Origin of the sequence: Massilia sp. LjRoot122 (assembly GCF_964252725.1) — a bacterium.
Taxonomy (GTDB): Bacteria; Pseudomonadota; Gammaproteobacteria; order Burkholderiales; family Burkholderiaceae_D; genus Telluria.
The window spans coordinates 679,407-793,428 of the sequence record NZ_CAXUPB020000001.1 but is presented as its reverse complement, the minus strand read 5'-3'; the positions used below and the strand labels follow the sequence as shown (position 1 = coordinate 793,428).

The 114,022-nt window shown below is 66.2% G+C and carries 101 protein-coding genes (2 of these 101 only partly in view); 38 read left to right on the top strand and 63 right to left on the bottom strand.

Going from position 1 to position 114,022, the window contains the following annotated elements; genetic code table 11:
• The 8 genes from ybeY to ACSQ25_RS03470 form a co-directional block, all read left to right on the top strand.
• On the top strand, positions 1-135 hold the 3' portion of the coding sequence (ybeY, locus tag ACSQ25_RS03505) for an rRNA maturation RNase YbeY (protein ID WP_436104328.1). 333 nt of this gene lie to the left of the window's left edge; the window shows 135 of its 468 coding nt (coding positions 334-468); the start codon falls outside the window, past its left edge; it ends in the stop codon at positions 133-135.
• Positions 136-345: 210 nt separating this feature from the next.
• Positions 346-1,224 carry an HlyC/CorC family transporter gene (locus ACSQ25_RS03500; RefSeq protein ID WP_436104327.1) on the top strand — a complete coding sequence of 293 codons (879 nt, stop codon included), beginning with the start codon at positions 346-348 and terminating at the stop codon, positions 1,222-1,224.
• Entirely contained in the window at positions 1,224-2,798 is a 1,575-nt protein-coding gene (gene lnt / locus ACSQ25_RS03495; protein ID WP_436104326.1) for an apolipoprotein N-acyltransferase, read from the top strand. The genes ACSQ25_RS03500 and lnt overlap by 1 nt, the downstream gene beginning before the upstream one ends.
• A gap of 97 nt (positions 2,799-2,895) precedes the next feature.
• Positions 2,896-3,810 (top strand): glycine--tRNA ligase subunit alpha, encoded by a 915-nt coding sequence (gene glyQ / locus ACSQ25_RS03490; RefSeq protein WP_436104325.1) that lies wholly within the window; start codon positions 2,896-2,898, stop codon positions 3,808-3,810.
• A gap of 18 nt (positions 3,811-3,828) precedes the next feature.
• Positions 3,829-5,925, top strand: coding sequence for a glycine--tRNA ligase subunit beta (glyS, locus tag ACSQ25_RS03485; RefSeq protein WP_436104324.1), 2,097 nt, complete (start codon positions 3,829-3,831; stop codon positions 5,923-5,925).
• 9 nt (positions 5,926-5,934) lie between these two features.
• Positions 5,935-6,489, top strand: coding sequence for a D-glycero-beta-D-manno-heptose 1,7-bisphosphate 7-phosphatase (gmhB, locus tag ACSQ25_RS03480; RefSeq protein WP_436104323.1), 555 nt, complete (start codon positions 5,935-5,937; stop codon positions 6,487-6,489).
• A 40-nt stretch (positions 6,490-6,529) separates the two neighbouring features.
• The gene (locus tag ACSQ25_RS03475; protein ID WP_436104322.1) at positions 6,530-7,270 is read left to right on the top strand and encodes a lysophospholipid acyltransferase family protein; all 741 of its coding nucleotides are present in this window, start codon (positions 6,530-6,532) and stop codon (positions 7,268-7,270) included.
• A 44-nt stretch (positions 7,271-7,314) separates the two neighbouring features.
• Positions 7,315-8,217, top strand: coding sequence for a M48 family metallopeptidase (locus ACSQ25_RS03470; RefSeq protein ID WP_436104321.1), 903 nt, complete (start codon positions 7,315-7,317; stop codon positions 8,215-8,217).
• On the opposite strand, the gene ACSQ25_RS03465 is transcribed toward ACSQ25_RS03470, so the two are convergent.
• The 6 genes from ACSQ25_RS03465 to ACSQ25_RS03440 form a co-directional block, all read right to left on the bottom strand.
• Positions 8,218-8,766, bottom strand: coding sequence for a YcxB family protein (locus ACSQ25_RS03465; protein WP_436104320.1), 549 nt, complete (start codon positions 8,764-8,766; stop codon positions 8,218-8,220).
• A 50-nt stretch (positions 8,767-8,816) separates the two neighbouring features.
• A complete protein-coding gene (waaA, locus tag ACSQ25_RS03460) occupies positions 8,817-10,097 on the bottom strand; it encodes a lipid IV(A) 3-deoxy-D-manno-octulosonic acid transferase (protein ID WP_436104319.1) in 1,281 nt (426 codons plus the stop codon).
• Entirely contained in the window at positions 10,094-11,074 is a 981-nt protein-coding gene (gene waaC, locus ACSQ25_RS03455; protein ID WP_436104318.1) for a lipopolysaccharide heptosyltransferase I, read from the bottom strand. The genes waaA and waaC overlap by 4 nt, the downstream gene beginning before the upstream one ends.
• Before the next feature lie 19 nt (positions 11,075-11,093).
• Positions 11,094-12,476, bottom strand: a complete 1,383-nt coding sequence (locus ACSQ25_RS03450; RefSeq protein ID WP_436104317.1) for a phosphomannomutase/phosphoglucomutase — start codon at positions 12,474-12,476, stop codon at positions 11,094-11,096.
• A 198-nt stretch (positions 12,477-12,674) separates the two neighbouring features.
• Entirely contained in the window at positions 12,675-13,004 is a 330-nt protein-coding gene (locus ACSQ25_RS03445; RefSeq protein ID WP_436104316.1) for an H-NS histone family protein, read from the bottom strand.
• 162 nt (positions 13,005-13,166) lie between these two features.
• Positions 13,167-14,267 carry an MraY family glycosyltransferase gene (locus ACSQ25_RS03440; RefSeq protein WP_436104315.1) on the bottom strand — a complete coding sequence of 367 codons (1,101 nt, stop codon included), beginning with the start codon at positions 14,265-14,267 and terminating at the stop codon, positions 13,167-13,169.
• 259 nt (positions 14,268-14,526) lie between these two features.
• On the opposite strand from ACSQ25_RS03440, the gene ACSQ25_RS03435 reads away from it, so the two are divergent.
• Positions 14,527-15,384 (top strand): symmetrical bis(5'-nucleosyl)-tetraphosphatase, encoded by an 858-nt coding sequence (locus ACSQ25_RS03435; RefSeq protein ID WP_436104314.1) that lies wholly within the window; start codon positions 14,527-14,529, stop codon positions 15,382-15,384.
• A 29-nt stretch (positions 15,385-15,413) separates the two neighbouring features.
• Here ACSQ25_RS03435 and ilvD read toward each other — a convergent pair whose 3' ends face one another.
• The 7 genes from ilvD to ACSQ25_RS03400 form a co-directional block, all read right to left on the bottom strand.
• Complete coding sequence (gene ilvD, locus ACSQ25_RS03430; protein ID WP_436104313.1) at positions 15,414-17,276, bottom strand: dihydroxy-acid dehydratase; 1,863 nt, start codon at positions 17,274-17,276, stop codon at positions 15,414-15,416.
• Between the two features lie 93 nt (positions 17,277-17,369).
• Positions 17,370-18,107, bottom strand: coding sequence for a lysophospholipid acyltransferase family protein (locus ACSQ25_RS03425; RefSeq protein WP_436104312.1), 738 nt, complete (start codon positions 18,105-18,107; stop codon positions 17,370-17,372).
• Between the two features lie 21 nt (positions 18,108-18,128).
• The gene (locus tag ACSQ25_RS03420) at positions 18,129-19,409 is read right to left on the bottom strand and encodes a dihydroorotase (RefSeq protein ID WP_436104311.1); all 1,281 of its coding nucleotides are present in this window, start codon (positions 19,407-19,409) and stop codon (positions 18,129-18,131) included.
• 11 nt (positions 19,410-19,420) lie between these two features.
• Positions 19,421-20,398, bottom strand: a complete 978-nt coding sequence (locus tag ACSQ25_RS03415; RefSeq protein ID WP_436104310.1) for an aspartate carbamoyltransferase catalytic subunit — start codon at positions 20,396-20,398, stop codon at positions 19,421-19,423.
• Positions 20,382-20,918, bottom strand: a complete 537-nt coding sequence (gene pyrR / locus ACSQ25_RS03410; RefSeq protein WP_436104309.1) for a bifunctional pyr operon transcriptional regulator/uracil phosphoribosyltransferase PyrR — start codon at positions 20,916-20,918, stop codon at positions 20,382-20,384. Before pyrR ends, ACSQ25_RS03415 begins: the two co-directional genes overlap by 17 nt.
• Positions 20,919-20,923: 5 nt before the next feature.
• A complete protein-coding gene (gene ruvX, locus ACSQ25_RS03405) occupies positions 20,924-21,307 on the bottom strand; it encodes a Holliday junction resolvase RuvX (protein WP_436104308.1) in 384 nt (127 codons plus the stop codon).
• An 18-nt stretch (positions 21,308-21,325) separates the two neighbouring features.
• A complete protein-coding gene (locus tag ACSQ25_RS03400; protein WP_436104307.1) occupies positions 21,326-21,940 on the bottom strand; it encodes a YqgE/AlgH family protein in 615 nt (204 codons plus the stop codon).
• Positions 21,941-22,190: 250 nt separating this feature from the next.
• Between ACSQ25_RS03400 and ACSQ25_RS03395 the strand changes: the two genes are divergently transcribed.
• Positions 22,191-23,645 (top strand): cryptochrome/photolyase family protein, encoded by a 1,455-nt coding sequence (locus tag ACSQ25_RS03395; RefSeq protein WP_436108015.1) that lies wholly within the window; start codon positions 22,191-22,193, stop codon positions 23,643-23,645.
• A 127-nt stretch (positions 23,646-23,772) separates the two neighbouring features.
• Here the strand turns inward: ACSQ25_RS03395 and ACSQ25_RS03390 are convergent, their stop codons facing one another.
• The 6 genes from ACSQ25_RS03390 to ACSQ25_RS03365 all read right to left on the bottom strand — a co-directional run bounded on the left by ACSQ25_RS03390 (position 23,773) and on the right by ACSQ25_RS03365 (position 32,850).
• The gene (locus tag ACSQ25_RS03390; RefSeq protein WP_436104306.1) at positions 23,773-28,887 is read right to left on the bottom strand and encodes an Hpt domain-containing protein; all 5,115 of its coding nucleotides are present in this window, start codon (positions 28,885-28,887) and stop codon (positions 23,773-23,775) included.
• A 19-nt stretch (positions 28,888-28,906) separates the two neighbouring features.
• Positions 28,907-31,150 (bottom strand): methyl-accepting chemotaxis protein, encoded by a 2,244-nt coding sequence (locus ACSQ25_RS03385; protein WP_436104305.1) that lies wholly within the window; start codon positions 31,148-31,150, stop codon positions 28,907-28,909.
• Between the two features lie 49 nt (positions 31,151-31,199).
• Complete coding sequence (locus tag ACSQ25_RS03380; protein WP_436104304.1) at positions 31,200-31,742, bottom strand: chemotaxis protein CheW; 543 nt, start codon at positions 31,740-31,742, stop codon at positions 31,200-31,202.
• Positions 31,739-32,128, bottom strand: coding sequence for a response regulator transcription factor (locus ACSQ25_RS03375; protein WP_436104303.1), 390 nt, complete (start codon positions 32,126-32,128; stop codon positions 31,739-31,741). Before ACSQ25_RS03375 ends, ACSQ25_RS03380 begins: the two co-directional genes overlap by 4 nt.
• Positions 32,129-32,167: 39 nt before the next feature.
• Positions 32,168-32,563, bottom strand: coding sequence for a response regulator (locus tag ACSQ25_RS03370; RefSeq protein ID WP_436104302.1), 396 nt, complete (start codon positions 32,561-32,563; stop codon positions 32,168-32,170).
• Positions 32,564-32,697: 134 nt separating this feature from the next.
• On the bottom strand, positions 32,698-32,850 hold the full coding sequence (locus ACSQ25_RS03365; RefSeq protein WP_029755924.1) for a rubredoxin: 153 nt from the start codon (positions 32,848-32,850) through the stop codon (positions 32,698-32,700).
• Between the two features lie 92 nt (positions 32,851-32,942).
• Here ACSQ25_RS03365 and thiD point away from each other — a divergent pair, with 92 nt between their 5' ends.
• Positions 32,943-33,764, top strand: a complete 822-nt coding sequence (gene thiD / locus ACSQ25_RS03360; protein ID WP_436104301.1) for a bifunctional hydroxymethylpyrimidine kinase/phosphomethylpyrimidine kinase — start codon at positions 32,943-32,945, stop codon at positions 33,762-33,764.
• A gap of 17 nt (positions 33,765-33,781) precedes the next feature.
• On the top strand, positions 33,782-35,077 hold the full coding sequence (hemL, locus tag ACSQ25_RS03355) for a glutamate-1-semialdehyde 2,1-aminomutase (RefSeq protein WP_436104300.1): 1,296 nt from the start codon (positions 33,782-33,784) through the stop codon (positions 35,075-35,077).
• 72 nt (positions 35,078-35,149) lie between these two features.
• Here hemL and corA read toward each other — a convergent pair whose 3' ends face one another.
• The 8 genes from corA to mpl form a co-directional block, all read right to left on the bottom strand.
• Positions 35,150-36,115, bottom strand: coding sequence for a magnesium/cobalt transporter CorA (gene corA / locus ACSQ25_RS03350; RefSeq protein WP_436104299.1), 966 nt, complete (start codon positions 36,113-36,115; stop codon positions 35,150-35,152).
• A gap of 108 nt (positions 36,116-36,223) precedes the next feature.
• A complete protein-coding gene (gene mtgA, locus ACSQ25_RS03345; RefSeq protein WP_436108014.1) occupies positions 36,224-36,943 on the bottom strand; it encodes a monofunctional biosynthetic peptidoglycan transglycosylase in 720 nt (239 codons plus the stop codon).
• Between the two features lie 17 nt (positions 36,944-36,960).
• Entirely contained in the window at positions 36,961-37,770 is an 810-nt protein-coding gene (aroE, locus tag ACSQ25_RS03340; protein WP_436104298.1) for a shikimate dehydrogenase, read from the bottom strand.
• Positions 37,767-38,621, bottom strand: a complete 855-nt coding sequence (locus ACSQ25_RS03335) for an energy transducer TonB (protein WP_436108013.1) — start codon at positions 38,619-38,621, stop codon at positions 37,767-37,769. Before ACSQ25_RS03335 ends, aroE begins: the two co-directional genes overlap by 4 nt.
• A 76-nt stretch (positions 38,622-38,697) precedes the next feature.
• Positions 38,698-40,770, bottom strand: coding sequence for a ribonuclease catalytic domain-containing protein (locus ACSQ25_RS03330; protein WP_436104297.1), 2,073 nt, complete (start codon positions 40,768-40,770; stop codon positions 38,698-38,700).
• A 1-nt stretch (position 40,771) separates the two neighbouring features.
• On the bottom strand, positions 40,772-41,353 hold the full coding sequence (locus tag ACSQ25_RS03325; RefSeq protein WP_436104296.1) for a chorismate--pyruvate lyase family protein: 582 nt from the start codon (positions 41,351-41,353) through the stop codon (positions 40,772-40,774).
• A complete protein-coding gene (locus ACSQ25_RS03320) occupies positions 41,350-41,931 on the bottom strand; it encodes a YqiA/YcfP family alpha/beta fold hydrolase (RefSeq protein ID WP_436104295.1) in 582 nt (193 codons plus the stop codon). The genes ACSQ25_RS03325 and ACSQ25_RS03320 overlap by 4 nt, the downstream gene beginning before the upstream one ends.
• A complete protein-coding gene (mpl, locus tag ACSQ25_RS03315) occupies positions 41,928-43,295 on the bottom strand; it encodes a UDP-N-acetylmuramate:L-alanyl-gamma-D-glutamyl-meso-diaminopimelate ligase (protein WP_436104294.1) in 1,368 nt (455 codons plus the stop codon). Before mpl ends, ACSQ25_RS03320 begins: the two co-directional genes overlap by 4 nt.
• Before the next feature lie 93 nt (positions 43,296-43,388).
• Between mpl and ACSQ25_RS03310 the strand changes: the two genes are divergently transcribed.
• From ACSQ25_RS03310 to ACSQ25_RS03275, 8 genes are all read left to right on the top strand, one after another.
• Entirely contained in the window at positions 43,389-44,018 is a 630-nt protein-coding gene (locus ACSQ25_RS03310; protein WP_436104293.1) for a hypothetical protein, read from the top strand.
• Positions 44,015-44,575 carry a TlpA family protein disulfide reductase gene (locus ACSQ25_RS03305; protein ID WP_436104292.1) on the top strand — a complete coding sequence of 187 codons (561 nt, stop codon included), beginning with the start codon at positions 44,015-44,017 and terminating at the stop codon, positions 44,573-44,575. Before ACSQ25_RS03310 ends, ACSQ25_RS03305 begins: the two co-directional genes overlap by 4 nt.
• A 122-nt stretch (positions 44,576-44,697) precedes the next feature.
• Positions 44,698-45,135 (top strand): type II 3-dehydroquinate dehydratase, encoded by a 438-nt coding sequence (aroQ, locus tag ACSQ25_RS03300; RefSeq protein ID WP_436104291.1) that lies wholly within the window; start codon positions 44,698-44,700, stop codon positions 45,133-45,135.
• A 91-nt stretch (positions 45,136-45,226) separates the two neighbouring features.
• Positions 45,227-45,694 (top strand): acetyl-CoA carboxylase biotin carboxyl carrier protein, encoded by a 468-nt coding sequence (gene accB, locus ACSQ25_RS03295; protein ID WP_436104290.1) that lies wholly within the window; start codon positions 45,227-45,229, stop codon positions 45,692-45,694.
• A gap of 204 nt (positions 45,695-45,898) precedes the next feature.
• Positions 45,899-47,299, top strand: coding sequence for an acetyl-CoA carboxylase biotin carboxylase subunit (gene accC, locus ACSQ25_RS03290; RefSeq protein ID WP_436104289.1), 1,401 nt, complete (start codon positions 45,899-45,901; stop codon positions 47,297-47,299).
• Positions 47,296-48,252: a 50S ribosomal protein L11 methyltransferase gene (gene prmA / locus ACSQ25_RS03285; protein WP_436104288.1), complete on the top strand. Its 957-nt coding sequence runs from the start codon at positions 47,296-47,298 to the stop codon at positions 48,250-48,252. The genes accC and prmA overlap by 4 nt, the downstream gene beginning before the upstream one ends.
• Positions 48,253-48,266: 14 nt before the next feature.
• Entirely contained in the window at positions 48,267-49,478 is a 1,212-nt protein-coding gene (locus ACSQ25_RS03280) for a DUF3426 domain-containing protein (RefSeq protein WP_436104287.1), read from the top strand.
• Between the two features lie 18 nt (positions 49,479-49,496).
• On the top strand, positions 49,497-50,438 hold the full coding sequence (locus tag ACSQ25_RS03275; RefSeq protein ID WP_436104286.1) for a carbohydrate kinase family protein: 942 nt from the start codon (positions 49,497-49,499) through the stop codon (positions 50,436-50,438).
• 62 nt (positions 50,439-50,500) lie between these two features.
• On the opposite strand, the gene ACSQ25_RS03270 is transcribed toward ACSQ25_RS03275, so the two are convergent.
• The 3 genes from ACSQ25_RS03270 to ACSQ25_RS03260 form a co-directional block, all read right to left on the bottom strand.
• Positions 50,501-51,028, bottom strand: coding sequence for a YggT family protein (locus ACSQ25_RS03270; RefSeq protein ID WP_436104285.1), 528 nt, complete (start codon positions 51,026-51,028; stop codon positions 50,501-50,503).
• Positions 51,029-51,115: 87 nt separating this feature from the next.
• On the bottom strand, positions 51,116-52,378 hold the full coding sequence (locus ACSQ25_RS03265) for a transcriptional regulator (protein WP_436104284.1): 1,263 nt from the start codon (positions 52,376-52,378) through the stop codon (positions 51,116-51,118).
• Positions 52,379-52,873: 495 nt separating this feature from the next.
• Positions 52,874-53,773 carry a LysR family transcriptional regulator gene (locus ACSQ25_RS03260; RefSeq protein ID WP_436104283.1) on the bottom strand — a complete coding sequence of 300 codons (900 nt, stop codon included), beginning with the start codon at positions 53,771-53,773 and terminating at the stop codon, positions 52,874-52,876.
• Positions 53,774-53,908: 135 nt separating this feature from the next.
• Between ACSQ25_RS03260 and ACSQ25_RS03255 the strand changes: the two genes are divergently transcribed.
• Entirely contained in the window at positions 53,909-54,340 is a 432-nt protein-coding gene (locus tag ACSQ25_RS03255; RefSeq protein ID WP_436104282.1) for a DoxX family protein, read from the top strand.
• Positions 54,341-54,349: 9 nt separating this feature from the next.
• On the opposite strand, the gene ACSQ25_RS03250 is transcribed toward ACSQ25_RS03255, so the two are convergent.
• Positions 54,350-55,996 (bottom strand): glycosyltransferase family 4 protein, encoded by a 1,647-nt coding sequence (locus ACSQ25_RS03250; RefSeq protein ID WP_436104281.1) that lies wholly within the window; start codon positions 55,994-55,996, stop codon positions 54,350-54,352.
• 269 nt (positions 55,997-56,265) lie between these two features.
• On the opposite strand from ACSQ25_RS03250, the gene ACSQ25_RS03245 reads away from it, so the two are divergent.
• The 3 genes from ACSQ25_RS03245 (at position 56,266) to ACSQ25_RS03235 (ending at position 64,919) form a co-directional block, all read left to right on the top strand.
• A complete protein-coding gene (locus ACSQ25_RS03245; RefSeq protein WP_436104280.1) occupies positions 56,266-63,783 on the top strand; it encodes a Calx-beta domain-containing protein in 7,518 nt (2,505 codons plus the stop codon).
• Positions 63,784-63,793: 10 nt separating this feature from the next.
• Positions 63,794-64,441, top strand: a complete 648-nt coding sequence (locus tag ACSQ25_RS03240; RefSeq protein WP_436104279.1) for an outer membrane protein — start codon at positions 63,794-63,796, stop codon at positions 64,439-64,441.
• 76 nt (positions 64,442-64,517) lie between these two features.
• Positions 64,518-64,919, top strand: coding sequence for a response regulator (locus tag ACSQ25_RS03235; protein ID WP_436104278.1), 402 nt, complete (start codon positions 64,518-64,520; stop codon positions 64,917-64,919).
• Here the strand turns inward: ACSQ25_RS03235 and ACSQ25_RS03230 are convergent.
• The 14 genes from ACSQ25_RS03230 to ACSQ25_RS03165 form a co-directional block, all read right to left on the bottom strand.
• Positions 64,912-65,568 carry a hypothetical protein gene (locus ACSQ25_RS03230; RefSeq protein WP_436104277.1) on the bottom strand — a complete coding sequence of 219 codons (657 nt, stop codon included), beginning with the start codon at positions 65,566-65,568 and terminating at the stop codon, positions 64,912-64,914. The genes ACSQ25_RS03235 and ACSQ25_RS03230 overlap by 8 nt on opposite strands.
• Positions 65,569-65,680: 112 nt before the next feature.
• Positions 65,681-67,384, bottom strand: a complete 1,704-nt coding sequence (locus ACSQ25_RS03225) for a PQQ-dependent sugar dehydrogenase (RefSeq protein WP_436104276.1) — start codon at positions 67,382-67,384, stop codon at positions 65,681-65,683.
• A gap of 75 nt (positions 67,385-67,459) precedes the next feature.
• Positions 67,460-68,005 carry a DUF4256 domain-containing protein gene (locus tag ACSQ25_RS03220; protein ID WP_436104275.1) on the bottom strand — a complete coding sequence of 182 codons (546 nt, stop codon included), beginning with the start codon at positions 68,003-68,005 and terminating at the stop codon, positions 67,460-67,462.
• The gene (locus ACSQ25_RS03215) at positions 68,002-68,433 is read right to left on the bottom strand and encodes a VOC family protein (RefSeq protein WP_436104274.1); all 432 of its coding nucleotides are present in this window, start codon (positions 68,431-68,433) and stop codon (positions 68,002-68,004) included. Before ACSQ25_RS03215 ends, ACSQ25_RS03220 begins: the two co-directional genes overlap by 4 nt.
• Entirely contained in the window at positions 68,430-68,906 is a 477-nt protein-coding gene (locus ACSQ25_RS03210) for a helix-turn-helix domain-containing protein (protein WP_436104273.1), read from the bottom strand. The genes ACSQ25_RS03215 and ACSQ25_RS03210 overlap by 4 nt, the downstream gene beginning before the upstream one ends.
• 95 nt (positions 68,907-69,001) lie before the next feature.
• A complete protein-coding gene (locus ACSQ25_RS03205) occupies positions 69,002-70,111 on the bottom strand; it encodes a ribonucleotide-diphosphate reductase subunit beta (protein WP_436104272.1) in 1,110 nt (369 codons plus the stop codon).
• 128 nt (positions 70,112-70,239) lie between these two features.
• Positions 70,240-73,158, bottom strand: a complete 2,919-nt coding sequence (locus ACSQ25_RS03200) for a ribonucleoside-diphosphate reductase subunit alpha (RefSeq protein WP_436104271.1) — start codon at positions 73,156-73,158, stop codon at positions 70,240-70,242.
• Positions 73,159-73,629: 471 nt separating this feature from the next.
• Entirely contained in the window at positions 73,630-75,075 is a 1,446-nt protein-coding gene (locus ACSQ25_RS03195; RefSeq protein ID WP_436104270.1) for a sigma-54-dependent transcriptional regulator, read from the bottom strand.
• Between the two features lie 34 nt (positions 75,076-75,109).
• Positions 75,110-76,762, bottom strand: a complete 1,653-nt coding sequence (locus tag ACSQ25_RS03190) for a sensor histidine kinase (RefSeq protein WP_436104269.1) — start codon at positions 76,760-76,762, stop codon at positions 75,110-75,112.
• A gap of 8 nt (positions 76,763-76,770) precedes the next feature.
• A complete protein-coding gene (locus ACSQ25_RS03185; protein WP_436104268.1) occupies positions 76,771-77,022 on the bottom strand; it encodes a PP0621 family protein in 252 nt (83 codons plus the stop codon).
• The gene (locus ACSQ25_RS03180) at positions 77,019-77,822 is read right to left on the bottom strand and encodes a cytochrome C assembly family protein (protein WP_436104267.1); all 804 of its coding nucleotides are present in this window, start codon (positions 77,820-77,822) and stop codon (positions 77,019-77,021) included. Before ACSQ25_RS03180 ends, ACSQ25_RS03185 begins: the two co-directional genes overlap by 4 nt.
• Positions 77,823-77,871: 49 nt before the next feature.
• The gene (locus ACSQ25_RS03175; RefSeq protein ID WP_436104266.1) at positions 77,872-78,696 is read right to left on the bottom strand and encodes an ABC transporter ATP-binding protein; all 825 of its coding nucleotides are present in this window, start codon (positions 78,694-78,696) and stop codon (positions 77,872-77,874) included.
• 1 nt (position 78,697) lies between these two features.
• A complete protein-coding gene (locus ACSQ25_RS03170; protein WP_436104265.1) occupies positions 78,698-79,546 on the bottom strand; it encodes an ABC transporter permease in 849 nt (282 codons plus the stop codon).
• Positions 79,547-79,556: 10 nt separating this feature from the next.
• Positions 79,557-80,528, bottom strand: a complete 972-nt coding sequence (locus ACSQ25_RS03165) for an ABC transporter substrate-binding protein (protein ID WP_436104264.1) — start codon at positions 80,526-80,528, stop codon at positions 79,557-79,559.
• 264 nt (positions 80,529-80,792) lie between these two features.
• Between ACSQ25_RS03165 and ffh the strand changes: the two genes are divergently transcribed.
• Positions 80,793-82,160 carry a signal recognition particle protein gene (ffh, locus tag ACSQ25_RS03160; RefSeq protein WP_436104263.1) on the top strand — a complete coding sequence of 456 codons (1,368 nt, stop codon included), beginning with the start codon at positions 80,793-80,795 and terminating at the stop codon, positions 82,158-82,160.
• Between the two features lie 232 nt (positions 82,161-82,392).
• Positions 82,393-82,773 carry an SWIB/MDM2 domain-containing protein gene (locus tag ACSQ25_RS03155; protein WP_436104262.1) on the top strand — a complete coding sequence of 127 codons (381 nt, stop codon included), beginning with the start codon at positions 82,393-82,395 and terminating at the stop codon, positions 82,771-82,773.
• Positions 82,774-83,034: 261 nt separating this feature from the next.
• Here ACSQ25_RS03155 and ACSQ25_RS03150 read toward each other — a convergent pair whose 3' ends face one another.
• From ACSQ25_RS03150 to ACSQ25_RS03135, 4 genes are all read right to left on the bottom strand, one after another.
• A complete protein-coding gene (locus ACSQ25_RS03150; RefSeq protein ID WP_436104261.1) occupies positions 83,035-84,405 on the bottom strand; it encodes an alkaline phosphatase in 1,371 nt (456 codons plus the stop codon).
• A gap of 10 nt (positions 84,406-84,415) precedes the next feature.
• Complete coding sequence (locus ACSQ25_RS03145) at positions 84,416-85,876, bottom strand: alkaline phosphatase (RefSeq protein WP_436104260.1); 1,461 nt, start codon at positions 85,874-85,876, stop codon at positions 84,416-84,418.
• An 83-nt stretch (positions 85,877-85,959) separates the two neighbouring features.
• Positions 85,960-86,583 (bottom strand): lytic transglycosylase domain-containing protein, encoded by a 624-nt coding sequence (locus tag ACSQ25_RS03140; RefSeq protein ID WP_436104259.1) that lies wholly within the window; start codon positions 86,581-86,583, stop codon positions 85,960-85,962.
• A complete protein-coding gene (locus tag ACSQ25_RS03135) occupies positions 86,580-88,298 on the bottom strand; it encodes a proline--tRNA ligase (protein ID WP_436104258.1) in 1,719 nt (572 codons plus the stop codon). The genes ACSQ25_RS03140 and ACSQ25_RS03135 overlap by 4 nt, the downstream gene beginning before the upstream one ends.
• Before the next feature lie 204 nt (positions 88,299-88,502).
• Here ACSQ25_RS03135 and ACSQ25_RS03130 point away from each other — a divergent pair, with 204 nt between their 5' ends.
• The 3 genes from ACSQ25_RS03130 to ACSQ25_RS03120 all read left to right on the top strand — a co-directional run bounded on the left by ACSQ25_RS03130 (position 88,503) and on the right by ACSQ25_RS03120 (position 91,408).
• A complete protein-coding gene (locus ACSQ25_RS03130) occupies positions 88,503-89,141 on the top strand; it encodes an RNA pyrophosphohydrolase (RefSeq protein ID WP_436104257.1) in 639 nt (212 codons plus the stop codon).
• A 199-nt stretch (positions 89,142-89,340) separates the two neighbouring features.
• A complete protein-coding gene (locus ACSQ25_RS03125; protein ID WP_436104256.1) occupies positions 89,341-89,769 on the top strand; it encodes a DUF1841 family protein in 429 nt (142 codons plus the stop codon).
• Between the two features lie 106 nt (positions 89,770-89,875).
• On the top strand, positions 89,876-91,408 hold the full coding sequence (locus tag ACSQ25_RS03120) for an aspartyl protease family protein (protein WP_436104255.1): 1,533 nt from the start codon (positions 89,876-89,878) through the stop codon (positions 91,406-91,408).
• Here ACSQ25_RS03120 and ACSQ25_RS03115 read toward each other — a convergent pair whose 3' ends face one another.
• The 3 genes from ACSQ25_RS03115 to ACSQ25_RS03105 form a co-directional block, all read right to left on the bottom strand.
• A complete protein-coding gene (locus ACSQ25_RS03115; RefSeq protein WP_436104254.1) occupies positions 91,409-92,929 on the bottom strand; it encodes a SulP family inorganic anion transporter in 1,521 nt (506 codons plus the stop codon).
• Between the two features lie 98 nt (positions 92,930-93,027).
• A complete protein-coding gene (locus tag ACSQ25_RS03110; RefSeq protein WP_436104253.1) occupies positions 93,028-93,366 on the bottom strand; it encodes a c-type cytochrome in 339 nt (112 codons plus the stop codon).
• Between the two features lie 10 nt (positions 93,367-93,376).
• Entirely contained in the window at positions 93,377-93,724 is a 348-nt protein-coding gene (locus ACSQ25_RS03105; RefSeq protein ID WP_436104252.1) for a c-type cytochrome, read from the bottom strand.
• Positions 93,725-93,901: 177 nt separating this feature from the next.
• Between ACSQ25_RS03105 and ACSQ25_RS03100 the strand changes: the two genes are divergently transcribed.
• The 5 genes from ACSQ25_RS03100 (at position 93,902) to ACSQ25_RS03080 (ending at position 98,925) form a co-directional block, all read left to right on the top strand.
• Entirely contained in the window at positions 93,902-94,756 is an 855-nt protein-coding gene (locus ACSQ25_RS03100) for an AAA family ATPase (protein WP_436104251.1), read from the top strand.
• The gene (locus tag ACSQ25_RS03095) at positions 94,753-95,343 is read left to right on the top strand and encodes a GNAT family N-acetyltransferase (RefSeq protein ID WP_436104250.1); all 591 of its coding nucleotides are present in this window, start codon (positions 94,753-94,755) and stop codon (positions 95,341-95,343) included. Before ACSQ25_RS03100 ends, ACSQ25_RS03095 begins: the two co-directional genes overlap by 4 nt.
• A 4-nt stretch (positions 95,344-95,347) precedes the next feature.
• Complete coding sequence (locus ACSQ25_RS03090; protein WP_436104249.1) at positions 95,348-96,517, top strand: vWA domain-containing protein; 1,170 nt, start codon at positions 95,348-95,350, stop codon at positions 96,515-96,517.
• Positions 96,518-96,596: 79 nt separating this feature from the next.
• Complete coding sequence (locus ACSQ25_RS03085; RefSeq protein ID WP_436104248.1) at positions 96,597-97,799, top strand: cation:proton antiporter; 1,203 nt, start codon at positions 96,597-96,599, stop codon at positions 97,797-97,799.
• Positions 97,789-98,925 (top strand): YbdK family carboxylate-amine ligase, encoded by a 1,137-nt coding sequence (locus tag ACSQ25_RS03080; protein WP_436104247.1) that lies wholly within the window; start codon positions 97,789-97,791, stop codon positions 98,923-98,925. Before ACSQ25_RS03085 ends, ACSQ25_RS03080 begins: the two co-directional genes overlap by 11 nt.
• Positions 98,926-98,934: 9 nt before the next feature.
• On the opposite strand, the gene ACSQ25_RS03075 is transcribed toward ACSQ25_RS03080, so the two are convergent.
• Entirely contained in the window at positions 98,935-99,279 is a 345-nt protein-coding gene (locus ACSQ25_RS03075; RefSeq protein WP_436104246.1) for an antibiotic biosynthesis monooxygenase family protein, read from the bottom strand.
• On the bottom strand, positions 99,276-99,608 hold the full coding sequence (locus tag ACSQ25_RS03070) for an NIPSNAP family protein (protein WP_436104245.1): 333 nt from the start codon (positions 99,606-99,608) through the stop codon (positions 99,276-99,278). Before ACSQ25_RS03070 ends, ACSQ25_RS03075 begins: the two co-directional genes overlap by 4 nt.
• A gap of 73 nt (positions 99,609-99,681) precedes the next feature.
• Between ACSQ25_RS03070 and ACSQ25_RS03065 the strand changes: the two genes are divergently transcribed.
• Positions 99,682-100,353, top strand: coding sequence for an ArsR/SmtB family transcription factor (locus ACSQ25_RS03065; RefSeq protein ID WP_436104244.1), 672 nt, complete (start codon positions 99,682-99,684; stop codon positions 100,351-100,353).
• A 1-nt stretch (position 100,354) separates the two neighbouring features.
• Here the strand turns inward: ACSQ25_RS03065 and ACSQ25_RS03060 are convergent, their stop codons facing one another.
• From ACSQ25_RS03060 to ACSQ25_RS03050, 3 genes are all read right to left on the bottom strand, one after another.
• The gene (locus ACSQ25_RS03060; RefSeq protein ID WP_436104243.1) at positions 100,355-100,696 is read right to left on the bottom strand and encodes a hypothetical protein; all 342 of its coding nucleotides are present in this window, start codon (positions 100,694-100,696) and stop codon (positions 100,355-100,357) included.
• A gap of 93 nt (positions 100,697-100,789) precedes the next feature.
• Positions 100,790-101,791 (bottom strand): gamma-glutamyl-gamma-aminobutyrate hydrolase family protein, encoded by a 1,002-nt coding sequence (locus tag ACSQ25_RS03055; protein WP_436108012.1) that lies wholly within the window; start codon positions 101,789-101,791, stop codon positions 100,790-100,792.
• Between the two features lie 143 nt (positions 101,792-101,934).
• Positions 101,935-102,819, bottom strand: coding sequence for a response regulator (locus ACSQ25_RS03050; RefSeq protein ID WP_436104242.1), 885 nt, complete (start codon positions 102,817-102,819; stop codon positions 101,935-101,937).
• Between the two features lie 152 nt (positions 102,820-102,971).
• On the opposite strand from ACSQ25_RS03050, the gene ACSQ25_RS03045 reads away from it, so the two are divergent.
• Both ACSQ25_RS03045 and parC read left to right on the top strand, forming a co-directional pair.
• Positions 102,972-104,969 carry a DNA topoisomerase IV subunit B gene (locus ACSQ25_RS03045; RefSeq protein WP_436104241.1) on the top strand — a complete coding sequence of 666 codons (1,998 nt, stop codon included), beginning with the start codon at positions 102,972-102,974 and terminating at the stop codon, positions 104,967-104,969.
• Positions 104,970-105,126: 157 nt separating this feature from the next.
• On the top strand, positions 105,127-107,454 hold the full coding sequence (parC, locus tag ACSQ25_RS03040) for a DNA topoisomerase IV subunit A (RefSeq protein ID WP_436104240.1): 2,328 nt from the start codon (positions 105,127-105,129) through the stop codon (positions 107,452-107,454).
• A 246-nt stretch (positions 107,455-107,700) separates the two neighbouring features.
• Here parC and ACSQ25_RS03035 read toward each other — a convergent pair whose 3' ends face one another.
• From ACSQ25_RS03035 to ACSQ25_RS03015, 5 genes are all read right to left on the bottom strand, one after another.
• Positions 107,701-108,189 (bottom strand): hypothetical protein, encoded by a 489-nt coding sequence (locus ACSQ25_RS03035; protein ID WP_436104239.1) that lies wholly within the window; start codon positions 108,187-108,189, stop codon positions 107,701-107,703.
• A 143-nt stretch (positions 108,190-108,332) separates the two neighbouring features.
• Complete coding sequence (locus tag ACSQ25_RS03030) at positions 108,333-109,748, bottom strand: M64 family metallopeptidase (RefSeq protein WP_436104238.1); 1,416 nt, start codon at positions 109,746-109,748, stop codon at positions 108,333-108,335.
• A gap of 49 nt (positions 109,749-109,797) precedes the next feature.
• Complete coding sequence (locus ACSQ25_RS03025) at positions 109,798-111,069, bottom strand: cyanophycinase (protein ID WP_436104237.1); 1,272 nt, start codon at positions 111,067-111,069, stop codon at positions 109,798-109,800.
• A 66-nt stretch (positions 111,070-111,135) separates the two neighbouring features.
• Positions 111,136-111,573, bottom strand: a complete 438-nt coding sequence (locus ACSQ25_RS03020; protein ID WP_436104236.1) for a GNAT family N-acetyltransferase — start codon at positions 111,571-111,573, stop codon at positions 111,136-111,138.
• A gap of 98 nt (positions 111,574-111,671) precedes the next feature.
• Entirely contained in the window at positions 111,672-112,277 is a 606-nt protein-coding gene (locus ACSQ25_RS03015; protein ID WP_436104235.1) for a hypothetical protein, read from the bottom strand.
• 131 nt (positions 112,278-112,408) lie between these two features.
• On the opposite strand from ACSQ25_RS03015, the gene argH reads away from it, so the two are divergent.
• The gene (gene argH, locus ACSQ25_RS03010) at positions 112,409-113,803 is read left to right on the top strand and encodes an argininosuccinate lyase (protein WP_436104234.1); all 1,395 of its coding nucleotides are present in this window, start codon (positions 112,409-112,411) and stop codon (positions 113,801-113,803) included.
• Between the two features lie 34 nt (positions 113,804-113,837).
• Here argH and rsgA read toward each other — a convergent pair whose 3' ends face one another.
• A protein-coding gene (gene rsgA / locus ACSQ25_RS03005; protein ID WP_436104233.1) for a ribosome small subunit-dependent GTPase A crosses the window boundary here: on the bottom strand, positions 113,838-114,022 show its 3' portion. The gene runs 850 nt beyond the window's last position; only the last 185 of its 1,035 coding nucleotides appear in the window; its start codon lies beyond the right edge, outside the window; the stop codon is at positions 113,838-113,840.

Genomic DNA, 114,022 nt, shown 5'->3' with positions numbered 1-114,022 from the left:
GCCCACCTGGTGGTGCACGGCGTGCTGCACGCCCAGGGCTACGACCACGAGCACGACGAGGAAGCCGACGAGATGGAGCAGTTCGAGCGCGACATCATGGAAGTGCTCGGCTACCCGGACCCCTACGCAGATTGATCCCGTAGGGTGGACGGCTCTGCCGTCCGCGCGTTCAAATCACACCAATGCAGCCCGTTCGGCTATTCTCATGCCGGTTGAACGCGCGGACGGCGAAGCCGTCCACCCTACGCTTTCTTTGCGTCAATATGCCGTCAACGGCACGCATTGTGGGCCATCCGGCCTTTTGGTGTATCCTATACCCATCGCAACAACGGCTTCACGCCAACTATGCCCGAGTATCCCAGTGACGTCCGATCGGACGCCAAACCCCACCGGTCGCTGTTCGAACGGCTGACCGCACTCATCTCCCCCGAGCCTGAAAACCGCGCAGAACTCCTCGAAGTCCTGCACGAAGCCCACGAGCGCAAGCTGATCGATGCCGACGCACTCTCGATGATCGAGGGCGTGTTCCAGGTGTCCGACCTGTCCGTGCGCGACATCATGGTTCCGCGTTCGCAAATGGACGTGATCGACATTACCGACCCGATCGAGCAGTGGCTGCCGATCGTGTTAGAGACGCAACATTCCCGTTTCCCCGCCATCGAGGGCGAGCGCGACAAGGTGGTCGGCATCCTGCTGGCCAAGGACCTGCTGCGCTACTACGCCGAGGAGTCCTTCGACGTGCGCAAGATGCTGCGCCCGGCGATCTTCATCCCGGAATCGAAGCGCCTGAACGTGCTGCTGCGCGACTTCCGCGCCAACCACAACCACATGGCCATCGTCGTCGACGAGTACAGCGGCGTCGCCGGCCTGATCACCATCGAGGACGTGCTCGAGCAGATCGTCGGCGACATCGAGGACGAGTACGACTTCGACGAAGACGAAGACAACGTCCTGTCGATCAAGGAGGGCCAGCTCGGCCCGCGCTGGCGCGTCAAGGCCCTGACCGAGATCGAGCAGTTCAATGAAGAGGTCGGCGCCGACCTGCCCGAGGACGAGGTCGACACCATCGGCGGTCTGGTCGCCAGCCACCTCGGCCGCATGCCGCACAAGGGCGAGGTGTTCGACCTCCAGAACCTGCGCTTCGAAGTGCTGCGCGCCGACGCGCGCCAGATCCACGTGCTGCTGGTCGAGAAACTGCCCTACGCCGAAGACGACCACGACTGATGCTGCGCCGCCGTACCCAGCCTACCACCGCTTCTGACCCCTGCACCCGTGCCGCCAGGCCTTCCCCGAAGGCGCAGGTAGCGATGGCGCTGGCGGGCAGCACTTCCCTGCTGTCCTTCCAGCCCTTCGGCTGGTGGCCGCTCCAGTTCCTGGCCCTCGCCTACTTCTTCTACCAGGTCGGCATGGGCACGTCCGCGCGCCGCGGCGTGTGGCTGGGCTGGGCCTTCGGTTTCGGCTGGTCGGTGGCCGGCATGCACTGGCTGTACATCGCCATCACCCGCTTCGGCGGCCTGCCCGCCATCCTGGGTGCGATCGCGATCGCCCTGCTCGGCCTGTATATGGGCCTGTTCGGCGCCTTTGCCGGCGGCGTCGCCAGCTGGCTGCGCCGCAAGTGGTCGCTGCCGGTGAGCGCCTTCGTGCTGCTGGTGCTGCCGAGCGTGTGGGGCGTGTCGGAATGGATGCGCGGCTGGGTCTTCACCGGCTTTCCCTGGGCGGCCTCGGGCTATGCCCACAATGTCTCTCCTCTGGCCGGCTATGCGCCGCTCCTCGGCGTCTACGGCCTCGGGGTACTGGCGGCTGTCTGCGCCGGCTGCCTGGTCATGCTGACCCAGCGCGCGCGCTGGCCGGCACTGGGTCTGTTCGCAGCCGTGATGGCGGCCGGCTTCGGCCTGCAGCACATCAGCTGGACCCAGGAAGTGGGCCAGCCGATTACCGTGCGCCTGCTGCAGGGCGACGTCAGGCAGGACCAGAAGTTCGACATGGCCTACCTGGTCGACATCGTCGGGCGCTACCAGGGCATGATCACGGCGGCCCCGGCCGACCTGATTGCCACGCCGGAAACCGCGATTCCCGTCACGCCGCAGCAGCTGGCGCCCGAGTACCTGGCCGGTCTGCAAAGTTTCGCCGCGCAGACGCGCAGCCACCTGATGATCGGCATTCCGACCGCGGACAGCCCGACGCAGTATTCGAACAGCGTGATCGCCTTTGGGCCGGGCTCCTCGCCCTACCGCTACGACAAGCACCACCTGGTGCCCTTCGGCGAATTCATCCCGCCGGGCTTCCGCTGGTTCACCGACCTGATGCACATCCCGCTGGGCGACCAGACCCGCGGCCCGGCCCTGCAGGCGCCCTTCCCGGTGAAGGACCAGCTGGTGCTGCCGAATATCTGCTACGAGGACGCCTTCGGCGAAGAGATCGCCGCCCAGCTGCGCAATGCACCGCGCCCGGCGACGCTGCTGCTGAACGTGTCGAACCTGGCCTGGTACGGCGATTCGGTGGCGATCCCGCAGCACCTGCAGATCTCGCAGATGCGCGCGATCGAGACCGGCCGCCCGATGCTGCGCTCGACGAACAACGGCGCCACCGCCGTCATCGACGGCCGCGGCAATGTGGTGCAGCGCCTGCCCTTCTACGAACGCGGCGTCCTGGCGGCCACCGTGCGCGGTACCGAAGGCTTCACCCCGTACATCCGCTTCGGCAACCTCGCTTTCCTGCTGCTCGGCGGCCTGATGCTGCTCGGCGCCTGGCTGGCCGGCCGCCATTACAAAAATAAGAGCACCAATTCAAACGGCTGAGTTGAATCGCCCCCAGAGGGCCGTGAAAATTCAGTAGAATTGGCCATTTGGCAAATTTACCGTGACCGTGGCGCCCGGCGCCGCAGTACCCCTACACATGCTCACATTCCAACAAATCATCCTGACCCTGCAGACCTATTGGGACAAGCAGGGTTGCGCACTGCTGCAGCCCTACGACATGGAAGTCGGCGCCGGCACCTTCCACACCGGTACCTTCCTGCGTGCGATCGGCCCGGAACCCTGGCGCGCGGCCTACGTGCAGCCTTCGCGCCGCCCGAAGGACGGACGCTACGGCGAGAACCCGAACCGCCTGCAGCATTATTACCAGTACCAGGTGGTGCTCAAGCCTGCGCCGGAAAACATCCTCGACCTCTACCTCGGTTCACTCGAGGCGCTGGGCCTGGACCTCAAGAAGAACGACGTGCGCTTCGTCGAGGACGACTGGGAAAGCCCGACCCTGGGTGCCTGGGGCCTGGGCTGGGAAGTCTGGCTGAACGGCATGGAAGTCACCCAGTTCACCTACTTCCAGCAGGTCGGCGGCCTCGATTGCAAGCCGGTGCTGGGCGAGATCACCTACGGCATCGAGCGCCTGGCCATGTACCTGCAGGGCGTCGAGAACGTGTACGACCTGGTCTGGACCGAGTGGGAAGAAAACGGCGTCAGGAAGACGCTGAGCTACGGCGACGTCTTCCACCAGAACGAGGTCGAGCAGTCGACCTACAACTTCGAGCACGCGAATACCGAACTGCTGTTCCAGGCCTTCGCCAACCACGAAGCCGAAGCCAAGCGCCTGGTCGAACTGCAGCTGACGCTGCCGGCCTACGAGCAGATCATGAAGGCCTCGCACAGCTTCAACATGCTGGACGCGCGCGGCGCCATCTCCGTGACCGAGCGCGCCGCCTACATCGGCCGCGTACGCACGCTGTCGCGCCTCGTTGCGCAGGCCTATTACGACTCGCGCGAGAAGCTCGGCTTCCCGATGCTGCCCGCCGCCGACAAGGCCGCCGCCTGAACAGAACAAGAACAGACCATGAACCAGACTCTCCTCGTCGAAATCCAGACCGAAGAACTGCCGCCGAAGGCCCTCGTCAAGCTCGGCGCCGCATTCGCCAACGGCATCGCCAACGGCCTGAAGGCGCGCGACTTCCTTGAAGCCGACAGCGCCATTACTACGCACGCCACGCCGCGCCGCCTGGCGGTGACCGTCACCAATGTGCGCGGTACCTCGCCGGACAAATCGATCCGCGAAAAGGTGCTGCCGGTCTCCGTCGCCCTGGACAAGGACGGCAATCCAAGCGCCCCGCTGGCCAAGAAGCTGGCCGCGCTGGGCTTCCCCGACCTGCAGATCGCTGACCTCGAACGCGCCCAGGACGGCAAGGCCGAATCCTTCTTCTACACCTACACCGCCAGCGGCAGCGCGCTCGCCGGCGCCCTGCAGGACGTGCTGGCCGACACCGTGGCCAAGCTGCCGATCCCCAAGGTCATGAGCTACCAGCGCCCGGACGGCGCCACCGTGCAGTTCGTGCGCCCGGTGCACCTTCTGCTCGCCCTGCACGGCGAAGCGGTGCTGCCGCTGACCCTGCTCGGCCTGGAGGCCGGCCGCCAGACCATGGGCCACCGCTTCCTGTCGCACGGCGAGAAGATCGCCATCCCGCACGCCGACCAGTACGCAAGCGTGCTGGAAAGCGAAGGCAAGGTGCTCTCGTCCGCCGAAGCGCGCAAGGAAAGCATCCGCCGCCAGCTGCTGGAGAAAGCCGCCGGCGACCAGGTCCTGATGCCGGAATCCCTGCTCGACGAAGTGGCCGCGCTGGTTGAATGGCCGGTGGTGTACGAATGCCGCTTCGAGGAAGAATTCCTGGCCGTGCCGCAGGAATGCCTGATCCTGACGATGCAGACCAACCAGAAATACTTCGCGCTGACGGATAGCACGGGCAAGCTGCGCTCGCGCTTCCTGATCGTGTCGAACATCGCGACCGACGATCCGTCCGCCATCGTCGGCGGCAACGAGCGCGTGGTGCGTCCGCGCCTGTCGGACGCCAAGTTCTTCTTCGAGCAGGACAAGAAGAAGACCCTCGAGTCGCGCCTGCCGCAGCTGTCCAACGTGGTCTACCACAACAAGCTGGGTACCCAGGCCGACCGCAGCGATCGCGTCATGACCCTGGCCGCCGCCATCGCGCGCCGCCTGGGCTTCGACGTGGCGCTGGCCGAGCGCGGCGCGCGCCTGGCCAAGGCCGACCTGCTGACCGACATGGTGGGCGAGTTCCCTGAACTGCAAGGCATCATGGGCACCTATTACGCGCGCCATGACGGCGAGCACGAGGAAATCGCCCTGGCCGCCTCCGAACACTACCAGCCGCGCTTCGCCGGCGACGCCCTGCCCTCGACCAATACCGGCCTGGCGGTCGCGCTGGCCGACAAGCTGGAAACCCTGGTCGGCATCTGGGGCATCGGCCTGCAGCCGACCGGCGAGAAGGATCCGTTCGCGCTGCGCCGCCACGCCCTGGGCGTGATGCGCATGCTGGTCGAGAAGCGCCTGCCGCTGTCGCTGTGGGACCTGGTGAACGATGCCTGCGGCGTGTTCGAAGGCCAGGCTGCCTTCAAGGATTCGCGCGCCGAAGTCATCCCCTTCATGCTCGACCGCCTGCGCGGCATGCTGCGCGAGCGCGGCTTCTCGCCGAACGAGGTCGAGGCAGTGCTGGCCCAGAACCCGGACCGCGTCGACGACGTGGTCCAGCGCCTGGAAGCGGTGCAGGCCTTCGCGGCCCTGCCGGAATCGAGCTCGCTGGCCGCCGCCAACAAGCGTATCACCAACATCCTGAAGAAGAACGAGGACGCCCTGCCGCAGGACGCCGCGCTCAAGCAGGAGCTGCTGGTCGAACCGGCGGAAAGCGCGCTGGCCGCCAAGATGGGTACGCTCGAGGGTGAAGTCAGCAGTGCCTTCGAGAAGAGCGATTTCACCGGTGCCCTCAAGACCCTGGCGCTGATGAAGGAGGAAGTCGATGCCTTCTTCAACGACGTGATGGTGATGGCCGACGATATCGCCCTGCGCAACAACCGCCTGGCGCTGCTGTCGCAGCTGCACGGCATGATGAACCGCGTTGCCGACATCTCGAAGCTGGCCGCCTAAGGTAATCCCATGAAACTCATCATCCTCGACCGGGATGGGGTCATCAACCACGATTCGCCGGACTTCATCAAGTCGCCGGCGGAGTGGATTCCCATTCCCGGCTCGCTGGAAGCGATCGCCCGCCTGAACCAGGCGGGCTACCGGGTCGTGATCGCATCGAACCAGTCGGGCATCGCGCGCGAACTGTTCGACATCACGACCCTGAACGCGATCCACCAGAAACTGCACGCCAGCGCCCAGCTGGTCGGCGCCGACATCGACGCCATCTTCTTCTGCCCGCACGCCGCGATCGACAACTGCGACTGCCGCAAGCCCAAGGCCGGCATGTTCGAAGAAATCAGCAAGCGCTACAAGCTGAGCCTGAAAGGCGTGCCGACCGTGGGCGATTCGCTGCGCGACCTGCAGGCCGGCTTCATCATGGGCTGCCTGCCCTACCTGGTCCTGACCGGCAAGGGCGAGAAGACGCAGCAGACCGGCGGCCTGCCGCCGGGAACCCAGGTGTTCCCCGACCTCGCCTCGATGGTGAACGCCTTCCTCAAGACCGCGGCACAGCGGCCTGAGTAAATAAAACAGATCCAGAACCAGTCCATTGTCCGGAGCCCCTTTGCATACCATCAGCCTGTTCCTGCGTTCCCTCCTCTTCAAGATCGTCATGATCGTCGCCACCGTGGTGTGGGCCTGCGTATGCTTCCTGGCGGCGCCGCTGCCGTACAACAAGCGCTTCTGGGTGACCTCGCGCTGGAACGTCTTCATCATCTGGGCTGCGCGCGTCATCTGCGGCATCCGCTACCAGTTCAAGGGCTACGAGAACCTGCCGGATGCTCCGGCGATCGTCCTGTCCAAGCACCAGTCGGCGTGGGAGACCATCTTCCTGCTGCCGAACCTCACACGGCCGCTGGTCTACGTCTTCAAGAAGGAGATCCTCTACATCCCCTTCTTCGGCTGGGGCATGGCGCTGCTGCGCATGATCCCGATCGACCGCTCGCAGGGCAAGAACGCCTTTGCCCACGTGGTCAGGCACGGCAAGCGCCGCCTGGCCGACGGCCAATGGATCATCATGTTCCCGGAAGGGACGCGCATCCCGGTGGGCCAGAAAGGCAAGTACAAGAGCGGCGGTACGCGCCTGGCTGTCGAAACCCAAACGGTGGTCGTCCCGATCGCGCATAATTCAGGTGAGTGCTGGCCGAAGAATTCGTTCATCAAGCGCCCGGGCCTGATCACGGTCTCGATCGGCAAACCGATTTCGCCAGAAAACCACACCCCCGACAGCATGATGCAAGAGGTCGAAAATTGGATAGAATCCGAAATGCGCGTTATTTCGCCCCACGTCTACAAAGGTGGCTGAGCGACGTCAGCGCCCAGATCAGGAATTCGAAACCGCAGCACGACATGAGCTCCACCAAGATCGACGGGCAGCAGCTGGAACTGTTTGCACAGGACTTCTTCGCGGCGCTCAAGCCCTCGGATAAACCGGCGCCGCCCTCGCAGCCTCTCTTCAAGGCGCCGCCTCCGGCGCCGCGCAATCTCATCCCCAGTCCGCCCGTCGGCGAGGGCGAGCCGCCGCTCAAGCGCATCGTCCTCGGTGCCCACACCGTCGATTACGCCCTGCGCCGTTCGACGCGCCGGTCGATCGGCTTCATGATCGACGACGACGGCCTGCGCGTGACCGCGCCGCGCCGCTGCACCCAGATCGACATCGACAACGCGATTCGCGCCAAGCAGCGCTGGATCCTGACCAAGCTGCTCGAACGCGGCGAGCGCCGCGCCCAGCGCCAGGAGCGTGCGCCGATCGAATGGAAGGACGGCGCCTGCCTGCCCTACCTGGGTGGCGAGATCACCCTGCGCCTCGAAGAAGCCTCACGCAGCCACTGCCAGTTCGATGCCGAAGCGCGCGAGCTGTGGATCGGCGTGGTGCCGGGACTGTCGGAATGGCAGCTGAAGGAACGCGTCAAGCTGTGGTTCCAGGCCGAGGCCAAGCGCCTGTTCAAGGAGCGCCTGGATTTCTTCGCGCCGCAGCTGGGCGTGAGCTACCAGGCCTTCGCGCTGTCGTCGGCCGGTTCGCGCTGGGGCTCCTGCACGATCGAGGGGAACATCCGCCTGAACTGGCGGCTGATGCACTATCCGCCTTCGCTGGTGGACTACGTGGTCGTGCACGAGCTGGCGCACCTGCGCGAGATGAACCACAGCCCGCGCTTCTGGGCGACGGTGGCCGAAGTGTATCCGGATTACGACGGGGCGCGGCTGGCGCTGAAGAAGCGCTCGCTCGAGATGCCGGTGTTGTTCGGCGATTGATTACAACAGCGAATCGCGGCGCGCCGCGGCCAACTCCTTCATCGCCCCCGTCTGCGCGTCCGACAGGGCCCGGTAAGGAATCGGCAGCGTCCCGCGCTTGAGCACCATCATGAAGCCGCGCGAATAAGTGCGCACACCCACCACGTCTTCCCAGCCGATCAGGGTCACGCCCCCGCTGGTGCGCACGATGCCGTGCTGGTCGATGGTGAATTCGTAGGTGCGCCGTCCGCGCCCGGCCATGACGAAATGGAAGGCCGCACCGAAGGTGCTTTTCAGGCGCAGGTAGAGACTGGCCGGGAAGCGGATGCGCCGGCGGCGGATGAGAAACCCGCCGTGCTGCCACATGAAGCTGATGTATTCGCCCAGCGTGTAGCGCACGAAGAAATGCAGTTCGGATAAGGGCACCGGCGGCGCGGCGGATGGCAGCGGCAGGTCCGCAGGACCTTCACTGACGGGCAGGTGCAGCACCTTGTCGTCGGCCTGCTGTTGCACCAGCATGGCGACGGGTTTATTGCTGTTGACCGGTCTCGGGTGATTAAACGACAACATTGCGCATCCCCTGGTTATTATCCGAGCTCGAATCGGAATGGTAGCAAAAGCTACCGGATAAGTCGCCGCAGCAGTTCAACCGTGCGCAGGGTGGCGCCGCGGTGGCGCCCTGCGAACGCGAGCGCGTGCGCCCCCATGCCGGCGCGCGCGGCATCGTCTTCCAGCAGGCGCAGCGCGGCCGCCACCAGGGCGTCGGCGTCAGCCAGGCGCAGCGCCGCGCCATCCTGCACCGCTTCCTCGGTCGCCTGGGCAAAATTAAAGGTGTGCTCGCCCACCAGCACCGGCTTGCCGAGCGCGCAGGCCTCGATCAGGTTCTGGCCGCCGAGCGGCATCAGGCTGCCGCCGATGAAGGCGCAATCGCAGGCGGCATAGTAGGCGAACATCTCGCCCATCGAATCGCCCAGCAGGACCCCGGCCTGGCCCATGCCGCTGTCCATGCCCTCCTTCAGGCGCGAGCGGCGCTGCACGCGCAGGCCGCGCGCGGCAATCAGCTTCTCGACTTCGTCGAAGCGCTGCGGGTGGCGCGGCACGATCGCCAGCAGCGCGCCGGCCGGCTTGTCGCCCGCGCGCAGCCAGGCGTCCAGGATCAGCGCTTCCTCGCCCTCGCGCGTGCTGGCGCACAGGAACACGGGACGCGCGCCGAACTGCGCGCGCAGCCAGGCGCCCTTCTCCAGCGCGGCCTGCGGCGGCACCACGTCGAACTTGATGCTGCCGGTAAGCTCGACCTGGGGCGCACCGAGCGAGCGGATGCGCGCCTCGTCGGCCCCGGTCTGCGCCGCCACCAGGGTGATGGCCTGTGCGGCGTCGGTCATCAGGGCGCCCATCTTCTGCCCGCGGCGCAGGGAGCGTTCCGACAGGCGCGCGTTGACCAGCGCCACCGGCACCCCGGCCCTGGCGCAGCCGGCGATCAGGTTCGGCCACACCTCGGTCTCCATCAGGATGCACACGCGCGGCGTGAAGCGGCGCAGGAAGCGTCCGACCATGAAGCCGGTGTCGTAAGGCAGGTAGGACTGGACCACGCGCTCGCCATGGTGGCCGAACAGCGATTGTCCGGTAGCGCGCCCGGTCGGCGTCATGTGGGTCAGCAGGATGCGGGAATCGGGATAGGCCGCCAGCAGCGCCTCGACCAGCGGCTCGGCGGCGCGGGTCTCGCCGACCGAGACGGCGTGTACCCACAGGGTCGGGCGCGCCGATGGCGCGGCGTGCGGAAAGCCCAAGCGCTCGGCCCAGTGGGCGCGGTAGCCGGGTTCCTTGCGGCCGCGCCACCACAGGCGGCCCAGTACGAGCGGCAGCGCCAGCCACCAGGCCAGCGAGTACAGCCACCTGCTCACACGGCCTCCAGCAGGCGGCGTGCGGCGGCGATGACATCCGGTGCGGATGGCGGCGCACCCAGGTCGCCCAGGTTGACGATTTTGTCCGACCAGTTGCCTTCGGTCTTCCACTTCGGCGAATCGCAGTAGATCTCGACCGTCGGGCGCACGAAGGCGGCGGCGATGTGGGTCAGGCCGGTGTCGACCCCGACCGCCAGGCGGGCATGCTGGGCCACGGCGACCGCGTCCATCATCGACAGTTTCGGCAGCACGCGCGCGTTCGGCAGGCCGGCCGCCAGGGCATCGGCCTCGTCACGCTCCTGCGGCGAACCCCAGGGCAGCAGCACCGGCATCGGCGCCAGTGCGCGTCCCAGTTCGATCCAGTGCTCGCGCGGCCACTTCTTGGCGGCGCGCGCGGTCCCGTGGAAGAAGACCACGTAGTCTTCCGGCGGCAGGAAGGCCGGACGGGCGGACGCCTGTGGCTGCGGCAGGCCGAAATCGGGCGCGACATCGACGTTGTAGCCGAGCGCAGCCCCGGCCACCTTGCGGCCGCGCGCCACCGCATGGGTGCGCGGATTCAGGGGAATGCTGTGGGTATGGAAGATGCGCGAGATGCCCTCGTAGCCCGAACCTTCGCTGCCGTTGGCCAGGCCGACCTTCCTGCCGCCGCGCACGGTGCGCGCGGCGCCCATGATGATGCCGGTCTTGAGCAGGCCCTGGGTGTCGAACACGATGTCGTATTCTTCCTCACGCAGGGTGCGGAAGAAGGCCTTGATCTCGGCGCGCGTCCCGGCCTTGCCGAGGCTCTTGCGCCAGCGGCGCAGCGCCCATGGAATGATCTTGCGTACGTGCGGGTTCAGGCGCACCAGGCTGGTATAGCCCTCTTCCACCACCCAGTCGATGGTGGCGCCGGGATGGTGGCGCAGGATGTCGGCCACCATCGGCAGGTTGTGCAGCACGTCGCCCAGCGAGGAGACGCGCACCAGCAGGATCTTCAAGGCGCTCTTCTCTTAACTGTTAGAAAGGCAGTTCGGCGTCCGGCTTGGCGGCCAGGATCACCTGCTTGAACTCGGCCTGGATGCGTGCCAGGGCTTCCGGGTTCTCACCCTCGAAGCGCAGGACCACCACCGGGGTGGTGTTCGAGGAACGGGCCAGGCCGAAGCCGTCCGGGTATTCCACGCGCAGGCCGTCGATGCCGTTGATGCTGCTGGAGGTCGGGAACACCGCGTTGGCGCGCAGGCTGTCGATCAGGGCGAAATTCTCGCCCTCCTTCAGGTGCAGGTGCAGTTCCGGGGTGCTGCTGGCGATCGGCAGGCTGTTGAGCAGTGCCGACGGATCCTGCTCTTTCGTCAGGATCTCGAGCATGCGCGCACCGGCGTACAGGCCGTCGTCGAAACCGTACCAGCGGTCCTTGAAGAAGATGTGGCCGCTCATCTCGCCGCCCAGCGGGGCGCCGGTTTCCTTCAGCTTGGCCTTGACCAGCGAGTGGCCGGTCTTCCACATCAGGGGGCGCCCGCCGGCTTTCTCGATCCAGGGGGCGAGGTGACGCGTGCACTTGACGTCGTACAGGATCTCGGCGCCCGGGTTGCGCGACAGGACGTCGCTTGCGAACAGCATCATCTGGCGATCCGGGAAGATGATCTGGCCATCCTTGGTGACGATGCCGAGGCGGTCGCCGTCGCCGTCGAAGGCCAGGCCGATCTCGGCGTCGGTATCCTGCAGCGCCTTGATCAGGTCTTGCAGGTTTTCCGGGTGCGCCGGGTCCGGGTGGTGGTTCGGGAAGTGGCCGTCCACTTCGCAGAACAGTTCGACGACCTCGCAGCCCATGCCGCGGAACAGGTCAGGTGCGAAGGCGCCGGCCACGCCGTTGCCGCAGTCGACCGCGATCTTGATCGGGCGGGCGATCTTGACGTCGCCAATGATGCGCTCGAGGTAGGCGGCACGGATGTCGTGGGTGCTGTAGCCGCCGCGCTGTTCGGCGATGGCGCCGTCGTAGGCGGCGATGCTGTCGTGCAGCGCCAGGATGGCGTCGCCGTAGATCGCCTCGCCCGCCATCACCATCTTGAAGCCGTTGTAGTCCGGCGGGTTGTGGCTGCCGGTAACCATGATGCCCGAACGGGTGTCGAGCAGGTTGGTGGCGAAATACACCATCGGGGTGGCGACCATGCCCAGGTCGATCACGTCCACGCCGGCGTCGCGCAGGCCTTCGCCCAGCGCCGCGGTCAGGCCGGGGCCCGACAGGCGGCCGTCGCGGCCGATCACGACCTTGCGCTCTCCCTTCGCCAGCGCGGCGGCACCGAATGCGCGACCGATATGGCGGGCAATGCTTTCGTCGAGGGTCTTGTCGATGACGCCGCGAATGTCATAGGCCTTGAAGATGGTTTTGGAGAGAGCAAGCATGGTTTCCTTGGAAAGCTGGGGCGCGGGCATGCGAAAGCAGCGGCTGGTGAGAACCAGGCGTCGGCGCCGAATTATCGGGATGGCAACTTAGAGGAATGACAAATGAAGCTATTGTAGCGGCAAGCGGCGTCCCGTGTGAACGGGACGAACCGCTTGCGCGGGGAGACGTGCATGCCGGCATGGCCGGCCGGGGAAGGATTAAACGCGCAGCTTGTCGAGCGACTTGCCGCCTTCGACCCATTCCTTGACCCATTTCGGCTGGCGGCCACGGCCGGTCCACTGCTGCGATTCATTGTCCGGATGACGGAAACGCACGGCCACCGTATTGCCCTTGGTCGAACTGCCTTTGCCGGCGCCACGGCCACCGGTGGCCAGCAGGTCCTTGAGGGGCACGCCGACGCTTTGCGCGATCGCCAGAATCTGTTCGCGCGCCTTTTGTACTTCCTGGACTTCGCGCTTCTTCATCTCCTGCTTGATTTGTTCTTGCAGGTTGCGCAAATCGCCTACGGACATATTGGACAGATCCATCTTTATTCCCTCGTTAGTGAAAGGTTGAAACCAAGAGCGCCTAACAAGACCCTCATTGCTGCGTTGTATCATCTTGCCCCGAGGGCTTTGTTAAACGTTCTAATGCTTGAAACAGCACGGCGAGATACTCACCAAATGTCGCAATATACTAACATTAATATCTTAATTCCGCTTTTTCTTATGAAGAAAAAGCCAGCGTGGCGACTTAAATCGAACAATACGCGCATATAACCAGAGGTAACTGATTATAAACAACAAACTGAAGAAGATGAGCACCGCTGTGTTTTTCCAGAACACCGTCGCCGGAATGACGGCCATCAGGGAAAACAGCCATAAATAGGGTGAGGTGCGCGCGTTCCGTTTCATCAGGGCGCGCGCTTCGCGCGGCCCCACCGTCCATTGCACGATGCGCCGGAATATCAAACTATGCAGGTGAATTCCATCCGGCAGGGCCGGCGATTTACCGCGCACGAACATGCGGCGGTAAGCGGAGAATATCGTTTCGAACGCGGGATAAATCAGCAGCAGCGCGGCATACCAGGTAGACACGCCGGGATTGCGCATCACCAGCAGCAGCGCGAGTTCGCCGAGCATGAAACCGAGGAAGTAGGCGCCGCCGTCACCGAGGAAAATCAGGCCGACCGGATAATTCCAGATCAGGAAGCCGGCGGTGGCGCCGGCCACGATCAGCGCGGTCACCAGCACGAACATGTCCCCCACCTGCAAGGCCACGTACGCAAGCGACAGCAGCATGCAAATGCTGACCATGCTGGCCAGGCCATTGAATCCGTCGATGATGTTCACGGCATTCGCGATGCCCGCCACTGCGAGCACCGTCAGCGGCAGCACGACGAGATTCAATTGCAGCGGCAGTACGCCCCAGGGCAGGTCGAGGCGCACGAGTTTCGCACCCAGCAGGTAATACGCGAATAGCGCCGCGAGCATCGTGAGCAGCAGGCGGCGCGCCGGCGAAACGCGGCCCGTATAGTCTTCGACGATACCGCCCGCCATGGCGATGCATGCGCATCCGAGCAAAGCCGCGAACCATGGGCCGAACGCGGGTTCGCGCAATGTCGACACCGCGGCACTGAATAAGACCGCGAGAAAGATCGGCACGCCGCCGATGCGCGCCACCAGATGCGTATGAAACTTCTGCACCGCGTCATAATCGGAGTCGAGCGCAGCACCATTGCGCTTCGCGTGTTTAATCACCAGCAGGGTCAGCAGCGCACACGATACGAAACTGACGAAAAAGGAGAACATTTATTATTCTTTCGGTGCACATGCAAGTCGTTTTCGCGTCGACTCCGCGGAAAAAGCCACGGCACTCTTATCGTTGGAATGATGGCCCATTGTACCGGAATAGATGTGGCGTTTCGGGCCAGAATCCGATCGTGCGCGGCGTCCTTCGACTGGATCAAATGCGCGCATGTTCGAATACCTGCGCCGCGTTTATCCGATACGCTGCGGCCCCGCGCGAAATCATTTAGTATCCGAGAATACCTCCATCGATAAGAACAACATGCGAACCTATGCCATCGGCGACCTGCAGGGCTGTGCCCATGAAGCCCAACTCCTGATCGCACGCATCGCCGAGGATGCGCAGCGCCACGGCGATGCGCAGCCGCGCATCCTTTTCGTCGGCGACCTGATCAACCGTGGCCCGGATTCGCTGACCGCATTGCGCCGCATGAAGGCGCTGTCCGAAGCGAACCCCGGCCGCGTCGAAGCCCTGCTCGGCAACCACGACCTGCACCTGATCGCGGTGGCCGTCGGCGCGCAGCGCGCCAGCCGCTCCGATACGCTCGACGAGATCCTGGCCGCGCCCGACCGCGATGAACTGATCCAGTGGCTGCGTCACCGCCCGCTGGCGATGTTCGTCGATGCACACCTGCTGGTGCATGCCGGCGTCGCGCCGGCGTGGGATGCGGCGCAGACGATGGCGCTCGCGCACGAAGTCGAAGCCGTGCTGCGCGGCGAGGGCTGGATCGGCTTCCTGGCCGAGATGTACGGGAACCAGCCGGACCAGTGGCACGACAGCCTGACCGGCATGGCGCGCTTGCGCTGCATCGTCAATGCGCTGACGCGGATGCGCCTGTGCGCACCCGACGGCAGCATGGATTTCCTGCACAAGGAAAGCGAGAGCGGGCCGGAGGGCTCGGGCCTGCTGCCGTGGTTCGACTTGCCGCAGCGGCGCACGGCCGACGTCACCGTGGTGTTCGGGCACTGGTCGGCACTGGGACTGGTGCTGCGGCCGAACCTCGTGGGGCTCGACAGCGGCTGCGTGTGGGGCGGGAAGCTGACGGCGGTGTGCCTGGATGACCGCTCGCTGCTGCAGGTGGATTGTCCCGAGTACCGGGAGCACAGCGGGAAGAAGTAGATGGCCGGCGAACCGGCCATCCGTACGGATCAGCGGTGCAGCTGGCTGAGATCGCGCACCGCGCCGCGGTCCGCCGAGGTGGTCAGCGCCGCATACGCCTGCAGCGCCTGCGACACGTAGCGCTCGCGCGCCACCGGCTTCCAGGCAGCCGCGCCGCGGTCTTCCATCTTGCCGCGGCGGTGCGCCAGTTCCTCGAAGCTGACGCGCAGGTTGATGGTGCGCGCCGGGATGTCGATGTCGATCATGTCGCCCTCTTCCACCAGCCCGATCGCGCCGCCTTCGGCCGCTTCCGGCGAGGCATGGCCGATCACCAGGCCCGAGGAGCCGCCCGAGAAGCGCCCGTCCGTGAACAGGGCGCAGGCCTTGCCCAGCCCCTTGGACTTGATGTAGGAGGTCGGGTACAGCATCTCCTGCATGCCCGGACCGCCCTTCGGGCCTTCGTAGCGGATGATGACCACGTCGCCCACATGCACGGTATCGCCCAGGATGGCCTCGACGGCCGCGTCCTGGCTTTCGAACACGCGCGCCTTGCCGGAAAACTTGAGGATGCTCTCGTCCACACCGGCCGTCTTTACGATGCAGCCCTTCTCGGCGATGTTCCCGTACAGGACCGCCAGACCGCCATCCTGCGAATAGGCGTGCTCGCGGTCGCGGATGCAGCCAAGGCTGCGATCGAGGTCGTTGGTATCGAAGCGTTCGGACTGCGAGAACGCGACCTGGGTCGGCACCCCGCCCGGCGCGGCGCGGAACAGCTGGTGCACGCTCTGGTCGTCGCTGCGCTTGATGTCGTACTTCTCGATCGCCTCACCCATGGTCGGGCTGTGCACGGTAGGCAGCGAGGTATCCAGCAGGCCGGCGCGCGCCAGCTCGCCCAGGATGGAGATGATGCCGCCGGCGCGGTGCACGTCCTCGATGTGGTACTTGTCGGTCATCGGCGCCACCTTGCACAGGCAGGGCACCTGGCGCGAGATGCGGTCGATGTCGGCCATGGTGAATTCCACCTGGGCCTCGTGCGCCGCCGCCAGCAGGTGCAGCACGGTGTTGGTGGAACCGCCCATCGAGACGTCGAGCGCCATCGCGTTCTCGAATGCGGCCTTGGTGGCGATCGAACGCGGCAGCACCGAGTAGTCGTCGCCTTCGTAGTGGCGCTTGGCCAGGTCGACGATCAGGCGGCCGGCGCGCAGGAACAGTTCCTTGCGGTCGGCGTGGGTGGCGACGATGGTGCCGTTCCCCGGCAGCGACAGGCCCAGCGCCTCGGTCAGGCAGTTCATCGAGTTGGCGGTGAACATGCCCGAGCAGGAGCCGCAGGTCGGACAGGCCGAACGCTCGATCTCGGCCACGTCGGCATCGGACACCGTGCTGTCGCCGGCCTTGATCATGGCGTCGACCAGGTCCAGCTTGATGATCTTGCGGTCGTTATTGACGACCTTGACCACCTTGCCCGCTTCCATCGGACCGCCGGACACGAACACCACCGGGATGTTCAGGCGCATCGCGGCCATCAGCATGCCGGGCGTGATCTTGTCGCAGTTCGAGATGCACACCATGGCGTCGGCGCAGTGGGCATTGACCATGTACTCGACCGAGTCGGCGATCAGGTCGCGCGAGGGCAGCGAATACAGCATGCCGCCATGGCCCATGGCGATGCCGTCGTCGACCGCGATGGTGTTGAATTCCTTGGCCACGCCGCCGGAAGCCTCGATCTCGCGCGCGACCAGCTGGCCCAGGTCCTTCAGGTGGACGTGGCCGGGCACGAACTGGGTGAAGGAATTCACCACCGCGATGATCGGCTTGTCGAAGTCGCCGTCCTTCATGCCGGTGGCGCGCCACAGGGCACGGGCGCCGGCCATGTTGCGGCCCTGGGTGGTGGTGTGGGAACGGTAAGTCGGCATGCTGGTCTCCTCGGGAAGCGATGGTGCAAAGCACCAGCGTGACGCACACCCTGTGAGTTGTCCAGTATATTATTTATTGCTCTGTGATACGTTTTACATATCACGGCGCAGCGTCGCCGCCACGGCATCTTCGGCGGCCTGCGCCAGCTCGCGGCGATGTGCGCCGGTGGCGTCGATCGGCGCCAGGCATTGCAGGCGTGCGATGACCGGCCGGCCCTCCAGGATCGTGAACAGGCTGTCGACGAAGCTGGTGTCGCCGACATAGTCGACGGAGGGGTGAAACGCCCCGGCCGCGTCGACATAGGACAGCGCATACGGCTGCACCGGCACTTTCGCATCGATGGCGGCCTCGAACAGGTTGGCGTGGAAGGGCAGCACCTCGCCCTGCCTGGACGTGGTCCCCTCCGGGAAGAAGGCGACGCGCTGGCCCTGCTGCAGCACCGTGACCAGGCCCTTGAAGATGTGGCGCAGCTCGCGCCGGTTGCCGCGCGCGATGAACACGGTGCCGGCGGCGGCGGCGAGCCAGCCCAGCACCGGCCAGGAACGGATCTCGGCCTTGGCCACGAAGCGGCAGGGATGCAGCGCGTTGATGACGAAGATGTCGAGCCAGGAGACGTGGTTGGCGACGATCAGCGCATGCTCGAGCACGGGCGCGCCATCAAGCTGCTCGACCCTCACCCGGCACAGGCCGAGCAGCTTGCGCGACCAGCGCCGCGTGAGGCGCTCGCGCGTGCGCAGCGAGGCCAGCGGAAACACCAGGGCGCAGGTCGCCAGGCCCGCCACCAGGTGGACCATGACGCGCGCCAGGCGCAGGGCTAGCCTCAGCTTCACGGAGACGGCCGCCCGCCCCGTTTATCGCTGGAAGGCCACGCGGCCGCGCACGAGCGTCGCACGCACCTGGCCGGCCAGCTCGTAGCCGAGGAAAGGCGTGTGCTTGCCCTGGCTGGCCAGCGCCTTGCGCTCGACCTTCCAGCGTGCATCCGGGTCGAACACGACCACGTCGGCCGCCGCGCCCACCGACAGCGTGCCGGCCGGCAGGCCGGCGACACGCGCCGGCTCGACGGTGACCTTGGCCAGCGCCTGCGCCAAGGCCTTGCTGCTCTTCTGCTCTTCCGCCCACTTGAGGCTCAGGGCCAGCAGCAGCTCCAGGCCGGTCGAGCCGGGCGTGGCTTCGGCGAAGGGCAGCAGCTTCTCGTCGTCGTCCACCGGGGTGTGGTCGGAGCAGACCGCGTCCACGGTGCCGTCCAGCAGGGCGTTGCGGATCGCATCGCGGTCGCGCTGGCTGCGCAGCGGCGGATTGAAGCGCGCGTTGGGGTCGAAGAAGCCGATGTCGGCATCGGTCATGTGCAGGTGGTGCACGCCGACGTCGCAGCTGACCGGCAGGCCTTCCTTCTTGGCCGCGGCCACCAGGGCCAGGCCGGCCGCGGAGGACATGCGGCACAGGTGCACGCGCGCGCCGGTGGCGCGCACCAGTTCGAAGATGGTGTGCAGGGCGATGGTCTCGGACATGACCGGCACGCCCGACAGGCCCAGGCGCGAGGCCAGCGGCCCGCTGTGGGCCACGCCGCCGCGGCCGATGTGGGCGTCCTGCGGGCGCAGCCACACGGTGTAGCCGAAGGTCTTGGCGTATTGCATGGCGCGCAGCAGCACGGTGGTGTCGAGCACCGGCACCTCGGCCTGCGAGAAGCCGATGCAGCCGGCCTCGGTCAGCTCGGCCATCTCGGTCAGCGCCTGGCCCTTCAGGCCCATGGTCAGCGCGCCCAGCGGGTGCACGTTGGCCTGGTCCAGGATGCGTGCGCGGTGCTTGAGCATCTCGACCAGGCCCGGTTCGTCCAGTACCGGGTCGGTGTCCGGCGGGCAGACCAGGGTGGTCACGCCGCCCTGCATCGCCGCTCGCATCTCGGATTCCAGCGTCGCCTTGTATTCGTAGCCCGGCTCGCGCAGGCGCGCCGACAGGTCGACCAGGCCGGGAGCGACCACCAGGCCGGCGGCGTCGATGGTCTGGTCGGCCGTGAAGCCGTCCGGAGTGTTGCCGAGGGCGGCGATGACGCCGTCGGCGATGAAGAGATCCTGTACTGCGTCGATGCCGTTCGCCGGGTCGATGACTCGCCCGTTCTTGATATGAAGTTTCATGCGTGCGAATTTCAAGTCCTGCCTCCCGCCAAAATGCTCATCACTGCCATGCGTACCGCGATGCCGAAGGTTACCTGCGGCAGGATCACCGCCTGGCTGCCGTCGGCCACCGCCGAGTCGATCTCGACGCCGCGGTTCATCGGGCCCGGGTGCATCACGATCGCGTCCGGCTTGGCCAGCGCGAGGCGCTCCGGGGTCAGGCCGTAGCTCTTGAAGTATTCCTGCGCCGAAGGCAGCAGCGCGCCGCTCATGCGTTCGTTCTGCAGGCGCAGCATGATGATGACGTCGACGTCCTTCAGGCCCTCGTCCATGTTCGTAAAGGTGCGCACGCCCATCTCGGCCAGGCCGCCCGGCAGCAGCGTGTGCGGGCCGATGGCGCGCACTTCCGGCACGCCCAGCGTGGTCAGCGCGTGGATGTCCGAACGCGCCACGCGGCTGTGCAGGATGTCGCCGACGATCGCCACCCGCAGGTTGGTGAAATCCTTCTTGTAGTGGCGGATCGTGTACATGTCGAGCAGGCCCTGGGTCGGATGCGCGTGGCGGCCGTCGCCGGCGTTCACGACGTGCACGTGTGACTGCTGGGTCTCGATCAGGTGCTTGGCGATCAGGTAGGGCGCGCCCGACTGCGCATGGCGCACCACGAACATGTCGGCGTGCATGGCCGACAGGTTGTCGATGGTGTCGAGCAGCGATTCGCCCTTGCTGGCCGAGGACGCCTGGATGTTCAGGTTGATGACGTCGGCCGACAGGCGCTTGGCCGCGATCTCGAAGGTGGTGCGGGTACGCGTGCTGTTCTCGAAGAAGAGGTTGAACACGCTCTTGCCGCGCATCAGCGGCACCTTCTTGACCTCGCGGTCGGAAATGCCCACGAAGCTCGATGCGGTATCGAGGATGTGGTTGATGACCGACTTGGGCAGGCCTTCGATGGTGAGCAGGTGCTGCAGCTCGCCGTTCTTGTTCAGTTGCGGGTTGTTAAACAGTTTCGGCATTGTCGGACGGGTCTTCTTCAATGGTCAGCGAGAGTTGGCCGGCATCGTCGCGCTGCAGGCACAGCGACTGGTGCGGCGCCAGTTCGGCGCGGGTGCCGACATAGTCGGCGGCCACCGGCAGTTCGCGCCCGCCGCGGTCGGCCAGGGCCGCCAGGCGGATGCAGGCCGGACGGCCGTAGTCGAACAGCACGTTGATCGCGGCGCGCGTGGTGCGGCCGGTCTGCAGCACGTCGTCCACCAGCACCACCGTGGCGCCGTCCACCGCGAAGCGGATGTGGGTCGGCTTGACGTCCGGGTGCAGGCCCTTCTTGGCGTAGTCGTCGCGGTAGAACGAGACGTCGATGGTGCCGAAGCGGTGCGTCAGGTCGAGGTCGCGCGCGAGGCGTTCGGCCAGCCAGGCGCCGCCGGAGTGGATGCCCACGATGGCGGGCTCCAGCACGCCGGCCAGGCCAGCGCGGACCTGGCCCAGCAGCTCGCGGTACAGCGCTTCCGCGTCGTAGACGTGATTAGATGTTGGCATGAGGGTCAATGAGCGTCAAAGTATTGTTGCAAAATGATGGCGGCCGCCTTGGCGTCGATGATCTCCCCGCGCTTTTGCGGGATGACGGCGGAGGAGTAGCGCTCGTCGACGAGTTCGACGGGCAGGCTGAAGCGGCCGTGCAGCTGGTTGGCGAAGCGCCGGCTGCGCAGGGTCATGTCGTGCTCGGCGCCGTCGGGATGGCGCGGCTCGCCCACGATGAGGCGGGCCGGCTTCCATTGCTCGATCAGGTCGCCGATGACCTGGAAACGGGTGGCGTTGTCGATGGCCTTGATGACCGTCAACGGTTGGGCTTGTCCGGTCAGGGTGTTGCCCATGGCAATGCCGATGCGCTTCACCCCAAAGTCAAATCCGAAAACAATGTCGACCATCAGGGTTCGAACCCCTTCTTATGCATGGCCGGCTTCAGTCGCAAGCATGAGCGGGTCGATTCCCAGCAGTTTGATGGCGGCGGTATAGCGTTCCTCGATCGGCAGGTCGAACAGCACGCGGGCGTCGGCGCCCACGGTGAGCCAGCCGTTGCGCGAGAGTTCTTCCTCGATCTGTCCCGGGCTCCAGCCGGCGTAGCCGATCGACACCAGCATGCGGGCCGGACCGGCACCGCTGGCGACGGCTTCGAGCACGTCGATCGAGGTGGTGAAGGCGACGTCGTCGGTGACGGTCAGCGAGGACGAATAGCGTCCGCCCGGCGAATGCAGCACGAAGCCGCGGTCGTCCTGGACCGGGCCGCCGAACATGATCGGCTGATCCACCACCGAGGAGCGCAGCCCGGGGGCCAGCTTCAGGTCGACGCGGTCGAACAGCACTTCCATCGTCATGTCGGTCGGCTTGTTGATGACCACGCCGAGCACGCCTTTTTCATTGTGCTCGCAGACGTAGACCACGGTGCCGCCGAAGATCGGGTCCTGGATCGAGGGCATCGCGATCAGGAAATGGTTGGCAAGGTCCAGTCCAGAAGCTGAGGGGCCGATCTTTCCGAGCGCTTTGTCCTGTTCCGGTGGCATGCCGGGCATCGGTAGAGTGCTGCCAACTTTGCTTTTCTTCATACGCTTACTCTCACATGGGCCCACTCTGGTTAATGAAGTGTCCACAAAACAACATTACGCTTTTCGATAGTTTACACCGAATCGGGCCGGGGCCCATGGAAGCACCCCGATCACCGACCCGGCTCTGTCCCGCGCAAGGCGAACCCGGAACCGTTAGGAGGAATCCTACCCAGTAAAATCCTCCGCCATCTTGACCCTGCACACGATGATGAATATAAGCAATTCTTTGGTCTGGTTCCGGCGCGACTTGCGGGCATTCGACCATGCAGCCCTCCACCGGGCATTGACGTCGTCCAATTGTGTGTATTGCGTTTTCGTGTATGACAGCGACATTCTCGACCCGCTGCCGCGCGACGACCGCCGTGTGCGGTTCATCCACGCCAGCCTGGCCAGCCTCGACGCCGAGCTGCGCCGGCTCGGCGGCCATCTGATCGTGCGGCAAGGCCGCCCTCTTGAAGTGATCCCTGCGCTCGCCACCGAACTGGGTGTCGACGCGGTATTGGTTTGTGCCGATTATGAACCCGAGGCGGTGGAACGCGACGCACGGATGAACGAGCGTCTTGCCTGCGACGGTAGGAAATTTCTGAGTTTCAAGGACCAGGTCATTTTCGAGCAGGATGAAGTGCTGACCTTGGCCAAGGGTCCGTTCTCGGTGTTCACGCCCTACAAGAACGCCTGGCTCAAGCGCTTGGCCAGCATGCCGGAAACCCTGGCCGCCTATCCGGTCGATCCTTACGCGCATGCGTTCGCGCCGCCGTCCCCGGACACGCCGGCCCTGCCCTCACTCGGCGAGATCGGTTTCGAACCAGGCGATCCGCCGTTGCCCGCAGGAATGGAAGGTGCCGAGCAGCTGTTCGAAGGTTTCATCGCGCAGATGGCGGACTACGGCCGGGCGCGCGATTTTCCTGCGGAAGACGGCACGTCGCGCCTGTCGACCCACCTGCGCTTCGGCACCACCTCGATCCGCCACCTGGTGCGCACGGCGCGGCAGATGATGGAAAACGGCGCCGGCGGCAGCGGCGCCTCGGTATGGCTGTCGGAACTCATCTGGCGCGATTTCTATTCGATGATCCTGGCGCGCAATCCGCAGCTCGTGACGCAGTCCTTCAAGCCGGCCTTCGACGCCCTGGCGTGGGAGAGCGGCGAGGAGGCGGATGAACTGTTCGCGGCCTGGTGCGAGGGACGCACCGGCTATCCGCTGGTGGATGCGGCGATGGCGCAGCTGAACCGGACCGGTTTCATGCACAACCGGCTGCGCATGGTGACGGCGAGTTTTCTGACCAAGGACCTCGGGATCGACTGGCGGCGCGGCGAACGCTATTTCGCCCTGAAGCTGAACGATTACGAGCTGGCCTCGAACAACGGCGGCTGGCAGTGGGCGGCGTCGACCGGCTGCGATGCCCAGCCGTGGTTCAGGATCTTCAATCCGATCACGCAGTCGCAGCGCTTCGATGCGCACGGAGAGTTCATCCGGGAGTGGGTGCCGGCGCTGGAGCGCTTGAGTGCGAAGGAGATCCATGCGCCGTGGCTGGTGGCGGATGAGGTCTTGGCGGACAAGGGGGTGGTGCTGGGCCGCGACTATCCGCTGCCCGTTGTCGAGCATGATGTGGCGAGGAAGCGGACCTTGGAGCGGTTTGCTGTGGTAAAGAAGGCTACGGGCTGACCATGCAAAATTAGGTTCCGGCCTTCGCCGGAACGACGGTCTTGAGAGTAGTGGTAGAAAAGGTGTAAGCGTTAGCTCAAGCACGTCGTCCCGGCGAAGGCCGGGACCCAAGTTCGTTCCGCAGCAGTTAGCTCGAAACCTTCTCCAGCAAACTCTCGATCGCCGCCAACAACACCGGCTCCTGATACGGCTTCCCGAAATAGGCATTCACCCCCAGCCCCAGCGCGACGTTGCGGTGCTTGTCCGCCGTGCGCGAGGTGATCATGATGATGGGGATGCCCTTGGTGAGCTCCCTGCTCCGCACTTCGCGGGTCAGGTCGAAGCCGTCCATGCGCGGCATCTCGATATCGACCAGCATCAGGTCCGGCCGCGCCAGCTCGATCTGCTCGAGCGCATCGACGCCATCCTTGGCCAGCATCACCCGGTAGCCTTCGCGCTCCAGCAGGCGCTGGGTCACGCGGCGCACGGTGATCGAATCGTCCACCACCATGATGGTCGGACGCTCCGGCTGCGGCGCCTCCTCGGCGGCGTGGACAGGCTGGGCCGCGGGACGCTGGGCCAGCACCACCGGGTCGAGGATCAGCACGATCTCGCCCGTCCCCAGCACCGTGGCGCCGGCGATGCCCGGCACCCGCGACAGCTGCGGGCCGATGTTCTTGACCACCACTTCGCGGTTGCCCAGCACCTCGTCCACGCGCAGCGCGATGCGCCCGCTCGCCCCATGCACGACCAGCACCGGATTCAGGCGCTGCATCGCTGCGCCGCTGCCTTCGCCCAGCAGCAGGTCGAGCGCATGCAGCGCATGCGGCTGTCCCGACACGGCAATCGACCCGGCTGCCTGGGCCGCGGCCAGGTCGGTATCACGCACCTGCAGCACCTGCTCGACCAGGGTCGAGGGCAGTGCATAGGTGCGGCCGGCACTCGCCACCAGCACCACCTGGGCCACCGCGAGCGTCAGGGGCAGGTGGATCGAGAAGCGCGTGCCCTGGCCCGGCTCGGTCGACACCACCACGCGGCCGCCCAAGGCCTGGGCTTCGGAACGCACCACGTCCATGCCCACCCCGCGGCCGGCCAGTTCGGTCAGCGTGTCGGCGGTCGAGAAGCCCGGTTCGAAAATCAGTTCGGCCGCATCCACGTCCGACACGGCCGCATCCGGCCCGACCAGGCCAAGGCCGCGCGCCTTGGCGCGGATGCGGTCGAGGTCAAGCCCGGCGCCGTCGTCGCCGAACACGATCGCCACCTCGTTGCCGTGCTGGCTCACCTGCACCAGCACTTCGCCGGTCTCGGCCTTGCCGGCTTCGAGGCGGGCGGCGCGCGGCTCGATGCCGTGCACGATCGCGTTGCGCAGCAGGTGCTCGAAGGGCGCGGCCATCTGTTCCAGCACGCTGCGGTCGATTTCCACCGTGCCGCCGCGGATGTCGAGGTTGACCCGCTTGTCGGTTTCCTTGGCGGTCTGGCGTGCTACCCGGTACAAGCGTTCCGCCAGGCTCGCGAAGGGCACCATGCGCACCCGCATCAGGTCGCGCTGCAGGTCGCGGGTCATGCGCGACTGCGCCGCCAGGTCTTCTTGCGCGCTGTCCACGGTGCGCGACAGGCCTTCGTGGAAGGCTTCCACGTCGTTTACGCTCTCGGCCATCATGCGCGTCAGTTCCTGCAGGCGCGTGAAGCGGTCGAACTCGAGCGGGTCGAATTCGCGTTCGCCGGCGATCGACAGGCGTGAGGCAATCTGCGACTCGGCCTGCATCTCGATCTCGCGCATCTGGCGGCGCAGGCGGTCGAGGTTTTCCGAGAAGTCCGACAGCGCGCCCTTGAGCGAACCCACCTGGTTTTCCAGGCGCGAGCGCGAGATCGATACTTCGCCCGCCTGGTTGACGACGCGGTCGAGGATGTCGGCGCGCACCCGCACCAGCGGCGCGCGGCTGCCGGACGGCTCGGGGGCTGCCGGCGCTGCGGCCTGGGCCGGACTCGCCGGCTGCTGCAGCTGCTCGAACAGCAGCAAGGCCTGATCGTAGTTCGCCAGCAGTTCGTCGAAGGCGGTGGGCGTGGTGGTCCCCGCATGCACCATGTTCTCGATCTGGGTTTCCAGCTCGTGGGTGTGCTGGCCGAGGCGCATCGCGCCAGCCATGCGGGCGCTGCCCTTCACCGTGTGCAGCGCGCGCTGCAGTCCCTGGGCGACGGCGTGGTCCTGCGGATTCTGCTGCCATTGGCGCAGGCCGTTGCCGATCTGCGGGAACAGGTCGGCGCCCTCTTCCAGGAACACCGGCAGCAAGTCGGGGTCGAGTTCGTCGGTAAACACCGGGCCGGCGGCCAGCACGCTGTCGGCCGGCGCAGGCGCCACGGCTTCCGGCGCCTCTTCCAGCACCGCCTCATCCGGCGTCACCGGCACGAAGGCCGGCTGCTCGTCGGCCGGCGCGGCCTGGTCGAGCCCCGGGGCCGCGAACAGGTCGTCCAGCGAAGCGTCGAACAGGTCGTCGATCTCGCTCACTGCGCTTGCCAGCGCCTGCTCTTCCGGCTGGGCGGGCGCCGGCTCGGTGGCCGGCGGTACTGCGAGCAGCTCGCCGTAGGCGCTGGCGAACAGGGCGTCGAGCTGCTGGGCCAGGGCCGGGTCGACTTCGCCGTAGACGGCGGCGGCCTGCTGGCTGGCGAGGCGTTCGAGCAGGCTGCCGAGCTGGGCGACCAGGTCCGGCTGGGCCGGGGCCAGTTCGCCGAGGGTGAACACCTGCAGCATGGTGCGCACGCGCGACAGGGTCGCGTCCAGCAGCTCGTGGCCGTTGTCGTCGAGCGTCGGACCGGGCGCCGCCAGCTTTTCCAGCACCAGTTCGAGCGCATGGGCGACGTCGCGCAGCGCGGCATAGCCGACCGTGGCCGAGGTGCCGCCCAGCGTGTGCGCCGCCTTCAGCGCCTCCGGCGATGCGCGCCGCTGCGGCTCCGTGCGCCAGGCGTCGAAGTCCTGCGCCAGCAGCGCCACCAGGGTCGCGGTTTCTTCCAGATAGATCGTGTACAGGCCGAGCGATATCTCCAGCCCGCCGACGCGTTTGGTGTCGGGCTGCGGCGCCGGCACGATGATGTCCTCGAGCGTCGGCACCTGGAGGTCCTCGTCCGCACCGCCCTCCTGCACGCGCGCGGCCGCGGCCACGAGGGCCGCGCTGTCGCGGTCCGAGCTGCCGCCGGCAACCAGGTCGGCCACCCAGCTGGAGAGTTCCGCATGCGCCTGGCGCAGCAGCGCCAGCAGTTCCGGCGTGGCGCTGCGCGCCTCGGCCAGCCACAGGTTCATGGTGCGTTCGACCGCGGCCGCGGCCTCGGCGAAGCGCTCCAGGCTCACCATGCGGCTGCTGCCCTTGAGCGTGTGGAAGGCGCGGCGCAGCAAGGTCAGGGTTTCCTGGCTGTCGGGATTGCTCTCTGCCTGCGGCAGCGTCTCGAGCACCAGGCCCAGCACTTCCTGCGCTTCGAGGACGAAGATCTCGAGCAGCTCGGATTCGATGCTCGCTTCCGGCGCGGGCGCCTCCTGAACGGCTTCGGGCGCGGCCTCGACGAACTCGAAAGGCAGCTCCCGTAGCAGGCGCTTCTCCGCGTCGAAGCTGAAACGGCTGCGCGCCGCCTCGCTGTTCTGGGCCAGCAGATCGGTGAAGAAGCCGAGCGCGCCGATGTTCTGGGCGATGTTGTGCAGCACGCCGGACTGCGCCGCCAGGTCGCCGTCGCTGCCGGCCAGCAGCCGCACTTCGCCGGCCACGTGGCGGACCGCCTGCACCGCCCCCTCCTGGTCCAGGATGGACAGGGCGCCCTGCAGCTGGTGCAGCACCGGCTCGGCCTGGAGCAGCACCTCGCGCTTGCCCGGCTTGTCGTAGTAATCGTCGAGCAGCTTCTCGACCTGGCGCAGGCCGGCCTTGATCTCGCCGGCCAGCACCGCCACGGTCTGGCCCTGCTGGATCTGGCGCGCCAGCTCGCCCTGCCACTGCGGCGCATCCGGCGGGGTTTCGCCGGCGGCCAGCGCCAGCAGGCGCGCGCCGACCGCTTCCGCGTTTTCGGCGAAGTCGTCCGGCAGCTGGCGCAGCTGGTCCAGGCCGTTCTCGACGAACAGCATGGCGGCCGCCATCTCCAGCCCGAAGCCGTCGCTGCGGCCGGCCTGCATGGCGTCGGTGGCGGCGCGCCCGAGCTCGCGCATCAGCTGGGCCAGCGCCGGCGCGCCCAGCTTTTCGCTGGCGCCCGCCAGGCGCGACAGCTGCTCGTTGAAATCTTCCTTGAGCGCGAGGTCGCCGTCGCTGGCGATGCGGTCCCAGTCCGACTTGCTGCGGGCCAGCGCCTCGCGCGCCTCCTGCAGCGTGGCCTGGTCGATGCGGCCGTAGCGGCGCGCGGCGTAATCGTGGGGCACCAGGCCGTCCAGGCCGCAGGCCTGGCGCAGGCGCTGGGCATCGGCATTGGGCTGGCTGGCGGCGGCGACGAAGAACAGCGCATCGCGCAGCATCGCGTCGGGCGTGCCGCCCTGGCCCTGCGACAGACGGCGCAGCTGCAGGTTGACCTGGCCGAGCAGCTGCTTGACGTACAGATCGCTCTCGACCTGGCCGTCGGCGACCACGCCGGCAAAGGCATGCAGCGCCGCCCAGAACAGGCGCGCCCGCGGCGCCTCTTGCGCGGCCGCCACCGGCGCGAGCGCATCGCGCATCCCGGCCGCAAACTGCGGATCACCGCTCTTCAGGTAAGGCAGCAGCGCCTTTTCGAAGCGCGCGCGGCAGGCCGCGATATCCGGCGCCTCGGCCGCGCCGGCCGCATGCAGCTGCACATCCTTGCCCAGCTCCGCCGGCAGCAGATCGGACGGGTGGATGCGCTCGACGCCGAGCAGTTCCTGCAGGTCGCGGTAATAGGGGAACAGGCGCGCCGGCTGCTGCGGCGCCCCGCCCAGCAGCTCGTCGAGGTATTCGACCAGGGCCTGGTAGGCGTCCTGCACCGGCTTCACCGTCTCCAGGGTGCAGGCCAGATGGCCATCCTTGAAGCGGTCGATCAGCCGTTCCGCCGCGCCGCCCAGCACGCCCACGCCCTCGACGTCCACCAGCTGCAGCGCGCCATGGGCCTGGTGCAGATGGGTCTTGGCGTGCAGCAGCAGGGTCGGCTGGGCCTCGGGGCTGCGCCCGGCCGCATCGCGCAGGGCCGTGCCCGAGCGTCCCAGCGCATCGCGGATCTCGCCGATCACCCAGGACAGGGGGCCGGTATCGAAGGCTGGCATGCGCGGGGAGGCTTGGGTCGTCATTGGTTCGTCATGTTTGTGTTCAGGCCGCCACGCGGAAGCGCGACACGGAATCCTTCAGCTCCTGCGCCAGCAGCGCCAGTTCGCGGATCGACTGCGCCGTCTGGCGCGTGCCGCCCTGGGTGTGCTCGGTGACCGACAGGATGTGCTGCATATTATGGGCCACACCGTTGGCGGACGTCGCCTGCCGTTCAGCCGCGCCGGAAATGCCCTGGATCAGCTCCGCCAGGCGGTTCGACACGCGCGAAATATCGCTGAGCGCCGCGCCGGCCGCATCGGACAGGCGCGCGCCCTCGACCACGCCCTGGGTCGATTTTTCCATCGCCGCCACGGCGTCATGGGTGTCGGCCTGGATGGTGCGCACCAGCGCGCCGATGCCCTTGGCCGCTTCGGCCGAGCGTTCCGCCAGGCGCTGCACCTCTTCCGCCACCACCGAGAAGCCGCGGCCCGCCTCGCCGGCCGATGCGGCCTGGATCGCGGCGTTCAGCGCCAGCACGTTGGTCTGCTCGGTGATGTCCGAGATCAGGTCGGTGATCTCGCCGATCTCCTGCGAGGATTCGCCCAAGCGCTTGATGCGCTTCGAGGTTTCCTGGATCTGTTCGCGGATCTCGTTCATGCCGATGATCGCGTTCTGCACGGCTTGCGCACCCTGCTCGGCCGCCGCCACCGACTGGCGCGCCACGTCGGCCGATTCGGTCGCCGAACGCGACACGTCGGCAATCTGCGCCGCCATCTGCAGCACGGTGCTGGATGCTTCCTGGATCTCGCGCGACTGCTGCTCGGCCGCGCCCAGCAGCTCGGTCGACACGGTCTGGGCGCCGTTCGAGGCGCGCGTCACCTGTTCGGTGGTCTTGATGACCCGCAGGACCAGCTCGCGCAGTTCCTCGACCGTGTAGTTGACCGAGTCGGCGATCGCGCCGGTGATGTCTTCCGAGACCGTGGCGTGCACGGTCAGGTCGCCGTCAGCGACTTCCTGCAGTTCGTTCATCAGGCGCAGGATCGCCGCCTGGTTCTGGTCGTTGGTGGCCTTGGCTTCTTCTTCCTTGGCCTGGGCCAGCTGGCGCATCGCCTCGGCTTCGCGGCGGCGCGCCTCGGCGCCGCGGGTGCGGTTGCGCGAGTCCTGCAGCATCACGCGGCTCAGGGCGCCGCCCATCGCCAGCGTGAAGATCGCGGCGCCCACCAGCATCCAGAACCAGCCGCTCCTGACCTCCAACGCGCTGCGGTAGCCCGACTGCACCCGTGCCAATGTCGAGCGCAGGCCCTCGTTGTCGCGCGCGATGACCGCTTCGGCAGTGCGTGCGGCGCTGAAGTTGTGCTGGTTGGTCGACAGCGGCGCCAGCCCTTCCTGCCAGGTCTTGAAGGCGGTGCGCGCATCCAGCACGCGCTCGCGCAGCGTGCCGTCCGCGATGGCGGCCGGGGCGCCGGCCAGGCTGTCCAGCAGTGCGCCCAGTTCGGCGCTGTCGCGCAGGATGGTCCTGGAGGCGTCGCGGTAGGCCGCGCCCGGGCTCGCGAAGGCGTGGGTGGACACCGACAGGCGCTCGGCCAGCGCCGCCAGGCGGGCAAACGACGGGTTGCCGGGCTGCTTGTCGGCGATTGAGCCGAGCTCGGTGGCGAGCGGTTCGAACTTGTCGACGCTGGCGCCGAAGCCGACCAGGTGGCGCCTGTTGCCGACGATGGTGGTGGCGGCCGCGTTCGAGGCCGACCAGGCGGAACGCGCCTTGGCCAGCATGGTCGCCACCTCGCCCGAGGACGCCGGAATCGTCTTGTTGCCCGACTGGCCGCCGCGCGCCAGCAGCTGCAGCAGGCGGCCGACTTCGGCGCGGCTCTCGTCCAGTTCGTTGAAAGCGCCCATGTCCCCGCGCAGGGCGTTCGGCGCAGCCTTGGCCACGCGCTGCGAATGCATCAGGGCGTCGGCCGCGGTCTGGCCCTGGGTCGACACCACGTCGGTGCGCGCGGCGTTCTGCCACATCGACAGCACCGTCAGCAGGATGCCGGCCACGAAGGCCGCCAGCACCACGCGCAGCTGGCGCGACAGCGACAGGTGGCCGATCAGGGGCAGGCGCAGGTCCTCACCCTCGTCGGCCGCATGCAGGGGCTTGCGCGGACGCGTGTTGCCGAGGCGGCGCGCGGCGGCTTCGGCCGAGCCGTGCACCGGCGCGCCTCCCTCGTGCGCAGGCTGCTGCGGCAGCAGGCCGGCGCCGAACTGGGTGTCGGGCGAGACCAGCGCGGTGTCGTCGTCCGCGCTGTCCTTCGAGAATACGTTCATGCTGAGTTTCGAGGCGAATCCCATACCGGCTCCTGGTCCTGCAATTTGATTAGCTGCGTGTGTCTGCTTGTTGTGCGACCTGCAGGAAGCGTTCTTCCCGCACCAGGGCCGCGAGCGAGAGCGGCGTCCACAGATTGTCGTCGGCGTCGCGCAGGACCTCGCCCTCGCGCCTCATGCTGCCGGCCTGGCGCAGGCCGAACACGCGCTCGGCCAGCAGCGCGCAGTTGAAGCCGAGCGTGGGGGCGAAGGTCACCAGGCGTGCCGAGGGGCTCGGCGGCGCACCTTCCTGGCCGAGGTAGCGCGCCAGGTCGATCACGCCGACCAGGGTGCCGCGCACATTGGCCAGGCCCAGGTACCAGGGCAGGGTCAGCGGCACCCGCGCCAGCGGCACGGACGGGACGATCTCGCCGGCCTCCAGCAGGTCGAGCAGGTAGCGGGTGCCGCCCACCTGCATGCCGAGCTGCTGGATCGGCGCGCCGCCGCCGCCCTTGGCGGCCTGCATGCGCTCGAGGAGCTGCTCCTGGTATTCGCGCAGGCGGGTGCGGCGCGCGGCAGGGTCGAGCCTTGCCCCCTCGCCAGCTGCGTCGCTCATGCCGCCGCTGCCGCCGGACCGGCGTCGAGCGAGGCGATGCTGGCCAGCAGCAGCGCCGGATCGACCGGCTTCACCAGGTAATCCCTGGCGCCCTGGCGCATGCCCCAGATGCGGTCGGTTTCCTGGTTCTTGCTGCTGCAGATGATCACGGGGATCGCCGCCAGCTCGGGGTCGCGCGCGATCGAGCGCGTCACCTGGAAGCCGTTCGCGCCGGGCATGACCACGTCCATCAGGATCAGTTGCGGGCGCTCGGCGCGGATCTTGTCGATCGCTTCCTCGCCGTTGACGGCAGTGCTCACGGCATAGCCGGCGCGCGCCAGGATATCGGTCAGGTAGAAGCGCTCGGTCGGGGAATCGTCGACGATCAGGATGTTTTGTATGGCCACCTTGGGCTCCGGGTATTCGGTCGGTTAAGCAGGTTCAGGTCAAGCCTTCGCCGCCGTGTGCTCGCGCACCGCGGCCAGCAGGCTGTCCTTGGAAAACGGTTTGGTGAGATAGGCGGCCGCGCCGACCATGGCGCCCCGCGCGCGGTCGAACAGGCCGTCCTTGGACGACAGCATCAGCACCGGCGTCGCATGGAAGCGTGCGCTCTTCTTGATCAGGGCGCAGGTCTGGTAGCCATCCAGGCGCGGCATCAGGATGTCGCAGAACACCAGCGCGGGGTGGTGGTCGTTGATCTTGGCGAGCGCGTCGAAGCCGTCGTCAGCCAGCACCACCTGGTAGCCGGCCTGGGTCAGGAAGATTTCGGCGGAGCGGCGGATCGTGCTGCTGTCGTCGATCACCATGATGGTCAGGCCGGTTGCTTGCGGCGATGTCGTCATTTTCGTTTCACTTCAGCATGAAACGCCACGATAGCACAGGCCTTTACCCTTTTGGCGTGAAGTGTTGCAACACGTCAACTGTCACATCCAACTTGGCGTGACGTTTTGCAAACAGACGTGACAGCCCGACAAGATCAGATGGCGGTCATCTCGAAATCGTCCTTGCGGGCGCCGCATTCCGGACAAGTCCAGTTCATCGGCACATCGGCCCAGCGCGTGCCCGGTGCAATGCCGTCGTCCGGGGCGCCGGCGGCTTCGTCATAAACCCAGCCGCAGATCAGGCACATCCAGGTCTGGAATGGGGCCGTCGAATCATTACTCACAATATGCGTCCTTCTATCTAGTAAAATGGAGAGTCAGGTATCTTAATCTAGGCGTCGTGCAAAACCAACCGTTACCCCTCATCCTGACATTTGGCGTGTCCGACCCGGTCGGCGCCCTCGGCGTGCAGGCCGACCTGGCCGCCTTCGCCGCGCACGGATGCCACGGGCTGTCGGTGGTGGCCGGCCTGCTGGTTGCCGACAGCGCCAAGGTCGAGAACCTCCACGAAGTCGACAGCGACTGGATGGCCGACCAGGCACGCGTCCTGCTCGAAGACATGCCGGTGGCCGCCTTCAAGGTCGGCGCCGTCGCCACCGTGCTGCAGCTGGCGGCGATCGCCGAGATCGTGTCCGACTACCCGGATGCGCCCCTGATCCTCGATCCCTTCCTCACCGCCCTGCCCGATTCCGGCCTGGCCGACGAAGAGATGCTGTCGGCGATCCGCTCGATCCTGGCGCCGCAGACCACGGTCCTGATCCTGTCGCAGTCGGAACTGGGCCGCATGGCCGAGACCTGGCGCGAGGTGGGCGAAAACGGCGACGACAACGGCGCCGATGCCCTGCTCGCGGACGTGGCCGAACTGACCAATGCCGGCTGCCAGTACGTGCTGGTGACTGGCACCCGCGACGACAAGGGCGGCTGTTCGAATACCCTGTTCGATGCCGACGGCGTGGTGGCCCGGGTCGAGTGGCAGCACCTGCCGGGCCCCTTCGTCGGCGCCGGGAATACCTATTCGGCTTCCTTCACCGCCCTGATGGCATGCGGCATGGAAGCGCCGCAGGCGCTGTTCGCCGCCCAGGAATACACCACCGGCGCGCTCGAACACGCCCAGCGCTTCGGCATGGGCAAGTTCATCCCCAACAAATTCTACCGGGGCTGATCCGGCCCCTCGCTACCATGACCATTGAGAACACCTCGAAGAACGACCAACTGTTTGCCCGCGCCCAGCAATCGACTCCGGGCGGCGTGAATTCGCCGGTGCGCGCCTTCCGCTCGGTGGGCGGCACCCCGCGCTTCATCACCCGTGCCGAAGGCCCGTACTTCTGGGACGCGGACGGCAAGCGCTACATCGACTACATCGGTTCCTGGGGCCCGGCCATCGTCGGCCACGCCCATCCGCAAGTGATCAAGGCGGTGCAGGAAGCGGCCGCGCGCGGCCTTTCTTTTGGTGCGCCGACCGAAGGCGAGATCGAGATCGCCGAAGAGATCTGCCGCCTGGTGCCCTCGATCGAGCAGGTGCGCCTGGTTTCGTCGGGCACCGAGGCGACCATGAGCGCGCTGCGCCTGGCGCGCGGCGCCACCGGCCGCGACAAGATCGTCAAGTTCGAAGGCTGCTACCACGGCCACGCCGACTCGCTGCTGGTGAAGGCCGGCAGCGGCCTGCTCACCTTCGGCAACCCGACCTCGGCCGGCGTGCCGGAAGACTTCGTCAAGCACACCCTGGTCCTCGACTACAACAACGTCCCGCAGCTGGAAGACGCCTTCGCCTCGATGGGCGACACCATCGCCTGCGTGATCGTGGAGCCGGTGGCCGGCAACATGAACCTGATCCGCGCCACCCCGGAATTCCTGACCCGCATGCGCGAGCTGTGCACCGAACACGGCGCCGTACTGATCTTCGACGAAGTCATGTGCGGCTTCCGCGTCGGCCTGGGCGGCGCCCAGGAGATGTACGGCATCAGCCCGGACCTGACCGCGCTCGGCAAGGTGATCGGCGGCGGCCTGCCGGTGGCGGCTTTCGGCGGCCGTGCGGAGCTGATGCAGAAAATGGCGCCGCTCGGCCCGGTCTACCAGGCCGGCACCCTGTCGGGCAACCCGGTGGCGGTGGCGGCCGGCATGACCACGCTGAAGCTGGTGCAGGAGCCGGGCTTCTATGACAAGCTGGGCGCGGCAAGCGCGCGCCTGGTGCAGGGCCTGACCGAGGCGGCGCAGGAAAACGACATCCCCTTCTGCGGCGATGCGGTGGGCGGCATGTTCGGTTTCTACTTCTCGAACAGCGTGCCGAGCACCTACGGCCAGATGATGGCGGGCGACAAGGAGCGCTTCAACCGCTTCTTCCACGGCATGCTGGACGAAGGCGTGTACTTCGCACCGGCCATGTTCGAGGCCGGTTTCGTATCGGCCCAGCACACGGATGCGGTGATCGACGACACCATCGAGGCGGCGCGCCGGGTGTTCAAGCGCATCGGCTGATCGCCTCCTGATGAAAAAACGCCCGGTGAAATAGTATTTCACCGGGCGTTTTCTTTTGAAATATTCGTTCGATCAGCGCAGCCAGCCGCGGCGGCGGAAGTACCACAGCGGCGCGATGCCGCAGGTGATCATCAGCCCGACCGCGAACGGATAACCGAAGGTCCAGTTCAGTTCCGGGAACACGGTGAAGTTCATGCCGTAGATACTCGCGATCAGGGTCGGCGGCAGGAAGGCGACCGAGGCCACCGAGAAGATCTTGATGATCTTGTTCTGGTTAATGTTAATGAAACCAACGGTGGCATCCATCAGGAAGTTCACCTTGTCGAACAGGAAAGACGTGTGGCCGTCCAGCGATTCGATGTCGCGCAGGATCTGGCGCGCTTCCTCGAACTGGTCCGAGTTCAGCAGCCGGCCGCGCATCAGGAAGCTGACCGCGCGCCGCGTGTCCATCATGTTGCGGCGGATCCGGCCGTTCAAGTCTTCCTCGTGCGCGATCGCGTTCAGCGCGGCGGCCGCGTCCTGGTCGGTGAATTCCTTCTGCAGCACGCGGGTCGAGACTTCTTCCAGCGCCTCGTAGATGCCCTCGAGCGCGTCCGCCGAATACTCGGCGTCGGTCGCGTACAGGTCGAGCAGCACGTCCATGTAGTCTTCGATCGAACCGGGACGCGAGCGCGCGCGCAGGCGCACCAGGCGGAACACCGGCAGGTCGTCGTTGTGCACCGAGAACAGGATTTTCCCGGACAGGATGAAGGCGACCGTGACCACGCGCGAGGGGCCGTCCTCTTCCTCGAGCAGGAAGTCGGTGCGCAGGTGCAGGTCGCCGTTCTCGGCTTCGTAGTAACGGGCCGAGGCCTCGATGTCCGACACCTCGTCCTCGCCCGGCAGCGTCACCCCATAGGTCGTCTTGACCAGGATGCGTTCCTCGTCGGTGGGCTCGTTCAGGTCGACCCAGACCGGCGTCACGTTTTCCAGGTCCTCGCGCGAGTCGACGCTGACCTGGTTCAGGCGGCCATTTTGTAGGACAAATACGTTGATCATGCGCTTCTCTCGGGCCGGGATTCAAAAACTGCGGCAAGTGTAACCGAGAGGCACCGAACGCGGCCACCCCGTAACGACAATTTCGTGGCCGGCGGCCGGCCTGGCCGCTCAGGGAAGGTCGGCGAAGCGCATGCGGCGCTGGATCAGGGCGGTCCGGCGCACCAGGTAGCCGGTCGAGCGGTGCTTGTCGTAGTAGCGCGGATTCGGCAGCATCACGGCCAGGCGCGCGGCCTGCTGGGCGCTCAGGTTGGCCGCCGAGGTGCGGTAATAGTGGCGCGCCGCCGCCTCGGCGCCGAACACGCCGCGGCCGTATTCCACCACGTTCAGGTAGACCTCGAGGATGCGGCGCTTGCTCATCACCGTCTCGAGCATGAAGGCGATGATCATCTCCTGCCCCTTGCGCAGGTAGCTGCGCGAGCCGGACAGGAACAGGTTCTTGGCCAGCTGCTGGGTGATGGTCGAGCCGCCGCCGACCACCTTGCTGCGCTTGTTGTTGCGCTCATAGGCTTTTTCCAGGGCTTCCCAGTCCACCCCGCCGTGCTCGGCGAAACGCGAATCTTCCGAGGCCACCACCGCCCGTTTCAGGTTGGTCGAGATGCGCTCGTAGGGCACCCACTCGTGCTTGAGCTTCGCGTTCGGGTTCTTCTCGCGCAGTTCCGACAGCTGCTCGCGCATGAAGCTGGTCGAGCCGGGATTGAACACCGAATACCAGCAGACCATGATGAAGAAGTAGAGCTGGACCAGCAGCACCAGCAGGATCGGGCCCAGGATGAGCCATTTCAGCCAGCTGCGCGAGCCCTTCCTGGCCGCCTTGCGGGGTTTGCCCATGGCGAGAGTTGCTGTGCTCATGGCCGCATTTTCCTGAACACTTCCGCCGTGTCGGGCCGCACGCCGCGCCAGATCGCGAAGGCTTCGGCGGCCTGCTCCACCAGCATGCCGAGGCCGTCGCGGGTGGCGGCGCCGGCTTGGGAAGCGAAGTCCATGAACACAGTCGGCCGGCTGCCGTACATCATGTCCAGCGCCAGGCTGCCCGGGCCGAACACGGCGGCCGGCACCGGCGGCAGCTCGCCTGCCAGGCTGCCGGAAGTCGCGTTGACCACGATGTCGAAACTGCCCGCGATCTCGGCGAAGCCGGTGGCGCTGACCGGAATGCCGTAGCGCGCGAAGTCGCGCGCCAGCGCCTCGGCCGTGGCCACGGTGCGGTTGGCGATGACGATCTCGCGCGGCTGTTGCTGGATGATGGGCAGCAGCGCGCCGCGTGCGGCGCCGCCGGCGCCCAGCAGCAGCACGCGCTTGTCGCGAATCGCCACGCCCGCATTGCGGGTGATGTCGGCCACCAGGCCGGGGCCGTCGGTGTTGTCGCCGATGATCTCGCCCTGCTCGAAGCTCAGCGTATTGACGGCGCCGGCGGCCCGGGCGCGTTCTTCCAGGCGGGTACAGACTTGCGCCGCCTCGATCTTGAACGGCAGGGTGACGTTGGCGCCCCGGTAGCCCTCCGCCACTAGGCGCCGTACGGTCGCCGCGAAGCCGTCGAGCGGCGCGAGGCAGCGTTCGTAGACCAGGTCCTGGCCGGTCTGGGCCGCGTAGACGGGATGGATCTCGGGCGATTTGCTGTGGGCGATCGGGTTGCCGATCACGCAGTACTTGTCACTCAAGCTTTGTCTCCTCGCAGTTCGGTCTGCATTTTTTCTTCGCGCGTGAAGCGGAAGCGCGTGATCACTTCCCACAGGTCGTCCTTGCCCCGCGTGCGCATGTTGGCCGGGAAGTTCCCGAAGGGCGCGGCCTGGCGCACGATGCGCAGGGCCGCCGCATCGAGGGCCGGGTTGCCCGAGCTTTGTTCGACACGCGGTCCGCCGTCCCGCATATAGATGCTCCCGTCCTGGAACACCGGGATGTAGACCACCAGTTCGCCGTACAGCTTCTTGCCGTTCTGCTGGGGGAAATTGAGGGTGCCGACTTCCTCGATCCGCTTCTGCATCTCTTTATAGTAGAGCGCATAGCCGACCTGGCGCGTGCTGGGCGTGATCTGGGTGCGCTTGGGGCGCTTGTTCTGGTCCTCGATCCGTTCGATGACCTCGGCCGCGGCGCGCGAGATGGCGCGGCTGGTATCGAAGGCGTCGCTGCCCGTGCGGGTGGGGTCGGGCTTGTCCTGTTCGGTCTTCGGCGGCGCCGTGAACGTGGAGTTGCGGACTTTCGTCAAGACGTTCTGCTGTTGCTGTTCCAGGTCGGCGATGCGGCGCTGCAGGGCCTTGATGCTTTCGCCATCCTCGGTCTTGCGCAGGTCGGGCAGCGGGGAGCGCACGCGGCCCGCATCGGCGGTGCCGCCGCCTTCCAGGTTGGCCTGGGCCAGGGCTTCGGCCTTGGTGGGCGCGTTGGCATGCTTGGCGTTGACCAGGATGACTTCGAGCCCCGGGTCGGCCGGCGTCTGGCGGAAGGCATCCGGCGCGGCGAAACGCACCGCCAGCAGCGCCCCGTGCGCAAGCACGGAGACACCGAGGGCGATCATCAGGGGACGGTTGTTCTGCAAATACTTCACGTGCTGCTTGCACCCGGGCGGGCGCTTGGGTCAGGGATGGGGCATTCTAACCTGCAACTTGGGCCTGCGGTGTTGTTCCGGCGTTGGCGGGAACCTCGACACCTGCTTCGCTTGTCACTGCAGCAACAACACCCTCGGCTTCCACCACTTCGGCCAGCGCCGCCTCGCCCGTATCGCCCTCTTCCTCTTCCTCGAGTTCGACCGACGCATCCGGCGCCACCGCCGCCACCTCGAGCAGGCGGGCTTCGAGCGTCAGGTCGACTTCGTCCCAGCGCACGACGTCGAGCTTGACCTGGGCGCCGCGGGCCAGCTGCGGCATGCCGGCCAGGCGCGCCACCAGCGGGATCTCCACCAGGCGCACGATCTCGTCCTTCAGCACCACGGCGTCGACCTGCTTCGCGCCTTCCTGGCCCAGCCAGCGCAGGCACCAGTAGCGTTCCATGTTCTGCTGGAAGTCGTTGTAGGCCGCATAGGCCGCATCGAAGCTCGACACGATCGCGAACAGGGTCGCGTCGCGGTGCTTGAACGGCGCCACCAGCGGTGCGGTCACGCCGTTCGCGGCGCAGGCCAGGATCTGCCACTGGTTCACCAGGTCGGTGTAGCGGCGCAGCGGCGAGGTGCTCCATGCGTACTGGTCCACGCCCAGGCCCTGGTGCGGGGCCGCGTGGGTCACCATGCGCACCTGGATCTTGGCGTTCCAGCCACCCGCGCCCGGCCCCTGCGAGCGGTAGATGCCCGGCACGCCCGAGTCGTGCAGCAGCTTGCCCCAGGTGCTGTTCGCGAAGATCATCAGCTCGGCCACGATCTTGTCGAGCGGCGCGCCGCGCTTGCGGCGCACGATGGTGACCACGTCGTCGTCGACGTAGAAATTGAAGTCCACGCGGTTGGCCTGCTCCGGCTTGAGGCCGAAGGCTTCGCGCTTCTTCATGCGGCCGGCTTCCAGCTGCAGCGCCCACTGCCACAGCAGGCCCAGCTCTTCCTTGTGCGGATACTCGCCCTCTCCGCTGGCCAGGGTCTCTTCGTTGACCAGCGCGTCGAGGTCGTTGTGACGCAGGTTGCTCTTGATCGGCACGCGCTCGGCGCGGGTGGTGGTCGAGATCACGGTCCAGTCTTGCGGGTTCAGCACCGCGTACAGCGACAGCGCCGGGCAGTCGCTGCCTTCGGCCAGGGTGAAGGCGTTCACCACCTCGTCCGGCAGCATGGTGATCTTATCGCCCGGCATATAGACGGTGGACATGCGCGCGCGCGCGATCTTGTCGATCGCATCGTCCGGGCGGATGCCCAGGCCCGGCGCCGCGATGTGGATGCCGACGCGCACCGTGCCGTCCTCCAGCTTCACCACCGAGAAGGCGTCGTCGATCTCGGTCGTGGTGACGTCGTCGATCGAGAAGGCCGCGACGTCCGCCAGCGGCAGGTCGGCCGGGGCCTTCGGTACCTCGACGGCCGGGAAGCCGGCGCCGCGCGGGAAATGCTCGAACAGGAAGCGCGACATGTGCAGTTCCTTGGGCGAGGCCAGGCCGCCGGTGCTCAGCATCAGGCGCTGGGCCGTGGTCTGCAGCTCGTTGGCCGCCGCTTCGAGCGCCTTGTACTCGATGGTGTTCTTGTCCGGCTTGAACAGCAGCTGGTGCACGAGCGGCTGCATCGATGGCGGCAGCTTGCCGGCCTTGAGTTCCGCGACGTAGCCCGCCTGCACGATGGCCTGCTGCTTCTTCTTTTCGATGCCGGCCAGGGCCGCCTTCAGGGTTTGCTCGGGAGCGGCCTTGTAGCGTCCGCGTCCCTTTTTATGGAAGTAGACCGGCGCGGCGTGCAGGGCCAGCACCAGGCCGGCCGCCTCGAACGGCAGCGGCGCGTGGCCGAAGTATTCGGCGCCCAGTTCGGCGAAGCCGAATTCTTCCTGGCCCGCGACCTCCCACAGGAAGTCCAGGTCGACCTCGGCGGCGATGCCCTTGGCGGCGGCGAGCAGCGCTTCCGGCTCGGGCTTCTCGAACTGGATCAGCACGTCCTTGGACTTGACCTTGCTGCGCTTGCCGCTGGCCAGCTCCACCTGGTAGGCCTCGCCTGCCTGCGACAGCACCGTGCCGACCTTGAAGTCGCCCGACTCTTCAAAAAATACGTTCATGTTATTTCGTGTTCTGTTGTGGTTTGGCCGGCGTCAAGCTGAGCACCTCGGGCAAGAATACCTCGGTGACCAGGAGCAGGCCTTGATGGCGGCGGTAGACGCAGCGCCGCGCATAATAAAGTGAGTCATTGCGTCCGTTGAGGGCGGCGTGCACGCGCTCCAGCAGCGGATGGCCCGCGCGGATGCGCGCGTATTCCAGCTGGCCACGGCGCACCAGCGGGTCGTAGAACAGCGTGGTGCCGAGCGAACGCTCGCCCAGCGCCGAAAACAGCGGCCAGTCGCTGGCGGTGCAGCCCGTCGGCACCACCGTGTGGCCGAACACCACCGGGCGGCCGTCGCATTCCAGCAGCACTTCGCGTTCCCACACCCTTCCCGCACGCGGCAGGCCGATGGCACGGGCCTCGTCCGCCAGGCAGGTCGCGGCATTCTGGTGCAGCCGCCGTACCCGGAAGCGCTCGCTGTGCGCCATCAGGCGCGCCGTCAGCGAGCCTTCGGTGGTGAGCCAGTCGCGCATCTTCGCAGGCGCGCGCACAGCCCCGGCGTGCGGCTGCCAGGCCGCCAGTCTCAGCGAACGGCCAGTCACTGCACCAGGCTCGCGTTGGTGCAGAAGGCCAGCACCTCGTCGACATACTGCGGAAATTCCGAGATCGCATGGTCGCTGCCCTGGATCACGTGCTGCTTTGCGCCCGCGTAGTGCGCCACCATGTCGCGGTAGTCCAGCACTTCGTCGCCGGTCGCCGCGACCAGGAAGTAGCGCTCCGGCCTGGTGATCTTCCCGACCTTCAGCGCCGCCAGCTCGTCGATGTACTCGCGGCGGAACTCGAAGGCTTCGTCCGAATGCCAGGCCGTGGTCACGCCGACGTGGTGTTCCAGGTTTTTCAAGGGATTCACGGACGGGTTGAGCAGCACCGCCGGCACGCCCAGGCGCTCGGCCAGCCAGGTGGCGTAGAAGCCGCCCAGCGAGGAGCCGATGATGGACAGATTGTCCGGCGCATGGCGCTCGGCCAGCAGCAGGGCCAGCGCCATCGCCTCTTTCGGCGAGGCCGGCAGCTGCGGGCAGATCAGCTCATGCGCGCGCCCGGCGTCCGCCAGCGCCTGCTGCACCACCCGCGCCTTGAAGGACTTCGGCGAGGAACGGAATCCGTGCAAGTACAGAATCATGGAGCCAGTGCGTCCAGCAGTTTCTGGTGCACGCCGCCGAAGCCGCCATTGCTCATCACGAGGATGTGGTCACCCGGCTGGGCCGCCTGAACGATGGCCTGCACCATGTAGTCGAGCTGGTCGAAGCTGTGGGCGATCGTGCCCAGCGGCTTGAGGGCATCGGCCAGCGACCAGCCCAGCGCCTGCTGGCTGCCGAAACCGAACACCAGGTCGGCGTCCTTCAGGCTGCCCGGCAGCGCATCCTTCATGGCGCCCAGCTTCATGGTGTTCGAGCGCGGCTCCAGCACGGCCAGGATGCGTCCCGTGCTGCCGATTTTCTGGCGCAGGCCGCCCACCGTGGTGGCGATCGCGGTCGGATGGTGGGCGAAGTCGTCGTACACGGTGATGTCGTTCACCTTGCCGCGCACTTCCATGCGGCGTTTGACGCTCTGGAAGCGCGACAGCGCGGCGATCGCCTGCGAGGTCGGCACGCCGACGTGGCGCGCGGCGGCGATCGCGGCCAGCGCGTTCGAGCGGTTGTGGTGGCCGCTCAGCTCCCAGTGCACGGTGCCCTGGACGTCGCCATTGAAGACGACGTCGAAGCTGCCGCCCTGGTGCTCGACCAGGCTCCAGTTCACGCCCTCCGAGAGGCCGAAGCTCTCCTTCTCGCTCCAGCAGCCGCGCTTGATGACGCGGCCCAGCGAGGCTTCGTCCCCATTGACGACCAGGCGGCCCACGCCCGGCACGGTGCGCACCAGGTGGTGGAACTGGGTCTCGATGGCGCCGATGTCCGGGAAGATGTCGGCGTGGTCGTATTCCAGGTTGTTCAGCACCGCGGTCTTGGCGTGGTAGTGGACGAATTTGCTGCGCTTGTCGAAGAAGGCGGTGTCGTACTCGTCGGCTTCGATCACGAAGAAGTCGGATGGCTTGTCGCCATGCAGGCGCGCCGAGATGCCGAAGTTCATCGGTACGCCGCCGATCAGGAAGCCCGGCGCATAGCCGGCGTCTTCCAGGATCCAGGCCAGCATCGAGGTGGTCGTGGTCTTGCCGTGCGTGCCGGCCACGGCCAGCACCCACTTGTCGCGCAGGATGTGTTCGCCGATCCACTGCGGGCCGGAGACGTAAGGCAGGCCGCGGTTCAGGATCTCTTCGATCAGCGGATTACCGCGCGTCATGACGTTACCGATCACATACAGGTCGGGGTTCAGCGATACCTGTTCCGGACCATAGCCCTGGATCAGCTCGATGCCCTGGGCTTCCAGCTGGGTGCTCATCGGCGGATAGACGTTGGCGTCGCAGCCCGTGACGCGGTGGCCGGCTTCCTTGGCCAGGACCGCCAGGCCACCCATGAAGGTGCCGCAAATACCGAGAATGTGAATGTGCATGGTCGTATGAAAAAATCGCTGCGGTAATGGTCCGAAAGCGCGATTCTACCCGACCCGCTCTGATTTTCCGCTTAAGAGTATGATTCAGGCATCATGCCAACATTGAATACAGACGTACTCCAGCTGCGCGCCGAAATCGCTGCCAGTGCGGCGCGCATGGTCGCCCAGGACGGCGCCGACTACGACACCGCACGCCGCAAGGCGGCCCGCCAGGTGCTCGGGGTGGACCGGCCGGCGCCGAACCTGATGCCCGACAACCTGCAGATCGAGGACGAGGTCCGTAAATACCAGGCCTTGTTCGGCGGTCCCGGCCAGGCCGCGCGCCTGAACGCCATGCGCGAGACCGCCCTGCAGGTGATGGACCAGCTCGCCGATTTCCGCCCCTACCTCACCGGCGCCGTGCTCAACGGCACGGCGGGCGAGCACGACGAGATCCACCTGCAGCTGTTTGCCGACAGCGCCAAGGAAGTCGAGATCTACCTGCTCAACCGCAACGTCAATATAGAGATTTCCGAGACGCCCCATTTCAAGGGCGGAAGGCACGATCCGGTTGAAACGGTCAGCTTCATGTGGCATAAGGAAACTGTTCATGCCGAGTTATACGACTTTCATGACTTGCGCGGGGCCTTGAAGCCGCGCGCCGATGGCCGCCTGCAGCGGGTCGACGCAGCCGGGCTGCGCGCGCTGATGGCGAACGACGAAACACTGGAACAGGACGAATGAATAAGAAACACGTGGCTGCGTATGCAGCCGTTGCCGCCATGTTCGGCATCATGGGCGCCCTGGTGGCGATCAACAAGAAAGACCCCTCCCCCCTTACGACCACGATGGCGCCGACCGGCGGCAAGCCGCACACGGCCGTCGATAATCTGTTTGCACAGTCGCTCAACGACCTGCAGGGCAAGCCGCAGCCGCTGGCCAAGTGGCGCGGCAAGCCGCTGGTGGTCAATTTCTGGGCAACCTGGTGTGCTCCCTGCGTGCAGGAGATGCCGGAACTGTCCGAACTGGCGGGCGCGGACGGCGGCAAGACCTTCAATGTGATCGGCATCGGTATCGATTCGCCCTCGAACATGAACGAATTCGCGGCCAAGCTGAAGATTGCCTACCCGCTGTACGTGGCGGGGATGGGCGGGACCGAGTTGTCGCGCGAGTTCGGCAACAGTGCGGGCGGGCTGCCGTATACAGTATTGATTGGCGCGGATGGACAGGTGCGCAAGACTTATCTAGGTAAATTGAAATTCGACGAACTGCGCGCGGACCTGGCAAAACTGCAGGGATAACGAACGATCGTTCTTTTCCGAACTGCATCGAACGTGCCCCCATCGCCTGACAATTTTACTGCTTGCCAATAGTCGAGCTTGGCGGCACAATGCCTTCCTTTCGGGCGTTCAGACTCTTCAACATGGCGAAAAAGCTACTGCTGCTTAATGGCCCCAACCTCAATTTATTGGGGACCAGGGAGCCGGCGGTGTACGGCGCGACGACGCTGGCCGACATCGAGCAGGCAGCACAGGCACAGGCGGCAAGCGCGGGCGCAAGCCTCGACTGCTTCCAGAGCAACCATGAAGGAGCCCTGATCGACCGCATCCACGCCGCGCGCGGCGAAGGCGTGGAGGCGATCGTCATCAATCCGGGCGGCCTGACCCATACCAGCGTGGCCCTGCGCGATGCGCTTGCTGCGGTGGCAATCCCGTTCGTGGAGGTGCACATCTCGAATGTCCATGCCCGCGAACCCTTCCGGCACCACTCGTACTTGTCTGCAATTGCGCAAGGCGTAATTTGCGGCCTGGGTCCGGACGGATACCGGTTTGCCATCGACTTTGCGCTTAAATCGCGTTAATCTACGTCAACTTCATGTATCAGCGGCCGCAGGCTTACCCAGCATCGCGTTGCCAGCTCTCTTAAAAACGAATAATTCCAAGGGGTTTCACATGGATCTCAGAAAACTCAAGACTTTGATCGACCTGGTCGCCGAATCGGACATCGCTGAACTCGAAGTGACCGAAGGCGAAAGCAAGGTCCGCATCGTCAAGTCGTCCGCGAACCCGCAAGGCCAGATGATGATGATGCCGCAGCAGGCCGTGCAGCACTACGCCGCCCCTGCCCAGCACGCAGCCGCGCCGGCACCGGCAGCTCCGGCCGCCCCGGCCGCCGTCGAGCATACCGGCCACGTCGTCAAGTCGCCGATGGTCGGCACCTTCTACCGTTCCTCGGCCCCGGGCGCAGCCGCCTTCGTCGAAGTCGGCCAGAGCATCAAGCAGGGCGATACCCTGTGCATCATCGAAGCGATGAAGCTCCTGAACGAGATCGATGCCGACGTCGCCGGCACGGTCACCAAGATCCTCGTGGAAAACGGCCAGCCGGTCGAATTTGGCCAGCCCCTGTTCGTGATCGGCTAAGATCGCCTAACAATTCCCCATGGCGGCGTTGCATCGTCTCGCCGTACTAGCGTACTGTCTTCGACGATGCGCCTTGCCCTGGGGTCTTGTTAGACGATCTAAATATTTGGCCCCGGCGGCGTCCTGCCGCCAGCCCATTCATGTCGTGTCCGGCGCCCTGTCAACAAGAGAGGCGCCGGTTTTCACAGAAACACCGAACCTACCATGTTTGAAAAAATCCTCATCGCCAACCGTGGTGAAATCGCGCTGCGTATCCAGCGCGCCTGCCGCGAGCTGGGCATCAAGACGGTCGTCGTTCACTCCGAGGCCGACAAGGACGCCAAGTACGTGAAGCTGGCGGACGAATCCGTCTGCATCGGCCCGGCCCAGTCGGCGCTCAGCTACCTGAACATGCCGGCAATTATCAGCGCCGCCGAAGTGACGGACGCCGAGGCTATCCACCCTGGCTATGGCTTCCTGTCGGAGAACGCCGACTTCGCCGAGCGCGTCGAGAAATCGGGCTTCGTCTTCATCGGTCCGCGCTCCGACTCGATCCGCCTGATGGGCGACAAGGTCTCGGCCAAGCAGGCGATGATCAGGGCCGGCGTGCCCTGCGTGCCGGGTTCGGACGGCGCCCTGCCGGACGATCCGAAGGAAATCGTGCAGACCGCGCGCAAGATCGGCTACCCGGTCATCATCAAGGCCGCCGGCGGCGGCGGTGGCCGCGGCATGCGCGTGGTGCATACCGAAGCGGCACTGCTGAACGCGGTGCAGATGACCAAGACCGAGGCCGGCACCGCCTTCGGCAATCCGGAAGTCTATATGGAGAAGTACCTGGAGAATCCGCGCCACGTGGAGATCCAGATCCTCGCCGACGAGCACAAGAACGCCGTCTGGCTGGGCGAGCGCGACTGCTCGATGCAGCGCCGCCACCAGAAGGTCATCGAAGAAGCGCCAGCGCCGGGCATCCCGCGCAAGCTGATCGAGAAGATCGGCGACCGCTGCGCCGAAGCCTGCCGCAAGATCGGCTACCGCGGCGCGGGCACCTTCGAATTCCTGTACGAGAACGGCGAGTTCTACTTCATCGAGATGAACACCCGCGTGCAGGTGGAACACCCGGTCACCGAGATGATCACCGGGATCGACATCGTGCAGGAACAGATCCGCATCGCCTGCGGCGAGAAGCTGCGCTTCCGCCAGCGCGACATCATGCTGTCGGGCCACTCGATCGAGTGCCGCATCAATGCCGAAGACCCGTTCAAGTTCACGCCTTCCCCGGGCCGCATCACCGGCTGGCACCCGCCGGGCGGTCCCGGCATCCGTGTCGATTCGCACTCGTATGCAGGATATTATGTTCCACCTCATTACGACTCGATGATCGGCAAGGTAATTTCCTATGGTGCGACGCGCGAGCAGGCAATTCGCCGCATGCAAATCGCGCTCTCGGAAATGGTGGTTGAAGGTATCCTCACCAATATCCCGCTGCACCGTGAGCTGATGGTCGACGCCCGCTTCATCGAGGGCGGCACCAACATCCACTACCTGGAGCAGAAGCTGGCCGCCAAGCCGGACCTGCCGAAGGAAACGGGCATCGGCGCCAAATCGGAAGCCAAGGTAGACGCATGAGCTGGACGGAAGTCGTCATCGAAGTAGCGCGTGACCACGCGGAGGCCCTGTCGGACGCCCTGATGGAAGCGGGCGCCCTGTCGGTCTCCGTGGAAGACGCGGACGAAGGCACGGACGCGGAAAAGCCGCTGTTCGGCGAACCGGGCATGGAGCCCACCGAAGCCGCCTGGGACCATTCGCGCGTGGTGGCGCTCACCGACACCGACGCCGACCAGTTCGCGATCGTCCAGGAAGCCGCCAACGCCATCAAATTGCCGGTCGTGCCCTCGTTCACCACCCGCGCGGTGGAAGACGCCGACTGGGTGCGCCTGACCCAGTCGCAGTTCGAGCCCATCCACATCGGCAAGAACATCTGGGTCGTGCCAAGCTGGCACGAAGCACCGGACCCGAATGGCCTGATCCTCGAACTCGATCCGGGCCTGGCTTTCGGTACCGGCAGCCACCCGACCACCCGCCTCTGCATGGAATGGCTGGAAGCGCATCCCGCGCCGGGCAAGTCGGTGCTCGACTACGGCTGCGGCTCGGGCATCCTGGCGATGGTCGCCAAGAAGCTCGGTGCCCTCGATGTGGCCGGGGTCGACATCGACCCGCAGGCGATCGAATCGGCGCGCGCCAATGCCGAGCGCAATAACTGCGCGATCGACTTCTACGTGCCGGACGAGCTGCCCACGACGCCGAACGAGCGTCATGCCAAGGGCCAGTTCGACATCGTCGTTGCCAACATCCTGTCGAGCCCATTGAAGCTGATGGCGCCGATGCTGTCCGGCCGCGTAGCGCCGGGCGGTTCGCTGATCCTGTCGGGCGTGCTGGCGCGCCAGGCCGAGGAAGTGGCCGAAGCCTACGCAGCTTTCATCAAGCTGGGCGTCTGGGCCGAGCAGGACGGCTGGGTCGCCCTTCACGGGACGCTCGGCCAGGACACCGCACCCGCGCCGCGCTCCGCCATCACTGGCTAAGGGACAAACCAGGCATGGCGCTCGCCACACAATGCCCCCACTGCGGCACCATGTTCCGCGTCGCCGCGGACCAGCTGAAGCTGCGGGGGGGCATCGTCCGTTGCGGCGCCTGCACCCAGGTATTTGACGGCAGCGCCGCACTGGTCGACCTGGCCGTTGCGGCGCCTGGCGCTCCCGCTGTTCCCGCTGCTCCCCTGCCGGTTCCCGAGCCGGAAGCGCCTGCCGCTCCCGCCCAGGATACGGAAGAAGATCCCATCTACACCCTCGAGTTCGACCGCACCTTCGCGCCCTTCGGCATCCTGCCGCAGGTGAGCAGCGACGACGTCATGGTGGCCGAGCCGGAACCTGAGCCTGAGCCCGAGCCGGTACCCGAACCGGAACAAACCACTCCTGCGGACGACCTGGAAGTTGACGAAGCGCTGGTCGCCGCCCCGGCCCCGGACCACGTCGACGAGCCGGAGGAAGCTGCGCCCGCGCCCGCGCCGGCTGCACCGGCTGCGCCGCCCGCCAGGACCGCAGCCTCCGCGCCGCCGCTGCTGCTGCGCGAATCCGGACCGGCCACCGTCACCATGCCGCTGCCGCCCAGCGCGCCGCCGCTTGCGCCGCGCACGCCGCGCACCAAGGCTGCGGAAGCGCGCGCCGCGCGCCGTTCCAAGCTGACACCCACGAAAATCGAGCCGCCCAAGCTGCGCGTGCCGGAGCCCGACGAGCCGGAATTCGTGCGGCGCGGGCGCCAGCGCGAACGCTCGGGCAAGGCGCTGCGCATCGCCATGGCCGTCGGCAGCCTGCTGCTGCTGCTCGTGCTGGGCGCGCAGCTCCTGCGCAGCTTCAGCAGTGCGCTGGCGGCGCGTTACCCGGACATGCGGCCCTCGCTGGTCACCGTCTGCGCCACGCTGGGCTGCCAGGTCGAGCTGCCGGCCCGGATCGAGAAGCTGGTGATCGACACCGGCGAACTGACCACGCTCGGCGGCAACGCCTATACCTTCAGCACGCAGCTGCGCAACCAGGGCGATTCGGCCCTGGCCTGGCCGAGCATCGAACTGACGCTCTCGGACGCCGACGACAAGCCGCTGGTGCGGCGCGTGTTCGGCCCGCGCGACTATCTGCCGGCCGGCCCCTTGCTGGCTGCCGGCTTCGGCGCGCACGCCGAGCAGCCCGTCAAGCTGCACTTCCGCGTCGAGGAACCGGCGCCGTCCGGTTACCATATCGCGGTGTTCTATCCCTAATCTCCCTGAAAGCATCTCATGACTAAAACCGCCCTGATCTGCGGATCGATTGCCTTCGACAAGATCATGCAGTACCACGGCCGCTTCGCCGAGACCCTGCTGGCCGACCAGCTGCACCGCGTGAACGTCTCCTTCCTGGTGCCGACCATGCGCCTCGAGTACGGCGGCTGCGCGGTGAACATCGCCTACAACCTCAAGCTGCTCGGCGGCGAGCCGCTGGTCATGGGCACCATCGGCCAGGATGGCGGCGACTACCTCGAGCGCATGAAGAAACAGGGCATCGAGACCCGCGCGATCCGCAGCATTCCCGACGCCTACACCGCGCAATGCTTCGTCACCGCGGACCAGGACAACAACCAGATCAACGCCTTCCACCCGGGCGCGATGCAGTACTCGCACGAGAACAAGGTATCCGACCAGGGACAGCTGCGGGTGGCGATCATCTCGCCGGACGGCCGCGACGGCATGATCAAGCACGCCGCCGACTGCGCCGCACAAGGGATCCCGTTCATGTTCGACCCGGGCCAGCAGCTGCCGATGTTCTCGGGCGAAGAGCTGATCCGCTTCATCGACCAGGCCAGCTACCTGGCGTGCAACGACTATGAATTCGAAGTGGTGATGGACCGCACCGGCCTGAGCCTGGCGGACATCGCCGCGCGCCTGGACGCGCTGGTGGTCACGCGCGGCGGCGAAGGCTCGGACATCTACGCGGGCGGCGAGCACTATCGCATCCCGGCGGTGAAGGCCGAGGAAATCGTCGACCCGACCGGCTGCGGCGACGCCTACCGCGCCGGCCTGCTGTACGGGATCACCAATGGCTTCGACTGGCCGACCACCGGCCGCATCGCCAGCCTGATCGGCGCGATCAAGATCGGCAGCATCGGCGGACAGAACCACAGCTTCACGCCGGAAGAGATCGAACAGAAGTTTGAAGCGGCATTCGGCTACCGCTTCCGCTGAACGCCGGCGCTGCAAAAAAAAATGGGTCCCCGCGGGGACCCATTTTTTATTGTCGTATCTGCTCAGCCGTAAAACACCTGGCGCAACACGAACTGGATAATCTGGATCAGCACCAGCGCCACCAGCACCGATAAATCGACCCCGCCGATCGGCGGCACCACGCGCCGGATCGGCCGCAGGATCGGCGTATTCAGCGCATGCACGAAGGGCGCCAGCGGCGCATTCGGGTTCACCCAGCTGAAGATCGCGTCGATGATCAGGAGCGCCATGAAGCCGTACAGGATCCAGCTCAGGAAGCGGAACAGCGCGTGCCGCAGCACCATCTCCGCATCCGCTCCCGCCACCAGCAGCAGAGAGCTGGCCAGCAGCACCACCACGAAGGCGCCGATCAGGCTGGCCCAGTCGTAGCCTCCCATGCCCGGCACCAGGCGCCGCAGGGGCAGCACCAGCCAGTCGGTCAGGGTGAAGGTGAACTGTCCGATCTGCTGCGGCGGACGCACGCGGGTCGCCTGCATCCAGAAACGCAGCAGGAGCAGCGCGCCCAGCAAAGTGGCAGCGGTATCGACGATAAACTGGAGAATAGACAGCACGAAGGCTCCTCAAAAAAAAACCGCTGTGTGAACGATCACACAGCGGTATTTTGCCTGAACCAGGCAAGACTCGCTATCGAGCCTGGATTACGGACGGCTGCTGGTCGGGAACGGCCATGCGGCTGCCGGCGACAGCGTGGTCTTTGCTGCCGGAGCAGGCGCTGCTGCCTTGCTGTCCGATTTCGCTTCCGGCTTCGCTTCGGCTTTCGATTCCGATTTGGTATCGGCCTTGGTGTCGGCCTTGGTATCGGCTTTCACTTCCGGTTTTGCTTCAGCTTTGGCTTCCGGTTTCGCTTCCGCCTTCATTTCCGGCTTGGCTTCGGCTTTTGCGGCCGGCTTTGCAGCAGGCTTGGCAGCGGCCGATTTGGTAGCGGTTTTAGCGGGAGCGGCCGCTTTTGCCGGAGTAGTGACTTTTTTTTCGGCCGATTTTGCCGGAGCTGCGGCTTTCGCCGGAGCTGCAGCTTTCTTTGCAGCCGATTTAGCCGGTGCAGCGGCTTTAGCCGGAGCAGCAGCTTTAGCCGGTGCAGCAGCTTTCTTTGCAGCAGGTTTAGCGGCGGTTTTGGTCGCGGTCGCTTTCTTTGCTGCCGGCTTTGCAGCCGATTTGGTAGCGGTCGATTTGGTCGCAGCGGTTTTGGTCGCGGCGGCTTTCTTGGCTACTGGCTTAGCGGCGGCTTTCTTTGCTGCCGGCTTTGCTGCGGCTTTCTTGGCTGCTGGCTTTGCAGCGGCTTTCTTTGCTGCCGGCTTGGCTGCTGGTTTAGCTGCTGCTTTCTTTGCTGCCGGCTTGGCTGCCGATTTGGTGGCGGCCTTGGCTGCCGGTTTAGCGGCGGCTTTCTTTGCTGCCGGTTTAGCAGCGGCCTTCTTTGCTGCCGGTTTAGCGGCTGCCTTCTTTGCTGCCGGCTTAGCAGCGGCTTTCTTTGCTGCTGGCTTGGCTGCCGACTTGGTGGGGGCTTTTGCTGCCGGTTTTGCAGCTGCTTTTTTGGCGGCCGGCTTTGCTGCCGGTTTAGCAGCAGCTTTCTTTGCAGCAGGCTTTGCTGCCGGCTTAGCAGCGGCTTTCTTTGCTGCTGGCTTGGCTGCTGGCTTTGCAGCGGCTTTCTTTGCTGCTGGCTTCGCTGCCGGCTTGGCAGCTGCTTTCTTCGCTGCTGGCTTTGCTGCGGCCTTGGTAGCGGTGGTCTTGGTCGCTGCAGCTTTCTTCGCTGCCGGCTTTGCAGCAGGCTTGGCCGCGGCCTTGGCTGCCGGTTTAGCGGCTGCCTTGGTGGCGGTGGTCTTTGCTGCCGGTTTCGCGGCGGCGGCTTTCTTAGCAGCTGGTTTCTCGGCTGCAGCTTTTGCTGCTGGTTTCTTAGCGGTTGCCATTTTGATTCTCCTTCATCTGCGATGAGAAATACGCTCAAGGTTTAAAACCCGCCCCACCCGGTTTGGCGGGCGAATTATTCATCGGCCCACACCGCCTGGCGATTTGGGCCAATGAATCCGGCACCGGCTGAACTGCTGCAACTCCTCACAATTGCAGCGCTTCAGCCAACGTCGACAGGTAACCGACTCAATGCGTTTTCACATCGCTACCCTTGCGGGCGCGAAAAGAAAAAGCCGCCATGCCTGATCACGGTCAGGCAGTGCGGCTTGTTCTTTTCGCTTCGCTTACGTGCATACTGATTGAATCAGTGTCCCTATTATTCGATCGATTACTGCCCGGATGGACGCGACAATATCACATGTTCACGTTTTGACAAATTCAAACACGTAAAGTACACGAAAACTTTGTGAGCGCGCAACCCGAACACCTCAAATTGAATCAGCTTTTGCGCATTCAAACATGCGATTGCGCATTCGTCCGCGAACCAGCGCAGCTTATCGCAGCGAATCGCATTTCAACTGATCGACAAACCATCTTCCCGCCGGTCCCGGCGGCTGGTCTTTCAGCCAGATCGCGTGCATTGAAAATGCCGTTCCCAACAATGGATGCGCCTTGAGCCGGAGCCGTACCAGCGACCCATCCGCGATATCTCCTTCCACCATATGCAGCGGCATGCTGCCCCAGCCGAGTCCCGCGCGCAGGAATGCGTGCTTGGCGCCGAGATCGGCGAGCCGCCATACCTGCGGCGACATCACGCCGAATTCGCGGCCCGCGGTCAGCGCGGAACGGTCGGTGAGCACCAGCTGCACATGCTTGGACAGCTCGACACGCGAAACAGTGCCTTTGATTTTTGCGAGCGGATGTCCGGGAGCGGCGACGGTGATCGAGGGGACCGCGGTCAGATAGTCGGATGCGCAGCCCTGCGGAATGTCGGGCAGGGAACCGATCACCGCAATGCGGCACTGGCCATCGAGCAGCGGCTGCACCACCGCACCGAGCGCCTCGACGTACAGGCGCAGCGGCGTGCTTGGAAACGTGCGGTGGAAGGCCTGCACGGCCTCGGTCAGGGTCGCGATCGGGAACATCACGTCGACCGCGACCGCGAGTTCGGGCTCGAGTCCTTCGGCGAGCGTGCGCGCCCGCGCCTTGAAGGCGTCCATGCCGCCAACGGCGTCGCGCGCCTGTTCGAGCAGCGCGCGTCCCGCTTCGGTGAGCTGCGGATAGCGTGCGCTGCGGTCGAACAGCGCGAAGCCGACCTGCAGCTCCAGGTTGGCCAGCGTGTGGCTCACGACGGACTGCGCGCGCCGCAGCTTGCGCCCCGCTGCGGAGAAGCTGCCTTCGTCGGCCGCGGCGATGAAGGTGCGCAGCTGGTCCATGGTCAGGGCGTCGAGCATCCATCTCCTCCTTCGATAGGTGACATCGAATTATATAGGCTTCCTCGATCGATCATGCTTGCCTAAGATGACTTCATCGCAGCGAAAAACGTTGCGCTGACCAACCATACCGATCATCTACGAAAAGGAGCTGTCATGAACACCACCGCCACCCAAGCTGCAAATCAATCCGCAGTGCCGGCCATCGGCCGCGTGCTGCTCGCCGCGATCTTCATCTTCAGCGGTCTCGGCAAGGCGCTGGCGCCGGCCGGCACCATCGGCTACATCGAATCGGTGGGACTGCCGTTCGCGACGCTCGGCCTGATCGCCGCGGTGGCGATCGAACTGGGCGGCGGCGTGATGCTGGCGCTGGGGGTCAAGACGCGCCTGGTGGCCGCCGCGCTGGCAGCTTTCTCGGTGGTGACCGCGCTGGTGTTCCATAACGCGCTCGGCGACCAGAACCAGCTGATCCACTTCATGAAGAACATCGCGATGGCCGGCGGCCTGCTGCAGGTGGTGGCCTTCGGCGCCGGTGCCTATAGCGTGGATGCGCTGGGTGCGCGCAAGTCGACGCTGCGCGCAGCGTAAGCAGTCTCCCTAGTCGACGACCCTGAGCAAGTCCATCTTGCACAGCCAGGCCAGCCCGCGCAGCAGCGTCGGGCGGTCGCAGGGCCCCAGGGTATCGATCAGTTCCTCCACCTCCACCGGCCGCGGCCCGATCGCACCGAACAGCTGGCCGAAATCCTCGAGCGTCGGCAGCGAAGCCGACGCGAAACGGTTGATCGCCAGCTCCCGGTAGTGATTGACCAGCGCCAGCGAGGCATCCGGCGCCAGCTCCACCAGCGAGGCCGCCGTAATGGGACGCGTCGGGTAGCTGGCGAACAGCCGGAAGGGATCGGGACGGTCCGGCGCGCGCGAAGGCAGCGGCGGCGCCAGTAGCGGATCAGCGCGGCGGCGTTCGGCCAGCTCGTCCCACAGCGCGCGGTAACGCCGCAGGATCACGCTCCAGTCGAATTCCATCTGCGCCCGCCGGCGCGCCTCTTCCCCCATCCTGCGCCGCAGATCGGCGTCGCGCACCAGGCGGCCATAGGCCTGCGCCAGCAGCGCGCCGTCCAGCGCCACCGCCTGGCTGGTGTGGCCGCAATACATGTCGAAGCTGTCCACCCCGTCGTCGTAGCGCAGCGCCAGGTCGAGTCCCGCGCCCGGTCCCGGCATCAGGGTCGGGATGCGGTAGCCGTCGACGCCGTCGCGCACCGTGTCGCGGTAGCCGTTCCAGTCCGACACCACGCAGGGCAGCCCGGCCGCCATCGCCTCCAGCGGGGTCAGGCCGAAGGTCTCCTGCACGTTGTCGGCCAGCGAAGTGAAGACGTCGGCGGCGGCCCAGGCATCGAGCTGGTTGGCGGGCGCGCGACCATCGAGTTCGACCAGTCGCACCGAAGGGCACAGCAGCGCGGCCGCCTCGCGGAAAGCGGCTTCGATCGCCTCGCCCCCATACCAGCCCGCGATCACCAGGTGCACGCGCCGCCCGCCCTTCTCCGCACGCTCCAGCGCGCTGAACATCTGCTGCGGATGCGACTTGGCATGCACCGACAGCCGGCCCAGGTAGAGGAAGGCGACATCGTCGGCGCCGATGCCGAGGCGCGCCCTGGCCTCCTGGCGCCGCGCCGCATCCGGCTGCAGGTCGGCGCAGTGCACGCCGAGCGGAATCAGTGGCAGCTGCGGCAATTCGAAGCGCTGCGCCGCGAGCCGGCTGCGCAGGTAGTCGGCCTGCTCCTCGACCAGCACGCGCAGGCTGTCGCGCACGACGCGCGAGGTGCAGATGATGGCGTCCCAGCCGCGCACCGGCGCCACCAGCAGGTTGGTCACCATGCTCATCATCTCGTGCGAGGCGATCGCATGGGTGATGCCGCACAGGCTGTAGCGGTGCTCGCCCGCCGCCAGCCTGCGCCAGGCCAGCCGCTCGATGCCGGGCCCGGGGTGGACCAGGCAGCCGAAGCGCTCGAGCCGCTGCGGCGCCGAGGGTGGCACCCAGGCCACTTCCCCGCCAAAGCCCTGGGCGCGCAGGGCGGCCGCGCAGGCGTCGGCATGCGAGCGCTCGGCGGCGAAGCAGCCGAGCTCGCGCCAGCCATCGTGGCGGGCAATCGCCTGCAGCAGGCCGACACCGGCCGACTGGCGGCCCATCAGCTTCTGGCCGGCCACGGAATAGGATTCGGGGATGTAGTGCAGGGCGAAGGTGTCGGGCATGCGCTCTCCTGTGGCGGGTCATGGCCATGATAACGGCGCCACCGCAGGCACGGCGCGAGCCTGCCCCGGTCCAGTTCAGCCTCAGTTTTGTCAATTTGTCGCCTATGCGCAACGAAACATTGGCAAAAATTCATGTAAGACTACTCCTACAAGAAACAATCATTGCTGAGTAGAATTTGGGATCGCTACACTGCTGGTATTCGGCTTCACCACTTCCCCGCCGCACCCTTTCCTGTCTTCCGACGCCACCATTTCTGCTGAGGTCCATTTTGGCCACGACCACCGTTTCCGTCTCCTTCTCCAATGGTTTTCTCGGTAACTCGACCGGCCAGAATGAATCCTCCGCGTCGACCTACCTGACCGCGCTGGGGTGGTCGAACTTCCAGTTCCAGCAGGCGACCGACACCGGCAGGTTCGGCGGCAGCCAGGGCAATGATCTGTCGGGGACGATCCTGATCACGGACGCGCGGGGCGTGCAGCACGCCATCGACGGCGTGATCAACTGGCGTGCGCCGAGCGGCAACGTGAGCACGATCGTGTTCTATGCCACCGGAACCGCCAACCATACCCTGGCCGTCAGTGGCGGCGGGACCAAGACCATCGACCCCAACACTGAACTCAATGGCGATCCGCACAACTACATCGGCCTGACCTTCAACGGACAGACGCTCGCGATCAATGGCGGCAAGGTGAACGGCAACGCCGCCACCAACGGCCTGCTCGACGCCCTCAACACCTACCTCGATAACCAGCCGCAGTTGTCGGTCAGCGACGTGACCGTGAATGAAGGCGCGGGCACGGCGACGGTGACGGTTTCACTCAGCAAGACCACCTCGGACACCGTCACCGTCAAGTACGCGACCCAGAACGGCACGGCCAGCGCCGGCGCCGACTACAGCGCGGCCAGCGGCACCATCAGCTTCGCGCCAAACGAGACCAGCAAGACGATCACCGTCCCCCTGGTCGACAACGCGAGCGTGGACGGCCTGCGCAGCCTGAACGTCGTCCTCAGCGACAGCAGGCTCGCGGCGATCGTGGACAACACCGCGGTCGTGACGATCAACGACAACGACAGCGCACCGGTCACGCCGCCCGCCGCGCCGACCGTGACGGCAGTAAAGGCCGAAGACGCCGCACACACTGGCGCGACGCCGGCCGACAGCGAGGCCGTCGAAGGCGGCTCCCTGGTCTACACCGTCACCCTGAGCGGCAGCGCCGGCGGCGAGTTCGCGCTGGCCCTGGGCGGCAGCACGACGGATACCGACCGCGGCGCCATCGCCTTCAGCAACGGCGTGGCCTGGAAGAACGGCAGCGCGGCCAGCGGGACGATCGTCGTCCCGGCCGGCATCGGCAGCTTCCAGGTGACGCTGCCGAGCGTCGACGATGCCCTGATCGAAAGTACCGAAACGGCCGTGCTCACGGTGGGCGGCAAGGCCGCCACCGGCAGCATCGCCGACAACGACAGCCAGTCGGTCAGCACGGTCGTGGCGCTGGACAGCAGCGTCACTGAAGGCGCCGCGCTGCGCTACGCGGTCACCCTGAATGCCGCCAGCCCCTACCCGGTGGAACACCTGCTGGCAGTGTCGGGCACCACGGGCGCGGCCGAGCTCGGTGCCTTCGTGTTCAGCGATGGCGTCACCTGGAAGAACAACGACCCGCAGAGCGGCGTCGTGGTGGTGCCGGCCAACGTGGCCGGTTTCACGGTCACCGTGCCGACCATCGACGACAGCCTGATCGAAAGCGCTGAAAACCTGGTGCTGACCGTGGGCGGCATGTCCGCCACCGGCAGCATCGTCGACAACGACAGCCAGTCGGTCAGCACGGTCGTGGCGCTGGACAACAGCGTCACCGAAGGCGCCGCGCTGCGGTACACGGTCACCCTGAATGCCGCCAGCCCCTACCCGGTGGAGCACCTGCTGGCAGTGTCGGGCACCACGGGCGCGGCCGAGCTCGGTGCCTTCGTGTTCACCGATGGCGTCACCTGGAAGAACAACGACCCGCAGAGCGGCGTCGTGGTGGTGCCGGCCAACGTGGCCCGTTTCACGGTCACCGTGCCGACCATCGACGACAGCCTGATCGAAAGCGCCGAAAGCCTGGTGCTGACCGTGGGCGGCATGTCCGCCACCGGCAGCATCGCCGACAACGACAGCCAGTCCGTCAGCACGGTCGTGGCACTGGACAGCAGCGTCACCGAAGGCGCTGCGCTGCGCTACGCGGTCACCCTGAATGCCGCCAGCCCGGCGCCGACCGAGTACGCCGTGAGCTTCGGCGGCACGGCCGTCAGCACCGACCGCGGCGCGCTCGCCTTCAGCGACGGCGTGACCTGGAAAAACGGCGACGCAAGCACCGGCATCATCGTGGTGCCGGCCGGCCTGACGTCCTTCCAGGCCACTCTCGCGACGATTGACGACACCCTGATCGAACACCCGGAAACCGTCGATCTGACGGTCGGCGGCGTGACCGCCACCGGCGGCATCGCCGACAACGATGTCCAGTCGGTCAGCACGGTCGTGGCGCTGGACGGCAGCGTCACCGAAGGTGCCGCGCTGCGCTACACGGTCGCCCTGAATGCCGCCAGCCCCTACCCGGTGGAGCACCTGCTGGCAGTGTCGGGCACTGCGGGCGCGGCCGACCTCGGTGCCTTCGTGTTCAGCGATGGCGTCACCTGGAAAAACAACGACCCGCAGAGCGGTATCTTGGTGGTGCCGGCCAACGTTGCCGGTTTCACGGTCACCGTGCCAACCATCGACGACAGCCTGATCGAAAGCGCCGAAAGCCTGGTGCTGAGCGTGGGCGGCAAGGCCGCCACCGGCAGCATCGCCGACAACGACAGCCAGTCGGTCAGCACGGTCGTGGCGCTGGACAGCAGCGTCACCGAAGGCGCCGCGCTGCGCTACGCGGTCACCCTGAATGCCGCCAGCCCGGCGCCGACCGAGTACGCCGTGAGCTTCGGCGGCACGGCCGCCAGCACCGACCGCGGCGCGCTCGCCTTCAGCGATGGCGTGACCTGGAAAAACGGCGACGCAAACACCGGCATCATCGTGGTGCCGGCCGGCCTGACGTCCTTCCAGGCCACTCTCGCGACGACCGACGACACCCTGATCGAGCAGCTGGAAACCGTCGACCTGACGGTGGGCGGCGTGAGCGCCACCGGCAGCATCGCCGACAACGACAGCCAGTCGGTCAGCACGGTCGTGGCGCTGGACAGCAGCGTCACCGAAGGCGCCGCGCTGCGCTACGCGGTCACCCTGAATGCCGCCAGCCCGGCGCCGACCGAGTACGCCGTGAGCTTCGGCGGCACGGCCGCCAGCGCCGACCGCGGCGCGCTCGCCTTCAGCGATGGCGTGACCTGGAAAAACGGCGACGCAAACACCGGCATCATCGTGGTGCCGGCCGGCCTGACGTCCTTCCAGGCCACTCTCGCGACGATCGACGACACCCTGATCGAACACCCGGAAACCGTCGAGCTGACGGTGGGCGGCGTGACCGCCACCGGCGGCATCCTCGACAACGACAGCCAGGCTGTCGCCGGCGTGCTGGCTGAAGACGCCGCCCACGCAGGTGCGAATCCCGTCGATTCCGCCGTGGTCGAAGGCGCTTCCCTGCTGTACACGGTGGCGCTGAGCGCCGCCAGTCCCTACCCGGTCGAACACCTGCTGGCGGTGTCGGGCACTGCGGATGCGGCCGATCTCGGCAGCTTCGTGTTCAGCGACGGCGTCGCCTGGAAAAACAACAACCCGCAGAGCGGCATCGTGGTGGTGCCGGCCCGCGTGGCCGGCTTCACGGTCACCGTGCCGACCGTCGACGACAGCCTGATCGAAAGCGCCGAAAGCCTGGTGCTGAGCGTGGGCGGCAAGGCCGCCACCGGCACCATCAGCGACAACGACAGCCAGTCGGTCACGCGCGTGCTGGTGGAAGACGCCGCGCACAGCGGCGCAGCCCCGGTCGACGCGAGCGTGGTGGAAGGCGCTTCCTTGCTGGTGACGGTGGCGCTCAGCATCGCCAGCCCGAATCCGACCGAACACACGTTCACCGTGTCGGGCAACGCCGGCGCCGCTGATCTGGGCAGCTTCGTGTTCAGCGACGGCGTCACCTGGAAAAACAACAACCCGCAGGGCGGCATCGTGGTGGTGCCGGCCAACGTGGCCGGTTTCAAGGTCACCGTGCCGACCATCGATGACAGCCTGATCGAAAGCGCCGAAAGCCTGGTGCTGACCGTCGGCGGCATCGCCGCCACCGGTACCATCAGCGACAACGACAGCCAGGCGGTGACCAGCGTGCTGGCCGAGGACGCGGCCCGCACCGGCGCGTCGCCGGTCGATTCCACCGTCGAGGAAGGCGCGGCGCTGCTGTACACGGTGGCCCTGAATGCCGCCAGCCCGGTCGCCGTCGAGCACGCGCTTGCCGTCTCCGGCACGGCGAGCGGCGCCGACCGCGGAAGCTTCGTATTCAGCAACGGCGTCAGCTGGAAGAACAACGATCCGCAGAGCGGCATCGTGGTGGTGCCGGCCAATGTTGCTTCGTTCACGGTCGGCGTCGCCACGATCGACGACGGCACCGTCGAGAGCGCGGAAAGCCTGGTCCTGACGATCGGCGGCGTCGCCGCCACCGGCACCATCGCGGACAACGACCGCGTCAGCATCGCCTCGGTGCTGGCCGAAGACGCCGCCCAGGCCGGCGCGCTGCCGGTGGACAACGCCGTCATCGAAGGCGGCACCCTGCAGTACACGGTGGCGCTGAGCGCACGCGCCGTGACCGCGGAAGAATTCCTGCTCGGCCTCGGCGGCACCGCCGGCGGCCTCGACCACGGCGCGCTGTCCTTCAGCGCCGGCGCAAGCTGGAAGAACAACGATCCTGCCACCGGCATCGTGGTGGTCGCGGCCGGCGTCGAGAGCTTCCGCATCAGCGTCGCCACGACCGACGACCTGGCGGTCGAACTGGCCGAGTCGCTGACCATCACCGTGGGCGGCGTGACCGGCACGGGCACCATCACCGACAACGACGCCGTCAGTGTGGCGAGCGTGATCGCGGAAGACGCGGCCCAGGTCGGCCTGAGTCCGGTCGACAGCACGGTCGGCGAAGGCGGGATCCTGCGCTACACGGTTCACCTGAGCAGCGCGGGAGTGGTCCCGGGCGAGTTCCAGCTCGCCTTCGGCGGCAGCGCCGGCGCGGCCGACATCATCGGCATCGTGTTCAGCGACGGCGTGGACTGGAAAAATGGCGATGCCGGCACCGGCATCATCGTCGTACCGCCGGGCATCGGCAGTTTCAAGATCACGGTCGGTACGGGCGACGACAGCCTCATCGAACTGTCCGAATCGCTGGTGGCGACGGTGGGCGGCGTGGCCGCGACCGGCACCATCGTCGACAACGACAGCCAGAGCGTGACGTCCCTGAAAGCCGAGGACGCGGCGAATCCGGGCGCGCTGCCGGTCGACAGCAGCGTCGAGGAAGGCGCCGCCCTGGTCTTCACCGCCACGCTCAACGGCGCCAGCCCGAGCGCCACCGAATACGCGCTGGCGCTGGGCGGCAGCGCCAGCGCGGCCGACCTCGGGGCGATCTCCTTCGGCCAGGGCGTACGCTGGAAGAACGATGACCCGGCGAGCGGCAGCATCGTCGTCGCGGCCGGCGTGAGCAGCTTCACGGTCACGCTCCGGACCAATGACGACAGCCTGGTCGAGGCCACCGAATCGGCGCTGCTGAGCATCGGCGGCACCGGCGCCACCGGCACCATCACCGACAACGACAGCCTCGCGGTCACGTCGGTGCTGGCCGAGGATGCCGCGAACCTGGGACAAAACCCGCACGATTCGATCGTCACCGAGGGCGGCACGCTGCGCTACACCGTCACGCTGAACGCCGTGGCCCCAAGACCGGCCGAGTTCGCGCTCGCGCTGGGCGGCACCGCATCGAATCCGGACCTCGGCGCGCTCGCCTTCAGCGACGGCGTGAGCTGGAAGAACATGGATCCGGCCTCCGGCATCGTCGTGATCCCGGCGGGCGTCGGCAGTTTCAGCGTGACCCTGCCGACCGTGGACGACGACAGCGTCGAGTCGTCCGAAAGCGCGGTGCTCATCGTGAACGGCGTGCGCGCCACCGGCACCTTGTTCGACAACGACTACCTGCCGGTGCCTCCGCCGGTGGTGCCGGTGGAGCCGGTACCGCCGGTGGTGCCGCCGGTCGTGCCGCCCGCCCCGGTCCTGGAAACCGGCCTCGATCCGGCCAGCGACGACGGCGCCAGCAACCAGGACACGGTGACCAGCGTACGCACGCCCGAGTTCACGCTGCAGGGCAGCCAGCTGGCCGCCGGCGGCAGCGTGCGCCTGCTGTCGCCGGAAGGCCTGGTGGTCGGCACCAGCGCCATCACGGAAGCGGATGCCCTGGCCGGCAAGGTCAACGTGGGTCCAGGCCCGCTGGACGACGGCGTGTACACGTACACGGCCCAGGTGATGGACGCCAGCGGCAAAGTCGTCGCGTCCGCACCGGTCACCGTCACCGTGGTCACCGACCTCGATGGCGTGATGCCCTCGATCGAGCTGGCGGCCCATGGCGGCGACTTCAACCACGACGGCATCCTCGACTGGAACCAGCACTCGGTCGCACACATGCCGCTGCGTTCGCTCGCCGATTTCGCGCTCGGCAAGAACGCCCCGGTGGCTGCCTTCGGCGCCATCATGGCGGGCAGCCTCGGCACCGCAGCGGGCGGCGTCCAGCTGACCCAGGGCGCCCAGCTCAAGGAACTGAGCCTGACCGACCTGCCGTCGGCCCTGCCGCAGGAATTCCGCGCGGCCTCGCCGGTGTTCAACTTCACCATCGGCGCCGAAGCCGACGTGCCCACCCTGCCGGACCTCGACCCCTCGCGTGCCGGTCTGCAGACCCGTGTCGTGATCGACCTCGGCGCCAACGGCGCGGTGTCGAACGACTTCATGAAGTTCGACCGCGCCAGCCAGAGCTGGTACAGCTTCCTCGACGACCAGAACCTGGCGACCTTCGACGATGGCGCCACCCTGGTGGACCTGAACAATGACGGCCGCATCGACCGCATCGTGCTGACCCTGACCGACGGCGCCAAAGGCGACGACGACGGCGTGGCCGACGGCAAGATCGTCGACCCGGGCCTGCTGGCCTTCGACACGACGCCGCCGAACCAGGTGTACAGCATCCGCCTGAACAGCGGCGAGACCTACTACACCGCCGACATCGGCGACGCGCAGGTGAAAAGCAGCGGCACCGGCAACGTGTTCCTGGGCGTGGCCTTCGACTCGCTGGCCGGTGCCCCGGACGCGAAACACGTCTCGGCCTTCTACCAGCCGTTCACGAACGACATGAGCTTCGCGATCGACGGCCAGGACCTGCCCTACGCCTGCTACGAAGTGATGGCGGGGAGTTCCGGCTTCTTCGCGGCCGCTGCCGGCAAAGCGGCGGTCGACATCCATCTCTACCAGAACGGTCTCGGCCTGACGGAGCTGGTGTCGCAGGCCCAGGCGCGCGAACTCGGCCTGGCCGCGCAGGGCTATGCCGATCGTGGCGCCCAATTCAGCGTCAATATGGATAATGCCTTCACATTCGACGCCGAAGGCTACCTGATCGCGAACCAGGAAAACACCGCGGTCCAGGCGCTGGTGAAGCAGCTGGCCGGCATGTACGCGTCCACCAGCGCGGCGGGCTTCATCGAAGCGGTCGAGCAAAATTATTTCGAACAAATCAAACTGGTCGGTGTCGCCCATGGCGCCAGCGCGAGTGCCGCGGACCTGAATGCGGTATTCGGCACCGGCTTTGGAAGTTAAGGAGAACCGGATGAAAAAATTGAGTCAATGCTGCGTGGCCGTGGCCGCGGCGCTGCTGGCCGTGCAGGCCGGCGCCGCCGACCCGGTGCGCTACTGGGGCGCCCACGCTGGCGTCAATACTCTGAAGGACTGGGACGCCCAGGTGGACTTCGGCTTCGGTACGCCGCGCACCGGGCGCGCCGATCTCGAGCGCGGCGTGCACGGCGGCCTGATGGTCGGGCGCCAGTCGGAACACGCGCGGTATGAACTGGAATACGAGACCGGCCGCATCGAAGTCGAGCGCCTCACCCTCGCTCCGCTGAGCCAGGCGGTGAACGGCAAGGGCCGCTACCATGCGCTGTTCGCGAACGCCTACCGCACCGACCGCTTGAGCGAGCGGGTCGACAGCTTCGTCGGCGGTGGCATCGGCTGGGGACGCGTCAAGCTGCCGCTGCTGGGCCTGGGCGCCAACTGCGATTGCTTCGGCCCGGCCTCGAAGAGCGGCTTCGCCTGGCAACTGCGTGCGGGCTTGGGCTACCGGGTGTCGGAACAGGCCAGCGTGACGCTGCAGTACACCTGGCTCAACCTGCCGCGTCCGGAAGCGGAAGGCCCGCCGGGCATCCGCTACGACAGCAAGCGCTTCGGCGCATTCACGCTGGGCTATAGCCGGCAGTTCTGATGCGACGGGGCCGTCCATGCCCCGTCTCATCAATTGTGCGCGGCGGTTTTGTCAGTAAGGCTACTATTTTCGGCTTATGTCCGAAAACATCCTGCTGATCGAAGACCGCCCCCTGGACGCGGAGCTGACCGTCCACGCGCTGCGGCGCTGCGGTATCCACAACCCCGTGGTCCACGTCCATGACGGCGACGAGGCGCTGGCGCTGCTGCGCGGCGCCGAGGCCGCCGGCACGGCAGGAAAGTTCGGATTGATCCTGCTGGACGTGCGCCTGCCGAAGATCGATGGCTTCGGCGTGTTGAAGCACATCCGCTCTTCCCCCTGCCTGCAAGCCATTCCGGCCGTCGTGCTGACCGCGCTGCCGGTGGAGTCGGACCGGGTGCGCGCCTCGCTGCTGGGCGCGACGAACTACATCTCCAAGGCGATCGACCTCGACGAGTTCGCGGTCCTGCTGAAGATTTCGCTCAGACACTTCATCTGACGGCAGCCGGCCCCAGGCGTGCAGCTTCATCGTATTCGGCTTCACTGACCAGGCCGGCGAAGTACAGCGCGTGCGGCGTCAAGTCGACCGGGAAGCTGAGCTTGTCCTCGAGGTTCCCCAGCTCGTCCAGCAAGGAGCAGGCGACCAGTCCGCCGATGATCCGGTAGCCGACACCGCGCGGCATGCCCAGCTGGCTGTCCAGCGAGAACAGCCGGGGAAGGTGGCTGCCGGCGGCAGGCTGCGACGCGCGCCGGCGCGCCTGCACCAGGCACACCGCAAGCGCCCGCTCCATCTCCCCTTCCCTCATGCGCGCCTGCTCGACATGGGGGATGTCGCGGCCGAAATGGCGGATGCAGAAGCGCGCAAGGCCGGCCGCGTCCATGCGGCTCCAGGCATGCCAGACCGAGTCCGCCGCGCACGACGGCAGGGCGCAGGTCTTGCCGGCGGCGGCCACGCAATCGAAGAACATCATCAAGCCTTCGGCCGCCAGGGCGAAGAAGGCGGCGTCGCGGGGGATGCCGGGGAATTCCTCGTGCGCGCTCTGCGCCCAGTGGGAGAACAGCGCGGCAGGCACGTCGGCCAGCACGGCCGCATAGGTCGATTGAGCGAATTCCCATTCCACGGCACGCGGGGTTTCCCGGACATTCATCGTTGTTCTCCGTCGTGGGTCATCCGCTTAGCTTAGTGCCGGCGCCCCTTGCGGATGATGACCGAGCTCAACAATGAAAAAACCCGCCTTGCAGCGGGTTTGACGGGACGCTTCAGCGCTGCGGCGCGATGCGCCAGACGGTGCCGCCGGCATCGTCGACCACCAGCAGCGCGCCATCCGCGGCCACCGCGACGCCGGCCGGACGGCCCCAGACCTCACGGTCGCTCAGCACCATGCCGCTCATGAAGTCCTGGTACTGGCCGGTCGGCACGCCATTCTTCATGAAGACGCGCACCACCTTGTAGCCGGTACGCACGCCGCGGTTCCAGGAACCGTGCAGGGCCACGAACACGTCGCCCTCGTACTCCTTCGGGAAGGCGTGCTGCGCGCCCTTCGGCGCCTGGTAGACCGCCATGCCGAGCGGCGCCGAGTGCGACTGGATCAGCACGTCCGGCACGATGCTCTTGCCCTTCAGGTCAGGGCGCTGGCCCTTCAGGCGCGGGTCTTCGTTGTCGCCGATGTAGTACCACGGCCAGCCGTAGAAACCGCCCTGCTTCACGCGGGTGAGGTAATCCGGCGGCAGGTTGTCGCCCAGCGCGTCACGCTCGTTCACCGTGCACATCACATCGCCGCTGCCCGGGTAGACCAGCATGCCGACGCAGTTGCGCAGGCCGGTGGCATAGGTGCGGCGGTTCTTGCCGTCCGGGTCGAAGGCCATGACGGTGGCGCGGTCAGTCTCCACGCCCCAGCTGGCCCCGACACCGTGCTTCGCTTCCCATTGCGCGAGCGGCTCGGGCGGCTGGGGACCGATCTCGGTCGCCACGTTGGTGGCGGAGCCGATCGACAGCAGCATGGTCTTGTCGTCGTTGGAGAACGCCAGGCTGCGGGTGGTGTGGCCGCCGCTGGTGTCGGACAGCTGGGCCACCACGGTTTCCGCTGCGCCGCGCGCCTTCAGGTCGCCGTTGCGGTAAGGGATGCGCACGATCGCATTGACGTTGGCGACGTACAGGTATTGCGGGTTCGCGCCCGACGGCCAGAAGGCCATGCCGTAGGGGCGGGTCAAGCCGCTAGCGAAGACTTCGGGCGTGGCAGTCTGCTGGCCATCCTTCGCGCGCAGCACTTTGATCTCGCCCTTGGCGGTGGCGGCCAGGAAGATGTCGCCGTTCGGCGCGCGCAGCGGCAGGCGCGGCTTGTCGGCGTCGCTGGCGAAGACGCCGACCGTGAAGCCCTGCGGGACGGTCGGCATGCTGCCGTTCGGACGCGCCTCGACGCGCGGGCCGTTGCCGGCGCTGCTCGTGGCGAAGGGCGGCGGCATGTCGCTGGCCTTGATGTGGTGGATGCGGCCGGGCTGGCTGTCGTCCCAGGAGCCATTTCGGTCGGCCGGCGTGGCGGCCTTCGCAGGCGCCGCTGCCGCGGTGGTGGCGGGGCCTTGCAGGCTGGCCAGATAGTCGACCAGGGCGGCGCGGGTCTGCTTGTCCGGCACGCCGACCGGCATCGTGGTGCCGGGGACGTTCTTCGCAGGATCGGCAAGGAAGACGTCCAGTTCCTGGCGGGTCCAGGTCTTGCCGGCGGCGCCGGCTTTTACCAGCGCGGCGGAATAGTTATAGCCGGGTACACCCGCAGCCTTGCGGCCGAGGACGCGGAACAGGCCCGGGCCGGCGCGCGAGGACAGGGTCGGGTCGACGCTGTGGCAGCTGGCGCAGTTGTTCTGGAAGGTGGTCTGGCCGGGGGTGATCTGGGGCGCGGCGTGGGCGGCGGGCAGCGCTGCCAGGCTGGCGAGCAGCGCTGCATGCAGCGTCAGGGTCTTGGCGTGCAAAGGGAGTTCTCCTGTTATTCGGACTGGACAGTCCGTCATCATAGGACAACTCGGCCGCCTGCGCCGCTTATTGCCTCACACCGTCAGCAGGCCGCGGAAGCCGCGCGCCGCATAGTACGATTCGGCGCCGTTGTGGTAGGTGAATACCCGGCCATAGCGGCGGTCGCAGAACAGCGCCCCGCCCAGCGCACGCAGGTCCGGCGGCGTGGCGATCCAGCTGGAGGTCTTGCGGTCGAATTCGCCCAGCTGTTGCAGGGCGCGGTACTGCTCTTCCGTCAGCAGCGTGATGCCCATCTCGGCAGCCATCTCCTCGGCACAGCCGCGCGGCTTGTTTTCCTTGCGCGCGTCCAGGGCGGCGCGGTCGTAGCAGATGCTGCGCCGTCCTGACGGAGTCTCGGGGGAACAGTCGCAGAAGACCAGGCTGCCGCTCTCTTCGTCGCGGCCGATGACGTCCGGTTCGCCGCCGCTTGCCTCCATCGCGGACAGGGATGCCAGCGCCCGGGGACTGGCGCTGATCCTGGCCGCTACCTCTGGCCAGGCCAGGTCCGGGTGGCGCCGCATGTTCTTCTCGAAGCGTGCGCGCAGGGTGTCCAACAGCAGGTCATGTTCTTTTGCGTTCATTGAAAAGTGGCTCCTTTAGGCTGGGCGGCGGTCTCGATCATCTTCCAGCCATTCCCGGAGGGATCGCGGAATCCGGCATCGACATTGCCAAAGCGGTCGATCGGCTCCTGGGTGAACTCGACACCATGGGCCTTCAGGCGCTCGTAGGCGGCGCGGCAGTCGCTGACCGACAGCACCAGCGGCGGCATGGCGCCCTTGGCGACCAGCGCGTGCAGGGCCTGGGCGGTGGCGGCATCGTGGACCGGTGGGCCGGGACGGAACAAGCCGAGCTGGAACGCGGGCTGGTCCGGGTGCTGCACCGTCAGCCAGCGGTAGTCGCCGTTGCGCACGTCGGTGTGCACCCTGAACCCCAGCTTCCCGACATAGAAATCGAGTGCTTCGTCCTGGTCGCGCACGTACAGCCCGACCACATTGATACTTTGAATCATGGGACCTCCTTCGAATGGAGCTCCAGTTTGCCAGCAGCGTCCTGGCGCCGCTTCTCCAAAACTGCGATGTTGAGGTCGGGCCGGTGCGCGCCGCGCGCCACGCATTCCGGCACGTACTGGCCGAGCTGGGGCGCCAGGCGCGCCCGCGCCCGCAGTTCGCCCGGGCTGTCGCCGGTGATGTCGCGGAAGATCCGGCCGAAGGTGCCGATGCTGCTCCAGCCGGTGCGCAGTGCGATCTCGGTGATGGGCAGCTCGGTATCGCGCAGCAGTGCGGTGGCGCGCTCGATGCGGCGCGTGAGGAGGTAGCGGTGTGGCGGCAGGCCGAAGGCCTTCTTGAATTCGCGCGCGAAGTGGGCCGCCGAGACGGCACTCACCTCGGCCAGGCGGTCGATGGGCCATTCCTCATGGGGCGCCCCATCCATCCGATCCTTGGCACGCAGCAAACGGCGCAGTAAGTTGGGATTCTGGCTCATCCCCGGCAGAGTAGCATCGATGTCCGGTGGCGGTATAGTCAACATGAAAACGGCGGCCCGAGCCGCCGTTCTGGAGCAAGTCCTAATGCGCGGGATCAGTCCCAGCTCAGCGCACCGCCGGTCTGGTACTCGGTCACGCGGGTCTCGAAGAAGTTACGTTCCTTCTTGAGGTCGATCATCTCGCTCATCCACGGGAACGGGTTCTCTTCGTTCGGGAACAGCGGCTCCAGGCCGATCTGCACGGCGCGGCGGTTGGCGATGAAGCGCAGGTAGCCCTTGAACATCGGGGCGTTCAGGCCCAGCACGCCGCGCGGCATGGTGTCTTCGGCGTAGCGGTACTCGAGTTCGACGGCCTGCAGGAACAGGACCTTCAGCTCTTCACGGAAGGCCGGGGTCCACAGCTGCGGGTTTTCCATCTTGATCGTGTTGATCAGGTCGATGCCGAAGTTCACGTGCATCGACTCGTCGCGCAGGATGTACTGGTACTGCTCGGCGGCGCCGGTCATCTTGTTCTGGCGGCCGAGCGCCAGGATCTGGGTGAAGCCGACGTAGAAGAACAGGCCTTCCATCAGGCAGGCGAAGACGATGATCGACTTCAGCAGCTTCTGGTCGTTTTCCAGGGTGCCGGTCTTGAATTCAGGATCGGTCAGCACGTTGATGAAGGGGATCAGGAACTGGTCCTTGTCGTGGATCGACGCGATCTCGTTGTAGGCATTGAAGATCTCGCGCTCGTCCAGGCCCAGCGACTCGACGATGTACTGGTAGGCGTGGGTGTGGATCGCTTCTTCGAAGGCCTGGCGCAGCAGGTACTGGCGGCATTCCGGCGCGGTGATGTGGCGGTAGGTGCCCAGCACGATGTTGTTGGCGGCCAGCGAGTCGGCGGTGACGAAGAAGCCGAGGTTGCGCTTGACCAGGCGGCGCTCGTCTTCCGACAGGCCGTTCGGGCTCTTCCACAGCTCGATGTCGCGCTGCATGTTCACTTCCTGCGGCATCCAGTGGTTCGCGCAGCCGGCCAGGTATTTGTCCCATGCCCACTTGTACTTGAACGGCACCAGCTGGTTGACGTCGGTCTGGCCGTTGATGATGCGCTTGTCGTCGGCGTTGACGCGCTTGGCGACTTCGGCGGCGGGCGCTGCGGCTTCAGGGCTGGTTTGCGGTGCGCGCGGTGCCGGCGCGGTGGTTTGTTCGTCGTCCCAAGAGAGCATGGTGTTCTTTCCTTCTTTCGTGGCTGCGTCCGCGGTGAGCGGACGGCCGGGTGTATTCGTGTTGTGACAGACGAGGCAAGCATACCTGTCGGTATGCTTGCCTCTTGTTTTACTGACTTAGCGGCAGCTTATTGGCAAGCTTCGCATTCGTCGAAGCCGGCGTCGCCCGGACGCAGGTAGCAGGCGGCGCCTTCCACCACGTCCGCTGCCGCAGGAGCCGCTGCCGCTGGAGCCGCTGCCGGAGCAGCGTGACCGCCGGTCAGGCCGCCCGAGACCGAGACTGCGTTCAGCGCGCCGGTGCGGGTGGTCGACTTCTCCATGTGCGTCGCGGCGATGGTGCGCAGGTAGTAGGTGGTCTTCAGGCCGCGCAGCCAGGCCAGCTTGTAGGTCTCGTCCAGCTTCTTGCCCGAGGCGCCAGCCATGTAGATGTTCAGCGACTGGGCCTGGTCGATCCACTTCTGGCGGCGCGAAGCCTGTTCCACCAGCCACTTCGGCTCGACTTCGAAGGCGGTGGCGTAGATGTCGCGCAGGTCTTGCGGCACGCGGTCGATCTTGCTCAGCGAACCGTCGAAGTACTTCAGGTCGGCGATCATCACCTCATCCCACAGGTCGCGCGCCTTCAGGTCGCGCACCAGGTAGGCGTTGATCTCGGTGAATTCGCCCGACAGGTTCGACTTCACGTACAGGTTCTGGAAGGTCGGCTCGATGCAGGCCGACACGCCGATGATGTTCGAGATGGTCGCGGTCGGGGCGATCGCCACGCAGTTCGAGTTACGCATGCCGAACTGCTTGATACGCTCGCGCACCGGGGTCCAGTCCATGGTCTCGCTGCTGTCCTGCTCCAGGTAGCCGCCGCGCTCTTCAGCCAGCAGCTTGATCGAGTCCTGCGGCAGGATGCCGCGGTCCCACAGCGAACCTTCGTACGATTCGTAGCGGCCGCGCTCTTCGGCCAGTTCGGTCGAGGCCAGGTAGGCGTAGTAGCAGACGGCTTCCATCGAGGTGTCGGCGAACTGCACGGCCTTGTCCGAGGCAAACGGCACACGCATCATGTGCAGGCAGTCCTGGTGGCCCATGACGCCCATGCCCACCGGACGGTGACGCATGTTCGAGTTGCGCGCCTTGTCCACGGCGTAGTAGTTGATGTCGATGACGTTGTCCAGCATGCGCATCGCGGTGCGGATGGTCTTCTGCAGCTTGGCGTGATCCAGGCCGTCACCCTTCATGTGCTGCGGCAGGTTCACCGAGCCCAGGTTGCAGACGGCGATCTCGTCGGCGCTGGTGTTCAGCGTGATCTCGGTGCACAGGTTGGACGAGTGCACCACGCCCACGTGCTGCTGCGGCGAACGGATGTTGCACGGATCCTTGAAGGTGATCCACGGGTGGCCGGTCTCGAACAGCATCGACAGCATCTTGCGCCACAGGTCGAGCGCTTCGATCTTCTTGTACACGGTCATTTCGCCGCGGGCGGCCTTGGCTTCGTAGGCGACATACGCTTCTTCGAAGGCCTTGCCGACCTTGTCGTGCAGGTCCGGGGTTTCGCTCGGCGAGAACAGGCTCCAGTGGCCCTTCTCCATCACGCGCTTCATGAACAGGTCCGGAATCCAGTTCGCGGTGTTCATGTCGTGGGTGCGGCGACGGTCATCGCCGGTGTTCTTGCGCAGGTCGAGGAATTCCTCGATGTCCATGTGCCAGGTTTCCAGGTAGGCGCAGACCGCGCCCTTGCGCTTGCCGCCCTGGTTCACCGCCACGGCGGTGTCGTTCACCACTTTCAGGAACGGGACCACGCCCTGCGACTTGCCGTTGGTGCCCTTGATGCGCGAACCGAGTGCACGCACCGGGGTCCAGTCGTTGCCCAGGCCGCCGGCGAACTTCGACAGCAGCGCGTTTTCTTTAATGGCGTCGTAGATGCCTTCCAGGTCGTCGCCGACGGTGGTCAGGTAGCACGAGGACAGCTGCGAGCGGCGGGTACCCGAGTTGAACAGGGTCGGGGTCGAGCTCATGAAGTCGAAGGACGACAGCAGGTTGTAGAACTCGATGGCGCGCGCTTCGCGGTCGGCTTCGCGCAGGGCCAGGCCCATCGCGACGCGCATGTAGAAGGCCTGCGGCATTTCGATGCGGGTTTCGCGCACGTGCAGGAAGTAGCGGTCGTACAGGGTCTGCAGGCCGATGTAGCCGAACTGCAGGTCGCGGTCGGCGACGATGGCCTTGGCCAGGCGCTCGAGGTCGTAGGTGCCGAGCGCTTCGTCCAGCAATTCGTTCTGGATGCCCTTGGCGATGTACTGCGGGAAGTAGGTGACGTACTCGGCGGCGGCGCCGGCTTGCGGCACTTCCTTGCCGAAGACTTCCTTGCGGATGGTGTGCAGCAGGATGCGCGCGGTGACCTGGCTGTAGGCCGGGTCTTTTTCCATCAGGGCGCGGGCGGCCAGGATGGCGGACTTGTGCAGCTCTTCGACCGGCACGCCGTCGTACAGGTTCTTCAGGGTCTCGGCGACGATCGCGTCGGCGTCGACGTGCTTTTCCAGGCCCGAGCAGGCGGCGTTGACAAGGGCGTAGACGTCGTTCACGTCCAGCGGGCGGCGCTGGCCGCCGTCGACCACGTGGATCTGCGGCGCGGCCACGGCGGTACCGCCGGCGGCTTCCTTGGCGGCCTTGCGCTCTTCCATGCGCTTGGCGCGGTACAGCACGTATTCGCGCGCGACGTCATGCTCGCCCGAGCGCATCAGCGACAGTTCGACCTGGTCCTGCACGTCTTCGATGTGGAAGGTGCCGCCGTTCGGCTGGCGGCGCACCAGGGCGGCCACCACGTTGCCGGTCAGCTGTTCCACCAGCTCGCGGATGCGGGCCGAGGCAGCGCCCTGCCCGCCGGCGACGGCGAGGAAGGCCTTGGTCATTGCGACCGAGATCTTGTGCGGCTCGAAAGCGACCACGGCGCCGTTGCGGCGGATAACCCGGTAGTCACCGCGTGCGACGATCTCTGCGGGCGTGGCCGTGGCCGTGGCACCTTGGGTGACGTGCGGATTGATCGAAATGTCTTGTGCTGTTTGCATTGAGCCTCCAGTGAGCAGCGGGTACCTGCCGTCGTTTGTCTTGAGCCGGACTTGTCAACCCGACAAAATTTTAAGCAAAGCGATACCCCGCCAGCCGGTAAGCCTGACTGGCAACCAGATTACGCAGGGTAGAAATCGCTGTTGAATCAGTGGCTTGCAGAGCAAGCTTCAAGTCGAACCTAAATCCTAGTTGCTTTGAGTTCACTACCACTACATCTAGTGTTCGATCTTGATATGAGACTAATTGTAGTGCCTGACCCAGGTCACGGCAAGTAAAGAACTTCCTAATTTTTTTCGTTTTTTTTGGTGCATGGGCTTGACAAGCAAGCGTGGCCGGATCGGCGGGGAGTCTGAAGTGAGTGAGCGCTAACCTTGCCATCCCGCGCTGCGTAAAGCGTAATCAGCGCAATGCGCGACGCATCATTCTTGTGCATTTTGCACTGGCGAAAAGACAACAACAGCGCTGCGGCCTCAGGCGCTGTCATCCGGCGCGCAGATCTCCAGTTTCTGCATCTGGTAGCGCAGCTGGCGCACGCTGATGCCGAGCAGGGCCGCGGCCTGGGTACGGTTGAACTGGGTTTGCTGCAGGGCGCGCCCGATGATGTCGCGCTCGACCTGGCTCAGGTACTCGGGCAGGTTGCCGGGCAAGCCGTTCGGGCCGATCATGCTGGATGCGGGCACCGTTTCCAGCGCAGCGGGCGCAGGTGCAGGCACCGGTGCCGCTGCCGGCATCGGCGCAGGCGCAGGCTCGCGCGGCGCCGCCTCTCCCGGTCGCGCCGCCTTGAGCGACAAATCGCCCACCTCGATCACGCCGTCGTTGGCGAAGGCCAGCGCCCGCTCCAGCACGTTCTCCAGTTCGCGGATATTGCCCGGGAAGGAGTAGGCGCGCAGCGCTTCGAGCACGCCCGGGCCGAGCGCGGCCTGCCCGGGCCCGGCCAGGCGCGCCAGGATCGCGTCCACCAGCGGTGCCAGGTCGTCGATCCGTTCGCGCAGCGGCGGCAGCGACAGCTCGATCACGTTCAGGCGGTAGAACAGGTCTTGCCTGAACCTGCCCTGCTCCACGCATTGCGCCAGGTCCTGGTGGGTGGCACTGATGATGCGCACGTCGACCGGCTCCTCGCTCGTGGCGCCGATCTTGCGCACGCGCCGCTCCTGGATCGCGCGCAGCAGCTTGACCTGCATCGCCAGCGGCAGGTCGGCCACTTCGTCCAGCATCAGGGTGCCGCCGTTGGCCGCCTGGAAGAAGCCGTCGCGCTCCTCGGCGGCGCCGGTGAAGGCGCCCTTGCGGTAGCCGAAGAACTCGGCCTCCATCAGGGTTTCGGGAATCGCGCCGCAGTTCACCGCCACGAAGGCCTTGCCGGCGCGCGAACTCTGGGCGTGGATCTCGCGCGCGGCGAGTTCCTTGCCGCTGCCCGACTCGCCGGTGATCGAGATCGGCGCGTTGGAGCGTGCCAGCCGGCCGATCTGGGCGCGCAGCGACTGCATCGCGGGCGAGTTGCCGATCATGCGCGAGGCCGGCGCCGCGCCACCGGCTTGCACGGCCGGCGCTTCGGATAATTTCAGGGCCGAACGCACCATCACGCGCAGCGCATCCAGCGCCACCGGCTTGGAGATGTAATCGAAGGCGCCGGCCTTGAGCGCCACCACCGCGTTGTCGGCGCTGCCGTAGGCGGTAATGACGGCGATCGGCGTGCCCTTGTGCGATGCCGCGACCTCGCGCACCAGTTCCAGGCCGAGGCCGTCCGGCAGGCGCATGTCGGTCAGGATCAGCGCATAGTCGTGCTCCTCGAGCAGGCCGCGCGCCTGGCGCAGCGTGGCGGCGCTGTCGACGTCCAGGCCCATCTTGAGCAGGGTGATCTCGAGCAGTTCGCGCAGGTCGGCTTCGTCGTCGACCACGAGGATGCGGGGTGCGGTCATGGTTCTCTCTATATGTATACAGGCAGACGGCCTGCTAGGCCGGCTGCGAAAAGCTGATCACGAAGCGCCCGCTGGCGCGGCGCGGCCCCATGGCCGTGGCGTCGAAGCGGTATTCGTAATCGAGCTTCGCCTCGTTGTTCAGGCACAGCTCGCGCGCCAGGTACAGGCCCAGGCCGGTGCCCTTGCTCGAGGTCGTGTAGAAGGGCTCGAACAGGTGGGCGCGCACTTCCGGCGTGATGCCCGGACCGTCGTCCTGCACGTGCAGCTCGATGCGGCCGGCGGCGTCGCGCGCCGGGAAGATGCGGATGCTGGCGGCTTCCTTGCTGGCATAGCGCACCGCATTGTTGAGCAGGTTGAGCAGCACTTCGTGCAGGTGCAGCGGATCGAAACGTACCGTATTCTCCCCGGCGTCGCCTATATAAACTATATCATCCGCCAGCCCATGGGTTTCGCAGAATTCGGCCTTCAGCTCGGCCAGGAAGGCCGCCAGCCGCAGCGGTTCGCCGTTCGGCTGCACCTTGCGCGACAGCTGCAGGATATCCTCGACCATGCGGTTCACCCGCGTCACGTTGTCGCCCACGATCTTCAGCAGGCGCAGCTCGGCCGGGCCGTGCAGGTCTTCGGCCAGCAGCGCGGTGGCGTGGCCGATCGCCGACAGCGGGTTGCGCACCTCGTGCGCGATGCTGGCGGTGAGGCGGCCCATCGAGGCCAGCTTGAGTTGCTGCGCCTGGTTTTCGATGGCGCTGACGTCCTGCATGAACACCACGCTGCGCCCCAGCGCCACCCCGGCCGTGTCGACCCGCGCGAAGCGCAGCTTCAGGTGCACCGGCTGGTCGCGCCGACCACGCAAGGGGCCCGTGTCTTCCCGGTAGGGCTTCACGGTGACGAAGGAGGCGCCGTCGACCGGCGCGCGCAGCCAGGCGCCGAAGGCCTGGGCCAGCGGCTCCAGGCCCGGCGCCTCGCCGAGCACGAAGCCGGCCGCCTCGCCTTCCAGTCCCAGCATGCGCCGCGCCGCCGGATTGCCGGTGAAGACTGCGCTGTCGTCGCCCACCACCAGGATGCCGTCGCCGACGTCGGCGATCACGATCTGGTTGATGGTCTGCTGGATGCGCAGGTCGAGGCCGCGCTGGGCGGCCAGGTCTTCCTGCTTGATCAGTCGCGCCGCCAGGCGGTTCACCAGCAGCGTGCCGGCGAAGAAGGCGGCGCCGTACATACCGGCCTGCATCAGCGAGGGCTGGCGCTCCTGCATGAAGACCTGCCAGGTGCTCTCCGCCAGCACGAACAGGGTGGCGATCGCGCTCGAGAACAGCGCCAGCGTGAGCGGCGCCAGGATGGCGGCGCCGCCCAGCGGGAACAGGTAGAGGATCGCCAGGCCGCTGCGCATGCCGCCGGCTTCCAGGTAGAGCAGGGAGATCGCGGCCAGGTCGGCGGCGATCTGGACGCCCAGCTGCCAGGCGAAGCGGCGCCGCCACCAGGTGGCGAGGGCGCCGAACACCAGCGCCGCCGCCAGGTAGGACAGGCAGGTGACGGTGCTGGCCGCATCCAGGCGCAGGCCGCCGCCGCCGATGTCCAGGCCCAGGTAGAGCAGCAGCACCAGGGCGATGACGATGCGGGTAACGGTGAAGGTCTGGAGCGAGCGCCACAGGGTCGTGCGGGCTTCGCGGGTCAGCACCTGCAGCGGCGACATCGGCCGGCTTACTGCGGCGGCAGGCGCACGTGGCCCGGCGAGCAGTAGTCGTGACCGTCGGCGTGGACCGCTTCGGAGGCCGGGAAGTGGATGCCGCAGTGCGCGCACTGGGTCATGGTTTCGATCTCGGCCACCGGCTGCCGGCGCGGCGGCTCGTGCTGCGGGGGCGGCTGCTGGCGCGCGGACAGGGCCTTGAGTTTGGCGCGGATGGCGAAGCCGACCAGGCCGATCAGCAGGATCCAGAACAGGATGCGGCTCATGCCAGCCCCCGGTGCAGGACGACTTCGAGCACGAAGCGGCTGCCGACATAGGCCAGCGCCAGCGTGGCGAAGCCGGCCAGCGTGAAGCGCAGTGCGGTCTTGCCGCGCCAGCCCTGCCAGCGGCGGCCCGCCAGCAGCGCCGCGAACAGCAGCCAGGACAGCAGCGCGAACACGCTCTTGTGGTCGAGGCGCAGGGCGCTGCCGAACAGCTGTTCGGAGAACACGACGCCGGACAGCACGGTGAGGCTGAGCAGGATGAAGCCGATCCAGATCACGCGGAACAGCAGCTTTTCCATGGTCAGCAGGGCCGGCAGCTGGTCCAGCGCGCTGCCGAGCCAGCCGCCGCCGGCCGTGCGCGTGTGCAGCCGCGCTTCCTGCAGGGCCATCAGCACCGCGTGGAAGGCGGCGATGGTGAGCGTGCTGTAGGCCAGCACCGCGACCGCGACGTGCCAGCCGAAGGCGGGCGACTGGCCCTGCAGTTCGAGCAGGCTGCCGGGGAAGACCAGCGGCAGCAGGCTTGCTACGCAGGCGAAGGGCATCACCAGGCGGCGCATGCCGTCGAGGGCGAAATTGCGGTTTTCCAGCCAGTAGGCGGCCACCGAGACCCACAGCGCGCTCGACAGCATGATGGCGAAGCCGACCCGCAGGCGGCCGGGTTCGGCCACGTCGAGCCCGAGCGCGGCGCCATGCACCGCCCAGGCCAGGGCGGTGACGCCTGAAATGACGGCGCCCCGGCGCGACGGCAGCAGGGCGCACACCGCGTACAGCAGGGCCGCGGCGAGGAAGAGGGAGTTCTGCATACTAAGAGTCTACACCATCGGGAAATGCTGGGGCAGGCCCTCCTCTGCCCTAGTCCACCGCCGCCAGCCGCAACTCGTCCGTATGATGCCTCCGCTGCTCCTCCATCACCAGCACGCCCAGCTCCCGCTTGAGCGCATTGAACTCCGGCGCGGCCGGGTCGCGCATACGCGGGATGTCCACCAGCAGGTCGCGCTTGACCGTGCCCGGCCGGTAGGTCATCACGACGATGCGGTCCGCCAGGTAGACCGCCTCCTCGATGCTGTGGGTGACGAACAGGATGGTCTTCTTCAGCTCGGACCAGATACGCAGCAGCTCGTCCTGCAGGTTGCGCCGGGTGAGCGCATCCAGGGCGCCGAAGGGCTCGTCCATCAGCATGATCGGCGAATCCAGCGCCAGCACGCGCGCGATCGCCACCCGCTGGCGCATGCCGCCCGACAGGTCCTTGGGAAAGCGCTGGCGGAAGTCGCCCAGCGACAGCATGAACAGCAGCTCGCCCACCCGGCTGCGGATCGCGCTCTTGCTCATGCCCTTGAGGTGCAGGCCGAAGGCGATGTTGTCCTCGACCGTCATCCAGGGGAACAAGGCATATTCCTGGAATACCATGCCGCGGTCCGGACCCGGCGCCGCCACCTGCCTGCCTTCGACCGTCACGGTCCCGCTGCTGGGCAGCGAAAAGCCCGCCACGGCATTCAGCAACGTGGACTTGCCGCAGCCGGAGGGCCCGAGCAGGCAGGTGAACTGGCCGTGCGGGATCTCCAGGTGAATGTCCTGCAGCGCGGTGACGGTCCTGCCGCCGGTTTCGAAGAGCTTGTTCACGCCATCGATGCGGATATGCGGCTCCAGCGCCAGTTGCGCTGCCTGCGGTGCATTCATGTCAGTGCTCCAGGCCGCGGTGCCAGCGCAGCAAGTAGTTGTTGAGACGGTTCATGGCGATGTCGATCGCCAGGCCGAGCATGCCGATGCTGATCATCCCGGCGATGATCTTGTCGGACCAGAAGTACTCGCGCGCTTCCAGGATGCGGAAGCCCAGCCCGTTGTTCACGGCGATCATCTCGGACACGATCACCACGATGAAGGCGGTGCCGATCCCGATCCGCACGCCCGACAGGATGTAGGGCACGGAAGCCGGCAGGATCACGCGCAGGAACAGGGTAAGGCCGCCGGCGCCCAGGTTGCGCGCCGCGCGCAGGTAGATGCCGTCCACGTGGCGCACCCCGGCGATGGTGTTCATCAAGACCGGGAAGAAGGCGCCGAGCGCGATCAGGAACACGGCCGGCGGGTTGCCGAGCCCGAACCACAGGATGGCCAGCGGGATGTAGGCGATCGGCGGGATCGGCCGCAGGATCTGTACCAGCGGGTTCATCCAGGCATACACGATGCGGCTCGCCCCCATCGCCAGCCCGAGCGGCAAGGCCAGCCCGGCGCCGATGGCGAAACCCACCACCACCCGGACCATGCTGGTGTAGATGTCCACCGGCAGCTCGCCGGACAGCGCCCAGGACCACCAGCCGCCCTCGGTGTACGCCTCGAAGGGCACCAGCGGCAGCAGGTAGGCCACCCACTTGCGCCCGACGTCGAGCGGCGCCGGCAGCACCTGCGGGTTGACCCAGCCGTTCATTGCGACCCACTGCCACAGCAGGATCGCCGCCACCGGCACCACCGCGCCGATCGCGATCTCGCGCCAGCGTTCGCGCGACTGCCTGCGCCTGTTCTGCGTGCTCATGTCCGCGCCCTCACTTCACGTCCAGGCTTTTCTTGGCCGCCGCCAGCAGGTCGGTACGCACCCAGTCCCTGGCCAGCGGCGGCCTGCTCATGCGCCCTACCCCGGTCTTCACCATGATGTCGGTGGTGAGCTGGATGTGCTCGGGCGTGATGTCGTAGGAATACGGCGAATTGCGGATCGCATCGTGGAAATCGTCGGCCGTGATCTGGTTCTTGAAAATCACCTCGCGCACGTATTTCTCGGCCACCGCCGGCTGCTCGATGAAGGTCCTGGTGGCCTCGACGAAGCAGCGCATGAACTTCTCGGCCACCGGACGGCGCTCGCGGTAGAACTTCTCGGTCATGACCAGGGTGCGCACCGGCTCGCCGATCGGCGTGTCGTAGGGCTTCATGACCTCAAGGCCGAAGCCTTTGTTGATGGCCTGGGAGGACTGCGGCTCGGACTGCATCATGGCGTCGATCTGCTTGCCGAGCAGGGCCTGGTTCAAGTCGGCGTAGGCCAGGTACACCAGCTGCACGTCCTTGCCGGGCTTGGGGTCGCCCTTGAGACCGTGCTTGGCCAGCTGCGCCATCAGCAGCACTTCCTGGATCGCACCGCGGGTCACGCCGACCCGCTTGCCCTTGAGCTGGGCGACCTTGCGGATCCCGAGTTCGGGGCGTGCCACCAGCCGCGCCCCGCCCTTGGCGAAACCGGCCACCACGACGATCGGCGCACCGCCGGCGCGGCCCGAAATCGCCGCTTCCGAGGCGGTGGCACCGACGTCCAGTTCGCCGGCGATGATCGCCTGCATCACGTCCAGTCCCTTCGGGAAGACCTTTTCCTCGACCCGGATGCCGCAGCCCGATGCGATCTCCTTGATATACGACACCGCGCCGAAGTGCGCGAACTTGAGGTTGCCGAGCCGGACCACCTCCTGGGCCCCGGCGCCGCCTGCTGCCAGCAGGGCGGCGGCTGCGAGAATGCTGCTGATTAACTTGGTCATGCCTGTTCTCCCTTATGCAATACACATGGTGTCACCAGCGCTCCGCGCGGCCGCAAGCTGCGCGAAGCAGAAGATGATGCTGAGGGGAAATGGCCTATAGGTACGTGAGGTGTGTCAAAAACGGCAAGCTTTCCATATGATCGAACGCATCACACTTGATGAAAAACTGCGCTATATCACTGTCGCGATCGAACTCGGCGGCCTGTGCAAGGTAAAATGGCGGTTTGTCGAATCCGACGTGCCGTCATATATATCAGGTAGAACATGCTAGATAATCTTACCCAACGCCTGGCCAAGGTCGTCAAGACGATGCGTGGCGAGGCGCGCCTCACCGAGGCGAACACCGCCGAGATGCTGCGCGAAGTGCGCATGGCCCTGCTCGAGGCCGACGTGGCGCTGCCGGCGGTGCGCGAGTTCATCGCCAAAGTGAAGGAAAAAGCACTGGGCGAAGAAGTCATCGGCTCGCTCAGCCCGGGCCAGGCCCTGGTCGGCGTGGTGCAGCGCGAGCTGGCCGCCCTGATGGGCGCCGACCTCGGCCCCGAAGCCACCCAGCTGTCCTTCGCCCAGCAGCCGCCGGCGATCATCCTGATGGCAGGCCTGCAAGGTGTGGGTAAAACCACCACGGTCGGCAAGCTCGCCAAGTACCTCAAGGAACAGAAGAAAAAGAAGGTCCTGACCGTCTCGGCCGACGTCTACCGCCCTGCCGCGATCGCGCAGCTGGAGTCGGTGACCAGGCAGGTCGGCGCCGATTTCTTCCCGTCCACCGCCAGCGACAAGCCGGTCGACATCGCGCGCAACGCGCTCGATTGGGCCAAGAAGCACTACCACGACGTCCTGATCATCGACACCGCCGGCCGCCTCGGCATCGACGAAGCGATGATGCAGGAGATCGCCGCGGTGCACGCCGCCGTGAATCCGGTCGAGACCCTGTTCGTGGTCGACGCCATGCTGGGCCAGGATGCGATCAATACCGCCAAGGCCTTCAACGACGCCCTGCCCCTGACCGGCGTGGTGCTGACCAAGCTCGATGGCGATTCGCGCGGCGGTGCGGCCCTGTCGGTGCGCCACGTGACCGGCAAGCCGATCAAGTTCGCCGGCGTGTCCGAGAAGCTGGACGGCCTGGAAGCCTTCGATCCGAGCCGGATGGCCAACCGCGTGCTGGGCATGGGCGACATCCTGGCGCTGGTGGAAGAAGCGCGCAAGGGCGTGGATGCCGAAGCGGCGACCGAACTGGCGAACAAGATCAAGAGCGGCGGCAAGTTCGACATGAACGACTTCAAGGCCCAGCTCACCCAGATGAAGAAGATGGGCGGCATGTCCGGCCTCCTGGATAAACTGCCGGCCCAGTTCCAGCAGGCAGCAAGCGGCGCCAACATGGACCAGGCCGAGAAGCAGGTGCGCCGCATGGTCGGCATCATCGACTCGATGACCCCGCTCGAACGCGCCAAGCCGGACCTGATCAAGGCCAACCGCAAGCGCCGCATCGCGGCCGGTGCCGGCGTGCAGGTGCAGGAAGTGAACCGCATGCTGAACCAGTACGACCAGATGCAGACCATGATGAAGAAGCTGAAAGGCGGCGGCCTGATGAAGATGATGCGCGGGATGAAGGGCATGATGCCCGGCCTGCGCTAAGCGCCAGCCCGCTTCAAGGAAACCGCGCAGGCACGGGCTTTGCGCGGTTTTTTACATTCTGGCGCGCGGTTTTTTCATTTGCGGCGGCCCTAGTGTGCGATAGCTCGCATATTGGGGCTTATAAGAATGAAAAAATTTCGAAAAAGACTTGCATGAACAGTAAAAGGCCACCAATATAAGCCCGTGCGTCAATAACGCAACTTTCCCCGTGATCGTTTTAGGAGGCTCGAAGATGGCAACAGCCAAAAAATCCACCGCAGCGCCGGCCAAGAAAGCAGCTGCCAAGCCAGCCGCAGCGGCCAAGCCTGCAGCAAAAAAAGCAGCAGCTCCAGCAAAAGCAGCAGCGAAGCCGGCAGCCGCACGCAAGCCGAATGCCGCTTTCATGAAAGAGATGACCCCGTCGGGCGAACTGGCAGCAGTGGTCGGCAACAAGCCGCTGCCACGCACCGAAGTCACCAAGAAGGTCTGGGACTACATCAAGGCCCAGAACCTGCAAGACGCAGCGAATCGCCGCATGATCAACGCCGACGACAAGCTGAAAGCTGTCTTTGGCGGCAAGGCACAGGTCTCGATGTTCGAAATGACCAAGCTCATTTCGGACCACCTGAAGTAAGCACTGGCCGGCTGTCCAGTAGCCTTGAAAATGAAAAGCCCCGGGTGACCGGGGCTTTTTTGTTTTTGGGATGCTTCGCGTCCCGCGGCGCTCGTTTTCCCCTTACCTTTTGAGTCGTCATCCCGGCGCAGGCCGGGATCCAATTTCTCCGCCGAAGTCGCGCTATCGACTATTCAGCAAACTTGGGTCCCGGCCTTCGCCGGGACGACGTTGGTAAAGGAGAGGGCTATGGAGACGTCGCGGCTTCGATCACGAATCTGATCACAAGCCCGCCGCCGCCTTCATCAGGTGGAACACCCGCGTATTCTCCATCGTCCCCTTGAACGGCGCCGATCCCGCCCCGGTGGCATACAGCTTCACGTCCCCGCCGCCGTGCGACTCGTACAGCGCGCGCACGCCCGCTTCCTGCTGGTACTTGTCGCCCTGCGCGGTGGCGCTGTCGACGTCGGCGCGCACATCCGGGCGCACCTTGCCGTTGCCGAACACGAGGGCGGTGAAGGTCTTGCCGTCGGCATCCTTCTTCGGCTCGCCGGTGGCGTAGTCGTGCACGATGTCCAGCACCTTGCTGCCGCGCTTCGGGTAGCCGTTCAGGACCATCGTGTGGTCATGGTCGGCCGTGATCACGATCAGGGTATTCTCCAGGCCCGGATCGAGCTGGCGCATGCGCTCGATCGTGGCCTGGATCGCCTCGTCGAAGGCCACCGTGTCGGCCAGCGCGTTCTTGGCATTGGTGTCGTGCAGCGCATGGTCGATCTTGCCGCCTTCGACCATCAGGAAGAAGCCGTCCGGATCCTTGGACAGCAGCTCGATCGACTTCAGCGCCATATCCGTCAGGGTCGGCTGCTCCGGGCGGCGCGCCAGCGAATAATCCAGGTGGTCGTCCTTGCTGTAGATGCCGACGAACTTGCGGCCCGGACGCGCCGACATCATGTCGGCACGCGTGGCCCCGACGGCATAGCCCTGGGCCGCGAATTCCGCCATCAGGTCGCGTCCGTCGGCGCGGCCCTTCGGATTGCTCGCCTTGTCGAAGGGCGTGAAGTGGTGGCGTCCGCCGCCCATCAGCACGTCGACGCCGTCGCCCAGCGCGCGGTTGTAGCCTTCGCCGCCCGGCACGATCTGGCGCGCGATGGCATAGGCCGCATCGCGGTGGCAGACGTGCGAGAAGGTCGAGGCCGGCGTGGCGTGGGTCAGTTCGGTGGTGGTGACCGCGCCGACAGCCTTGCCGCGCGCCTTGGCCAGCTCCAGGATGGTGGGCACGATCGTGCCGTCGCCCGGCGCGCACTTGTCGATCGTGCGGTTGCCGTTGGCGTCGCGCTCCGGATCGATGGCGCGCGCATCCTTGATCGAAATGCCGTCCTGGTTGATCTTCACGCCGGTCATGTAGGCGCCCATCGAGGGGGCGCTGTCGGTGGTCTGGAAGTCGTTCGAATAGGTCTTGATGCGCGCGGTGCGCTCCAGCTTTTCGAAGTTCAGCAGGCCGTCCTCGCCGTGCCTGAAGATGCGCGCGGCGGTGATCGTGGTCGGGCCCATGCCGTCGCCGAGGAAGAAGATGATGTTCTTGGCCTGCGGCGCTGCCGCCGCGCCGGTGCTGAACATGGCAGCGGCCAGCAGGATCGAAAGTCGTTTGTTCATGGTGCTCTCCTTACAGGCCGGCAGCCGTCTTGATCAGGCTGAAGACGCGGGTGTTATCGATGGTCCCGCGGAACAGCTCCGCACCGGCGCCGGCGGCGCCGAGGTAGACATCGGCCCCGCCGTGGGTTTCGGCTCCCGTGCGCGTGCGCACCACCGCTTCCTGGTGGTAGTCGTCGCGCGTCACGAGCTCGTCGGTCAGCGCCGGCTGGCTCGCGCGCGGGCCGTTGATCCGGTTCTCGCCGGTGCCGAAGCCGATGATGGTGAAGGGACGGCCTTCGCGGTCCAGTTTCGGTGTGCCATCCAGGTTGCGCACCAGGCCCAGCACGCCCGGATTGGTCGGCGTGGTCTTGCCGGTGCGGACCGTGTAGCCGTTCAGGAGCAGGGTGTGGTCATGGTCGGCGGTGGCGACGATGAGCGTGTTCTTGAGGCCCGGATCGAGCGCTTCCATCTTGTCGAGTGCGGCCTGCATGGCGGCGTTGTAGGACACGGTTTCCTGCAAGGCGCGCTTGCCGAGGGTGGCGTGCAGCGCGTGGTCGATCAGGCCGCCCTCCACCACCAGGAAGAAACCCTTGCCCTGGTTGCCCGCATGCGGCGCCAGCAGATCGATGGCCTTGCGCGTCATCTCGGTCAGGCTCGGCTGCTTCGCGCCGTCGCGGGTGGCGTCGTAGTCCATGTGGTTCGGGGCGAACAGGCCGATGGCCGGCTGCCGCGGGTTGACGCCGAGCGCATTCAGGCCCGCCGTATCCGCCACCACGCGGAAGCCCTGCTGTCCCAGCTCGGCCAGCAGGTCGCGGTTGTCGGCGCGCTTGCCGCCGCGGGCGAAGGGGGTGAAGAACTGCGTGCCGCCGCCGAACAGCACGTCCAGGCCGCGCGCCCCGAGCGCGCTGTTGTAGCCGGCGCCGCCCGGCACCAGCATCGCGGCGAGATCGGTCTCGAGCTTGCGGTGGCAGGCGTGGCCATAGCTTGACGCCGGGGTGGCGTCGGTGACGCTGGTGTTGGTGACGACGCCGAGCGCCATGCCGCGGCTGCGCGCCAGTTCCAGCAGCGTCGTGGCCGGCGAGCCGTTCTCGCACTTGCTGACCAGGGCGTTGCCGTTGGCATCCTTGCCCGGTGCGACCGAGCGGGTGCCGAAGGACATCGAGACCACGCCGTTGTTCTGCTTCACGCCGGTCATGTAGGCAGCCATGCCGGCGGCGCTGTCGGTGACCATGGCGTCGTTCGAAAAGGTCTTCACGAAGGCCGATTCGGGCAGGCGGTCGATGGTGAGCTCGCCCTCCTCGCCGGCGTGGAAGATGCGCGCGGCGGTGAGCGTGTTCAGGCCCATGCCGTCGCCGAGGAAGAAGATCACGTTCCTGGCGCGCTGTTCGATCGGTGCCTGCTGCGCCGCGAGCGGCTGGGATGCGGGCGGCACGGCGGCGCAGCCGGCCAGCGCGGCGATCATGGCGGCGCTGGCGAGGGTGGACAATCGCATGGAAACCTCAACGTTACGAAAGCGTGAAGTTTACACCTTGCCAAGTGCATATGGCGGGGGGATTTGTTGCGGGATTGTTGGCGTCAGGCCGACTTGAATTCCCACTTCTTCCACGCCGCCAGCACGGCGTTGGGATATTGCGGCTTGCCGCGGCTGCCGTTGTAGCGGCCCAGGGCCAGATACAGGTTGCCCTTCTCCATGTCGATGTACATGCGCAGGATCGAGCAGCCGTAGCGCAGGTTGGTCTGCATGTTGAACAGCATGCGGCGGTCGCTGTCGCCGATCACCTTGGTCCAGAACGGCATCACCTGCATGTAGCCGCGCGCGCCGGCGATCGAGATCGCGTACTTGCGGTAGGCCGACTCGACCTGGATCAGGCCCAGCACCATGCCCGGATCGAGGCCGGCGCGGGTCGATTCGTACCAGACCGTTTCGAGGAATTCGGTGCGCGAGAGTTGATCGGGAATGCGTTTGGTGAGGCGCTTCGACATCTCGTCGAACCAGGCCTGGTAGCGCGCCCGCGCGGCCGCGTCGCGCAGCACCGGCTTGGGCGGCCGGCTGTCGTGGATGGCGTTGGCCAGCGCCAGCCGCACCGAGTCGGCCAGCGCTTCTTCCTTCTGGTTACCCGCATGCGCCACGCCGCCAAGCAAGAGCCCGGCGGCGAGCAGCGCGGACGCAGCCCAGGGAACCAGGATTACCGGACTCACTTGCCCAGCTTGCCCTTGATGAAGGCGACCATGCCGTCGACCGGCACGCTGGTGGCGGCGTCGTCGCGGCGGCCCTGGTATTCCAGGTTGCCTTCCTTGAGGCCACGCTCGCCGATCACCACGCGGTGCGGCACGCCGATCAGTTCCCAGTCGGCGAACATCGCGCCCGGACGCAGGCCGCGGTCGTCGACGATCACGTCGACGCCGGCCGCCTGGAGGTCGGCATACAGCTTCTCGGTCTGCTCCTTGACCATCTCGCTGCGGTCCAGGCCCATCGGGCACAGCACCAGCTCGAAGGGAGCGATCGAATCCGGCCAGATGATGCCCTTGTCGTCGAAGTTCTGCTCGATGGCCGCGCCCAGGATGCGGGTCACGCCGATGCCGTAGCAGCCCATCTGCAGCGGGGCCGGCTTGCCGGCTTCGTCGAGGAAGGTCGCGTCCATCGCTTGCGAGTAGGCGGTACCGAGCTGGAACACGTGGCCCACTTCGATGCCGCGCTCGATCGCCAGCACGCCCTTGCCGTCCGGCGAAGCGTCGCCTTCGACCACGTTGCGCAGGTCGGCCACGAGCGGCTCGGCGCAATCGCGGCCCCAGTTGGCGCCCGTGTAGTGGTAATCGAGCTCGTTCGCGCCACAGACGAAGTCGGCCATGTTGGCGACGCTGCGGTCGGCCACCACGGTAACCGGCAGTTTGGTGCCAATCGGGCCGAGGTAGCCCGGCACGGTGCCGTAGACTTCCTGGATCTCGGCTTCGGTCGAGAAGCGGAACTCCTTCAGGCCCGGCACCTTGTTCACCTTGATCTCATTGAGTTCATGGTCGGCGCGCAGCAGCAGCAGGAAGTAGCTCTTCTTGCCTTCGTTCTCGACGGTCAGGGCGATGCTCTTGACGTGGTTCTGCAGCGGAATGTTCAGCAGTTCGGCCACGGCTTCGCACTTGGTCTTGCCAGGCGTGGAGGTCTTGGTCAGCTGCTGGGTGGCCGCGCCGCGCTCGCCAGTGGCCAGCGCTTCGGCGGCTTCGATGTTGGCCGCGTAATCGGAGGTCGGGCAGTACACCAGCGCGTCTTCGCCGGTGCTGGCGATGACGTGGAATTCATGCGAGCCGGTGCCGCCGATGGCGCCGTTGTCGGCCGCCACCGCGCGGAACTTCAGGCCAAAGCGGGTGAAGATCTTGGTATACGCGTCGAACATGGTCGCGTAGGACTTCTGCATGCCCTCGACGTCGCGGTCGAAGGAGTAGGCATCCTTCATCGTGAACTCGCGGCCGCGCATCAGGCCGAAGCGCGGACGGCGCTCGTCGCGGAACTTGGTCTGGATGTGATAGAAGTTGATCGGCAGCTGGCGGTAGGACTTCAGCTCGCTGCGCACGACGTCGGTCACGACTTCTTCCGACGTTGGCTGAATGGCAAATTCGCGGCCATGGCGGTCCTTGACCCGCATGAGCTCGGGACCCATCTTGTCCCAGCGGCCCGTCTCCTGCCACAGTTCGGCCGGCTGCACGAGCGGCATCAGCAGTTCGATCGCGCCTGCCTTGTTCATTTCTTCGCGGATGATGTTTTCCACCTTGCGGATGATCCGCAGGCCGGTCGGCATGTAGGTGTAGATGCCCGAACCGAGGCGCTTGATCATCCCGGCGCGCATCATCAGTTGGTGGCTGACGATTTCCGCGTCGGAAGGCGCTTCTTTAAGAGTTGAAATAAAAAATCGTGAGGCGCGCATATCCGTGAATTCTTTTTAAAAAGAGAGAGTTATAATCGACCTAATTTTAAAGGATTAGCTGGCTGATGCGTCCAATCTTTCTACAAATGGGTCCGGAACAAGCATCATCCGCTTCGTCGGCAACCAGCCGGCGCGGTGGGCAAGGCACTTTGTGGGTAAAAATATAAGGATCGTACGGCCGGCAGAAAGTTTCGAGGTGCACTTATGCTCGATCGTGAAGGGTTCCGCCCCAACGTCGGCATCATCCTGCTGAACGCCAATAACGAGGTGTGGTGGGGCAAGCGGGTGCGCGAGCACTCATGGCAGTTTCCGCAAGGGGGTATCAAATACGGCGAGACGCCGGAGCAGGCGATGTACCGCGAGCTCGAGGAAGAAATCGGCCTGCGCCAGGAGCATGTCAAGATCGTGGGCCGTACCCGCGATTGGCTGCGCTATGAAGTGCCTGATCACTTCATCAAGCGCGAGATCCGCGGCCACTACCGTGGCCAGAAGCAGATCTGGTTCCTGTTGCGCATGATGGCGCGCGATAACGACGTCAACCTGCGCCTGACCGACCATCCCGAGTTCGATGCCTGGCGCTGGCACGACTACTGGGTGCCGCTGGACGTGGTCATCGAGTTCAAGCGCGATGTCTACCAGCGCGCCTTGCAGGAACTGTCGCGCTTCCTCACCTGGCCGGCCAAGGGCCCGAACGGCGAGCGCCGCCACAGCGCACGCTACCTGCGCCAGCCGCACGGCCGTGCCCAGGGCGCCGGCAAGGCGAGCGTGCCGCAGCCGGTACTGACGGCCGCGGCCGCCAAGCCGGCGACGCCGGACTCGCTGGTGCTGGTGCCGGACGAGTAAGTCGCAAAATCGCCACGCCGTTTATTCGCGGCGCAATAAAATCGCGGGGTGAAGCGGGGAATCCTGCTTCATCCCCCGCCGATTGCCTGTTTCCTGGCGGAAGTCTGGCGGCGACCGCCCAGGCCCTGAGGGGAGGCCAGCAAGCGGGACGGCATCGCGCTACAATGCCGCCTCTGCCCTTTTACCTCCCCCTCCCGCCATGTTTACTCCGTCCTCGCACGACGTGCGCCGCTTTTTCTGTGAGGCCCTGCGCAAGCAGCGCAAGGGCGAGATCCTGACCCCGATGGATGCCATCGCGGCCGACTGGATCGTCCAGCATCCCGAATACCATGCCGAGCTCGAGGACGTGGAAGCGGCGATCGCGCGCGATTACTCGGTCGAGGGCGGCAAGCCCAATCCTTTCCTGCACCTGTCGATGCACCTGTCGATCGCCGAGCAGGTGTCGATCGACCAGCCGCGCGGCATCAAGGCCGCCCACGATGCCCTGGTGGCGAAGCGCGGCGAGCACGACGCCCACCACGAGATCATGGAATGCCTGGGCGAGATGATCTGGGCCTCGCAGCGCAACGGCGTGCCGCCGGATACCGAGGCCTATATCGTCTGCGTGCGCCAGCGCGCCAGCCGCTGACAGTGGGCTGAAGAAGCGGTTCAACAATGCGGCAGATGCCGCATTTTTTGTATGTATTTATGCACGGGGAATTGCACTAAAACAAATTCTCCTTTTAGATGCATAGATGAACCCGACCCTCTCCCGCCCCCTCCTGCGCCTGGCCCTGGGCGCCGCCTGCATTCTCGCGCCCCTCGCCCACGCCGAGCCCGCCAAGTGCACCTACACACCGATCGGCAAGCTGCCGCTGCGGTATAGCGGCCCGGAGCTGGCGATCACGACCGAGGGCACGATCAACGGCAAGCCGGCCGAGCTGCTGGTCGACACCGGCGCTTACGCGACCACGCTGACGCGTACCGGCACCGAGCGGCGCGGCATCCGGCTGTATGCCACCGGCAGGCATGCCAGCGGCTTCGGCGGCACCTCCCCGATCTATGCCTCGATCGTCAACGAATTCATCGTCGGCCCGGTGCGCGCGGGCCGCAGCAACATGCCGGTGGTGGGCAGCTTCGGCGACACGCCCTCTTACGACGGGATCCTGGGCGCGCCCTTCCTGTTCCAGACCGACGTGGAAATCTCGCTGGCGACCAAGCAGCTGACCTTCTTCGTGCCCGAGAAATGCGGCAGCACCTGGCTCGGCTATTGGGGCCAGGACGTGCAGGAGATCCCGCTGCGCCGCCATGACCAGGACCACATGAATCCCAAGTTCTTTGTACGCGTCAACGGCAAGGAACTGGAGGCGATGATCGATACCGGGGCCTCGATCAGCGTGATCACCGCCGATGCGGCCAGGCGCGCCGGTATTTCGCTCGACGGCCCGAACGCCAGGCGCAACGGCGAGATCGCCGGCGTCGGCAACTATACGGCCTCGCTCTGGCAGGTCACGACCCAGTTCCAGATCGGCGAAGAAACCGTCAAGAACGCCGAAATGGGAGTGGAAAACTCCGGCCTGAACATGGCCGACGTGATCCTGGGCGCCGACTTCCTGCGCGCCCACCGCGTGCTGTTCGCCCTGAGCCAGAACAAACTGTACTTCTCGTATGTCGGCGGCGAACCCTTCGGCCAGCGCCGCAAGCTCGAGCCCTGGATGGTGGCCGAGGCGGAGGGCGGCAACGCCGATGCCCAGTTCGCGCTGGCCAGCATCTACCGCAGCGGCGAGCTGGTCGCGCAGGACAAGGAAACCTCGGCCGCATGGCTGGACAAGGCCGCCAGGGGCGGCAGTCCGTACGCCAAGCTGTACTCAGGACGGGTCCTGCTCATCAACCGCGACTATGCCGGCGCCGCAAGCCGCCTGAGCAGCGCACTCGAGAGGCTGCCGGCCGAACGCCGGGGCGCCCTCTGGCTCTACCTCGCCCGCGTGCGCGCCGGCCAGCCCGAGCTGGCGAAGTCGGAGCTGGCGGCCATCTTTGCGCGCACCGAGCGCGACGAATGGCCGAAGCCGATCGGCGAGTTCTATCTCGGCACGCTCTCCGCCGAGAAACTGCTGGCGGAGGCGGGAGACAGCCGCAGCAAGGGCAAGCAGCGCCGCTGCCAGGCGCTGGCGGCGATGGGCGACTGGTACCGGGCCCATGCCCAGCCGGAGGGGGTGAACGCCATCGAGGCCCAGATCAAGGACAGCTGCGACACGCCCGAACTGCGCTATACCAAACTGGGCGACTGATCAGCCCAGCTTATCGTCGGCGACGTGGTAGCGCGGGTCTTCCGGCAAGTTCACTTCGATCATGTCCTTGGCCTTCTCCAGCAACTCGCGGCAGTCCGGGCTCAGGTGGCGCAGGTGCAGGCGCTTGCCCAGCGCGCGGTAGCGCTCGGCCAGCGCGTCGATCGCCTGGATCGCCGAGTGGTCGGCCACACGCGCGCGGCGGAATTCGATGACCACGTCCTGCGGGTCGTCCTTGGGCGTGAACAGGGCCTGGAAGCCGGTCACCGAGGCGAAGAATAGCGTGCCGTCCAACTCGTAGACCTTGCACCCGTGGGCGTCGGTGCCGGTGGCGACGCGGATCTGCTTCGCATGCTGCCAGGCGAACACCAGCGCCGACACGACCACCCCGAGCAGCACCGCCACCGCCAGGTCGAAAGCCAGGGTGGTGCCGGCCACCAGCACGATCACCAGCGCATCCGCGCGCGGCACCTTGCCGAACAGGCGGAAAGTGCCCCACTCGAAAGTCTTCTCGCAGACCACGAACATCACGCCGATCAGGGCCGCCAGCGGGATCTGCTCGATCCACTGCGAGCCGACCAGGATAAAGGACAGCAGGAACAGGGAGGCCACGATGCCCGACAGGCGCCCGGTACCGCCGCTGTTCACGTTGATCATGCTCTGGCCGATCAGGGCGCAGCCGCCCATGCCGCCGAACAAACCGGTGACGACGTTGGACGCGCCCAGCGCCAGGCATTCGCGGTTCGGCTGGCCACGGGTGTCAGTGATCTCGTCGATCAGGGTCAGGGTCAGGAGCGATTCGATCAGGCCGACGCCGGCCAGCACCAGCGCATACGGGAAGACGATGCGCAGGGTCTCCAGGTTCCAGGGCAAGTCCGGCAGCGCGAAGCTGGGCAGGCCGCCGGCGATCGAGCCGAGGTCGCCCACGGTCTTGGTGTCGATGCCCAGCAGCGCGCAGCCGGCGGTGGCGGCCAGGATGCCGACCAGGGTGGCCGGCACGGCTTTCGTGAAGCGCGGCGTCAGGTAGATGACCGCCATGGTGGCGGCGACGACGGCCAGCATCGTGGCCAGTTCCGCGCCGCCCATCCATTGCATCGTGCCGTCCGGCCCCGGCATCTTGAAGTGGCCGAACTGGGCCACGAAGATCACCAGCGCCAGGCCGTTGACGAAGCCGAGCATGACCGGGTGCGGCACCATGCGGATGAACTTGCCCAGGCGCGCGGCCGCGAACAGCAGCTGCAGCACGCCCATCAGCACGACGGCGGCAAACAGATACTGGGCGCCGTGCTGCGCCACCAGCGCCACCATCACCACCGCCAGCGAGCCGGCGGCGGCCGAGATCATGCCGGGACGGCCGCCGAAGCTCGATGTGATGAAGGACACCAGCACCGCCGCGTACAGGCCGGTAAGCGGCGAGACCTGGGCGACCAGGGCGAAGGCGATCGCCTCGGGGACGAGGGCAAGGGCGACGGTCAGGCCGCTGAGCAGGTTGGATTTGATGTGGAAGGGGGACAGGGAGGACATGGGCTCGGTCTATACAAAAACAAAATCCCCCCGCCGGTTGCCCGGTTCGGGGGGATCGGCAGTTTACCAGCTGAAGGCCGGTAAAGCTGCGTGAAGGCTTATTTGCTGACGACGAAATTCGACGGCAGGCTGGCCAGGTAGGCGCCGATGTCCGCCATGTCCTGGTTCGACAGCGGCTGCACCTGGCCCGCCATGATCGGGTTGGTGCGGCCGTTGGTGCTGGCGCCGCGCTTGTAGGCGCGCAGCGCGTGGGCCAGGTAGTCGGCGTGCTGGCCGGCCAGCTTCGGATAGCTCGGGTCGATCGGCTTGTTGAAGTCGGCGCCGTGGCAGGATGCGCAGTTGTACTTCTTGGCCAGGGCCTCGCCTTTCGAGACGTCGGCGGCCGAAGCATTCAGGCAGAAAGCGCCGGCAACCAGCGTATAGATCAGTTTTTTCATCGGCTGGTCCTCAGCGTTTGGCGGTGGCGGGAGTCTGCTGCGAATAATAGGCGGCGACGTCGGCGATGTCCTGGTCGCTCAGCGACGCGGCGATGCCCATCATCGACGGGTTCTTGCGCTCGCCCTTGCGATAGGCCTTGAGTGCGCCTTCGATGTACTTGGCCGACTGGCCGCCGATCATGGGAACGCGGTAGACCTCGGGGAAGCCCGACTTGTAGCCCGGGATGCCGTGGCAGCCGATGCACATTTCGATCTTGGCCGGTGCTGCTTTCGGATTGCCGACAACTTCCGCCGCGGCGGCCGGGGTGGCACTGGCGGCAAACGCTGCCAATACCAGTAGTGCTAAAGATGTTTTCATGGGTGTGGCTCGTTAGTTGTAATTCGAATACCGCAAACGCACAAAAAGTTAGCAAATGGACTACCAACCTGTCGATTCTATCTGAAGAGTTGTCCCCAGTCTACAAACGCACGCCACCTGTCCGGCCTGCGGTTCTGGAATATACTCCCCTTCATTTCACTCGAATCCAGAACGCCCATGCACGCTTCCCAACGCTTCGAAGGCAGCGACAACTACGTCGCCACCGCCGACCTGAAACTGGCCGTCAACGCCGCCCTGACCCTGGGCCGCCCGCTGCTGATCAAGGGCGAGCCGGGCACCGGCAAGACCATGCTGGCCGAGGAAGTCGCCGCCGCGCTCGACATGCCGCTGCTGCAGTGGCACGTGAAGTCGACCACCAAGGCCCAGCAGGGCCTGTACGAGTACGACGCGGTGTCGCGCCTGCGCGACTCGCAGCTGGGCGACGAACGGGTGCGCGACATCCATAACTACATCGTCAAGGGCGTGCTGTGGCAGGCGTTTACCGCACCGGAACCGGTCGTGCTGCTGATCGACGAGATCGACAAGGCCGACATCGAGTTCCCGAACGACCTGCTGCGCGAACTGGACCGCATGGAGTTCTACGTCTACGAGACCCGCGAGATGGTCGTGGCCAGGCATCGCCCCCTGGTGATCATCACCTCGAACAACGAGAAGGAACTGCCGGACGCCTTCCTGCGCCGCTGCTTCTTCCATTACATCAAATTCCCGGACCGCGAGACGATGACCGACATCGTCAAGGTCCACTTCCCGACCCTCAAGCAGGACCTCTTGGCCGCCGCGCTGCAGAGCTTCTACGAGCTGCGTGAGGTCGCCGGCATCAAGAAGAAGCCTTCGACCTCGGAATTCCTCGACTGGCTCAAGCTGCTGCTGGCCGAGGACATCCCGGCCGAGGCCCTGCGCAGCCAGGATAGCAAGGCGATCGTGCCGCCGCTGCACGGCGCCCTGCTGAAGAACGAACAGGACGTGCACCTGTTCGAGCGCCTGATCGCCATGTCGAGGGCCAACCGATGATCGCGGTAGCGCCGGTGACGCTCGAGTTCAACGGCCTGCGCCTGGAACCGCTCGCGTCCCACCATGAGGACGGCCTGCGCGCCGCGGCCAGCGACGGCGAGTTGTGGAAGCTGCGCGTGACCAGCGTGCCGGAGCCGCACGACGTCGCCCGCTACATCGGCACCGCACTCGATACCCGCGACCGGATGGCCTTCGCCGTGATCGACGCCTATACCGACACGCTGCTCGGCACGACCAGCTACCATGACATCGTGCCGGCGGCAGACCGCGTGGAGATCGGCTACACCTGGTATGCGAAACGCGTCCAGCGCAGCCATGTCAACACCAGCTGCAAGCTGCTCCTGCTGTCGCACGCCTTCGACACCCTGGGGGCCGGCGTGGTCGGCCTGCGCACCGACTGCGAGAACTTCGCCTCGCAGGCCGCGATCGAACGCCTGGGTGCGAAGAAGGATGGGGTGATCCGCCACCACGTTCTGCGCCGCGACGGCACGGTGCGCGACACCGTCATGTACAGCATCCTGCGGTCCGAGTGGCCCGCCATCAAGAGCGCCCTGCACCAGAGGCTGGAGCGGCACGCGCGCGGGTGAACCTATGCTGATCGATTTCTTCTACACGCTGCGCGATGCGAAAGTCCCGGTCACGATCAAGGAATTCCTGACCCTGCTGGAAGCCCTGCAGCGCGGCATCACCGCGCCCTCGCTCGACGAGTTCTATTACCTGGCGCGCCTGACCCTGGTGAAGGACGAAGCCCATTTCGACAAGTTCGACCGCGCCTTCGGCGCCTTTTTCCATGGCGTGAATGCGGTGTTCGACGAGAAGGCCGACATCCCGCTCGACTGGCTGCTCAAGCGCTTCGAGCGCGAGCTCACGCCGGAACAGCGGGCGGCGCTGGAAAAGCTCGGCTACGACAAGCTGCAGCAGCGCCTGGAAGAACTGCTGAAGGAGCAGAAGGGCCGCCACGAAGGCGGCAACAAGTGGATCGGCACCGGCGGCAGCTCGCCCTTCGGGAACGGCGGCACCAATCCGGAAGGCATCCGCATCGGCGGCCAGAGCCGCAACCGCACGGCGGTCAAGGTGTGGGAGCAGCGCAGCTACCGCGACTACGACGACGAGCGTGAACTGGGCACCCGCAACATCAAGGTGGCGCTGCGCCGCCTGCGCCGCTTCGCACGCCAGGGCGCGGCCGAAGAGCTGGCGCTGGACGACACCATCCGCGCCACCGCCAGCAATGCCGGCTTCCTCGACATCCGCATGCAGCCCGAGCGCAAGAACCGCATCAAGGTGGTGATGCTGCTCGACGTCGGCGGTTCGATGGACGACCACATCGAGCGGGTCGAGGAACTGTTCTCGGCGGCCAAGAGCGAGTTCAAGAACATGGAGTTCTATTACTTCCACAACTGCGTCTACGACTACCTGTGGAAGAATAACCGGCGCCGCCACAGCGAGCGCTTCCCGACCTGGGACGTGCTGCGCACCTACCCGGCCGACACCCGGGTGCTGTTCGTGGGCGACGCCACCATGAGCCCCTACGAGGTGCTGGCGCCGGGCGGCTCGGTCGAGTACAACAACGAGGAAGCCGGCGCGGCCTGGCTGGCGCGCTTCACCAATGCCTTCCCCAAGTTCGCCTGGCTCAATCCGGAGCCGGAACACCTGTGGCAGTACCGGCAGTCGATCGCGGTGATCAAGCAGATCATGAACGACCGGATGTTCCCGATCACGCTGGAAGGACTGGAGCGGGCGATGCGCCTCCTCAGCAAGTAGGACGCTTCGCACATCAATCGTGCGCATCGACCCCTCTTGTAGAATTGGCAAAAATACCACATGCCGATGAGGGGAAACGATGCCCGACCTGCTGCCCACCCTGACCAGCCTCGCATGGCCGATCGCGCTCGCGATCGCCTGGCTGGCCGGTGAATTCGGGCAGCGCTGGACCGGCTTGCCACGCATCAGCTTCTATGGCCTGGCCGGCTTCGCGCTGGGCAGCTCGCAGATCGGCGTGCTGCCGCCGCCCGACGCCGGCCCGGTGGCGCTGCTGGCCGACATCGCCTTCGGCCTGATCCTGTTCGAGCTGGGCTACCGCATCAACCTGCGCTGGCTGCGCCACAATCCCTGGATCGGCGCGGCCGGGCTGGCGGAAAGCCTGCTCACCTTCGTGCTGGTCTACCTGGTCGCGATCGCCTTCGGCAGCTCGCAGCTGATCGCGCTGATGATGGCCGCGCTGTCGATGGGCACCTCGCCCGCCACCATCGTGCGCGTCATCAACGAGCAGCGCAGCTCGGGCCAGGTCACCGAACGCGTGCTGCACCTGACGGCGCAGAACTGCGTGCTCGCGGTGTTCGCCTTCAATGCCATCATCGGCTTCTGGATCTTCCGCACCTTCGACGCGGTGGGCGAAGCCCTGTGGCAGAGCCTCGTGATGCTGGCCGGCTCGGCACTGGTCGGCGCGGTATTCGGCGTCGTGGTCCCGGCCCTGCTGCGCGCCATCCACAACCCGCGCCAGGATGCCACCGTCGCCTTCGCGCTCGCCATCGTGCTGCTGGTGGCGGTGTGCGACGCCGGCACGCTCTCGCCCTACATCGCCACCCTGGCCTTCGGCCTGACGGCGCGCCACCGCCGCCTCGCCTTCAGCCAGGCGCAGCGCAACTTCGGGGCGCTGGGCGAAGTGCTGACCGTGCTGCTGTTCATCTATGCCGCCTCGACGCTCGACTGGCGCCAGATCGCCGCCGGCAGCGCGCTGGCGGTCAGCGTGGTGCTGGTGCGCCAGCTGGCCAAGACCGCCGGCGTGACCGCCTTCGCCCACCTGTCCGGGGTCTCGTGGCGCAAGGGCGCGCTCACCGGGCTAGGACTGGCGCCGCTGTCCGTGTTCGTGATCCTGCTGATCGAACATGCACGCCAGGTGGGCGTGCACGTGGTCGAGGAACTGCGCGCGATGGCGGCCGTGACCATGCTGCTGGAAGTGTTCGGTCCCGTCATCATCCAGCGCGCGCTGGTGTGGGCGCGCGAATCCTCCCCCGACCTGCCGGAGCCGACCCATGCCGCTTGAAGCCTTCACCGCCTCGCGGCCGCTCACCTTCGGAGTCGAGCTGGAACTGCAGCTGGTCAGCCTGTCGGACTTCGACCTGACCGCCGCCGCCCCCGACCTGCTGCACCTGTTGAAGCGCAAGCCCTTCCCCGGCAACGTGACGCCCGAGATCACCGAGAGCATGATCGAGATTAACTCGAGCGTGCACACGTCCCACGGCCCCCTGCTGGCCCAGCTGCGCGAGATCCGCGACACCCTGGTGGCGGCCGGCGACCTGCTCAACGTCGGCATCGCCGGCGGCGGCACCCATCCCTTCCAGCACTGGTCGGAACAGAAGATCTCGAGCAAGCCGCGCTACGAATACCTGTCGCAGCTGTACGGCTACCTGGCCAAGCAGTTCACGGTGTTCGGGCAGCACGTGCACATCGGTTGCGCCAACGGCGACGACGCGCTCTACCTGCTGCATGCGCTGAACCGCTACCTGCCGCACTTCATCGCGCTGTCGGCCTCCTCGCCCTTCGTGCAGGGCCACGACAGCGGCTTCGATTCGGCGCGCCTGAATTCCGTGTTCGCCTTTCCGATGAGCGGGCGCGCACCTTTTGTCCATACCTGGCAGGAGTTCACCGAGGTCTACTTCGCCAAGATGGAGCGCACCAACATCATCAAGAGCATGAAGGACTTCTACTGGGACCTGCGGCCCAAGCCGGAATTCGGCACCATCGAACTGCGGGTCTGCGACACGCCGCTGACGGTCGAGCGCGCGGCGGCGATTGCCGGCTACCTGCAGGCCCTGTGCCGCTACCTGCTCACGCGTCCGGAAGAAGCGCCCGCCGAGGACGACTACCTGGTCTACAACTACAACCGCTTCCAGGCCTGCCGCTTCGGCCTGGACGGCGCGATCACGCATCCCAAGACCTACGAATCGATCCCGCTGCGCGACGACATCCTGGCGACGCTGGAGAAAATGATGCCGCATGCCGAGGCGCTGGGCAGCGTCGACGCGCTGCAGCACCTGGCCGAGGCGTCGCGCGAAGGCAGCGACGCCAGCCGGCTGCGGCGCGTGTTCGAGCGCGAGGGCAGCGTCGAGGGCATGGTGAATGCCGCCATCCAGCACTTCCGCGGCGACCGCCGCATGCGTGATCGCTAGCCCTGCCCTTCAGCCATGCGCAAGGCGCGAGTCCGGCGGCGCCCCGTCGCGCGCATGCAGGCCGTAGTCGCGCACGACCTCGGCCACCCGCAGGCGATAATCGCTGAACACCCCCGCGCGGCCCTGCGCCTGCGCGGCCCGGTGCGCTTCCAGGCCGCGCCAGTGCGCCACCGCCACTTCGTCACGCCAGAACGACAGGGACAGGATGCGGCCGGGCCGCGCCAGCGATTCGAAACGCTCGATCGAAACGAAGCCGTCGATGCTCTCCAGTTGCGCGCGCAGGCCGGCCGCGATGTCGAGATAGGCCTGGCGCTGCCCCGGCGCCGGCTCCACCTCGAAGATCACGGCGATCATGCCTGCGCCTCACGCCCCAGCGTCCCCTCGACGACCTCGGTGAAGCTGCGCCATTCGCGCAGGATGAAGCGCTGTTCCTGCGCCAGCGCGAAGTTGGCGCGGGCTTCCGGGTCGGTCTTCAAACGGCCGCGGTAGGCCTCGTAGGCGGCCAGGCTGTCGAAGGCGACCAGGCCCCAGGCTTCGTCGTTCGTTCCCTCATGCGGCAGGAAGTAGCCGAGCAGGTGACCGCCGAGGCGGGGAATGATGCGTTCCCAGTTCTCGGCATAGTGGCGGAAGTGCTCGCGCTGGAAGGGGTCGATCCGGTAGCGGATGAAGCAGGTGATGGTCATGTGGCGTCCTCTCGTGGTGAAAGCGGCCATTCTGGCCGTTTGCGCCGGGCGATGCTTCGGCTAAGATCGAAGCATGGGACCGAATATCACGAACATCGCCGCACTGATCGGCGACCATGCCAGGGCACGGGCATTGACCGTGCTCATGGCCGGCCGCGCGCTCACCGCCACCGAACTGGCCGACGCCGCCGGCGTCACCCGGCAGACCATCAGCACCCACCTGGCGCAGCTGGTCGACGCCGGCTTGCTGGCGGTGGAAAAGCAGGGCCGCCACCGTTACTTCCGCATCGCCGGTCCGGAGATCGCGCAGATGCTGGAGACCCTGATGGGGGCGGCGGCCGATGCCGGCACCCGCGGGCCGCGGCCGGGGCCGCGCGAGCCGGCCCTGCGCAAGGCGCGCGTCTGCTACGACCACCTGGCCGGGGAACTCGGGGTGCTGGTGTACGAACGCCTGGCCCGGCGCGGCGCCTTCGCGCTGGGCCCGGAAGGGATCGTCCTCACGCCGCAGGGCGCGCAGGCAGTCGCAGCGCTCGGCCTCGACCCGGGCGCGCCCGCGGAGGGGCGCCGTCCCTTCTGCCGCACCTGCCTCGACTGGAGCGAGCGGCGCCATCATCTGGCCGGCACCCTAGGCGCCAGGCTGCTGGGCCGTTTCGAGGCGCTGGGCTGGGCCGGGCGGGTGCCGGACTCGCGGGTGCTGGCCTTCAGCCCTGCGGGGGAAGCCGCGCTGCGGGCCTGGCTGGACTGAGTCAGCCGGCGACGACCGGCTTGCCGCCCCAGGACGCCTTCATGAAGCGCGCCAGCAGGGGCTGCCTTGCAGGCTGGGCGGGCGGCAGCTTTTCGTCCACCAGGCCGGCCCAGCGCTCGGCCAGCTGTTCACAGGTGGCGCGCAGCACCGGATCGATGTCCGGCAGGCGCGCCAGCGCGCACAGGTGGCGTTCGATGACCGACGCCAGTTTCACGCAGGGCTGCTCGGCGTCGCCGCGCGCGGTGTAATGCGACATCAGGTGCAGCAGCGACGTCACCAGCAGTGCGTCCTGGCTGCGCGGCGGCTGCGATGGCAGCGCCGGGTCTGCAAAAGAAACGGTCATGCACGCCCTCCTCACGAATACGCGGTCAAATGAATGAGAATGATTCTCATTCATTATTGTATGAGCTCGACATGAAAGCAAGCGTTTTCGTGCCTAGAGCCGGGTTTCGCGCGCGGCGCGCAGGAACTCGTCCAGTACCGGCGTGCAGTCGAGCAGTTCGGTGCCGCCGGCGCGGTGGAATTCCGGGTGCCACTGCAGACCCATGACGAAGTCGGCCCGCTCGTAGCGGATCGCCTCGACAATGCCGTCGGGTTCGGAATAGGCCTCGATGCGGATGTCGCGCCCCAGTTCCTTGACCGCCTGGTGGTGGATCGAATTGACGATGGGATTGTTCACGCCGGCGAACATCTTGCCCAGCGAGGAACGGGCCGGGAAACGGATCGCGTGGCGGTGCGCATCGTAGATGTCCTGTACGTGGGCCAGGGCTTCCGGCACGTTGGTGGCGACGTCCTGGTAGAGGGTGCCGCCGAAGGCGACGTTGATCAGCTGGCAGCCGCGGCAAACGCCCAGCACCGGCTTGCCGGCATCGACGAATTCGTGCAGCAGCTCGAGTTCGTAGACGTCGCGCGCGCGGTCGCCGCTCCATTCGGGCCGGGTCGGAAATTCCGAGTAGGTCTGCGGCGCCACGTCCGCCCCGCCCTGCAGCACCAGCCCGTCGAGGTGGCGCGCGTAATGGCGCAGCGTGATGTTACTGGGGTGGAACAGGCCGCTCGTGTTCACGGTCGGGATCATGAACACCAGCACGTCGCGCGACATCACCCATTGGGCGATGGATTCTTCGAGGTATTGCAGGTTCTTGCTGAGCAGGCCTTTGGCGCCCGGTTCCGGATGAAAAATGCGTGCCGACACGCCGATGTGCAGGGTGCGGTGCATGAAGTCGCGGTTGAAGCGTTCGCGCAGCGCGCGCCAGCGCGAACTCAGCACCCGCCCGGCCAGCGCCAGCGGCGTGTCGCCATCACGTTGATACTTTGCGTGGCCGCGCATGGTCTGGCCTTGCGTCGCGCGCCGGTCGGGTACCCGTATCGGCGTCTCGGGACGCTTGTCGATGGGGGGGCCGGGCTTGTCCTGGGGTGGTTTTTGTTCGTCTTCCGCCATATCTGCCAATATAGCCTCGGTATGGCCGCGCACGATTTGAACTTGTTACAAAAAACCCATCATCCGCGACAGCTCATCCATACAACAACGCCGCCTTGCGGGGATCCGGTTTTTGGTTAATACTGTATGCAATTACAGTAGTTTTAGCTTGGCAGTGCTAATAGCTTTTGAAAAGTGGCCAGCAAGTGGCGATCGGCCACCGGCTTGTCGAGCAGGCCGCGCACGCCCGCATCGCGGGCGCGGAGGCTGTCGTACTTGAAGGATTGCCCCACCAGGAAGAGCACGGCGGTACGCCCTGCCCCCTCTTGGGATTTGATGGCGCTGCTGAGGCTGTACGGTTCGATGCCGGGAGCGCAGGTGTTGATCATGACGAGCGACACCGGTGTCTCGTCGCACAGGCGCACCGCGGCGCGGCAGCTGTCGGTCCATTCGACCGGCCGGCCGCCGGCGCCGGGCAGCGGCCGGGTGGAGTTGCCGGGTGCTGTGTTGAGCGTATTGCCGATCGTGTTGGCGACGACGCGCGCCACATGGTCGCGGAAGGCGCCACCCTTGTCGATGATGAGCACGGCGCCGTCGGGCGGTCCCTGGCGCAGGCGGGCATAGTAGGCTGGAGCCTCGGTATCCGGCTCCAGCCTCGGCCTTCGGCGCCGCTCGGGCAGGCAGCGCTCGCCGCGTGCGGCCAGGGCGGCCAGCGCCTGCACCCGGCTGTCGAGCAGCTCGGCCAGGGCATCGAAGAGGCTGGCCGGGTCGAGCGGACGCGGCAGGGTGCGGCGGCTGCTGGCGCCGTCGCCGCCGACCTGCAGGATGGGCTGCAGCGCGCCGGGCGGCAGGCAGGACAGCCGCGCCAGCGCGGCCGGATTGCCGCCATCGGCGATGTAGAGATCGGGTTCTTGCAAACTGTCGTCGTGCAGGCAAAAATACGACGGCCCCGGCAGCGGGGCATGCGCCAGCAGGCTCTCCAGCTGGGCGCATTCAGCCGGTGCAAACCCGACCAGGCGGATGGTGAACGGATATCTGGGCGCGTGCATCGCTTTTCCAGCCTTTCCTTGCATCTTCCGGGGTCACATCGTTTTAATCTAGCACAATGGTGCGGACTAACAAGCACGTTTGGCATCTTTAAAAGGCCAACTTTCCGCGCGACAAGATAGAATGCGCAAGCATTGAATTAACCAAGATAAGCATGGCTTCCAAGAAACCCGCATCCGACTACAGCGAATCATCCATCCGCGTCCTGAAGGGACTCGAGCCCGTGAAACAGCGTCCGGGCATGTATACCCGGACCGAAAACCCGCTGCACATCATCCAGGAAGTGATCGACAACGCCTCCGACGAGGCGCTGGGCGGGCACTGCAAGAACATCGCCGTCACCCTGAACACGGACGGCTCGGTCACGGTCGAAGACGATGGCCGCGGGATCCCGGTTGGACTGCATCCGGAAGAAAACGTGCCGACCGTCGAAATCGTCTTCACCCGCCTGCACGCGGGCGGCAAGTTCGACAAGGGCTCGGGCGGCGCCTATGCCTTCTCGGGCGGCCTGCACGGCGTCGGCGTCTCGGTCACCAATGCGCTGTCGACGCGCCTGGAGATCACGGTCTGGCGCAAGGACGACGAGGGCAACGGCGTGCACGACCTGGCCTTCGAGAACGGCGACCTGGTCGAGCCCCTGAGCTCGCGTCCGGCCGAGCGCGGCGGCAAGAAGAACGGCACCCGCGTCACCGCCCGTCCCGACCCGAAATACTTCGATTCGCCGAACATTCCACTGGCCGACATGCAGCGCCTGCTGCGCTCGAAGGCCGTGCTGCTGCCGGGCGTGACCGTCACGCTCACCAACGCCAAGACCGGCGACGTCCAGACCTGGCGCTACGACGAAGGCCTGCGCGGCTACCTGCTCGAGGCGCTGAACCAGACCTCGGGCGGCCAGACCGTGATCCCGCTGTTCGAAGGCGCGCAGTATGCCGCTAGCGGCGACGAAGGTTTCGCCGAGGGCGAAGGCGCGGCCTGGGTGGTGGCCTGGACCGAGGAAGGTTCGGTCGTGCGCGAGTCCTACGTCAACCTGATCCCGACCGTCAGTGGCGGCACCCACGAATCCGGCCTGCGCGACGGCCTGTTCGGCGCGGTGAAGGGCTTCGTCGAGATGCACTCGCTGCTGCCGAAAGGCGTCAAACTGCTGCCGGAAGACGTGTTCGCGCGCGTCTCCTTCGTGCTGTCCGCAAAAGTGCTGGACCCGCAGTTCCAGGGCCAGACCAAGGAGCGCCTGAACTCGCGCGACGCCGTCAAGCTCGTCTCCACCTTCACCAAGCCGCCGCTCGAACTGTGGCTGAACCAGCACGTCGAATACGGCAAGAAGCTGGCCGAACTGGTCATCAAGCAGGCGCAATCCCGCCTGCGTTCGCTGCAGAAGGTCGAGAAGAAGAAGTCCTCGGGCGTGGCCGTGTTGCCGGGCAAGCTGACCGACTGCGAATCGACCGACATCACCCGCAACGAACTGTTCCTGGTCGAGGGCGACTCGGCGGGCGGCTCGGCCAAGATGGGCCGCGACAAGGAATTCCAGGCCATCCTGCCGCTGCGCGGCAAGGTGCTGAACTCCTGGGAGACCGAGCGCGACCGCCTGTTCGCGAACAACGAAATCCACGACATCGCGGTGGCGATCGGGGTCGACCCGCACGGCGTGGACGACAACCCGGACCTCACCGGCCTGCGCTACGGGAAGATCTGCATCCTGTCCGATGCGGACGTGGACGGCTCGCACATCCAGGTGCTGCTGCTCACTTTGTTCTTCAAGCATTTCCCTGCCCTGTTCCGCAGCGGCCACATCTGCGTCGCCCGTCCGCCGCTGTACCGCGTCGACGTGCCGGCACGCGGCAAGAAGCCGCTGCAGAAGCTGTACGCGCTGGACGACGGCGAACTGCTGGCCATCGAGGACAAGCTGAAGAAGGAAGGCCTGAAGGAAGGCGTGTGGAGCATCTCGCGCTTCAAGGGCCTGGGCGAGATGAACGCGGAACAGCTGTGGGAAACCACCATGAACCCGGACACCCGCCGCCTGCTGCCGGTCGCCTTCGGCCAATACAACCTGGCCGAATCGGCCTCGCGCTTCAACATGCTGATGGGTAAAGGCGAAGCCGCTGCCCGTCGTGCGTGGCTCGAGGAACATGGGAATGAAACTGAGGCGGATATCTAAGTGACGTTAGCGTGACGCACCCAAACTTGGATTCCCGCCTTCGCGGGAATGACGGCTGATTTAAGGCGGTTAGCTTTAAGACCGTCGTTCCCGCGCAGGCGGGAACCCAAGTTCGCACCGCCGCCACTAGCTCCCGCCAAGAAACGAACAATCAATCATGACGACGCAAGCAAGCCTCTTCGAACAACAACACGAGCCGTCCGACGACGTCGAAACGCTCACCCTTTCCACTTTCGCCGAGCGCGCCTACCTCGACTACGCCGTCTCGGTGGTCAAGGGCCGCGCCCTGCCGGACGTCTCGGACGGCCAGAAGCCGGTCCAGCGCCGCATCCTGTACTCGATGCACGAACTGGGCCTGGGCCACACCGCCAAGCCGCGCAAGTCGGCCACCGTGGTCGGCGACGTGCTCGGTAAACTGCACCCGCACGGCGACCAGTCGGTCTACGACGCGCTGGTGCGCATGGCGCAGGACTTCTCGTTGCGCTACCCGCTGATCGACGGCCAGGGCAACTTCGGCTCGCGCGACGGCGACGGCGCCGCGGCGATGCGTTACACCGAAGCGCGCCTGACGCCGGTGTCGCGCCTGCTGCTCGACGAACTCGACATGGGCACGGTGGACTTCCAGCCGAACTACGACGGCTCGACCACCGAACCGCGCCAGCTGCCGGCGCGCCTGCCGATGGTGCTGCTCAACGGCGCCTCGGGCATCGCGGTCGGCATGGCCACCGAGATCCCCTCGCACAACCTGCGCGAAGTGGCGTCGGCGGCCGTGGCCCTGATCCGCAACCCCAAGATCACCCACGCCGAGCTGATGACCCTGATCACCGGACCGGACTTCCCGGGCGGCGGCCAGATCATCACCCCGGCCTCGAACATCGCCGACATGTACGCCACCGGCCGCGGCTCGATGAAGGTGCGCGCACGCTGGAAGATCGAAGAACTGGCGCGCGGCCAGTGGCAGGCGGTGGTCACCGAACTGCCGCCGGGCACCTCGGCCCAGCGCGTGCTGGAAGAGATCGAGGAACTGACCAACCCGAAGATCAAGGCGGGCAAGAAGACCCTGCTGCCGGAACAGCTGGCGCTGAAGCAGACCATCCTGGGCGCGCTCGACACCGTGCGCGACGAGTCGGGCCGCGAGGCCGCGGTGCGCATCGTGTTCGAGCCGAAGTCGAAGAACCAGGACCAGGGCGAGTTCATGCTGATGCTGCTCGCGCACACCTCGCTGGAAAACTCGAGCCCGATGAACCTGGTGATGATCGGCGGCGATGGCCGCCCGCGCCAGAAGGGCCTGCTGGAGATCCTGCAGGAGTGGGTCGACTTCCGCTTCGTGACCGTGCGCCGCCGTACCGAATTCAAGCTGGGCAAGGTCAACGACCGCATCCACATCCTGGAGGGCCGCGAGACCGTCCTGCTGAACATCGACGAAGTCATCGCGATCATCCGCAATTCGGACGAGCCGAAGGCCGCGCTGATCGAGCGCTTCCGCCTGTCGGAGCGCCAGGCCGAGGACATCCTCGAGATCCGCCTGCGCCAGCTGGCGCGCCTGGAAGCGATCAAGATCCAGCAGGAGCTGGCCGAGCTGCGCGGTGAGAAGGAAAAGCTCGAGGACATCCTCGAGAATCCGTCGAGCATGAAGCGCCTGATCATCCGCGAGATCGAAACCGACGCCAAGCAGTACGGCGACGAGCGCCGCACCCTGATCGAGGAAGCCGAGCGCGCCGTGGCCGAGCAGAAGCTCATCGACGAGCCGGTGACCGTGATCGTGTCGGAGAAAGGCTGGGTGCGCGCACGCACCGGCATCGGCCACGACCCGGCGCAATTCACCTTCAAGGCCGGCGACTCGCTGCTGCGCGCCTTCGAATGCCGCACCGTCGATTCCCTGATCGGCATCGGCAGCAACGGCAAGACCTTCTCGGTGCCGGTGGCCGCCCTGCCGGGCGCGCGCGGCGACGGCGTGCCAATTACGACCCTGGTCGACCTGTCGGGCGGCGTGCGCATCCTGCACTACTTCGCCGGCAATCCGGACACGCGCCTGCTGCTGGCCTCGTCGAACGGCTTCGGCTTCATCGCCAAGGCGGGCGACATGATCAGCCGCCTGAAGGGTGGCAAGTCCTTCATCACCCTGGACGACGGCGCCGTGCCGCTGCCGCCGCGCACCGTGTCCGACACCGCCGGCGCGATCGCCTGCCTGTCCGAAAAGGGCCGCGTGCTGGTGTTCGGCATCGACGAGATGAAGGTGCTGACCAACGGCGGCCGCGGCGTGATCCTGATGGAGCTGGAACCGAAGGAAACCCTGCTGGCGGCGCAGCCGATCAACCAGAAGGGCCTGAACGTCATCGGCACCTGGGCCGGCTCGAAGCCGCGCACGGTGGAGCTGTTCGCCTCGGGACTGGAGCCGCACTTCGGCAAGCGTGCGCGCAAGGGCAAGCCGCTGTCGGCCAAGCTCAAGGCGCAGGATTTGGCGATGCGGGCGACGGACGCTTGAGCGCTTTGATTGCGTAACGAAGAACGCCGGTTTTTTGCCGGCGTTTTTTATTTGTGGTGTACGCTGGTGTCTGCGGTACGCAACGAACTTGGGTTCCGGCCTTCGCCGGAACGACGTGTTTAGAGTACTGACTACGGATGAGCCGTCATTCCGGCGAAGGCCGGAATCCAATTTTGTGTGCGCACCAAGAGCGCAAACAAAAACGCCGGCCCTTGCGAGCCGGCGTTTTTCTTCAAGCAGCTTTGCTTAGTGCTTCGCAGCCGCCTTGTGCACCTCGGCGGTCGCCTCGGCACGCACCTGCTCGGTCTTGGCCGCGGCGGTGGCCTTGTCGGCCGCTGCCTCGACCTGGGTCTTGAGCAGCTTCTCGTCCGCCTTGATCATCTTCTTGTCGGCCTTCAGGTTCGCGTCGGCGATCTTCTCGCCGGCCTTGGCAGCTGCCTTGGCACGGTCTTCCGGATCAGCCTTGGTCACCTTTTCGGCGGCATCGGCGTGGGCTTCGGTCGCCTTGTTGAGCGCCTTCTGCTTCTTCTCGTTGGCATCGGCCACGGCCTTGCTGACCTTCTTGTCGGCCTTCTGGACGACCTTCATTTCCTTCGACTCGGCCTTGTTGATGTCTTCCTGCGCGTCGGCTTCGGCCTTCACGACCGCCTTGGTGGCGACCGGGGTGGTGGTGGTCTGGGCGTTGGCGGCGGTGGCCAGCAGGCCGGCGATAAGGGTAGCGATCAGTTTGTTCATGGTATTTCCTTTCCGGTGAGTGGTCACGCAAACGCTTCGTTTGCGCTGTGTTATTTGTTTGACGACGAGTCCAGAATACGGACTCTCGACCACCTGGGTCTGTTAGCAAACCCACTTAGGCACCGGCCATTTGTAAGCAAACTTTACGGTCGGGCCGCTCCCGCATACAGGTCGATGATCTCGCTCACCCCGTCCCGGCACACCGGGCAGAAGGCTTCGCTGCGGTCGAACATCAGGCACTGCATCGCCGGACGGTAGTAGCCGCTCGCTTCATAGTTCGCGCCCTCGAAGGCGCCGACGGCGTGGCGGTGCGGCTTGCCCGCGAACAGGGCCTGCGTGGCCTTCAGGTCTTCGTGGAACAGCGCGTTCATCTCGCTCTCCGGCCGGTTCGCGGCGCGCAGGGCCGCGCGCTTCTTCTGGTAGGCGCGCGAGGCTTCCTCGTAGGCGGCCTTGGGCCAGGGCGTCGGCAGCGGCGTGCCGGCCTTGACGTGGCGCTTCCACTTGATGTTGGCCGGGTCGCGCAGCGCGGTGACGTTCGGCTCCCAGGGTTCCATGCGCGTGCTGGCGGCCGCATAGGCGACCGGCGAGGTGTAGTACTCGTCGGCCAGGCCGGCGAAGTGATGGCCGAATTCGTGCACGAACAGGTAGTTCGCCCAGGCGTTGCCGGCCGCCGCGGTACTGAACTGGCCGAAGATGCCGCCGCCGCCATAGGTCTCGTTGTTCACCAGGATCTCGATGAACTCGTAGGGCGCGTGCTGGGCGATGTCGCGCAGCGCGCGGTTGTCCAGGGTGAGTACATAGCGCTCGCTGCCGAAGATGTCATAGCGCGTGCCCAGTGCGGAGGCGCGATGCACGCCGGTGGACGGGCGGCTGATGCCGGATTCCGCGGTCGGCACCGCCAATGCCCACACGTTGAAGTCCTTGGCGCGCTCCTTGAACGGCGAGACCGAGAACAGGTATTGCGTCAGGCGGCGCGCGTCCGCCTCGAACTTCTTCATGTCGGCGGCGGTGTAGCCGTCGCCCATGACCAGCAGGTCGACCTTGTCCGGCGACGGACCGCTTGAGTGGATCGGGATCGGCTTGGCGGGCAGGGCGGGCTGCTGCTTCACGACTTCCTGCGCGTCCGCATCCACCTCGACGCTCCAGGCCACCGAGAACTGGTTGCGCTCGTCGCGCTTGAGGATGCGCACGCGCACCGGACGGTCGGGCTTGGGAAAGCGCACCGATTCCTGGAAGCTGCGGCTCATCTTGTTCGCCTCTTCCGTCGTGCGCCACTCGCCGAAGACGGTCGAGAAGCCGCGCGAGTACAGCAGGTCGCCGGTCTTCGCGTCCACCACCTCGACCCGGTTCTGGCCGCGGTTCGTGTCGTCGAGATTACGCGAGGTGCTGCCGGGCCAGGGCAGCGGCTCGATGACCACGCGCTCGAGGGCGTAGTGGTCGGAGAGGGCATTGCCGCCGTGGGCGTAGTCGACGCGGACGGTGGCCGGCTGGGCGGCATGGACGATGCCGGCAGCGAGTGCCAGCGCAGCCGCAAGGATGCGGGAAGCGAAACGGATCATGGATGGTCCTCATTACAGGAATGTCATCCATTGTAATGCGGGGGCTCCCCTATTTGCTGGCCTCGGCTGCCACGCTCTCCACCTGCCGGTACTGGTACAGCGGCCGCTGCACCACGATCGGCCGGATGTCGAGCCGCATGTTGTAGACCGAGTACTGCTCGGTGAGCGAAGACATGTAGCCGACGCTGTCGCCGGTGCGCGTGAGCCTGAACTCGAAGCCGAGCTCGGGCTGGATGCCGTTGGGGCTGTCGAGCGAGAGGCCGATGGCTTCCGGCTGGTCACTGTCGATCAGCTTCGCCATCAGGTCGACCACCGTGCTGTTGCCGAGGATGTCGGCCGAGAACAGGGGTTCGCGATAATAGGGCCGGGCCGGGTCGACCCGGTTGTCGAGCTTGTCCGCCGAGGGCGTGAAGGTCTGGGTGAGCAGGTGGAAGCGGTCGCCGTTGTCCAGGTAGCTCAGGCGCACGTTGCTGATGCTCAGTGGCCCTCCCTTCGGCCCCTCCTGCGGCACCGCCTTCGACAGGTCGACCAGCAGCGCGCCGCGGTAGCCGATGACTTCCACCTCGCGGCTCGGCCCCACGATCATGGCCGTGTTCTCGTCGATGCCCAGGCCGAGCTTGTAGCCCTTCTTGAGCATGGCCGGCACCATGCGTGCGAAACGGCCGCGCACCAGCAGGTGCTGGTCGATGAAGACGTCGTCGCCGATGAAGCCGAGGCCGGGCGTGATTTCCTTGCCGTCGTCGAGGCCGAGCTTGAGGGTGGCGAGCACCGTCCTGGGGTGGCCGAACATGGTGCTGCTCATGATGGCGGCGCCGGCGCTGGAGCCGGCGATCATGCCGCCGCGCCGGTACATGTCCCACAGGGCGTCGAGCATGCGGGTATTGCTGCCGTCTTCGCGCCGCAGGGCGCGCGTGATGCGGCCCTGGTCGCCGCCGGCAAAATAGGCGCCGCCGGCCGAACGCACCGCGGCGGCCAGTGCCGGATCGTCGGCGGCGGCCTGGTAGTCGATGCCGGACAGGCGCACCGCGACCGGCACGAAGAAGGCCTTGGCGCCGTACTGGTTGAAGCGCTCGACGAGGAATTTACCGGCTTTCTCGGGACTGGCCGAGGCCGAGGCGAATACGGCGATGCGGGCGCCCTTGCCGCCCGCAAGCAGGACCATGCGTTCCCAGACGGCCCCATTGTCGGCGCGCAGCGCGCCGCCAATGATGACGAGCGAGCCCTTGGGCTGAGGGACTTGCGCCGCCGCAAGCACAGGGCTCGCCGTCAGGGCAAGGACGAATAGCGCACGGAACACAATGCGGACGACAGCGCCAGGCATACGAATCCTCTCAGTGGAGATGATCGTAAGCCTGATTCCAGAAGGGCGTCGCCGTCTTGAGTATGCTCAGGACAAATATATGTTCGGAAAGTAACGCTCCATCATGGTCTCGGGACGCTGGAGCGGCGTGAACCCGAAGCGTTCGTACAGGCCGTGCGCGTCCGTGGTGTTGAGCGTGAAGCGGCGCAGTTTCTGCAGGCTGGGGTGGCGCAGCACCACCCCGATCAGTTGCTTGCCGTAGCCGTGGCCGCGGTATTCCGGCACCACGAACACGTCGACCAGGTTGGCGAAGGTCGCAAAGTCGGTGATCACGCGCGCAAAGGCGATCTGGCGCCCGTCGAGATAGCCGCCGAAGCAGAGCGAATTCTCGATGGCGCGCTCGACCACCGGGCGCCCGATGCCGACTGCCCAGGTCGACTGCTCGCTCAGGAAGCGGTAGATCATCGGGATGTCCAGCTGCGTCTGGTCGGTACTGACCTGGAAGCTCGAATCGTTGGTAATCATGGAAGCTGTCAATCCGGCTCAAAAAACCAATTTTAGCGCCGTTCCTGGATGCCACATTTTCAATTGAACGGCGCTCCCGGGCCCTCCCTCGCTACTGCTCAGCCGTTACGCAGGTAGCGTTCCGGCAGCTGCAGCTTCGGGTCTTCGGCGCGCCAAAGCAGGCTCAGCACGTACCAGCGCTTGCCGTCGTGGACCAGCTGGATGCTGTTGATGCCGCGCATGAAGGGCTTGGCGTCCTCCTTGGCGTGGCGCGCCTCGTAGGTGCTGAACACGTGGGCGATCTGGCCGAAGGTCTCGGTGGTGCGCGCCTTTTCGGTCTCGAAGAAGCCCATGGTGGCGAAATTCTTGGTGTTGCGGGCGATGTAGTCGTCCGGCGTCATGGTGCGCAGGACGAAGCTGCCGTCCGGGCGTGCGCCGACCGCGCCCATCCGGCCCTCGGGTGCGAACAGGGAGCGCATGCGGTCCCAGTCGCGCGGCGCGCCGGCCGGGCCTGAAATCACCTCATAGACCGCGGCGATGATGGCGTCGATCGAGGCGACGTCGGCCGGACGGGCGGCCGGCATACTGGCTGCGGCAGGCGCCGCCGGTGCGGCGACCGCGGTGGGGGTTGCCGGGGTTGCCGGTACCGCCGGTGCCGCCTGTTGCGCCATGGCCGCCGGTGCGGTCAGTGCCAATGCCAGGCCAAGCTGGGCCAATCGATGCATGTCTCCCCCTTATTGTTGTCATTTGTTGAACAAGTGAGCACATGATTGCGCATTTCCGGGCGCTTGTCATCCACCACGGATGGGGTTTCTCAGGACAGTTATAATCGTCGGATAGCAAAAGGGATCCCACCATGAACGAACAATTCTCCAAGAAAGCCGAAGCCTGGTCGGCGCGCTTCTCCGAACCCGTTTCCGACCTCGTCAAGCGCTACACCGCATCGGTGTTCTTCGACAAGCGCCTGGCGCCCTTCGACATCCAGGGCTCGCTCGCCCATGCCGAGATGCTGGCCGCGCAAGGCATCATCAGCGAACAGGACCGCGCCGAGATCGAGCGCGGCATGGCGCAAATCAAGGGCGAGATCGAGGCCGGCAGCTTCGAATGGCTGCTCGACCTGGAAGACGTGCACCTGAACATCGAAAAACGCCTGACCGAACTGGTGGGCGACGCCGGCAAGCGCCTGCATACCGGCCGTTCCCGCAACGACCAGGTGGCGACCGACATCCGCCTGTACGTGCGCGCGGCGATCGACGACATCCTCGGCCTGCTGGCCAGCCTGCGCGGCGCGCTGACCGACCTGGCGGAGCGCCACTTCGACACCATCATGCCGGGCTTTACCCACCTGCAGGTGGCCCAGCCGATCACCTTCGGCCACCACATGCTGGCCTACGTCGAGATGTTCGGCCGCGACGCCGAACGCATGCAGGACGCGCGCCGCCGCGTCAACCGCCTGCCGCTGGGCGCCGCCGCGCTGGCCGGCACCACCTTCCCGATCGACCGCCTGCGCGTCGCGAAAACCCTCGGCTTCGAGGACGTGTGCCACAACTCGCTGGACGCCGTGTCCGACCGCGATTTCGCGATCGAGTTCACCGCCGCCGCCTCGCTGATCATGATGCACGTCTCGCGCTTCTCGGAAGAGCTGGTCATGTGGATGAGCCCGCGCATCGGCTTCATCGACATCGCCGACCGCTTCTGCACCGGTTCGTCGATCATGCCGCAAAAGAAAAACCCCGACGTGCCGGAACTGGCGCGCGGCAAGACCGGACGCGTCTACGGCCACCTGAACGGCCTGCTGGTCCTGATGAAAGGCCAGCCGCTGGCCTACAACAAGGACAACCAGGAAGACAAGGAACCGCTGTTCGACACCATCGACACCGTCACCGATACGCTGCGCATCTTCGCCGACATGGCGGGCGGCATCACGGTGAAGGCCGAGAACATGCGCGCCGCGGCGCTGCAGGGCTACGCTACCGCCACCGACCTGGCCGACTACCTTGTCAAGAAGGGCCTGCCCTTCCGCGATGCGCACGAAGCCGTGGCGCATGCGGTGCGTGCCTGCGACAGCGCCAAGTGCGATCTGTCGGAGATGTCGCTGGAGAAGCTGCAGGAGTTCTCGCCGCTGATCGAGCAGGACGTGTTCGCGGTGCTGACGCTGGAAGGTTCGGTGGCGGCGCGTGACCACGTTGGTGGCACCGCGCCGAACCAGGTGCGCAAGGCGATCGAGCGCGTGCGCAAGCAACTCTCGTAAACCTAGGGTGGCCGGCCAAGCCGCCCCCCCCCCGCTACCCTCCTCGTTTGCCTCGGCCGCGCTGCTTCGCGGCCTTCATCAACACCTTCCACTTGCCCCGCTCGGCAATCCGGTCCAAGGCTGTCTGCTCAGCCCGCCTCACCTCGCGCAAGAGCTTGCGGTAGTTCTGCAGCCTGTCCGCATCCACCACCTCCCTGACCGCACACCCCGGTTCGCTCT

Bases quoted from the DNA above. Each gene is read 5' to 3' on its own strand.
- ACSQ25_RS03500 (WP_436104327.1), top strand. From the start codon at position 346: ATGCCCGAGTATCCCAGTGACGTCCGATCGGACGCCAAACCCCACCGG.
- lnt (WP_436104326.1), top strand. From the start codon at position 1,224: ATGCTGCGCCGCCGTACCCAGCCTACCACCGCTTCTGACCCCTGCACC.
- glyQ (WP_436104325.1), top strand. From the start codon at position 2,896: ATGCTCACATTCCAACAAATCATCCTGACCCTGCAGACCTATTGGGAC.
- glyS (WP_436104324.1), top strand. From the start codon at position 3,829: ATGAACCAGACTCTCCTCGTCGAAATCCAGACCGAAGAACTGCCGCCG.
- gmhB (WP_436104323.1), top strand. From the start codon at position 5,935: ATGAAACTCATCATCCTCGACCGGGATGGGGTCATCAACCACGATTCG.
- ACSQ25_RS03470 (WP_436104321.1), top strand. From the start codon at position 7,315: ATGAGCTCCACCAAGATCGACGGGCAGCAGCTGGAACTGTTTGCACAG.
- ACSQ25_RS03465 (WP_436104320.1), bottom strand. From the start codon at position 8,766: ATGTTGTCGTTTAATCACCCGAGACCGGTCAACAGCAATAAACCCGTC.
- ACSQ25_RS03450 (WP_436104317.1), bottom strand. From the start codon at position 12,476: ATGCTTGCTCTCTCCAAAACCATCTTCAAGGCCTATGACATTCGCGGC.
- ACSQ25_RS03445 (WP_436104316.1), bottom strand. From the start codon at position 13,004: ATGGATCTGTCCAATATGTCCGTAGGCGATTTGCGCAACCTGCAAGAA.
- ACSQ25_RS03440 (WP_436104315.1), bottom strand. From the start codon at position 14,267: ATGTTCTCCTTTTTCGTCAGTTTCGTATCGTGTGCGCTGCTGACCCTG.
- ACSQ25_RS03435 (WP_436104314.1), top strand. From the start codon at position 14,527: ATGCGAACCTATGCCATCGGCGACCTGCAGGGCTGTGCCCATGAAGCC.
- ilvD (WP_436104313.1), bottom strand. From the start codon at position 17,276: ATGCCGACTTACCGTTCCCACACCACCACCCAGGGCCGCAACATGGCC.
- ACSQ25_RS03420 (WP_436104311.1), bottom strand. From the start codon at position 19,409: ATGAAACTTCATATCAAGAACGGGCGAGTCATCGACCCGGCGAACGGC.
- ACSQ25_RS03415 (WP_436104310.1), bottom strand. From the start codon at position 20,398: ATGCCGAAACTGTTTAACAACCCGCAACTGAACAAGAACGGCGAGCTG.
- pyrR (WP_436104309.1), bottom strand. From the start codon at position 20,918: ATGCCAACATCTAATCACGTCTACGACGCGGAAGCGCTGTACCGCGAG.
- ruvX (WP_436104308.1), bottom strand. From the start codon at position 21,307: ATGGTCGACATTGTTTTCGGATTTGACTTTGGGGTGAAGCGCATCGGC.
- ACSQ25_RS03400 (WP_436104307.1), bottom strand. From the start codon at position 21,940: ATGCCACCGGAACAGGACAAAGCGCTCGGAAAGATCGGCCCCTCAGCT.
- ACSQ25_RS03395 (WP_436108015.1), top strand. From the start codon at position 22,191: ATGAATATAAGCAATTCTTTGGTCTGGTTCCGGCGCGACTTGCGGGCA.
- ACSQ25_RS03390 (WP_436104306.1), bottom strand. From the start codon at position 28,887: ATGACGACCCAAGCCTCCCCGCGCATGCCAGCCTTCGATACCGGCCCC.
- ACSQ25_RS03385 (WP_436104305.1), bottom strand. From the start codon at position 31,150: ATGAACGTATTCTCGAAGGACAGCGCGGACGACGACACCGCGCTGGTC.
- ACSQ25_RS03380 (WP_436104304.1), bottom strand. From the start codon at position 31,742: ATGAGCGACGCAGCTGGCGAGGGGGCAAGGCTCGACCCTGCCGCGCGC.
- ACSQ25_RS03370 (WP_436104302.1), bottom strand. From the start codon at position 32,563: ATGACGACATCGCCGCAAGCAACCGGCCTGACCATCATGGTGATCGAC.
- ACSQ25_RS03365 (WP_029755924.1), bottom strand. From the start codon at position 32,850: ATGTGCCTGATCTGCGGCTGGGTTTATGACGAAGCCGCCGGCGCCCCG.
- hemL (WP_436104300.1), top strand. From the start codon at position 33,782: ATGACCATTGAGAACACCTCGAAGAACGACCAACTGTTTGCCCGCGCC.
- corA (WP_436104299.1), bottom strand. From the start codon at position 36,115: ATGATCAACGTATTTGTCCTACAAAATGGCCGCCTGAACCAGGTCAGC.
- mtgA (WP_436108014.1), bottom strand. From the start codon at position 36,943: ATGGGCAAACCCCGCAAGGCGGCCAGGAAGGGCTCGCGCAGCTGGCTG.
- ACSQ25_RS03335 (WP_436108013.1), bottom strand. From the start codon at position 38,621: ATGATCGCCCTCGGTGTCTCCGTGCTTGCGCACGGGGCGCTGCTGGCG.
- ACSQ25_RS03330 (WP_436104297.1), bottom strand. From the start codon at position 40,770: ATGAACGTATTTTTTGAAGAGTCGGGCGACTTCAAGGTCGGCACGGTG.
- ACSQ25_RS03320 (WP_436104295.1), bottom strand. From the start codon at position 41,931: ATGATTCTGTACTTGCACGGATTCCGTTCCTCGCCGAAGTCCTTCAAG.
- mpl (WP_436104294.1), bottom strand. From the start codon at position 43,295: ATGCACATTCACATTCTCGGTATTTGCGGCACCTTCATGGGTGGCCTG.
- ACSQ25_RS03310 (WP_436104293.1), top strand. From the start codon at position 43,389: ATGCCAACATTGAATACAGACGTACTCCAGCTGCGCGCCGAAATCGCT.
- ACSQ25_RS03305 (WP_436104292.1), top strand. From the start codon at position 44,015: ATGAATAAGAAACACGTGGCTGCGTATGCAGCCGTTGCCGCCATGTTC.
- aroQ (WP_436104291.1), top strand. From the start codon at position 44,698: ATGGCGAAAAAGCTACTGCTGCTTAATGGCCCCAACCTCAATTTATTG.
- accB (WP_436104290.1), top strand. From the start codon at position 45,227: ATGGATCTCAGAAAACTCAAGACTTTGATCGACCTGGTCGCCGAATCG.
- accC (WP_436104289.1), top strand. From the start codon at position 45,899: ATGTTTGAAAAAATCCTCATCGCCAACCGTGGTGAAATCGCGCTGCGT.
- prmA (WP_436104288.1), top strand. From the start codon at position 47,296: ATGAGCTGGACGGAAGTCGTCATCGAAGTAGCGCGTGACCACGCGGAG.
- ACSQ25_RS03280 (WP_436104287.1), top strand. From the start codon at position 48,267: ATGGCGCTCGCCACACAATGCCCCCACTGCGGCACCATGTTCCGCGTC.
- ACSQ25_RS03275 (WP_436104286.1), top strand. From the start codon at position 49,497: ATGACTAAAACCGCCCTGATCTGCGGATCGATTGCCTTCGACAAGATC.
- ACSQ25_RS03265 (WP_436104284.1), bottom strand. From the start codon at position 52,378: ATGGCAACCGCTAAGAAACCAGCAGCAAAAGCTGCAGCCGAGAAACCA.
- ACSQ25_RS03260 (WP_436104283.1), bottom strand. From the start codon at position 53,773: ATGCTCGACGCCCTGACCATGGACCAGCTGCGCACCTTCATCGCCGCG.
- ACSQ25_RS03255 (WP_436104282.1), top strand. From the start codon at position 53,909: ATGAACACCACCGCCACCCAAGCTGCAAATCAATCCGCAGTGCCGGCC.
- ACSQ25_RS03250 (WP_436104281.1), bottom strand. From the start codon at position 55,996: ATGCCCGACACCTTCGCCCTGCACTACATCCCCGAATCCTATTCCGTG.
- ACSQ25_RS03240 (WP_436104279.1), top strand. From the start codon at position 63,794: ATGAAAAAATTGAGTCAATGCTGCGTGGCCGTGGCCGCGGCGCTGCTG.
- ACSQ25_RS03235 (WP_436104278.1), top strand. From the start codon at position 64,518: ATGTCCGAAAACATCCTGCTGATCGAAGACCGCCCCCTGGACGCGGAG.
- ACSQ25_RS03230 (WP_436104277.1), bottom strand. From the start codon at position 65,568: ATGAATGTCCGGGAAACCCCGCGTGCCGTGGAATGGGAATTCGCTCAA.
- ACSQ25_RS03220 (WP_436104275.1), bottom strand. From the start codon at position 68,005: ATGAACGCAAAAGAACATGACCTGCTGTTGGACACCCTGCGCGCACGC.
- ACSQ25_RS03215 (WP_436104274.1), bottom strand. From the start codon at position 68,433: ATGATTCAAAGTATCAATGTGGTCGGGCTGTACGTGCGCGACCAGGAC.
- ACSQ25_RS03210 (WP_436104273.1), bottom strand. From the start codon at position 68,906: ATGAGCCAGAATCCCAACTTACTGCGCCGTTTGCTGCGTGCCAAGGAT.
- ACSQ25_RS03205 (WP_436104272.1), bottom strand. From the start codon at position 70,111: ATGCTCTCTTGGGACGACGAACAAACCACCGCGCCGGCACCGCGCGCA.
- ACSQ25_RS03200 (WP_436104271.1), bottom strand. From the start codon at position 73,158: ATGCAAACAGCACAAGACATTTCGATCAATCCGCACGTCACCCAAGGT.
- ACSQ25_RS03195 (WP_436104270.1), bottom strand. From the start codon at position 75,075: ATGACCGCACCCCGCATCCTCGTGGTCGACGACGAAGCCGACCTGCGC.
- ACSQ25_RS03190 (WP_436104269.1), bottom strand. From the start codon at position 76,762: ATGTCGCCGCTGCAGGTGCTGACCCGCGAAGCCCGCACGACCCTGTGG.
- ACSQ25_RS03185 (WP_436104268.1), bottom strand. From the start codon at position 77,022: ATGAGCCGCATCCTGTTCTGGATCCTGCTGATCGGCCTGGTCGGCTTC.
- ACSQ25_RS03180 (WP_436104267.1), bottom strand. From the start codon at position 77,822: ATGCAGAACTCCCTCTTCCTCGCCGCGGCCCTGCTGTACGCGGTGTGC.
- ACSQ25_RS03175 (WP_436104266.1), bottom strand. From the start codon at position 78,696: ATGAATGCACCGCAGGCAGCGCAACTGGCGCTGGAGCCGCATATCCGC.
- ACSQ25_RS03170 (WP_436104265.1), bottom strand. From the start codon at position 79,546: ATGAGCACGCAGAACAGGCGCAGGCAGTCGCGCGAACGCTGGCGCGAG.
- ACSQ25_RS03165 (WP_436104264.1), bottom strand. From the start codon at position 80,528: ATGACCAAGTTAATCAGCAGCATTCTCGCAGCCGCCGCCCTGCTGGCA.
- ffh (WP_436104263.1), top strand. From the start codon at position 80,793: ATGCTAGATAATCTTACCCAACGCCTGGCCAAGGTCGTCAAGACGATG.
- ACSQ25_RS03155 (WP_436104262.1), top strand. From the start codon at position 82,393: ATGGCAACAGCCAAAAAATCCACCGCAGCGCCGGCCAAGAAAGCAGCT.
- ACSQ25_RS03150 (WP_436104261.1), bottom strand. From the start codon at position 84,405: ATGAACAAACGACTTTCGATCCTGCTGGCCGCTGCCATGTTCAGCACC.
- ACSQ25_RS03145 (WP_436104260.1), bottom strand. From the start codon at position 85,876: ATGCGATTGTCCACCCTCGCCAGCGCCGCCATGATCGCCGCGCTGGCC.
- ACSQ25_RS03135 (WP_436104258.1), bottom strand. From the start codon at position 88,298: ATGCGCGCCTCACGATTTTTTATTTCAACTCTTAAAGAAGCGCCTTCC.
- ACSQ25_RS03130 (WP_436104257.1), top strand. From the start codon at position 88,503: ATGCTCGATCGTGAAGGGTTCCGCCCCAACGTCGGCATCATCCTGCTG.
- ACSQ25_RS03125 (WP_436104256.1), top strand. From the start codon at position 89,341: ATGTTTACTCCGTCCTCGCACGACGTGCGCCGCTTTTTCTGTGAGGCC.
- ACSQ25_RS03120 (WP_436104255.1), top strand. From the start codon at position 89,876: ATGAACCCGACCCTCTCCCGCCCCCTCCTGCGCCTGGCCCTGGGCGCC.
- ACSQ25_RS03115 (WP_436104254.1), bottom strand. From the start codon at position 92,929: ATGTCCTCCCTGTCCCCCTTCCACATCAAATCCAACCTGCTCAGCGGC.
- ACSQ25_RS03110 (WP_436104253.1), bottom strand. From the start codon at position 93,366: ATGAAAAAACTGATCTATACGCTGGTTGCCGGCGCTTTCTGCCTGAAT.
- ACSQ25_RS03105 (WP_436104252.1), bottom strand. From the start codon at position 93,724: ATGAAAACATCTTTAGCACTACTGGTATTGGCAGCGTTTGCCGCCAGT.
- ACSQ25_RS03100 (WP_436104251.1), top strand. From the start codon at position 93,902: ATGCACGCTTCCCAACGCTTCGAAGGCAGCGACAACTACGTCGCCACC.
- ACSQ25_RS03095 (WP_436104250.1), top strand. From the start codon at position 94,753: ATGATCGCGGTAGCGCCGGTGACGCTCGAGTTCAACGGCCTGCGCCTG.
- ACSQ25_RS03090 (WP_436104249.1), top strand. From the start codon at position 95,348: ATGCTGATCGATTTCTTCTACACGCTGCGCGATGCGAAAGTCCCGGTC.
- ACSQ25_RS03085 (WP_436104248.1), top strand. From the start codon at position 96,597: ATGCCCGACCTGCTGCCCACCCTGACCAGCCTCGCATGGCCGATCGCG.
- ACSQ25_RS03080 (WP_436104247.1), top strand. From the start codon at position 97,789: ATGCCGCTTGAAGCCTTCACCGCCTCGCGGCCGCTCACCTTCGGAGTC.
- ACSQ25_RS03075 (WP_436104246.1), bottom strand. From the start codon at position 99,279: ATGATCGCCGTGATCTTCGAGGTGGAGCCGGCGCCGGGGCAGCGCCAG.
- ACSQ25_RS03070 (WP_436104245.1), bottom strand. From the start codon at position 99,608: ATGACCATCACCTGCTTCATCCGCTACCGGATCGACCCCTTCCAGCGC.
- ACSQ25_RS03065 (WP_436104244.1), top strand. From the start codon at position 99,682: ATGGGACCGAATATCACGAACATCGCCGCACTGATCGGCGACCATGCC.
- ACSQ25_RS03060 (WP_436104243.1), bottom strand. From the start codon at position 100,696: ATGACCGTTTCTTTTGCAGACCCGGCGCTGCCATCGCAGCCGCCGCGC.
- ACSQ25_RS03055 (WP_436108012.1), bottom strand. From the start codon at position 101,791: ATGGCGGAAGACGAACAAAAACCACCCCAGGACAAGCCCGGCCCCCCC.
- ACSQ25_RS03050 (WP_436104242.1), bottom strand. From the start codon at position 102,819: ATGCACGCGCCCAGATATCCGTTCACCATCCGCCTGGTCGGGTTTGCA.
- ACSQ25_RS03045 (WP_436104241.1), top strand. From the start codon at position 102,972: ATGGCTTCCAAGAAACCCGCATCCGACTACAGCGAATCATCCATCCGC.
- parC (WP_436104240.1), top strand. From the start codon at position 105,127: ATGACGACGCAAGCAAGCCTCTTCGAACAACAACACGAGCCGTCCGAC.
- ACSQ25_RS03035 (WP_436104239.1), bottom strand. From the start codon at position 108,189: ATGAACAAACTGATCGCTACCCTTATCGCCGGCCTGCTGGCCACCGCC.
- ACSQ25_RS03030 (WP_436104238.1), bottom strand. From the start codon at position 109,748: ATGATCCGTTTCGCTTCCCGCATCCTTGCGGCTGCGCTGGCACTCGCT.
- ACSQ25_RS03025 (WP_436104237.1), bottom strand. From the start codon at position 111,069: ATGCCTGGCGCTGTCGTCCGCATTGTGTTCCGTGCGCTATTCGTCCTT.
- ACSQ25_RS03020 (WP_436104236.1), bottom strand. From the start codon at position 111,573: ATGATTACCAACGATTCGAGCTTCCAGGTCAGTACCGACCAGACGCAG.
- ACSQ25_RS03015 (WP_436104235.1), bottom strand. From the start codon at position 112,277: ATGCATCGATTGGCCCAGCTTGGCCTGGCATTGGCACTGACCGCACCG.
- argH (WP_436104234.1), top strand. From the start codon at position 112,409: ATGAACGAACAATTCTCCAAGAAAGCCGAAGCCTGGTCGGCGCGCTTC.